105 protein-coding genes and 1 tRNA gene (3 of these 106 cut by a window edge) are annotated in these 113,461 nt (G+C 71.9%); 74 read left to right on the forward strand and 32 right to left on the reverse strand.

Annotated elements, in window-relative coordinates; translation table 11 throughout:
• Positions 1-1,467: the 5' portion of an alpha/beta hydrolase gene (locus tag IGS69_RS28790; protein ID WP_190903390.1), read on the reverse strand. The gene continues 120 nt to the left of window position 1, outside the view; the window shows 1,467 of its 1,587 coding nt (coding positions 1-1,467); the start codon lies at positions 1,465-1,467; its stop codon lies beyond the left edge, outside the window.
• A 143-nt stretch (positions 1,468-1,610) separates the two neighbouring features.
• Complete coding sequence (locus tag IGS69_RS28795) at positions 1,611-2,651, reverse strand: Rv2578c family radical SAM protein (RefSeq protein ID WP_190903391.1); 1,041 nt, start codon at positions 2,649-2,651, stop codon at positions 1,611-1,613.
• A gap of 169 nt (positions 2,652-2,820) precedes the next feature.
• Between IGS69_RS28795 and IGS69_RS28800 the strand changes: the two genes are divergently transcribed.
• The 10 genes from IGS69_RS28800 to IGS69_RS28845 all read left to right on the forward strand — a co-directional run bounded on the left by IGS69_RS28800 (position 2,821) and on the right by IGS69_RS28845 (position 16,997).
• Positions 2,821-3,264: an SRPBCC family protein gene (locus tag IGS69_RS28800; RefSeq protein ID WP_190903392.1), complete on the forward strand. Its 444-nt coding sequence runs from the start codon at positions 2,821-2,823 to the stop codon at positions 3,262-3,264.
• Between the two features lie 158 nt (positions 3,265-3,422).
• Positions 3,423-5,801, forward strand: a complete 2,379-nt coding sequence (locus tag IGS69_RS28805) for an MFS transporter (protein WP_190903393.1) — start codon at positions 3,423-3,425, stop codon at positions 5,799-5,801.
• Between the two features lie 163 nt (positions 5,802-5,964).
• Positions 5,965-8,403: an ATP-binding SpoIIE family protein phosphatase gene (locus tag IGS69_RS28810; protein ID WP_385862857.1), complete on the forward strand. Its 2,439-nt coding sequence runs from the start codon at positions 5,965-5,967 to the stop codon at positions 8,401-8,403.
• 123 nt (positions 8,404-8,526) lie between these two features.
• Entirely contained in the window at positions 8,527-9,252 is a 726-nt protein-coding gene (locus tag IGS69_RS28815) for a class I SAM-dependent methyltransferase (RefSeq protein WP_190903395.1), read from the forward strand.
• 188 nt (positions 9,253-9,440) lie between these two features.
• Positions 9,441-10,274 carry a M55 family metallopeptidase gene (locus IGS69_RS28820; protein WP_190903396.1) on the forward strand — a complete coding sequence of 278 codons (834 nt, stop codon included), beginning with the start codon at positions 9,441-9,443 and terminating at the stop codon, positions 10,272-10,274.
• Positions 10,267-11,580, forward strand: coding sequence for a M20/M25/M40 family metallo-hydrolase (locus IGS69_RS28825; RefSeq protein ID WP_190903397.1), 1,314 nt, complete (start codon positions 10,267-10,269; stop codon positions 11,578-11,580). Before IGS69_RS28820 ends, IGS69_RS28825 begins: the two co-directional genes overlap by 8 nt.
• A gap of 4 nt (positions 11,581-11,584) precedes the next feature.
• Positions 11,585-13,549, forward strand: coding sequence for a prolyl oligopeptidase family serine peptidase (locus tag IGS69_RS28830; protein WP_190903398.1), 1,965 nt, complete (start codon positions 11,585-11,587; stop codon positions 13,547-13,549).
• Complete coding sequence (locus IGS69_RS28835; protein ID WP_190903399.1) at positions 13,546-14,478, forward strand: S66 peptidase family protein; 933 nt, start codon at positions 13,546-13,548, stop codon at positions 14,476-14,478. Before IGS69_RS28830 ends, IGS69_RS28835 begins: the two co-directional genes overlap by 4 nt.
• 73 nt (positions 14,479-14,551) lie before the next feature.
• Complete coding sequence (locus IGS69_RS28840) at positions 14,552-16,393, forward strand: CocE/NonD family hydrolase (RefSeq protein WP_190903400.1); 1,842 nt, start codon at positions 14,552-14,554, stop codon at positions 16,391-16,393.
• 43 nt (positions 16,394-16,436) lie between these two features.
• Positions 16,437-16,997, forward strand: coding sequence for a GNAT family N-acetyltransferase (locus tag IGS69_RS28845; RefSeq protein ID WP_190903401.1), 561 nt, complete (start codon positions 16,437-16,439; stop codon positions 16,995-16,997).
• Positions 16,998-17,012: 15 nt separating this feature from the next.
• On the opposite strand, the gene IGS69_RS28850 is transcribed toward IGS69_RS28845, so the two are convergent.
• Positions 17,013-17,360 (reverse strand): VOC family protein, encoded by a 348-nt coding sequence (locus IGS69_RS28850; protein ID WP_107453794.1) that lies wholly within the window; start codon positions 17,358-17,360, stop codon positions 17,013-17,015.
• A 48-nt stretch (positions 17,361-17,408) separates the two neighbouring features.
• On the opposite strand from IGS69_RS28850, the gene IGS69_RS28855 reads away from it, so the two are divergent.
• Positions 17,409-17,888 carry a phage holin family protein gene (locus IGS69_RS28855; RefSeq protein WP_190903402.1) on the forward strand — a complete coding sequence of 160 codons (480 nt, stop codon included), beginning with the start codon at positions 17,409-17,411 and terminating at the stop codon, positions 17,886-17,888.
• Positions 17,889-17,894: 6 nt separating this feature from the next.
• The gene (locus tag IGS69_RS28860) at positions 17,895-18,926 is read left to right on the forward strand and encodes an SDR family oxidoreductase (RefSeq protein ID WP_385862783.1); all 1,032 of its coding nucleotides are present in this window, start codon (positions 17,895-17,897) and stop codon (positions 18,924-18,926) included.
• 4 nt (positions 18,927-18,930) lie between these two features.
• Here IGS69_RS28860 and IGS69_RS28865 read toward each other — a convergent pair whose 3' ends face one another.
• Positions 18,931-19,320, reverse strand: a complete 390-nt coding sequence (locus IGS69_RS28865) for a GatB/YqeY domain-containing protein (RefSeq protein WP_232543807.1) — start codon at positions 19,318-19,320, stop codon at positions 18,931-18,933.
• Between the two features lie 86 nt (positions 19,321-19,406).
• The gene (locus tag IGS69_RS28870) at positions 19,407-20,369 is read right to left on the reverse strand and encodes a TIGR03557 family F420-dependent LLM class oxidoreductase (RefSeq protein WP_190903403.1); all 963 of its coding nucleotides are present in this window, start codon (positions 20,367-20,369) and stop codon (positions 19,407-19,409) included.
• 313 nt (positions 20,370-20,682) lie between these two features.
• On the opposite strand from IGS69_RS28870, the gene IGS69_RS28875 reads away from it, so the two are divergent.
• The 13 genes from IGS69_RS28875 (at position 20,683) to IGS69_RS28935 (ending at position 30,415) form a co-directional block, all read left to right on the forward strand.
• Positions 20,683-22,299 carry an NAD(P)/FAD-dependent oxidoreductase gene (locus tag IGS69_RS28875; RefSeq protein WP_190903404.1) on the forward strand — a complete coding sequence of 539 codons (1,617 nt, stop codon included), beginning with the start codon at positions 20,683-20,685 and terminating at the stop codon, positions 22,297-22,299.
• On the forward strand, positions 22,296-24,143 hold the full coding sequence (locus IGS69_RS28880; RefSeq protein WP_190903405.1) for a transketolase: 1,848 nt from the start codon (positions 22,296-22,298) through the stop codon (positions 24,141-24,143). Before IGS69_RS28875 ends, IGS69_RS28880 begins: the two co-directional genes overlap by 4 nt.
• Positions 24,140-25,069: a non-homologous end-joining DNA ligase gene (ligD, locus tag IGS69_RS28885; protein ID WP_190903406.1), complete on the forward strand. Its 930-nt coding sequence runs from the start codon at positions 24,140-24,142 to the stop codon at positions 25,067-25,069. The genes IGS69_RS28880 and ligD overlap by 4 nt, the downstream gene beginning before the upstream one ends.
• A gap of 93 nt (positions 25,070-25,162) precedes the next feature.
• Positions 25,163-25,534: a gas vesicle protein GvpO gene (locus IGS69_RS28890; protein ID WP_190903407.1), complete on the forward strand. Its 372-nt coding sequence runs from the start codon at positions 25,163-25,165 to the stop codon at positions 25,532-25,534.
• A 46-nt stretch (positions 25,535-25,580) separates the two neighbouring features.
• Positions 25,581-26,015, forward strand: coding sequence for a gas vesicle structural protein GvpA (locus tag IGS69_RS28895; protein WP_190903408.1), 435 nt, complete (start codon positions 25,581-25,583; stop codon positions 26,013-26,015).
• On the forward strand, positions 26,012-26,785 hold the full coding sequence (locus tag IGS69_RS28900; RefSeq protein WP_190903409.1) for a GvpL/GvpF family gas vesicle protein: 774 nt from the start codon (positions 26,012-26,014) through the stop codon (positions 26,783-26,785). The genes IGS69_RS28895 and IGS69_RS28900 overlap by 4 nt, the downstream gene beginning before the upstream one ends.
• 4 nt (positions 26,786-26,789) lie before the next feature.
• Positions 26,790-27,053: a gas vesicle protein GvpG gene (locus IGS69_RS28905; protein ID WP_190903410.1), complete on the forward strand. Its 264-nt coding sequence runs from the start codon at positions 26,790-26,792 to the stop codon at positions 27,051-27,053.
• Positions 27,050-27,703: a DNA primase gene (locus IGS69_RS28910; RefSeq protein WP_190903411.1), complete on the forward strand. Its 654-nt coding sequence runs from the start codon at positions 27,050-27,052 to the stop codon at positions 27,701-27,703. Before IGS69_RS28905 ends, IGS69_RS28910 begins: the two co-directional genes overlap by 4 nt.
• Positions 27,700-28,821, forward strand: coding sequence for an SRPBCC family protein (locus tag IGS69_RS28915; RefSeq protein ID WP_190903412.1), 1,122 nt, complete (start codon positions 27,700-27,702; stop codon positions 28,819-28,821). The genes IGS69_RS28910 and IGS69_RS28915 overlap by 4 nt, the downstream gene beginning before the upstream one ends.
• Positions 28,818-29,156, forward strand: coding sequence for a gas vesicle protein (locus IGS69_RS28920; protein ID WP_053673813.1), 339 nt, complete (start codon positions 28,818-28,820; stop codon positions 29,154-29,156). The genes IGS69_RS28915 and IGS69_RS28920 overlap by 4 nt, the downstream gene beginning before the upstream one ends.
• Positions 29,153-29,908 carry a GvpL/GvpF family gas vesicle protein gene (locus IGS69_RS28925; protein ID WP_190903413.1) on the forward strand — a complete coding sequence of 252 codons (756 nt, stop codon included), beginning with the start codon at positions 29,153-29,155 and terminating at the stop codon, positions 29,906-29,908. The genes IGS69_RS28920 and IGS69_RS28925 overlap by 4 nt, the downstream gene beginning before the upstream one ends.
• Positions 29,909-29,924: 16 nt before the next feature.
• Complete coding sequence (locus tag IGS69_RS28930; protein ID WP_190903414.1) at positions 29,925-30,113, forward strand: gas vesicle protein; 189 nt, start codon at positions 29,925-29,927, stop codon at positions 30,111-30,113.
• Between the two features lie 38 nt (positions 30,114-30,151).
• Positions 30,152-30,415, forward strand: a complete 264-nt coding sequence (locus IGS69_RS28935) for a gas vesicle protein K (protein WP_030843810.1) — start codon at positions 30,152-30,154, stop codon at positions 30,413-30,415.
• A 73-nt stretch (positions 30,416-30,488) separates the two neighbouring features.
• Here IGS69_RS28935 and IGS69_RS28940 read toward each other — a convergent pair whose 3' ends face one another.
• Entirely contained in the window at positions 30,489-31,310 is an 822-nt protein-coding gene (locus IGS69_RS28940; RefSeq protein ID WP_190904684.1) for a methyltransferase domain-containing protein, read from the reverse strand.
• A gap of 200 nt (positions 31,311-31,510) precedes the next feature.
• On the opposite strand from IGS69_RS28940, the gene IGS69_RS28945 reads away from it, so the two are divergent.
• The 3 genes from IGS69_RS28945 to IGS69_RS28955 all read left to right on the forward strand — a co-directional run bounded on the left by IGS69_RS28945 (position 31,511) and on the right by IGS69_RS28955 (position 34,377).
• Positions 31,511-32,053, forward strand: a complete 543-nt coding sequence (locus IGS69_RS28945) for an MOSC domain-containing protein (protein WP_190903415.1) — start codon at positions 31,511-31,513, stop codon at positions 32,051-32,053.
• Positions 32,054-32,116: 63 nt separating this feature from the next.
• On the forward strand, positions 32,117-33,736 hold the full coding sequence (locus tag IGS69_RS28950; RefSeq protein ID WP_190903416.1) for an ATP-binding cassette domain-containing protein: 1,620 nt from the start codon (positions 32,117-32,119) through the stop codon (positions 33,734-33,736).
• Positions 33,737-34,089: 353 nt separating this feature from the next.
• Positions 34,090-34,377, forward strand: coding sequence for a DUF6158 family protein (locus IGS69_RS28955; RefSeq protein WP_190903417.1), 288 nt, complete (start codon positions 34,090-34,092; stop codon positions 34,375-34,377).
• Between the two features lie 139 nt (positions 34,378-34,516).
• On the opposite strand, the gene IGS69_RS28960 is transcribed toward IGS69_RS28955, so the two are convergent.
• The 3 genes from IGS69_RS28960 to IGS69_RS28970 form a co-directional block, all read right to left on the reverse strand.
• The gene (locus tag IGS69_RS28960) at positions 34,517-35,059 is read right to left on the reverse strand and encodes a type 1 glutamine amidotransferase domain-containing protein (protein WP_190903418.1); all 543 of its coding nucleotides are present in this window, start codon (positions 35,057-35,059) and stop codon (positions 34,517-34,519) included.
• Positions 35,060-35,142: 83 nt separating this feature from the next.
• Positions 35,143-35,574: a CBS domain-containing protein gene (locus IGS69_RS28965; RefSeq protein WP_190903419.1), complete on the reverse strand. Its 432-nt coding sequence runs from the start codon at positions 35,572-35,574 to the stop codon at positions 35,143-35,145.
• 72 nt (positions 35,575-35,646) lie between these two features.
• The gene (locus tag IGS69_RS28970) at positions 35,647-36,048 is read right to left on the reverse strand and encodes a DUF2795 domain-containing protein (protein WP_190903420.1); all 402 of its coding nucleotides are present in this window, start codon (positions 36,046-36,048) and stop codon (positions 35,647-35,649) included.
• A 159-nt stretch (positions 36,049-36,207) separates the two neighbouring features.
• Between IGS69_RS28970 and IGS69_RS28975 the strand changes: the two genes are divergently transcribed.
• The gene (locus IGS69_RS28975) at positions 36,208-36,393 is read left to right on the forward strand and encodes a hypothetical protein (RefSeq protein ID WP_190903421.1); all 186 of its coding nucleotides are present in this window, start codon (positions 36,208-36,210) and stop codon (positions 36,391-36,393) included.
• Here IGS69_RS28975 and IGS69_RS28980 read toward each other — a convergent pair.
• Entirely contained in the window at positions 36,347-38,140 is a 1,794-nt protein-coding gene (locus IGS69_RS28980) for a thiamine pyrophosphate-requiring protein (protein WP_190903422.1), read from the reverse strand. The genes IGS69_RS28975 and IGS69_RS28980 overlap by 47 nt on opposite strands.
• A 237-nt stretch (positions 38,141-38,377) precedes the next feature.
• Here IGS69_RS28980 and IGS69_RS28985 point away from each other — a divergent pair, with 237 nt between their 5' ends.
• The 4 genes from IGS69_RS28985 to IGS69_RS29000 all read left to right on the forward strand — a co-directional run bounded on the left by IGS69_RS28985 (position 38,378) and on the right by IGS69_RS29000 (position 42,557).
• Positions 38,378-39,172, forward strand: a complete 795-nt coding sequence (locus IGS69_RS28985; protein ID WP_190903423.1) for an RNA polymerase sigma factor SigF — start codon at positions 38,378-38,380, stop codon at positions 39,170-39,172.
• A gap of 126 nt (positions 39,173-39,298) precedes the next feature.
• Positions 39,299-40,060 (forward strand): hypothetical protein, encoded by a 762-nt coding sequence (locus IGS69_RS28990; RefSeq protein ID WP_190903424.1) that lies wholly within the window; start codon positions 39,299-39,301, stop codon positions 40,058-40,060.
• Between the two features lie 209 nt (positions 40,061-40,269).
• Positions 40,270-41,517, forward strand: a complete 1,248-nt coding sequence (locus tag IGS69_RS28995; protein ID WP_190903425.1) for an aminotransferase class I/II-fold pyridoxal phosphate-dependent enzyme — start codon at positions 40,270-40,272, stop codon at positions 41,515-41,517.
• Complete coding sequence (locus IGS69_RS29000) at positions 41,514-42,557, forward strand: MBL fold metallo-hydrolase (RefSeq protein WP_190903426.1); 1,044 nt, start codon at positions 41,514-41,516, stop codon at positions 42,555-42,557. Before IGS69_RS28995 ends, IGS69_RS29000 begins: the two co-directional genes overlap by 4 nt.
• Positions 42,558-42,559: 2 nt before the next feature.
• On the opposite strand, the gene IGS69_RS29005 is transcribed toward IGS69_RS29000, so the two are convergent.
• A complete protein-coding gene (locus IGS69_RS29005) occupies positions 42,560-43,189 on the reverse strand; it encodes a DedA family protein (RefSeq protein WP_232543808.1) in 630 nt (209 codons plus the stop codon).
• A gap of 29 nt (positions 43,190-43,218) precedes the next feature.
• Positions 43,219-43,992, reverse strand: a complete 774-nt coding sequence (locus tag IGS69_RS29010; RefSeq protein ID WP_190903428.1) for an MBL fold metallo-hydrolase — start codon at positions 43,990-43,992, stop codon at positions 43,219-43,221.
• Between the two features lie 83 nt (positions 43,993-44,075).
• Between IGS69_RS29010 and IGS69_RS29015 the strand changes: the two genes are divergently transcribed.
• From IGS69_RS29015 to dnaK, 6 genes are all read left to right on the forward strand, one after another.
• Positions 44,076-44,477: a hypothetical protein gene (locus IGS69_RS29015; RefSeq protein WP_190903429.1), complete on the forward strand. Its 402-nt coding sequence runs from the start codon at positions 44,076-44,078 to the stop codon at positions 44,475-44,477.
• Between the two features lie 83 nt (positions 44,478-44,560).
• Positions 44,561-46,657: a phage holin family protein gene (locus IGS69_RS29020; protein ID WP_190903430.1), complete on the forward strand. Its 2,097-nt coding sequence runs from the start codon at positions 44,561-44,563 to the stop codon at positions 46,655-46,657.
• A gap of 138 nt (positions 46,658-46,795) precedes the next feature.
• Positions 46,796-47,224 carry an OsmC family peroxiredoxin gene (locus IGS69_RS29025; protein ID WP_190903431.1) on the forward strand — a complete coding sequence of 143 codons (429 nt, stop codon included), beginning with the start codon at positions 46,796-46,798 and terminating at the stop codon, positions 47,222-47,224.
• 122 nt (positions 47,225-47,346) lie between these two features.
• Positions 47,347-47,667 (forward strand): hypothetical protein, encoded by a 321-nt coding sequence (locus IGS69_RS34810; protein ID WP_232543669.1) that lies wholly within the window; start codon positions 47,347-47,349, stop codon positions 47,665-47,667.
• Positions 47,664-48,404, forward strand: coding sequence for a glycerophosphodiester phosphodiesterase family protein (locus IGS69_RS29035; protein WP_190903432.1), 741 nt, complete (start codon positions 47,664-47,666; stop codon positions 48,402-48,404). Before IGS69_RS34810 ends, IGS69_RS29035 begins: the two co-directional genes overlap by 4 nt.
• A gap of 67 nt (positions 48,405-48,471) precedes the next feature.
• Positions 48,472-50,355 carry a molecular chaperone DnaK gene (gene dnaK, locus IGS69_RS29040; protein WP_190903433.1) on the forward strand — a complete coding sequence of 628 codons (1,884 nt, stop codon included), beginning with the start codon at positions 48,472-48,474 and terminating at the stop codon, positions 50,353-50,355.
• Between the two features lie 6 nt (positions 50,356-50,361).
• Here the strand turns inward: dnaK and IGS69_RS29045 are convergent, their stop codons facing one another.
• Entirely contained in the window at positions 50,362-51,207 is an 846-nt protein-coding gene (locus tag IGS69_RS29045; protein WP_190903434.1) for an NAD(P)H-binding protein, read from the reverse strand.
• Between the two features lie 105 nt (positions 51,208-51,312).
• Here IGS69_RS29045 and IGS69_RS29050 point away from each other — a divergent pair, with 105 nt between their 5' ends.
• The gene (locus IGS69_RS29050) at positions 51,313-51,699 is read left to right on the forward strand and encodes a winged helix-turn-helix transcriptional regulator (RefSeq protein WP_190903435.1); all 387 of its coding nucleotides are present in this window, start codon (positions 51,313-51,315) and stop codon (positions 51,697-51,699) included.
• Here the strand turns inward: IGS69_RS29050 and IGS69_RS29055 are convergent.
• Together IGS69_RS29055 and IGS69_RS29060 are read right to left on the reverse strand one after the other, a co-directional pair.
• Positions 51,696-52,163: a nitrate reductase molybdenum cofactor assembly chaperone gene (locus IGS69_RS29055; RefSeq protein ID WP_190903436.1), complete on the reverse strand. Its 468-nt coding sequence runs from the start codon at positions 52,161-52,163 to the stop codon at positions 51,696-51,698. The genes IGS69_RS29050 and IGS69_RS29055 overlap by 4 nt on opposite strands.
• Positions 52,164-52,296: 133 nt before the next feature.
• On the reverse strand, positions 52,297-53,160 hold the full coding sequence (locus IGS69_RS29060; protein WP_190903437.1) for a helix-turn-helix domain-containing protein: 864 nt from the start codon (positions 53,158-53,160) through the stop codon (positions 52,297-52,299).
• A gap of 241 nt (positions 53,161-53,401) precedes the next feature.
• Between IGS69_RS29060 and IGS69_RS29065 the strand changes: the two genes are divergently transcribed.
• Complete coding sequence (locus IGS69_RS29065; RefSeq protein WP_190903438.1) at positions 53,402-53,827, forward strand: hypothetical protein; 426 nt, start codon at positions 53,402-53,404, stop codon at positions 53,825-53,827.
• On the opposite strand, the gene IGS69_RS29070 is transcribed toward IGS69_RS29065, so the two are convergent.
• Complete coding sequence (locus IGS69_RS29070; protein ID WP_190903439.1) at positions 53,809-54,615, reverse strand: helix-turn-helix domain-containing protein; 807 nt, start codon at positions 54,613-54,615, stop codon at positions 53,809-53,811. The two genes, IGS69_RS29065 and IGS69_RS29070, sit on opposite strands and share 19 nt — an antisense overlap.
• Positions 54,616-54,743: 128 nt before the next feature.
• On the opposite strand from IGS69_RS29070, the gene IGS69_RS29075 reads away from it, so the two are divergent.
• The 3 genes from IGS69_RS29075 to IGS69_RS29085 all read left to right on the forward strand — a co-directional run bounded on the left by IGS69_RS29075 (position 54,744) and on the right by IGS69_RS29085 (position 56,910).
• Positions 54,744-55,049 (forward strand): 4a-hydroxytetrahydrobiopterin dehydratase, encoded by a 306-nt coding sequence (locus tag IGS69_RS29075; RefSeq protein ID WP_031106506.1) that lies wholly within the window; start codon positions 54,744-54,746, stop codon positions 55,047-55,049.
• 4 nt (positions 55,050-55,053) lie between these two features.
• Complete coding sequence (locus IGS69_RS29080) at positions 55,054-55,797, forward strand: class I SAM-dependent methyltransferase (protein WP_190903440.1); 744 nt, start codon at positions 55,054-55,056, stop codon at positions 55,795-55,797.
• 207 nt (positions 55,798-56,004) lie between these two features.
• Positions 56,005-56,910 carry a class I SAM-dependent methyltransferase gene (locus IGS69_RS29085; protein ID WP_190903441.1) on the forward strand — a complete coding sequence of 302 codons (906 nt, stop codon included), beginning with the start codon at positions 56,005-56,007 and terminating at the stop codon, positions 56,908-56,910.
• Positions 56,911-57,101: 191 nt separating this feature from the next.
• Here IGS69_RS29085 and IGS69_RS29090 read toward each other — a convergent pair whose 3' ends face one another.
• The 3 genes from IGS69_RS29090 to IGS69_RS29100 all read right to left on the reverse strand — a co-directional run bounded on the left by IGS69_RS29090 (position 57,102) and on the right by IGS69_RS29100 (position 61,056).
• On the reverse strand, positions 57,102-57,893 hold the full coding sequence (locus IGS69_RS29090; protein WP_232543809.1) for an aldo/keto reductase: 792 nt from the start codon (positions 57,891-57,893) through the stop codon (positions 57,102-57,104).
• Positions 57,894-58,050: 157 nt separating this feature from the next.
• The gene (locus IGS69_RS29095; protein WP_190903443.1) at positions 58,051-59,877 is read right to left on the reverse strand and encodes an AMP-dependent synthetase/ligase; all 1,827 of its coding nucleotides are present in this window, start codon (positions 59,875-59,877) and stop codon (positions 58,051-58,053) included.
• Positions 59,878-60,177: 300 nt separating this feature from the next.
• On the reverse strand, positions 60,178-61,056 hold the full coding sequence (locus IGS69_RS29100; RefSeq protein WP_190903444.1) for a LysR substrate-binding domain-containing protein: 879 nt from the start codon (positions 61,054-61,056) through the stop codon (positions 60,178-60,180).
• Positions 61,057-61,217: 161 nt separating this feature from the next.
• On the opposite strand from IGS69_RS29100, the gene IGS69_RS29105 reads away from it, so the two are divergent.
• The gene (locus tag IGS69_RS29105; RefSeq protein ID WP_190904685.1) at positions 61,218-62,231 is read left to right on the forward strand and encodes a bile acid:sodium symporter family protein; all 1,014 of its coding nucleotides are present in this window, start codon (positions 61,218-61,220) and stop codon (positions 62,229-62,231) included.
• Here IGS69_RS29105 and IGS69_RS29110 read toward each other — a convergent pair.
• The 3 genes from IGS69_RS29110 to IGS69_RS29120 form a co-directional block, all read right to left on the reverse strand.
• The gene (locus tag IGS69_RS29110; RefSeq protein ID WP_190903445.1) at positions 62,167-63,402 is read right to left on the reverse strand and encodes a DUF4185 domain-containing protein; all 1,236 of its coding nucleotides are present in this window, start codon (positions 63,400-63,402) and stop codon (positions 62,167-62,169) included. The genes IGS69_RS29105 and IGS69_RS29110 overlap by 65 nt on opposite strands.
• An 11-nt stretch (positions 63,403-63,413) precedes the next feature.
• Entirely contained in the window at positions 63,414-65,288 is a 1,875-nt protein-coding gene (locus tag IGS69_RS29115) for a sialidase family protein (RefSeq protein ID WP_190903446.1), read from the reverse strand.
• A gap of 140 nt (positions 65,289-65,428) precedes the next feature.
• Entirely contained in the window at positions 65,429-66,346 is a 918-nt protein-coding gene (locus IGS69_RS29120) for a quinone oxidoreductase family protein (RefSeq protein WP_190904686.1), read from the reverse strand.
• Between the two features lie 103 nt (positions 66,347-66,449).
• Here IGS69_RS29120 and IGS69_RS29125 point away from each other — a divergent pair, with 103 nt between their 5' ends.
• Positions 66,450-66,887 carry a MarR family winged helix-turn-helix transcriptional regulator gene (locus tag IGS69_RS29125; RefSeq protein ID WP_190903447.1) on the forward strand — a complete coding sequence of 146 codons (438 nt, stop codon included), beginning with the start codon at positions 66,450-66,452 and terminating at the stop codon, positions 66,885-66,887.
• Between the two features lie 126 nt (positions 66,888-67,013).
• On the opposite strand, the gene fdhD is transcribed toward IGS69_RS29125, so the two are convergent.
• From fdhD to IGS69_RS29150, 5 genes are read right to left on the reverse strand one after another with little or no spacing between them, the layout of a single operon-like run.
• Positions 67,014-67,862, reverse strand: a complete 849-nt coding sequence (gene fdhD / locus IGS69_RS29130; protein WP_190903448.1) for a formate dehydrogenase accessory sulfurtransferase FdhD — start codon at positions 67,860-67,862, stop codon at positions 67,014-67,016.
• A gap of 7 nt (positions 67,863-67,869) precedes the next feature.
• Positions 67,870-68,730: a 2Fe-2S iron-sulfur cluster-binding protein gene (locus IGS69_RS29135; protein ID WP_190903449.1), complete on the reverse strand. Its 861-nt coding sequence runs from the start codon at positions 68,728-68,730 to the stop codon at positions 67,870-67,872.
• Complete coding sequence (locus IGS69_RS29140; protein WP_190904687.1) at positions 68,727-70,559, reverse strand: NAD(P)H-dependent oxidoreductase subunit E; 1,833 nt, start codon at positions 70,557-70,559, stop codon at positions 68,727-68,729. Before IGS69_RS29140 ends, IGS69_RS29135 begins: the two co-directional genes overlap by 4 nt.
• Positions 70,560-70,564: 5 nt before the next feature.
• Entirely contained in the window at positions 70,565-72,490 is a 1,926-nt protein-coding gene (locus IGS69_RS29145; RefSeq protein WP_190903450.1) for a molybdopterin oxidoreductase family protein, read from the reverse strand.
• A complete protein-coding gene (locus IGS69_RS29150; RefSeq protein ID WP_190903451.1) occupies positions 72,487-73,458 on the reverse strand; it encodes a 2-dehydropantoate 2-reductase in 972 nt (323 codons plus the stop codon). Before IGS69_RS29150 ends, IGS69_RS29145 begins: the two co-directional genes overlap by 4 nt.
• A gap of 246 nt (positions 73,459-73,704) precedes the next feature.
• Here IGS69_RS29150 and IGS69_RS29155 point away from each other — a divergent pair, with 246 nt between their 5' ends.
• From IGS69_RS29155 to IGS69_RS29245, 19 genes are all read left to right on the forward strand, one after another.
• On the forward strand, positions 73,705-75,039 hold the full coding sequence (locus IGS69_RS29155; protein ID WP_190903452.1) for an OFA family MFS transporter: 1,335 nt from the start codon (positions 73,705-73,707) through the stop codon (positions 75,037-75,039).
• Complete coding sequence (locus IGS69_RS29160; RefSeq protein WP_167526639.1) at positions 75,008-75,148, forward strand: MFS transporter small subunit; 141 nt, start codon at positions 75,008-75,010, stop codon at positions 75,146-75,148. The genes IGS69_RS29155 and IGS69_RS29160 overlap by 32 nt, the downstream gene beginning before the upstream one ends.
• A 202-nt stretch (positions 75,149-75,350) precedes the next feature.
• On the forward strand, positions 75,351-76,289 hold the full coding sequence (locus IGS69_RS29165) for a beta-ketoacyl-ACP synthase III (RefSeq protein ID WP_190903453.1): 939 nt from the start codon (positions 75,351-75,353) through the stop codon (positions 76,287-76,289).
• 156 nt (positions 76,290-76,445) lie between these two features.
• Complete coding sequence (locus IGS69_RS29170; RefSeq protein WP_190903454.1) at positions 76,446-77,123, forward strand: GntR family transcriptional regulator; 678 nt, start codon at positions 76,446-76,448, stop codon at positions 77,121-77,123.
• Between the two features lie 201 nt (positions 77,124-77,324).
• On the forward strand, positions 77,325-78,506 hold the full coding sequence (locus IGS69_RS29175) for an ROK family transcriptional regulator (protein WP_190903455.1): 1,182 nt from the start codon (positions 77,325-77,327) through the stop codon (positions 78,504-78,506).
• Between the two features lie 121 nt (positions 78,507-78,627).
• Positions 78,628-80,145: a sugar ABC transporter ATP-binding protein gene (locus IGS69_RS29180; RefSeq protein ID WP_190903456.1), complete on the forward strand. Its 1,518-nt coding sequence runs from the start codon at positions 78,628-78,630 to the stop codon at positions 80,143-80,145.
• Complete coding sequence (locus IGS69_RS29185) at positions 80,142-81,161, forward strand: ABC transporter permease (protein ID WP_031105328.1); 1,020 nt, start codon at positions 80,142-80,144, stop codon at positions 81,159-81,161. Before IGS69_RS29180 ends, IGS69_RS29185 begins: the two co-directional genes overlap by 4 nt.
• A gap of 17 nt (positions 81,162-81,178) precedes the next feature.
• Positions 81,179-82,225: a substrate-binding domain-containing protein gene (locus tag IGS69_RS29190; protein ID WP_190903457.1), complete on the forward strand. Its 1,047-nt coding sequence runs from the start codon at positions 81,179-81,181 to the stop codon at positions 82,223-82,225.
• Positions 82,226-82,280: 55 nt separating this feature from the next.
• Positions 82,281-83,492, forward strand: coding sequence for a Gfo/Idh/MocA family protein (locus tag IGS69_RS29195; protein ID WP_190903458.1), 1,212 nt, complete (start codon positions 82,281-82,283; stop codon positions 83,490-83,492).
• A gap of 16 nt (positions 83,493-83,508) precedes the next feature.
• Positions 83,509-84,507 (forward strand): sugar phosphate isomerase/epimerase family protein, encoded by a 999-nt coding sequence (locus IGS69_RS29200; RefSeq protein WP_190903459.1) that lies wholly within the window; start codon positions 83,509-83,511, stop codon positions 84,505-84,507.
• A 262-nt stretch (positions 84,508-84,769) separates the two neighbouring features.
• Positions 84,770-88,492 (forward strand): ThuA domain-containing protein, encoded by a 3,723-nt coding sequence (locus tag IGS69_RS29205; protein ID WP_190903460.1) that lies wholly within the window; start codon positions 84,770-84,772, stop codon positions 88,490-88,492.
• Positions 88,493-88,576: 84 nt separating this feature from the next.
• On the forward strand, positions 88,577-89,929 hold the full coding sequence (locus tag IGS69_RS29210) for an inositol-3-phosphate synthase (RefSeq protein ID WP_232543670.1): 1,353 nt from the start codon (positions 88,577-88,579) through the stop codon (positions 89,927-89,929).
• A 137-nt stretch (positions 89,930-90,066) separates the two neighbouring features.
• On the forward strand, positions 90,067-91,008 hold the full coding sequence (locus tag IGS69_RS29215; protein WP_232543810.1) for an SCO3242 family prenyltransferase: 942 nt from the start codon (positions 90,067-90,069) through the stop codon (positions 91,006-91,008).
• A 326-nt stretch (positions 91,009-91,334) separates the two neighbouring features.
• A complete protein-coding gene (locus IGS69_RS29220; protein WP_190904689.1) occupies positions 91,335-92,276 on the forward strand; it encodes a sugar phosphate isomerase/epimerase family protein in 942 nt (313 codons plus the stop codon).
• 41 nt (positions 92,277-92,317) lie between these two features.
• Positions 92,318-93,187 carry an EboA domain-containing protein gene (locus tag IGS69_RS29225; protein ID WP_232543811.1) on the forward strand — a complete coding sequence of 290 codons (870 nt, stop codon included), beginning with the start codon at positions 92,318-92,320 and terminating at the stop codon, positions 93,185-93,187.
• A complete protein-coding gene (locus tag IGS69_RS29230) occupies positions 93,187-94,098 on the forward strand; it encodes a TatD family hydrolase (protein WP_190903461.1) in 912 nt (303 codons plus the stop codon). The genes IGS69_RS29225 and IGS69_RS29230 overlap by 1 nt, the downstream gene beginning before the upstream one ends.
• Positions 94,099-94,101: 3 nt before the next feature.
• The gene (gene eboE / locus IGS69_RS29235) at positions 94,102-95,271 is read left to right on the forward strand and encodes a metabolite traffic protein EboE (protein WP_190903462.1); all 1,170 of its coding nucleotides are present in this window, start codon (positions 94,102-94,104) and stop codon (positions 95,269-95,271) included.
• Positions 95,268-96,686: a nucleotide pyrophosphatase/phosphodiesterase family protein gene (locus tag IGS69_RS29240; protein WP_232543671.1), complete on the forward strand. Its 1,419-nt coding sequence runs from the start codon at positions 95,268-95,270 to the stop codon at positions 96,684-96,686. Before eboE ends, IGS69_RS29240 begins: the two co-directional genes overlap by 4 nt.
• 81 nt (positions 96,687-96,767) lie before the next feature.
• Positions 96,768-97,838: a sugar phosphate isomerase/epimerase family protein gene (locus IGS69_RS29245; RefSeq protein ID WP_190903463.1), complete on the forward strand. Its 1,071-nt coding sequence runs from the start codon at positions 96,768-96,770 to the stop codon at positions 97,836-97,838.
• Positions 97,839-97,940: 102 nt separating this feature from the next.
• On the opposite strand, the gene IGS69_RS29250 is transcribed toward IGS69_RS29245, so the two are convergent.
• The 4 genes from IGS69_RS29250 to IGS69_RS29265 all read right to left on the reverse strand — a co-directional run bounded on the left by IGS69_RS29250 (position 97,941) and on the right by IGS69_RS29265 (position 104,533).
• Entirely contained in the window at positions 97,941-99,329 is a 1,389-nt protein-coding gene (locus IGS69_RS29250; protein ID WP_190903464.1) for an OFA family MFS transporter, read from the reverse strand.
• A gap of 121 nt (positions 99,330-99,450) precedes the next feature.
• Positions 99,451-101,595 carry an acetate--CoA ligase family protein gene (locus IGS69_RS29255; protein WP_190903465.1) on the reverse strand — a complete coding sequence of 715 codons (2,145 nt, stop codon included), beginning with the start codon at positions 101,593-101,595 and terminating at the stop codon, positions 99,451-99,453.
• Positions 101,596-101,599: 4 nt separating this feature from the next.
• Positions 101,600-102,841 carry a formyl-CoA transferase gene (gene frc / locus IGS69_RS29260; protein ID WP_190903466.1) on the reverse strand — a complete coding sequence of 414 codons (1,242 nt, stop codon included), beginning with the start codon at positions 102,839-102,841 and terminating at the stop codon, positions 101,600-101,602.
• A 9-nt stretch (positions 102,842-102,850) separates the two neighbouring features.
• Positions 102,851-104,533 (reverse strand): thiamine pyrophosphate-binding protein, encoded by a 1,683-nt coding sequence (locus tag IGS69_RS29265; RefSeq protein ID WP_190903467.1) that lies wholly within the window; start codon positions 104,531-104,533, stop codon positions 102,851-102,853.
• 143 nt (positions 104,534-104,676) lie between these two features.
• On the opposite strand from IGS69_RS29265, the gene sucC reads away from it, so the two are divergent.
• From sucC to IGS69_RS29280, 3 genes are all read left to right on the forward strand, one after another.
• Positions 104,677-105,807: an ADP-forming succinate--CoA ligase subunit beta gene (gene sucC / locus IGS69_RS29270; protein ID WP_190903468.1), complete on the forward strand. Its 1,131-nt coding sequence runs from the start codon at positions 104,677-104,679 to the stop codon at positions 105,805-105,807.
• A gap of 14 nt (positions 105,808-105,821) precedes the next feature.
• Entirely contained in the window at positions 105,822-106,703 is an 882-nt protein-coding gene (gene sucD / locus IGS69_RS29275) for a succinate--CoA ligase subunit alpha (protein WP_190903469.1), read from the forward strand.
• A 136-nt stretch (positions 106,704-106,839) separates the two neighbouring features.
• Positions 106,840-108,381 (forward strand): aldehyde dehydrogenase family protein, encoded by a 1,542-nt coding sequence (locus IGS69_RS29280; RefSeq protein WP_190903470.1) that lies wholly within the window; start codon positions 106,840-106,842, stop codon positions 108,379-108,381.
• 155 nt (positions 108,382-108,536) lie between these two features.
• On the opposite strand, the gene IGS69_RS29285 is transcribed toward IGS69_RS29280, so the two are convergent.
• On the reverse strand, positions 108,537-109,868 hold the full coding sequence (locus IGS69_RS29285; protein ID WP_190903471.1) for a DUF2254 domain-containing protein: 1,332 nt from the start codon (positions 109,866-109,868) through the stop codon (positions 108,537-108,539).
• Between the two features lie 142 nt (positions 109,869-110,010).
• On the opposite strand from IGS69_RS29285, the gene IGS69_RS29290 reads away from it, so the two are divergent.
• Positions 110,011-110,095, forward strand: a tRNA-Leu gene (locus IGS69_RS29290).
• A gap of 456 nt (positions 110,096-110,551) precedes the next feature.
• Positions 110,552-112,009: a sensor histidine kinase gene (locus IGS69_RS29295; protein ID WP_232543672.1), complete on the forward strand. Its 1,458-nt coding sequence runs from the start codon at positions 110,552-110,554 to the stop codon at positions 112,007-112,009.
• Between the two features lie 77 nt (positions 112,010-112,086).
• Entirely contained in the window at positions 112,087-112,479 is a 393-nt protein-coding gene (locus IGS69_RS29300; protein ID WP_003994205.1) for a roadblock/LC7 domain-containing protein, read from the forward strand.
• A gap of 3 nt (positions 112,480-112,482) precedes the next feature.
• Positions 112,483-112,869, forward strand: a complete 387-nt coding sequence (locus tag IGS69_RS29305) for a DUF742 domain-containing protein (protein WP_190903473.1) — start codon at positions 112,483-112,485, stop codon at positions 112,867-112,869.
• A protein-coding gene (locus IGS69_RS29310) for a GTP-binding protein (RefSeq protein ID WP_190903474.1) crosses the window boundary here: on the forward strand, positions 112,847-113,461 show its 5' portion. 9 nt of this gene lie beyond the right edge of the window; only the first 615 of its 624 coding nucleotides appear in the window; its start codon is at positions 112,847-112,849; its stop codon lies off the right edge, out of view. The genes IGS69_RS29305 and IGS69_RS29310 overlap by 23 nt, the downstream gene beginning before the upstream one ends.
• Positions 113,433-113,461: the start of a GAF domain-containing protein gene (locus IGS69_RS29315; RefSeq protein WP_190903475.1), read on the forward strand. The gene runs 586 nt beyond the window's last position; 29 of the gene's 615 nt are visible here — the first part of the coding sequence; it begins with the start codon at positions 113,433-113,435; the stop codon falls past the right edge of the window. Before IGS69_RS29310 ends, IGS69_RS29315 begins: the two co-directional genes overlap by 38 nt.

Consider the following 113,461-nt stretch of genomic DNA (forward strand, 5'->3'; position numbering starts at 1 on the left):
GCCGTACCCGCGCGGCACGGTGCCGTCCGTCAGATATGCCGCCAAGTGCTTGTCCAGGCACGCGTTGCCGCTCAGCGTGATGCCGTGGTTGCCGCCGCCCTCCTCGACCACCAGGCTGGAACGGGCCAGCAGACGACGCATGGTGACAGCGCCCTCGTACGGCGTGGCCGCGTCGTCGGTCGCCTGGAACAGCAGGACCGGCGGCAGCGTGCCGTTGGCCACGTTCACCGGGCGCAGCGAGTCCGTCGGCCAGAACGCGCACGGCGCGTTGTACCAGGCGTTGTTCCAGGTCATGAACGGCGCCTTCTCGTACACCTCCCACTGGTCCGCACGCCACCGCCGCCAGTCGCGCGGCCAGCCGGCGTCCCGGCACTGCACGGAGGTGTAGACGCTGTAGCCGTTGTCGCCGGAGGCGTCGACCGCGCCGATGTCCTCGTACGCCTCGACCAGCGGCTCGGGATCCTTGTCGTGCACGTACGCCGCGAACGCCTCCGCGAGGATCGGCCAGTAGCCGTTGTAGTAGCCGCCCGGGATGAAGGTGTCCTCCAGCTCCGAGGCGCCCACCGTGCCGCCCGCCGGCTTCTTCGCGAGGGCCGCACGCATCGCGTACCACTCGGCCTCGATCTTCTCCGGGTCGGTGCCCAGCCGGTACGTGGTGTCGTATCTGGCGACCCAGGCCAGGAAGGCGCGGTGACGGTCGTTGAAGGCCACGTCCTGGTTGAGGTTGGCCTCGTACCAGACGTCCGTCGGGTCGACGACGGAGTCCAGGACCAGACGCCTCACCCGCTCGGGGAAGAACCTGGCGTAGACGGCGCCCAGGTAGGTGCCGTAGGAGTAGCCGAAGTAGTTGATCTTCTTCGCGCCCAGGGCCCGCCGGATCGCGTCCAGGTCTCGGACGGCGCTGGTGGTGTCGATGTACGGCAGGAGGTGCGCGTACTTCGTGCCGCAGGCGGCGGCGAAGGACCTGGCGCGGGCGAGGTTGGCCTTCTCGACCGCGGGCGTCGCCGGCAGGGAGTCCGGGCGGACCGGGTCGAAGTGGCCCGGCCCGCAGTCCAGCGCGGGTTCGCTCGCTCCCACGCCGCGCGGGTCGAAGCCGATGACGTCGTACCGGGCCGCGACCTCCGCGGGCAGCGCGGACGCGACGAACCCGGCGAGCTTCAGACCGCTGCCGCCGGGGCCGCCGGGGTTGACCAGCAGCGGGCCCCGGGAGGTCCGGGCGGTGTGCGGGACGCGGGACAGGGCGAGGGTGATCTTCTTCCCGTGCGGCCTGTCGTGGTCGAGCGGCACCTTCAGGGACGCGCACTGCAGCGTGGGGTACTTCTTGGTGGCGCAGCCCTTCCAGGCGGGCTTCGCGGTCTGCGGGGTGGGGATCGTGGTGCCGGGGGCGCTCGCCTCGGCGGGAACGGCCGTGAAGGTCCCGGCCATGACGACGGCGACGCCGCACAGCGCGGCCGCGCGTTTTCTCATGGAGTCCTCCCAGGACGGCGGGATGAAGGACCGCGAAGATCGCCGTCCTCGCCGCATCGTCCCGGAAACCGGTCCCGGCAGAACTCATTCCGTAAAGCTCATGACCCGATTGGATCTCAAGAGCGCTCGAATGCTCGCCACTCCTACAAGAGGGAGAGCTGGGTCGGTCCCGTCTCCTGAGGTTCCCCGGCCGCCTCGGCCGGCCGGATCCGCCGCGGCATCCCCGCGCGCGTGGGCCCGATGCCGTACTCCCCGGCCAGCTCGTGCACCTGACGGGTGATCCGCCGCTGATACCACTTGGGGGCGTAGGAGCCCTGCGCGTACAACCGCTCGTAACGGGCCACCAGGTACGGGTGGTGCTGCTCCAGCCAGGCCATGAACCACTCGCGGGCGCCGGGCCGCAGATGCAGCACCAGCGGCGTCACGGACGTGGCACCGGACGCCGCGATCGCCCGTACCGTGGCACGGAGTTGGGCGGGGCTGTCGCTCAGGAACGGGATCACCGGCGCCATCAGCACCCCGCAGCCGATGCCGTGTTCGGCCAGGGTGCGCACGACCTCCAGGCGCCGCTCCGGCGCGGGCGTGCCGGGCTCGACGGTGCGCCACAGCTCCTGCTCGGTGAAGCCGACCGACACGGAGATGCCGACGTCGGTCACCTGCGCCGCCTGTGTGATCAGGTCCAGGTCGCGCAGGATGAGCGTGCCCTTGGTCAGGATCGAGAAGGGGTTGGCGTGGTCGCGCAGCGCCGCGATGATGCCGGGCATCAGGCGGTAGCGGCCCTCGGCGCGCTGGTAGCAGTCGACATTGGTGCCCATCGCGATGTGCTCGCCCTGCCAGCGGCGCGAGCCGAGCTGCCGGCGCAGCAGCTCCGGCGCGTTGGTCTTGACGACGATCTGGCTGTCGAAGCCGAGGCCCGTGTCGAGGTCCAGGTAGCTGTGCGTCTTGCGCGCGAAGCAGTACACGCACGCGTGCGAACAGCCCCGGTAGGGGTTGACCGTCCACTGGAACGACATCCGCGAGACCGCGGGCACCCGGTTGATGATCGAGCGGGCCCGGACCTCGTGGAAGGTGATTCCGCGAAACTCCGGGGTGTCGAACGTGCGGGTCGTGACCGCGTCCGCGCCGAACAGCGCGGCGTCGGCCCGGCTGTGTTCGGAGTCCGGTGTGAGGTTCTCCCAGCGCATGACGCCTCCTCGGTAGCACTGACCACAGAATAGAACACATGTTCCCTTGATCGTGCGAGGGTGTTTTCCGAACGTGTTCGACCGGGTTGCGTCACCCCGATTTGGGGGGCCGGGCAGCGGGGTGGTTGGCTTGCCCCGACCCCCGAGCAACCAGTCCTGGAGGAAAGCGATGGCGCAGGTCGAGGCCACTACGGAGCGGATCGTCGCGGCGGACGCGGAGACGGTGTTCGACGCCCTCGCCGACTACAGCGGCACGCGCGCGAAGCTGCTGCCCGAGCAGTTCAGCGAGTACGAGGTCCGGGAGGGTGGTGACGGCGAGGGCACCCTCGTCCACTGGAAGCTCCAGGCCACCAGCAAGCGCGTGCGCGACTGCCTCCTGGAGGTCAGCGAGCCCACCGACGGTGAGCTGGTGGAGAAGGACCGCAACTCCTCCATGGTCACCACCTGGCGGGTCACCCCGGCCGGCGAGGGCACGTCCCGGGTCGTCGTCACGACCACCTGGACCGGCGCCGGCGGCATCGGCGGCTTCTTCGAGAGGACCTTCGCGCCCAAGGGCCTCGGCCGGATCTACGACGCGATGCTCGCCAGGCTCGCCGCCGAGGTCGAGAAGTAGCCCGCCCCAAGCCTCGGAATCCCAGGGCCTGTTGCCTCCCCCTCACCGGTTCGAGTGATCTCCCGACGGCTCGCTCCTGTGCCGTAACTCGTCGCGCTTGCTCGTAGTTGTCGCTTTTACGCGGGAATTGTGCGGCAGCGCGACGAGGGGAGCGGTGAGTGGGCGGGATCACTCTGGCGCAGGACGAACCGGCGGTAGCGCCTCCCGACACCCCCGCAGCCCCGCCGGATCCGGACACCGGACCCAGCCCGCGCCGGGTGCGGCTGATCTTCTTCGCTCTCATGCTGGCCCTTCTCCTGGCCGCCCTCGAGCAGATGATCGTCGCCACCGCGCTCCCGAAGATCGTCGGTGAACTGCACGGCCTGGACCGCATGTCCTGGGCCATCACCGCCTACCTGCTCACCGCCACCGTCGGACTGCCGATCTACGGCAAGCTCGGCGATCTGCTGGGCCGCAAGGGCGTCTTCCAGTTCGCCATCGTCGTCTTCGTCGTCGGCTCCGCACTCGCGGGCCGGGCTCAGACCATGGACCAGCTGATCGCCTTCCGCGCCCTGCAGGGCGTCGGCGCGGGCGGCCTCATGATCGGCGTCCAGGCGATCATCGCGGACATCGTGCCGCCCCGGCAGCGTGGCCGCTACATGGGCCTGATCGGCGCCGCCTTCGGCCTCGCCTCCGTGGCCGGACCGCTGCTCGGCGGCTACTTCACCGACCACCTCTCCTGGCGCTGGTGCTTCTACGTCAACGTCCCCTTCGGCCTGGTCACCCTGGCCGTCGTCGCCGTCACGCTGAAGCTCCCCAAACCGGCCGTACGGGCCCGGCTTGACGTCCTCGGCGCGCTGCTTCTGACCGCCGCCTCCACCTGCCTGGTCCTGCTGACCAGCTGGGGCGGCACCGAGTACGCCTGGGACTCGCGCATGATCCTCGGCCTCGCGGCCGGAGCGGCGGCCGCGACCGTCCTCTTCCTCGTCACCGAGCACTTCGCCGTCGAACCCCTCATCCCCCTCAGGCTGTTCAGGGACTCCGTCTTCAACGTCACCGGTCTGGTCGGCCTGGTGATCGGGGTGGGCCTGTTCGGCGCCGCCGGCTATCTGCCGACGTACCTGCAGATGGTCGACGGGGCCTCCGCCACCGAGTCGGGCCTGCTCATGCTGCCGATGATGGCCGGCATCGTCGGCGCCTCGATCATCGCCGGCCAGCTCATCAGCCACACCGGCCGCTACAAGGCCTATCCGATCCTCGGCGGCGCCCTCTCCGTCACCGGCATGTGGCTGCTGTCGCGCCTCGAGGTCGGCACGCCCCGGCTGCACTACAGCATCTGGATGGCCGTCCTCGGCGCCGGCATCGGGATGGTGATGCCGGTGCTGATCCTCGCCGTGCAGAACTCCGTGCGCCCCGCCGACCTCGGCACCGCCACCAGCGCCAACAACTACTTCCGGCAGATCGGCGGCAGCGTCGGAGCCGCCGTCTTCGGCACCCTGTTCACCGACCGGCTCGCCGACGCCCTCACCGACCGCCTCCCCGCCCGCGCCGGGCTGCCGGACCCCCAGTCCCTCACCCCGCAGCTCGTGCACGCGCTGCCCCCGGCCCTGCGCGACGACTACATCCGGGCGTACGCCGACGCCATGCCGCGGATCTTCCTCTACCTGGTGCCGGTGCTCGTCCTCGGACTGGTCATCGCCCTCTTCCTCAAGGAGAAACCCCTGGTGTCCCACAACGCCTCCGTCACCGACCCGGCGCCGGGGACCGTCCCGGTCCCGCCGGCCCGCGCCGCGCACCCCGCGGGTGTGCCCGTGTGCGGCTCGGTGCAGCACCCCGACGGGACCGTCGTACCCCGCGCTGCGCTCACGCTCATCGACGTCACCGGGCAGCAGACCGGCCGCGGCGCGAGCGGCGAGGACGGGCGCTACGCACTGGCCACCCCGGGCCCGGGCTCGTACGTGCTGATCGCCGCGGCCGGCGGACACCAGCCGCAGGCGGTCACCGTGACCGTCGGCGAACGCCCCGTCGAGCTCGACATCGTCCTCGGCGGCGCCGGAAACCTGATCGGCACCGTGGTCACCGCCGACGGCTCGCCCGTACGGGACGCCACCGTCACGCTCACCAACGTGCACGGCGAGGTCGTCGCCACCACCCGCAGCGGCCGGGAGGGCGGCTACGTCATCACCGAACTCGTCGCCGGCGAGTACACCCTCGCGGCCAGTGCGCCCGCCTTCCGCCCGGCCGCACTGCCCGTCACCGTCCAGGCCGCCCGCGAGACCCGCCGGGACATCGAACTGGCCGGCGGAGCCGTGCTGCGCGGCACCGTCCGGGCGGGCGGCGGCCGGCCCGTCGAGGACGCGCGCGTGACCCTGCTCGATGTGGCGGGCAACGTCGTCGACACCCTCACCACGGGCGCCGACGGCACGTTCCGCTTCATCGACCTGTCCTCCGGCGAGTACACCGTCATCGCCGCCGGTTACCCGCCCGTAGCCACCGTGCTCCAGGTCGCCGGAGGAGGCCGCACCGAGCGGGATCTCCAGCTGAGCCACGAGGGCTGAACGGGCACCGGCCGCGCGCTCAACGGGCAGCGGCGCGCGGGGTCGTACGCCGGTGCGAACCCGTGCGGGCAATTCCCGCATTGCCTCACCTCGCCACCGGCGGGAGCCGTACGGTGGAGACACCGGCACAGATCTTGCGTCCGTGGGGAGAGAGGGCCTGGCCGTGGACCATGGCACCGACAGGGCTGGGCAGGGCACCGTGAGCGAACCCGCCGAGCCCGGCCGCGTCCCCCTGGCCGTCGTCGTGGTCGACCGCGACGGCCTCGTGTCCCACTGGAGCCGCGGCGCACGGCGCCTGTTCGGCGTCCCCAAACACGAGGCGATCGGCCGCACCGCCCTCGACCTGCTGCCCGTCTCCGGCGCCCTGCCCGACGCACAGGACACCACCCCGTACACCGCCGGTGACGGTCTCGGCCCCGACCTCGAATCCTCCCTCGACCGCGGGCTGTCCTACCCGGCCGCGGGCCGCGCCCGGCTCACCGCCTCCGGGGACGGCCGCGTCGACGTCCTGTGGTGGGCCTACCCGCTGGTGGGCCCCGGGCCCGAGCGGCTGCTCGTGCTGGCCGCCGACGCCGAGGGACTGCGCGCCGGCGACGGGCCGTTCGAGCGGGTCGCGCCCGCCTTCGCGCTGCACACCGACTTCCCCGGTGCGGAGGACCTCGCCCGCCGCCTCCCCGAGATCCTGCCCAGCATGAGCGTCGGCGACAGCGCCCGCATCGTCGCCCAGATCCTCGAACTCGGTTATCCGGTCCTGGAGTTCAGCCAGAACGACCGGGTGCCCGTGACGCCCGACTGGGGCGTGGCCCGGCGCGCCGAACGCAAGGCACGCCGCGAACGGGCCGCGCGGGCCCTGGCCGCCGGCGAACCCCTGCCGGCGGAACTGCGGGACGAGGCCGAGGACCTCGAGTACACCGCCGTCCGTGAGCGCCTGGAGTTCCTCAACGAGGTCAGCGGCCGCATCGGCACCTCACTCGACCTGTCCCGCACGATCGTCGAGGTCAGCAGGGCCGTCGTGCCCCGCTTCACCGATGTCGCCGGGACGTATCTGCGGGAACAGGTCGTCGCCGGCGAGGGTTTCGAGGACGGTGTGCCCGACACCACCACGATGTGGCACCGGGTCGCCCTGGAGCACACCGACGAACCGGGCCGCTGGGACGACGTCGTCCCCGTGGGCGAGGCCATGCCGTTCCCGGCGCACACGCCGTTCTTCCAGTGCATGACCAGCGGCGAACCCGTCCTCGTGCCGCGCATCAGCGAGGAGATGGGGCACGCCATCGCCGCGCAGTTCGACAAGCGCGACATCCGGCCCCTCATCACCGGCCGCTCGATGCTGGTCGTGCCGCTGAAGGCCCGCAACGTCGTCCTCGGCTTCATGATCCTGCTGCGGCACCCGGAGCGGGCCGTCTTCAACGACATGGACCGCGTCACCGGCGCCGAACTCGCCGCCCGCGCGGGCCTCGTGCTCGACAACGCGCGCATGTACACCTTCCAGGAGAACGTCGCCGAGACGCTCCAGGACAGCATGCTCCCGCACATCCCGTCCCGCATGGCCGGCTGTGACATCGCCACGCGCTATCTGCCGGGCACGCTGCTCGGGCGGGTCGGCGGCGACTGGTTCGACGCGGTGAAGCTGCACGGCGGGCGCACGGCCCTCGTCGTCGGCGACGTCATGGGCCACGGCCTGAACTCGGCGGCGATGATGGGCCAGTTACGCACGGCCGTCCAGACCATGGCCGGGCTCGACCTGCCGCCCGCCCAGCTGCTGCGCAACCTCGACGACCTCGCCCAGCGCCTCGGCGACACCTACCTCGCGACCTGCCTCTACGCCGTCTACGACCCGATCGCGAGCGAACTCCACCTCGCCAACGCCGGGCACATCCCGCCCGTCCTGGTCCGTGCCGCCGACGGCCGCAGCGAACTGCTGGACCTCCCCACGGGCGCGCCCATCGGCGTCGGGGGAGTGCCCTTCGAGGCGATACGCGTGCGCGTCGAGCCCGGCGACCGGCTGGTGATGTGCACCGACGGACTGGTCGAGGTGCGCGGCGAGGACATCGGGGTGGGCCTCGCGACGCTCTGCGAGTCGGCCGCGCACCCGGCGGCGTCCATGGACGTCGCCTGCGACACCATCATCCGCGCCCTGGCTGCGACCTTCTCAGAGGCGGGCCGCGGGGGCCGCAAGGACGACGTGGCGCTGCTGATGGCCCGCCTGGGCGGCATCGAGCCGGACGACGTGGCCGAATGGCGCCTCGCCCTCGACCCGGCCGAGGCGAGCCGGGCCCGCGCGGCGGTGCGCGAGCAACTGCACGACTGGGGCCTGGCGCAACTCGTCGCGCCCGCCGAGCTGATGGCCGGCGAACTCGTCACCAACGCCCTGCGGCACTCCCACGCCCGGCCCGTCGCCCTGCGCCTGATCCGCGGCGACACCCTGCTGTGCGAGGTGGAGGACGACGATCACGAGCTGCCGACCCTGCTCAGCGCGGGCCCGCTCGACGAGGGGGGACGCGGCCTGCGCGTGGTCAGCACGCTGTCCCGCGAGTGGGGGACCAGCCGGACCACGACCGGCAAGACGGTGTGGTTCGAGCTGACGCTGCCGCGCCGCTGAACACCCCCGCCTCGAACGGGGCGTGAAGGTACGTGTCGCGTTCTTGTGGCCGGGGCCGGGGCGCGATACACCGTACTCGCCCGCCGCTTGGCGGGATTCGTTCGCACCCCTGGGGAGTGGGCCATGAGCGTGACGAGCCGGTACCGCGAGGCGTGGGAGGCGTTCTGGCAGGAGGCGTCCGCAGATCCCGGGGCGGTGTTCTGGGACGCGGAAGCGGTCCTGACCGTGGGCCCGCATCTCGCCCTGTTCGAGCCGTACCTGGCCGATCCCGCCCTGCCGATGGTGGACCTCGGCTGCGGCAACGGCACCCAGACCCGCTATCTCGCCGACCGCTTCCCGCGGGTCCTGGGCGTGGACCTGTCCGCCGCGGCCCTCGACCACGCCCGGCGCTGCGACCCGGCGGGGCAGGCCACCTACCGGCAGCTGGACGCCGCCGAGAAGGAAGAGGTCCAGGCGCTGCACGCGGAGCTCGGCGACACGAACGTCTATGTGCGGGGCGTCCTGCACCAGTGCGAGCCGGACGACCGGCAGTCCCTGGTCGACGGGATCGCCACGCTGGTCGGGGACCGGGGCCGGGCCTGCCTGGTGGAGCTCTCGGGCGCCGCCAAGCAGGTACTGACGGGTCTGGCGGGCGGCCCGGACGGCCCGCCGTCCAAGCTCGCGCCGGTCCTCCGGCACGGCCTCACTCCCGGCGAGGTCTCGGACGAGGCCGTGCGCGAGTACCTTCGCTCGGCCGGTCTCACGGTCCTGGCGAGCGGCCGGCTGCCGCTCAGGACCACGGAGTACCGCCCGGACGGCACGCGCATCGAACTGCCCTCCACCTGGCTGGTGGCAGGGCGCAGGGCCTGAGGCGAGCGGCCGGGGCGCGGTCCGGTGAGCGACGGATGTGCTGGTGGCCGCGACCACCGCCTCCTGGCCGACCGCCTCTCGGCGCTCGTCGCGGACCTGCCGATCCGTTGGTGACCACCTCGTAGCCCGTTGCGCCCGCAGCGCGTAACGTGACGAACCATGAAGATCTCCGCCCAGGACGGCTCGTCATGAGAATCCTCATCAGCGCCGACATGGAGGGCGCCACCGGCGTCACCTGGCCCGACGACGTGGTGCCGGGCGCCTCCCAGTGGGAGCGCTGCCGGTCGCTGTTCACCTCCGACGTCAACGCCGCCGTCCTCGGCTTCTACGACGGCGGCGCCGACGAGGTGATCATCAACGAGGCGCACTCCACCATGCGCAACCTGTTGCTGGAGCAGCTCGACGACCGCGCCCAGATGCTCACCGGCCGGCACAAGGCGCTGTCCATGGTCGAGGGCGTGCAGCACGGCGACATCGACGGCATCGCGTTCGTCGGATACCACGCGGGCGCCGGCATGGAGGGCGTCCTCGCGCACACCTACCTCGCCAACTCGATCACGGGCGTGTGGCTGAACGACGTACGGGCGAGCGAGGGACTGCTCAACGCCCATGTCGTCGCCGAGTACGGCGTGCCCGTCGTGCTGGTCACCGGCGACGACGTCGCCTGCGAGGACGCGCTCGGGTACGCGCCCGAGGCGCTGAAGGTCGCGGTGAAGGACCATGTGTCGCGCTACGCGGCCGTGTGCCGCACGCCCGGTCGCACCGCGGCCGACATCCGGGCGGCGGCCAAGGAGGCCGCCGCCCTGGCGGTGCGTCACGAACCCGTGCACGAAGGGCCGTTCACCGTGGCCGTCGAGTTCGACGCCGAGCACCTGGCGATGGCCGCCACCGTCGTCCCGGGTGTGGAACGGATCGGGGAGCGGAAGGTGGCGTACACGAGCGGGACCATGTACGAGGGCATCCGCGCCTTCAAGGCGGTCACCACGATCGTCTCGGCCGCGGTGGAGGAGCAGTATGGCTGAGCAGGTGGACGACCAGGCGCTGGACGAGGTCGTGACGTACACGTCCGACCTCATCCGGATCGACACCACCAACCGCGGCGGGGGCGACTGCCGGGAGCGGCCCGCCGCCGAGTACGCCGCCGCCCGGCTCGCCGACGCCGGGATCGAACCGACCCTGCTGGAGCGCACCGAGGGGCGGACCAACGTCGTCGCCCGCATCGAGGGCACCGACCCCTCGGCCGGCGCCCTGCTGCTCCACGGGCACCTGGACGTCGTGCCCGCGGCCGCCGCCGACTGGAGCGTGCACCCGTTCTCCGGGGAGATCCGTGACGGGGTCGTCTGGGGGCGCGGCGCCGTCGACATGAAGAACATGGACGCGATGATCCTGGCGGTCGTGCGCGGCTGGGCACGGCAGGGTGTCCGCCCCCGCCGGGACGTCGTCATCGCGTTCACCGCCGACGAGGAGGCCAGCGCCGAGGACGGCTCCGGGTTCCTCGCCGACCGGCACCCCGGCCTGTTCGAGGGCTGCACCGAAGGCATCAGCGAGTCGGGCGCCTTCACCTTCCACGACGGCAGCGGGCGGCAGATCTACCCGATCGCGGCCGGGGAACGCGGCACCGCCTGGCTGAAGCTCACCGCCCGCGGGCGCGCCGGGCACGGCTCCAAGGTCAACCGCGACAACGCCGTGACCCGCCTCGCGGGCGCGATCGCGCGGATCGGCGCGCACGAATGGCCGCTCAGACTGACCCCGACCGTGCGCGCCGCCCTCACCGAACTCGCCGCGCTCTACGGCATCGAGAGCGACCTCACCGACGTGGACGCGCTGCTGGAGAAGCTCGGTCCCGCCGCGAAGCTCGTCGAGCCGACCCTGCGCAACAGCACCAACCCGACCATGCTGGACGCCGGTTACAAGGTCAACGTCATTCCCGGCGAGGCCGTCGCGCACGTGGACGGCCGGTACATGCCCGGCGGCGAGGAGGAGTTCCGCAGCACCCTCGACCGGCTCACCGGGCCGGACGTGGACTGGGAGTTCCACCACCGCGAGGTCGCCCTGGAGTCGCCGGTGGACTCGGCGGCCTTCGCGGGCATGCGGGCCGCCATCGAGGAGTTCGCGCCCGAGGGGCACGTGGTGCCGTTCTGCATGTCCGGCGGGACCGACGCCAAGCAGTTCTCCCGCCTCGGCATCACCGGCTACGGCTTCACCCCGCTGAAGCTGCCGGACGGCTACGACTACGCGGCCATGTTCCACGGCGTCGACGAACGGGTACCGGTCGAGGCGCTGCACTTCGGTGTCCGCGTACTCGACCGGTTCCTGCGGACGGCCTAGGAGAGTGGGGGAGACGGTGCGGACGCTGGCCTACGGGGCGTGGCCCTCGCCCATCGACGCGGCCCTGACCGCCGCGCACGACGGGCACCCGGAGTACGTGGGGTTCGTCGGCGACGAGGTGTGGTGGACCGAGCCGCGCCCCGCCGAGGGAGGCCGGCGCACCCTGGTGCGACGGCACGCCGACGGCCGGGAGGAGCCGCTGCTGCCCGCGCCGTGGAACGTGCGCAGCCGGGTCATCGAGTACGGCGGGCACCCGTGGGCCGCCGTCGCGGGAGACACCGGACCGCTGGTGGTGTTCGTGAACTTCGCCGACCAGCGGCTGTACCGCTGCGCGCCGGGCGGCGAACCCCGGCCGCTCACCCCCGTGTCCTCCGTCGGTGCCGGCCTGCGCTGGGCCGAGCCGCTGCCACTGCCCGAGCGGGGCGAAGTGTGGTGCGTCCTGGAGGAGTTCACCGGCGACGGACCCACCGACGTACGCCGCGTCCTGGCCGCCGTCCCGCTGGACGGGTCCGCCGCCGAGGACCGGGACGCGGTACGGGAACTCACCGACGGTCGGCACCGGTTCGTGACCGGACCGAAGCTCTCGCCCGACGGGCGGCGGGCCGCCTGGCTCGCCTGGGACCATCCCCGCATGCCGTGGGACGGCACCGAACTGCTCCTCGCCGACCTCGCCCCCGACGGCACCCTGCGTGACGCCCGGACCGTGGCCGGCGGGCCCGGCGAGGCCATCGCCCAGGCCGACTGGACCCACGACGGCCGCCTGCTGCACGCGAGCGACCGCACCGGCTGGTGGAACCTCTACCTCGACGGGAAACCGGTGTGCCCGCGCGAGGAGGAGTTCGGCGGGGCCCTGTGGAAGCTGGGATCGCGATGGTTCACGCCGCTGGAGAGCGGTCTGATCGCCGTCGTGCACGGCCGGGGCGCCACCGCCCTCGGCATCCTGGACCCCGAGACCGGCGAGGTCGTCGACGCGGCCGGACCCTGGACCGAGTTCGCCCCCACCCTCGCCGCCCACGGCGAACGGGTCGTCGCCGTCGGCGCCAGCCCGCGCAGCGCCTACGAGGTCGTCGAGCTGGACGCCCGTACCGGCCGGGCGCGGGTGGCCGGCGCCGAGCACGACGACGCCGTCGACCCCGCGTACTACCCCGAGCCGCAGATCCGCACCTTCACCGGCCCCGACGGGCGCGACATCCACGCCCACATCTACCCGCCGCACCACCCCGGCTGTGTCGCGCCGGGCGACGAGCTGCCGCCCTACGTCGTCTGGGCGCACGGCGGGCCCACCGGCCGCGCGCCGCTCGTGCTCGACCTGGAGATCGCCTACTTCACCTCGCGCGGCATCGGAGTCGCCGAAGTGAACTACGGCGGCTCGACCGGGTACGGCCGCCCCTACCGCGAGCGGCTGCGCGAGCAGTGGGGCGTGGTCGACGTCGAGGACTGCGCCGCCGTCGCGCTGGCCCTCGCCGACGAGGGCACCGCCGACCGCGGCCGGCTGGCCGTCCGGGGCGGCAGCGCGGGCGGCTGGACCGCCGCCGCCTCGCTCACCACCACCGACGTCTTCGCCTGCGGCACCATCAAGTACCCGATCCTGGACCTGACCGGCTGGGGCACCGGGGAGACCCACGACTTCGAGTCGCGGTACCTGGAGGGTCTGATCGGGCCCCTCGAGGAGGTGCCCGCCCGGTACGCGGAGCGCTCGCCCGCCGCCCACGCCGACCGCCTCACCGTGCCGTTCCTGCTGCTCCAGGGCCTGGACGACGTGATCTGCCCGCCCGTGCAGTGCGAGCGGTTCCTGGCCCGGCTGGAGGGCCGCAAGGTGCCGCACGCGTACCTCGCCTTCGAGGGGGAGGGGCACGGGTTCCGCAGGGCGGAGACCATGGTGCGCGCCCTGGAGGCCGAACTCTCCCTCTACGCCCAGGTGTTCCGCCTGGACCCCCCCGCCGTCCCCACTCTGGAGCTCAGCAAGTGAACCAGCTCGTCCGACCGCCCCGGCTCGCCCCCGGCGACCGCGTCGCCGTCGTCGCGCCCAGCGGTCCGGTGCCCGAGGAGCGGCTCCAGGCCGGGCTGGACATCCTGCGCGGCTGGGACCTCGACCCCGTGGTCACGCCCCATGTGCTCGGCAGGCACCGGCAGTTGGACTACCTGGCCGGCACGGACGCGCAGCGCGCCGCCGACCTCCAGAGCGCCTGGTGCGATCCCTCCGTCGCGGCCGTGCTGTGCGCCCGGGGCGGCTACGGGGCGCAGCGCATGGTCGACCTGCTCGACTGGGACGCCCTGCGGGTCGCCGGCCCGAAGGTCTTCGCCGGGTTCAGCGACGTCACCGTTCTGCACCAGGCCTTCGCCACCCGTCTGGGCCTGGTCACCCTGTACGGACCCGCGGCCGCCGGCGTCGACTTCCTCAAGAGCGTCCGCGCCCAGGAGCACCTGCGTGCCACGCTCTTCGAACCGGAGTCCGTGCGGACCGTCACGGCCGTGCCCCCGGGCGGCACCGCACTGGTCCCCGGCCGCGCCCGGGGCGTCACCCTGGGCGGCTGCCTCAGCCTGCTCGCGAGCGACCTCGGCACCCCGCACGCCCTCCCGGGGGCGCGGGGCGGGCTGTTGCTGATGGAGGACATCGGCGAGAGCCCGTACCGCGTCGACCGGTATCTCACCCAACTGCTGCGCACCGGCTGGCTCGACGGGGTCGCCGGGATCGTCCTCGGGTCCTGGGCGGGGTGCGGCCCGTACGGGGAGCTGCGTACGGTGCTCGCCGACCGGCTCGGCGGCCTCGGCGTCCCGGTCGTGGAGGAGTTCGGGTTCGGACACGGGGAGGGCGCGCTGACCATGCCCCTCGGGATCGGCGCCGAACTGGACGCTGGCACGGGCACGTTGACGCTGGACGAACCGGCCCTGAGCTGAGCGGGCCCGCTGCTGAAATCCTGTCAAGAAACCCTCGTTTCGGTGATTGACGGCTCCTGACACGTGTCACACCATGACAACCGGCCGGTACCTACTGGTCGGTATCCGGGTTGCCCTCACCGTGGAGGTCCGTGTGTCCCGACGCGTGCCCAGAACCCGCGCACTCCTCGCTCTTGCTCTGGGCGCCGCCCTGGCCGTGCCCCTCACCCTCACCCCGCCCGCGACCGCCGCCGACGCCTACACCGTCACGCCGCTGAAGTTCACCGTGCGGGCGGGCGGCCGCACCTGCACCGTCGACGCCGACCTGTACCGTCCCGCCGGCGTGGACCGCGACCACCCGGCGCCCGCCGTGCTCGGCACGAACGGCTTCGGCGGCAGCAAATCGGACGGCTCGACCGACACCATCGGCAAGGCCTTCGCCCAGCGCGGCTACGTCTCCCTCGTCTACTCCGGGCTCGGCTTCGGCCGCAGCGGCTGCCTCGTCTCCCTCGACGACCCGGACATCGACGGCGTCGCCGCCTCGCAGTTGGTCGACTTCCTGGGAGGCACCCGCGCCGCCGACGACGGAACCACCGCCGGCTTCGTCACCCGCGACGCACCGGGCGACCCGCGCGTCGGCATGATCGGCGGCTCCTACGGCGGCGCCGTCCAGCTCGCCACCGCCGCCGTCGACCACCGCCTCGACGCGCTCGTCCCGATGATCACCTGGAACGACCTGGCCTACTCGCTCGACCCCAACAACGCCGTCGGCAGCCGAGGTGTCCCCGGCGTCTTCAAATGGCAGTGGACGAACGGCTTCTACCTCATCGGCGAGGGCCAGCCGCTGCTGGAGCCCAGTCTCGACCCGTCCCGCATCAACTCCCTGGCCTGCCTGCACTTCGTCACCGAGGCCTGCCGGACCGTCCACACCCTCAACTCCGGGAGCTACCCGGCCGGCCGGACCGCCGAGCTGCTGGCCTACGCGCACCGCGTCTCCCCGGTGTCGTACCTCCACCGCGTCCGCACGCCCACCCTGCTGGTCCAGGGGCAGGCCGACACCCTGTTCAACCTCAACGAGGCCACGGCGACGTACCGGACGCTCAAGGCCCAGGGCACACCCGTCAAGATGATCTGGCAGTCCTGGGGCCACAGCGGCGGCCTCACCGGCCCGGCCACCGGTGAACTCGACCTGGCCCAGGGCAATCTGGAGACCAGCTACGTCGGCCGGCGCGTCCTCGCCTGGTTCGACCGCCATCTGCGGGGGCGCACCCACGTCGACACCGGACCGGCCTTCGCCTACCACCGCGACTGGATCACCGACCCCGACCGCACCTACGCCACCGCGAACCGCCTCCCCGCCATCGGCCGCACCCTGTACCTCTCCGGTGACGGGAAACTCGTCGACCACCGCGACGAGGTGACCCGCGGCAGCCGCCGCTACACCAACTGGCTGACTCCCACGAGCCATTCGGAGAGCTCACTCTCCGGCCTCATCGGCCTGCCGGACACACCGCCGCGCGACACCAAGGGCACCTACCTCGCCTGGACCAGCGCGCCCCTCGAGCGCCCCCTCGACGTCGTCGGCGCCCCCCGGGCCACGCTCAAGGTCGTCTCCCCGAAGGCCGAGCACACCCAGAACTCCACCGACGCCGCCGACAAGCTCGTCCTGTTCGCCAAGCTGTACGACGTCGCCCCCGACGGCACCCGCACCCTGGTGCGCCGCCTGGTCGCGCCGGTGCGTGTCCCGGACGTCACCAAGAGCTTCACCGTCACCCTGCCCGGCATCGTGCACCGGTACGAGACCGGCCACCGGCTGCGGTTCGTGATCGCCGCGAGTGACGACGCGTACTTCGGCAACCGGGGGATCAAGCCGGTGACCGTGGTCAGCGGGCCGCGCGACACCGGAGTGCTGCGGCTGCCGGTCGCCGGCTCCTGACGCCCGACTGGGGACACCGGGGTGGCACGGTTACTGTGGCGGGGTGCCGCACCACGCATCCCGCCACCTCGCCGAAGGCCCCCGGGTGGGGATACGCCACTTCACCTACGGGGACGGTGCCGAGTTCACCGCCCGCGCCCGGGAGAGCAAGGACCTGCACCAGCCCTGGCTCTTCCCGCCCACCACGGCGCAGGCCTACACCGCCTACGCGGGCCGGCTAATCGAGGACCCCTCCAAGGCCGGCTTCCTGGTCTGCGAGAAGAACGACGGGGCGATCGGCGGGTTCATCAACATCAACAACATCGTCGAGGGCGGCTTCCAGTCCGGCGCCCTGGGCTACGGGGCCTTCGCGCACGCCGCCGGGCGGGGGCTGATGCGCGAGGCTCTCGACCTCGTCGTGACGTACGCGTTCGGCCCGATGCGGCTGCACCGGCTGGAGATCAACGTCCAGCCGGGCAACGCCGCGTCGATCGCCCTGGCCCGCGCCTGCGGGTTCCGGCTGGAGGGCTTCTCGCCGAAAATGCTCTTCGTCGACGGGGCCTGGCGCGACCACGAACGCTGGGCCGTCACCACCGAGATGATCACCCCGCCGGGGCGGCACTGAGCCCGGCGACGACGCCTACGCCTGGCGGTCCACGTACTCGTAGACCGAGCCGTCCGGATGCAGGGCGATCAGGTTCCGGCCCGCCGGTGAGGCGATCGGGCCCGCCACGATGTGGGCCCCCAGTCCGGTCAGCACCTTGTGGGTCTCCTCGACATCCGTCACGGCGATCGTCGCGGCGACCTTGCGCAGCACCTCCAGTTCGGCCGGGGGACCGCTCATCAGCAGGAAGCAGCCGATGGCCGCCACCTGGACACCTCCCCGCTCGAAGCGCTGGGCTCTGCCGCCCGCCAGCCGCTCGTAGAAGGGGATCGCGGTCTCGAGGTCGTCGACGCAGACGCGCAGTGTGGCACCCAGAATCTCCATATGGCTGAGCCTAGTTACGCGCGAGGGGGCGCGGGTACCCGGCCGGGCATGAAGCCGTTGGATCACCTGGAGCATCTGGACAAGCACCTGGTCGACGAACTGGCACAGGTGGCGCGCGAGACCGTGCGGGACGAACTGCGCGAGCAGACGCGCAAGCAGCGCCGCAAGGCCGCGCTGTACGCCGCGTCCGGCGCGCTCGCCCTGTACGCGGGCGCGGCCCTCGCACTCGCCGTGGGACTGGCTCTCGCGCTCGGCCTGCCCGACTGGGCGGCCGCGCTGATCACCGCTGTGATCCTGGGAGCCCTGGCCTTTGTGCTGCGCGGCATGGCCCGGCCCTCCCGGCCGGGAGCGGACCACGCGGCCGGTACGGCACCGGACGCGGACAGCGCCCGTCAGACCGCGGCCGGGACCGTCGGCGGCATGCCGTACCCGCCGCCCGTGCCGCCGGCCCCGCCCGCCGCAGCCGCCCCGGGGCCCGTGCCCCCGCGGCCGTCACAGGCCCCGGACGTCCCCCGCCGCGGGGCGTGATGCCGGGTGCGCACGGCGGGAACCCCGGGCAGGCGCGGCCGTGTGGTCGTGGTGACCGGAGCGAGCGGCGGAGTCGGACGGGCCACCGTCCGGGCCTTCGCCGCCCGCGGCGACAGGGTCGCCCTGCTGGCCCGAGGGCGTGCGGGACTCGCCGCGGCGGCGGACGACGTGGAGCGCGCCGGGGGCGAGGCGCTCGTCGTCGGCGTGGACGTTTCCGACGCCAAGGCCGTCGACGCCGCCGCCCAGCAGGTCGTCGACGCGTACGGTCACATCGACGTCTGGGTCAACAACGCCTTCACCGGCGTGTTCGCGCCGTTCACGGAAGTCGACCCGGACGAGTTCCGGCGCGTCACCGAAGTGACGTACCTGGGCTATGTGTTCGGCACCCGGGCCGCCCTGCGGCACATGCTGCCGCGCGACCGCGGCACGATCGTGCAGGCCGGCTCCGCGCTCGCCTACCGGGGCATTCCGCTGCAGTCGGCGTACTGCGGGGCCAAGCACGCGATCCAGGGGTTCAACGAGTCGCTGCGTTGCGAGCTGCTGCACGCGCGCAGCGGGGTACGGACGACGATGGTGCAGCTGCCGGGCCTCAACACCCCGCAGTTCGACTGGGTGCTGAACCGGATGCCCGGGCGGGCGCGGCCCGTGGCGCCCGTGTACCAGCCGGAGGTCGCGGCCCGGGCGATCGTGCACGCGGCGTCGCACGCGCGGCGCCGGGAGTACTGGGTGGGCGGCTCCACGGCCGCCACGCTCCTCGCCAACGCCGTGATACCCGGACTGCTGGACCGCTACCTGGCCCGCACCAACGTCGACGCCCAGCAGGAGGAGGGCCGGCCCGAGGGGCCCGCGAACCTCTGGTCCCCGGCGGACGGCCCGCACGGGCGGGACTTCGGAGCGCACGGGCGTTTCGACGACGAGTCCACGGCCGGCGGCCCCCAGCAGTGGCTGTCGCGCAACCGCGGCCGGCTGGGCGCGGCCCTCACCGCGGCAGCGGGCGCCCTGGCGGTCCGCGGACTGGCGGGGCAGGCGCGCCGCTAGTTCGTCACGCGTCGGCGGCGATGTCCTCGGCGGTGTCCTCGGCCGTGTCCCCCGCGACGTCCTCGGCCGTGTCCCCGGCCGCGTCTTCGGCGGTGTCGAGGAACCGCAGCAGCACGGCCGCCTCCGCCCGGAGCCGTTCGGCCCGGGCGGCGTGCGCGGGCGCGGTCAACTGCGCGGCCGCCTCCAGCCGTTCGGACGCCTCGGCGCGCACGATGTCCGCCACGTCACGCTCATCGAGCTCGCGCCGGGCCGCCTCGGTGGCGCCGACCCCGACCGGTGAGGCCTCCAGAGCGCCGGCGCGCGGCGCGGTGCCGACGGGCACCGCCTCGGCGTTGTCCAGTGCCGCCAGGGTGCCGCGCAGGGCGCTCACCGCGGCCTTGTCCCGGGCCCGCATCGCTACCGGCAGGGCGTCACGCATACGACGGCGTACAGACATGCGGGCGACTTTAGGCGACCCGGCACGCCCCCCGCTCGGGAACGTCAGCCGGACTGCTGGAGCTGGGGCAGCACCTTCGTGCGGTAGAAGTCGAAGAAGCCGCGCAGGTCCGGGCCGATCTGGTTCACGTAGACCCGGTCGAACCCCGCGTCGGCGAACTGCTTCAGCTCCGCCACGTGCTCCTCCAGGTCGTCGCCGCACACCCGGTTCCGGCGCACCATGTCCTCGGTGACGAGCTGCTGTGCCTGCTCGAAGTGCTTGGGGGAGGGCAGCACCTGGCCCAGCTCACCCGGCAGCTGCTCGTTGGCCCAGAGCCGGTGGACGGTCCGTACGGCCTCGTCCTTGTCGGTGTCGTAGCAGACCTTGGTGCCGCCGCTGACGAGCTTTCCGCCGCCCCCGCCCTTGCGGTACTGCTCCACCATCGCCTCGTCCGGCGTCACGGTGATGTAGCCGTCGCCCACCCGGGACGCGAGCTGCGTCGCGGCGGGGCCGAAGCCGGAGATGTCGATCGGGATCGGCTCGTCCGGGACCGTGTACAGCCGGGCGTTCTCGACCGTGTAGTGCGGCCCGTGATGGTTCACCTCCTCGCCGGTGAACAGCCGGCGCATCACCTGGATCGCCTCCTCCAGCATCTCCAGCCGGACGTGCGCCGGGGGCCAGTGGTCGCCCAGGATGTGCTCGTTGAGCGCCTCGCCGGAGCCGACGCCGAGCCGGAAGCGGTTGTTCGTCATCACCGCGCTGGTCGCCGCGGCGTGCGCCACCACCGCCGGGTGCATGCGCACGGTCGGACAGGTCACCGCCGTCTCGACCGGCAGGGACACCGCCTCGGACAGCGCGCCGATCACCGACCACACGAACGGGCTCTGGCCCTGCTCGTCGTTCCACGGGTGGTAGTGGTCCGAGATCCACAGCGCCTGGAAGCCGGCCTGCTCGGCCATCCGCGCCTGCTCGATCAGTTCGGCGGGTCCGTACTGCTCGCACGAGAGGAAGTAGCCGTACTCGGGCATGGGGGAGTGCCTCCGCGACGTCGGCGGTCCGTGTCCCGCACCGGGTACCCGGGCGCGCGGCCGGAAACCGGCGACGGGTGCGCGGCGGGAACGGCGATGCGTGCGCGGCCGGGAACCGGCGGCGGGTGTGCGGCGGGGACGGCGACGGGTGCGCGGCGGGAACGGCGATGCGTGCGCGGCCGGGAACCGGCGGCGGGTGTGCGGCGGGGACGGCGGCGGGCGGGCGAGCGGGCCCGGGCCGACGTTTGGCCGCCCTGGCCAGGGGGACGCGGAAGGCTCCCGAGCCACGCGACAGCGCCGGAGGCGAGCGACCGTGAGTCGACCCCGCATCCTGATCGTCGGTGCCGGCTTCGCCGGATACCGCACCGCCCGCACCCTGTCCCGCATCACCCGGGGCCGGGCCCACATCACCGTGCTGAACCCGACCGACTACTTCCTGTACCTGCCCCTGCTGCCCCAGGTCGCCGCCGGCATCCTGGAGCCGCGCCGGGTCACGGTCTCCCTCTCGGACACGCTGCCGGACGTCCGGCTGGTGCTGGGCGAAGCCGACCGGATCGACCTCGACGACCGCACCCTGCACTACACCGGCCCGGAGGGCGAGGGCGGCACCCTCGCCTACGACCGGCTGGTGCTCGCCGCGGGCAGCGTCAACAAACTGCTGCCGATCCCCGGCGTCGCCGAGCACGCACACGGCTTCCGCGGTCTTCCCGAGGCGCTGTACCTGCGCGACCACGTGACCCGGCAGGTGGAACTCGCCGCGGCCTCGGACGATCCCGGGACGTGCGCCGCGCGGTGCACCTTCGTCGTGGTCGGCGCGGGATACACCGGGACCGAGGTCGCCGCGCACGGGCAGCTGTTCACCGACGCGCAGGTGCGCAAGCACCCGCTGCGGCGGGGCATGCGGCCGCGCTGGATGCTGCTGGACGTGGCCAAGCGGGTGCTGCCCGAGATGGACGAGAGGCTGTCCGCCACCGCCGACCGGGTGCTGCGGCAGCGGGGCGTGGACGTACGCATGGGGACCTCGGTGAAGGAGGCCACGCACGACGGGGTCCTGCTGACCGACGGCGAGTTCGTCGAGACCCGGACGCTGGTGTGGTGCGTGGGCGTGCGTCCCGACCCGCTGGTGGAGTCCCTCGGGCTGCCCATGGAGCGGGGGCGGCTGCTGGTCGACCCGCATCTGCGGGTGCCGGGCCGGCCGGAGCTGTTCGCCTGCGGGGACGTGGCCGCGGTGCCCGACCTGGAGAAACCGGGGAGCTACACGCCCATGACCGCGCAGCACGCCTGGCGGCACGGCAAGGTCGCGGCGGAGAACATCGCCGCGTCACTCGGTCTCGGCGGTGCGCGCAGGCCGTACCGCCACCGTGATCTCGGCTTCGTCGTCGACCTGGGCGGGGCGAAGGCCGCCGCCAACCCGCTCGGCGTGACCCTGTCCGGCGTACCGGCGGGGGTCGTGACCCGCGCCTACCATCTCGCCGCGATGCCCGGCAACCGCGTCCGGGTCGCCGCCGACTGGCTGCTCGACGCGGTACTTCCGCGCCAGGCCGTGCAGTTGGGGCTCGTACGGTCCTGGTCGGTGCCGCTGGACACGTCGTCGCCCGAGGTGCCCCGGGTGCCGGGCGGGCCCGGGGAGCGGCTGGACGCGAGCGCCCGGGCCGGGCCGGGCGCGACGCTCGCGGCCGAGCCCGGCGGCGGGGACGCCGGCGACGGGGACACCGGCACCGGAGGGCCGGGCCGGTCCCGGCCCCACGATGAGCCCACGAAGGGGCAGCCCGGTGGTGAGCCCGCGAAGAACCAACCCGGTGGTGAGCCCGCCAAGAACCAGCCCGCCCCCGCACCCGCGCCCGGCCATCCGCCTCCTGGCCACCCCGCCCCCGGCCCCGTCAAACGAACCGACGTCCCGGACGACGACTCCTCGAAAGGAGACTCATGAACACCGGTGAACTCACCGACCTCGGACAGCAGCTGCGGGTGGACAGTGTCCGCGCCGCCGCCGCGGCGGGCTCCGGGCACCCGACGTCCTCGATGTCCGCGGCCGACCTGATGGCCGTCCTGCTCGCGAACCACCTCCGCTACGACTTCGACCGCCCCGCCCACCCCGGCAACGACCGCTTCGTCCTCTCCAAGGGCCACGCCTCCCCGCTGCTGTACTCCGCGTACAAGGCGGCCGGCGCCATCGACGACGAAGAGCTCCTCACCTTCCGCAAGCTGGGCAGCCGCCTCGAGGGGCACCCCACTCCGCAGCGCCTGCCGTGGGTCGAGACGGCCACCGGCTCGCTCGGGCAGGGCCTGCCCGTCGGGGTCGGCATCGCGCTGGCCGGCAAGCGGCTCGACCGCACCGGCTACCGCACCTGGGTGCTGTGCGGCGACAGCGAGCTGGCCGAGGGATCCGTGTGGGAGGCCGCCGAGCACGCCGCGTACGAGCACCTGGACAACCTCACCGTGATCGTCGACGTCAACCGGCTCGGCCAGCGCGGCCCCACCCGGCACGGCCACGACCTGGACGCCTACGCCCGGCGCTTCCAGGCCTTCGACTGGCACACCATCGAGGTCGACGGCCACGACGTGGACGCCATCGACCGCGCGTACGGAGAGGCCGCCTCCACCAAGGGCCAGCCCACCGCCATCCTCGCCCGCACCCTCAAGGGCAAGGGCGTCGAGGGCGTCCAGGACCGCGAGGGCCTGCACGGCAAGCCGCTGCCGGACGCCGAGGAGGCGATCGCCGAACTCGGCGGCCCGCGCGACATCCGCGTCCGGGTACAGGAGCCGCCCGCCGCCCGCCTCCTGCACTCCGTCCACACCGGGAACTTCGAACTCCCCAGGTGGGACAAGGGCGAGGAGGTCGCCACCCGCAACGCCTTCGGCGAGGCGCTCGCCGCCCTCGGTACCGGCCGCGGCGACATCGTCGCGCTGGACGGCGAGGTGGGCGACTCCACCCGCGCCGAGTTCTTCGCCAAGGAACACCCCGACCGCTATTTCGAGTGCTACATCGCCGAGCAGCAGCTGGTCGCCTCGGCCGTCGGCCTCGCGTCCCGCGGCTGGGTGCCGTACGCCGCCACGTTCGCGGCGTTCCTGACCCGGGCCTACGACTTCGTGCGGATGGCGTCCGTCAGCGGCGCCGGCATCAACCTCGTCGGTTCGCACGCGGGCGTCGCCATCGGCGAGGACGGGCCCAGCCAGATGGGCCTGGAGGACCTGGCGATGATGCGGGCGGTGCACGGCTCGACCGTGCTGTACCCCTGCGACGCCAACCAGACCGCGCGGCTCGTCGGCGCGATGGCCGGCCTGGAGGGCGTCCGCTACCTGCGCACCTCGCGCGGCGAGAGCCCGGTGATCTACGCCCCCGACGAGGAGTTCCCGGTCGGCGGCAGCAAGGTGCTGCGCTCCTCCGGCCAGGACCGGCTGACCCTCGTCGCCGCGGGCGTCACCGTGCACGAGGCACTGGCCGCCGCCGGGGCCCTGGAGCAGGAGGGCATCGCGGTACGGGTGATCGACCTGTACTCCGTGAAGCCCGTCGACCGGCCCACCCTGCGCCGGGCCGCCGAGGAGACCGGCTGCCTGGTCACCGTGGAGGACCACCACCCCGAGGGCGGCATCGGGGACGCGGTCCTGGACGCCTTCACCGACGGACGCCCCGTACCGCGCCTGGTGCGGCTCGGCGTGCGGAGCATGCCGGGCTCGGCGTCCCCGGAGGAGCAGCTGCGCGCCGCGGGCATCGACGCGGAGTCCATCGCGGCGGCCGGGCGGCTGCTGGTGGAGGAGGCGGTCGTGCGGTGAGCGGCGGCGACGCTACGCGCAGGGTGCGGGCGGGCCGCCGCACGGTGGAGGTGCACCGGCCGGACAAGGTGCTCTTCCCCGGCGGCGGCGACGCCAAGGAGTACACCAAGGCCGACCTGGTGGACTACTACCGGGCCGTCGCGCCCTTCATGCTGCCGCACCTGCGCGGCCGGCCGCTGATGCTGGAGAGGCACCCGGACGGCATCGACGGCCCGACGTTCATGCAGAAGAACACCCCGGACCACTACCCCGAGTGGATCGAGCGCGTCGAGCTGGCCAAGGAGGGCGGCACCGTCCGGCACACCGTCTGCAACGACACCGCCACCCTCCTCTACCTGGCCGACCAGGCGACCATCACCCTGCACCGCTGGCTGTCCCGCGCCGACCGGATCCACCACCCCGACCGGCTGGTCTTCGACCTCGACCCCCCTGGGGACGACTTCGAGGCCGTACGCGAGGCCGCCCGGCTGCTCGGGGAGCTGCTCGACGAGCTGGAGCTGCCCTCGGCGCTGATGACCACGGGCTCGCGCGGGCTCCACGTCATCGTGCCGCTGGGCGGCCGGCACGACTTCGACGAGGTGCGCGCCTTCGCCCGGGACGTCGCCGACACCCTCGCCGGCGCCCACCCCGACCGGCTCACCACCGCCGCCCGCAAGAAGGAGCGCGGGGAGCGGCTCTACCTCGACATCCAGCGCAACGCCTACGCCCAGACCGCCGTCGCGCCCTACACGGTCCGGCCCCGCCCCGGCGCCCCCGTGGCCACCCCCATCGGCTGGGACCGGCTGGACGACCCGGAGCTGCACGCCCGCCGCTGGACCATCGCCGACGCCGTCGAGCAGGCCCGCACCAACCCCTGGTCAGGCCTGCTGAGCCGCGGCCGGGCGCTGGGACCGGCCCGGCGGCGGCTGAACGCCCTGCGCGGCTGAGACCCCGCCGGCGATCTCCCGGTGGGTGGCAGATGCATGCGCCCGTAGAGGTTTGGCGAACACTCTTACGGCCACACGGAGGGGGAGGTGGCCATGTCGAACACAAAAAACACGCAGGAGTCACAGGATTCACAGGAGTCCCAGAACTCCCGGAACTCGAGCAAAACGAACGACAAGCAGACGGCCGGGGGGCGACCGAGCCCGATGGAGGTGCTGCGTCAGGCACGCGGCCAGCTCGCGGAGCTCACCGGCATGGAAGCCGAGTCCGTGTCGTCCTTCGAGCAGACGGAGGAGGGCTGGGCGCTGGAGGTCGAGGTCCTCGAACTCGAGCGCGTGCCCGACACGATGAGCCTGATGGCGAGCTACCAGGTGGAGCTCGACGCAGAGGGGCAGCTCACGGGTTACCGGCGCGTCCGCCGCTACGAACGCGGGCGGTCCGACGCGCGCAGGCCCGGCGGCCGCTAGGCCGCCCGACCGGACCCGCACCCACACACGAGGAGGAACATCCGGCATGACTGTCGTACCGGCACAGCAGACCGGCGGCGGAGGCGGCAGCAGCGGTCTCTACGACGTGCTCGAACTCGTCCTGGACAGGGGGCTCGTCATCGACGCATTCGTGCGAGTCTCCCTGGTCGGCATCGAGATCCTCAAGATCGACGTACGTGTCGTCGTCGCCAGCGTCGACACCTATCTGCGCTTCGCCGAGGCGTGCAACCGCCTCGACCTGGAGGCCGGGCCGCGCAAGGACCCGGGCCTGCCCGACCTGGTCGGAGAGATGACCGAGTCCGGTGCCCGCGGCAAGTCCAAGGGGGCGCTGTCCGGAGCCGCCGAGACCATATCCGACGCCTTCAAGCAGGCGCGTGACGACGGCTCCGAGCGTCAGGGCGAGTCCCGTCCGCGCGCCCGCAAGAGCACGTCGTCCCGCCGGAAGGAGGAGCAGGAGTGAGCACCTACGTCTACGGCATCGCTGCGAGTTCACACCCCTCCCTGCCCGAGGGCATGGGCGGCGTCGGCGACCCGCCCCGCGAGGTGCGCATCCTGCGGGAGGGTGACCTGGCGGCCATCGTCAGCGAGGCGCCCGAGGGGCTGCGGCCCAAGCGCAAGGACCTGCTCGCCCACCAGAACGTGCTCAGCGAGGCCGGTGCGGCCGGCTGTGTGCTGCCCATGCGCTTCGGCAGCGTCGCCCCGGACGACAACTCCATCACCGGGGTGCTCGCCGAGCGGGCCGAGCACTACAAGGAGCGGCTGCGGGCCCTGGACAACCGGGTCGAGTACAACATCAAGGCCAATCACGTCGAAGAGGCCGTGCTGCACCAGGTGATGGCCGAGAGCCCCGACATCCGCGGGCTCGCGGAGGCCAACCGGCAGGCGGGCGGCGGCAGTTACGACGACAAGATCCGGCTCGGCGAGCTGGTCGCGGCCGCGGTCAAGGCCAAGGAGGCCGACGACGGCGCGGCGGTGCGGCGTGCCCTGGAGCCGGTCGCCGACGACGTGAGTGTGGGCCCCGAGTCCACGGGCTGGCTGGCGAACGTGTCGTTCCTGGTGGACCGGGGGACCGCCGAGTCGTTCCTGGCCGCGGTCGAGCAGCTGCGCAAGGACATGCCGCACCTGGAGGTGCGGGTCAATGGTCCGCTGCCGCCATACAGCTTCGTCGAGCCCGGCCCGGCCGAGCCCGCGGGCACCGTGGCGAGCGGTACGGAGACCGGATCGGGGTGACGACATGGGCCTGATCTCGGAGGTGCTGCTGCTGCCGTTCGCACCGGTACGCGGCAGCGCCTGGGCCGTCAGACAGGTACTCCAGGAGGCCGAGCGGATCTACTACGACCCCGCCACGGTACGGGCCGAACTGGGTCGCCTGGAAGAGCAGCTGGAGGCCGGGGAGATCACGGAGGAGGAATTCGACCGCCTCGAGGACGATCTCCTCGACCGGCTGGAGATCGCTTCGCACAGGAGCGCGGGAACAGGCGACGGGACTACACCATGAACCGAATGGGACTGGGCCTCGCGGTGGGGGCCGGTTATCTCCTGGGACGTACCAAAAAGCTGAAGATGGCGGTGGCCGTCGGCGGCCTGGTCGCAGGGAAGAAGCTGAATCTGAGTCCGCGTATGGTCGCGGAGCTGCTTCAGCAGCAGCTGCGGAACAACCCGCAGTTCAAGGAGATCGGGGACCAGTTGCGCGAGGATCTGCGCGGCGTGGGCCAGGCGGCCTCCGGTGCCATGGTCGAGCGTCAGCTGGACGCCCTGTCCGACCGGCTGCACGGCCGCACCGCCCAGATGCGCGATGAGCTGACGGGCGCGGTGCCCGGCGGCCGCGAGGACGACGAGGCGGACGCCGAGTACGAGGACGAGGAGCCCGAGGAGGACGAGCCCGAGGACTCCGCGTCGCACGAGGACGAGGAGCCCGAGGACGAGGAGTCCGGGCAGGGGAAGAAGGCCCCGGCGCAGAGGCCGTCCGCGAAGAAGGCGGCCAAGAAGGCTCCGGCCAAGAAGGCCCCCGCGAAGAAGGCCGCCGCCAAGAAGGCGCCGGCGAAGAAGACGGCGGCGAAGAAGACGGCGGCCGCCAAGAAGGCGACGTCCGGGAGCAGGGGCGGCGGCGCCCGGTCCCGACTGCCGAAGGGAGGCGGTGAGGGATGAGCGACACCCTCGGCTCGGCGAAGTCCGCCGCCAACGGAGCGCCGAAGAACCCGCTCACCGACCTGGCCAACAGCGAGGCCGCGGACCGGCTCAAGGCCGAGCTGCAGGAGTACCTCGCCGCCCAGGCCACCCGCTTGCTGACCGGCGTCGGCCGCAAGCTCGGCGAGACCACCGGCAAGCTGAACGACATCGCCGACGGCAACAGCCCCGGCTTCGCCAAACTCGCTCTCGACGGCGGTCGCAAGATCGCCGAGGGCAAGGGGCCGCTGCGCTCCGCACTGGAGCTGGGCGGCTCGCACCTCAAGGAGAAGGTCACGGGCGCCGTCAAGGGCCTGGGCGGCAAGGGCAAAGGCAAGGGCAAGGGCCGTTCCGGCAACAAGCCCACCGTCATCATCGAGCACATCGACGTCGGCGTGCCGCTGCGCACCGCGTACGACCAGTGGACCAGGTACCAGGACTTCAGCACCTTCGCGAAGGGTGTCAAGAGCGCGAGCCGCGACGACGACACCCACTCCGACTGGCAGGGGAAGATCTGGTGGTCCAACCGCAGCTGGAAGGGGAAGACGACCGAGCAGGTCCCGGACGACCGCATCTCCTGGACCTCCGAGGGCGCCAAGGGCACCACGAAGGGCGTCGTCTCCTTCCACCGGATCACCGACCAATTGACCCGCGTCCTGCTGGTCATCGAGTACTACCCCTCCGGTTTCTTCGAGAAGACCGGCAACATCTGGCGCGCCCAGGGCCGCCGTGTCCGGCTCGACCTCAAGAACTACGTCCGCTTCATCACCTTCAAGGGCGAGGCGGAGGACGGCTGGCGCGGTGAGATCCGCGACGGCGAGGTCGTCCGCAGTCACGAGGACGCGCTCGCCGAGGAGGAGTCCGAGGAGTCCGAGGAGGAGCGCCCCGAGGGTGAGGAGGCCGAGGACGAGTACGACGAGGACGAGGAGCCGGAAGAGGAGGGCGAGGAGCCCGAGGGCGAGTACGAGGACGACGCCGAGGACGAGTACGACGAGGAGGACGAGGAGCCCGAGGAGGAGGAAGAGCCCGAGGGCGAGTACGAGGACGACGAGGAGTACGAGGACGAGGATGAGGAAGTCGAGGCAGGGAGCCGGCGATGACGACGCCCAGCAGGATGCCCGAACCCTACGGTCAGGGAAGCAGTGCCAACCTCGCCGACATCCTTGAACGGGTGCTGGACAAGGGCATCGTGATCGCGGGCGACATCCGGATCAATCTGCTCGACATCGAACTCCTCACCATCAAACTGCGGTTGATCGTCGCCTCGGTCGACAAGGCGAAGGAGATGGGCATCGACTGGTGGGAGACCGACCCGGCCCTGAGCTCGCGGGCCCGCCGGGACGAACTGACCCGTGAGAACGCCGAGTTGCGCGAGAGGCTGGCCCGGCTGGAGGAACTGGAGCCCGGCCGCGCGGAGAAGAAGGAGGCCCCGTGACCGGACTGCGGTACGTCTACGCCGTCTGCCGCCCCTTCGGAACCCCGCTCCAGGCCCAGTTGACGGGTGTGGCGGGTGATCCGCCCAGGGCGCTGACGCACCACGGCCTGGTGGCCGTGGTGAGTCACGTCCCGGAGCGGGACTTCGCGGAGGAGCCGCTCCGGGCCCATCTGGAGGACCTGGACTGGCTCACCGAGACCGCCCGCGCCCACCAGGGCGTGATCGACGCGCTCACCACCGTCACCACACCGCTGCCGCTGCGGCTCGGCACCGTCTTCCGCGACGACAGCGGCGTGCGGACGATGATGGAGGCCCGCGAGGAGGACTTCCAGCGCACCCTCGACCGGCTGGAGGGCCGGGTCGAATGGGGTGTGAAGGTGTACGCCGAGTCCGAACCCCAGGAGAGCGCCGGGCCCGCGCAGAAGCCCGCGTCGGGCCGGGACTACCTGCGGCAGCGGCGCATGCAGACCAGGTCCCACGAGGAAATGTGGCAGAAGGCCGAGGCTTTCGCGACGCGGCTGCACGAGGAGCTTTCCGCGTTCGCCGAGGATTCCCGGACGCATCCCCCGCAGAACCCCGCGCTTTCCCAGGCGACCGGGCGGAACGTACTGAATGCCGCCTATCTCGTTCCGCGTGCGAATTCCGAGGAATTCGTGGAACTGGTCGACCGCACGAAGGGCGAGGTGCCCGGGATGCGCATCGAACTCACCGGCCCCTGGGCGGCCTATTCGTTCGCCGGGGAGGCCACATGAACAGCCGGGAGAATCCGTGACCGTAGTGGAACGCCGCGAGGTCGCCCTCGTCGACCTGCTCGACCGGCTGCTCGCCGGCGGTGTCGTGATCACGGGGGACGTCACCCTGCGCATCGCCGACGTCGACCTTGTCCGTATCGACCTCAACGCGCTCATCAGCTCGGTGAACGCAAAGGTGCCCTCACCGTTCGAGGAGCTGCTGTGACCACCCCCGACGGCCATCCCCGGCCGCGCCGCAACCACATGGATCTGGAGCCCGACACGGTCGAGCGCGACCTGGTCAAACTCGTGCTGACGGTGGTGGAGCTGCTGCGCCAGCTCATGGAGCGCCAGGCGCTGCGCCGGTTCGACGTGGGAGACCTGAGCGAGGAGCAGGAGGAGCGGATCGGGCTCACGCTCATGCTGCTCGACGAGCGGATGACGGAACTGCGCGACCGCTACGGACTGCGGCCCGAGGACCTCAACCTGGACCTCGGTCCGCTCGGACCGCTGCTTCCGCGGGACTGACTGCCACACGCCTCGCCCCGGGCCCCGACCCGGGCCCGGGGCGGCGCGTGCACTTTCACCACCTACGGGTGATTCAGGCTTCCTTGCGGCAGAGGATTTCCCCGTGCAGCACGCTGAACCACCCCTCGTCCCGCGTGCCCCACTCCCGCCAGGCCCGGGCCACATCCCGCAGCTCCGCCTCGTCGGCGTGCCCGCCCTCGACGGCCCGGTCCGCGTAGGCGGACGCCAGGGTGCGGTCGGCCCACAGCCCGCTCCACCAGGCCCGCTCCTGCGGTGTGCCGAAGGTCCAGGTGCCGGAGGTCGCCGTGATGTCCGTGAGGCCGGCCCGCAGCGCCCAGGCCTTCAGTCGTCGCCCGGCGTCCGGCTCGCCGCCGTTGGCCCGGGCCACCCGGCGGTAGAGGTCCAGCCAGGAGTCGAGCCCCTCGGACGCCGGATACCAGGTCATGGCCTCGTAGTCGGCGTCCCGTACGGCGATGAGACCGCCCGGCCTGACGACGCGCTTCATCTCGCGCAGCGCCCGCACCGGGTCGCCCACGTGCTGCAGCACCTGGTGGGCGTGGACCACGCAGAACGTGTCGTCCGGGTAGTCCAGGGCGTGCACGTCGGCGACCGCGAAGTCGGTGTTGGCCAGGCCCCGTCCGGCCGCCGCGGCCCGCGCCTGCTCCAGGATCCCCGGCGCCCGGTCGACGCCGGTGACCCGCCCGTCGGGCACGAGTTCGGCCAGGTCGGCGGTGATCGTGCCGGGCCCGCAGCCGATGTCCAGGATCCTCATGTGGGGCTTGAGCGAGGGCAGCAGGTATGCGGCGGAGTTGGCGGCGGTGCGCCAGGTGTGCGAGCGCAGCACGGACTCGTGGTGCCCGTGGGTGTAGACGGCGGTCTCCCGGGGTTCCGGCATGGCGGATCCCACCCCTTCCGGTCGGGTCGGCATGGGATCACCGTACGCAGAATCTCCGCATGGTGAGACCGGAATCCTGCCATGTGGACTGACGGCCCGTCAGTGAGCAACGGCTGATCGGTAGGGAGGGGTGGACACACCGTCGTCCCCGGGGCAGGCTCGGGACTGATCATCATCACCGCACCGGGGGGAACCGAGAGATGAACGCGCATGTGACGGCTGTCAGCAGCAACGGCGAGTACTCGTTCACCAAGCCGAACCGCGACAGCATCACGCTGCTCGCCGGGCTCGGGGTCGAGGGGGACGTGCACGCCGGGGTGACGGTCAAGCACCGCTCGCGCATCGCGCAGGACCCCACCCAGCCGAACCTGCGCCAGGTCCACCTCATCCACGAGGAGCTCTTCGCCGAGGTCCGCGAGGACGGCTTCGAGGTGGCGCCCGGCGACCTCGGTGAGAACATCACCACCCGGGACATCGACCTGCTCGCCCTGCCGACCGGCACGCTGCTGCGCATCGGCGACAGCGCGGTCCTGGAGGTCACCGGGCTGCGCAACCCCTGCCTGCAGATCGACCTCTTCCGGGACGGGCTGCTGAAGCAGGTCGTCGGACGTGACGAGGCCGGGAACATCGTGCGCAAGGCCGGGATCATGAGCGTGGTGCGCGAGGGGGGTGTGGTCCGCCCCGGCGACACGATCCGGGCGGAGCTTCCCAGCGAGCCGCACCGGCCGCTGGAACGGGTCTGATCGGCACCCGCGGACCCGAAACCGGTTTGCCGCGGACCCCCGCGCCCCCGCAGAATCGCGCCCATGGGACACCTCGAAGCCGCGCACCTGGAGTACTACCTGCCCGACGGAAGGGCGCTGCTGGGCGATGTCTCGTTCCGGGTGGGGGAGGGGGCCGTGGTGGCCCTCGTGGGGCCCAACGGCGCCGGGAAGACCACCCTGCTGCGGATGCTCGCCGGTGAGCTCAAGCCGCACGGCGGGTCCGTGGTCGTCGGCGGCGGGCTCGGGGTCATGCGGCAGTTCGTGGGATCCGTACGCGACGAGACGACCGTGCGGGACCTGCTCGTGTCCGTCGCGACGCCGCGCATCCGCGAGGCCGCGAAGGCCGTCGACGAGGCCGAACACGCCATCATGACCGTCGACGACGAGGCCGCCCAGCTGAGCTACGCGCAGGCCCTCGCCGACTGGGCCGAGGCCCGCGGGTACGAGGCCGAGACGCTGTGGGACATGTGCACGACGGCCGCGCTCGGGGTGCCGTACGACAAGGCGCAGTTCCGGGAGGTCCGCACCCTCTCCGGCGGCGAGCAGAAGCGGCTCGTCCTGGAGGCGCTGCTGCGCGGCACCGACGAGGTGCTGCTCCTCGACGAGCCCGACAACTACCTCGACGTTCCCGGCAAGCGGTGGCTGGAGGAACGGCTGAAGGAGACCCGCAAGACCGTCCTGTTCGTCTCCCACGACCGCGAACTCCTCGCCCGCGCCGCCGAGAAGATCATCTCTCTGGAGCCGGGGCCCGCGGGTGCCGACGCCTGGGTGCACGGCGGCGGCTTCGCCACCTTCCACGACGCCCGGCGGGAGCGCTTCGCGCGCTTCGAGGAGCTGCGCAGGCGCTGGGACGAGAAGCACGCCCAGCTGAAGAAGCTGGTACTGACGCTGCGTCAGGCCGCCGCGGTCAGCCATGAGATGGCCTCCCGCTACGCGGCCGCGCAGACGCGTCTGCGCAAGTTCGAGGAGGCCGGACCGCCCCCGGAGCCGCCGCGCGAGCAGGACATCAGGATGCGGATCAAGGGCGGCCGCACCGGCGTCCGGGCCGTCACCTGCGCGAGCCTGGAGCTCACCGGTCTGATGAAGCCCTTCGACCTGGAGGTCTTCTACGGTGAGCGCGTCGCCGTCCTCGGCTCCAACGGCTCCGGCAAGTCCCACTTCCTGCGCCTGCTCGCCGGCGACGACGTGGCGCACACGGGGGACTGGAAGCTGGGCGCGCGGGTCGTGCCCGGCCACTTCGCGCAGACGCACGCCCACCCGGAGCTGGAGGGCCGCACGCTCCTCGACATCCTGTGGAATGAGCACGCGCAGGACCGCGGCGCCGCGATGTCCCGCCTGCGCCGCTACGAGCTGACCCAGCAGGCGGAGCAGACGTTCGAGCGGCTCTCCGGCGGCCAGCAGGCCCGCTTCCAGATCCTCCTGCTGGAGCTCCAGGGCGTGACGGCGCTGCTGCTGGACGAGCCGACCGACAACCTCGACCTGGAGTCCGCCGAGGCCCTCCAGGAGGGCCTGGAGGCCTTCGACGGCACGGTCCTCGCGGTCACCCACGACCGCTGGTTCGCCCGCTCCTTCGACCGCTTCCTGGTCTTCGGCAGCGACGGCCGGGTCCGGGAGACCCCGGACCCGGTCTGGGACGAACGACGGGTGGAACGGGCCCGCTAGGCACTACGGGAAGCACCCGAACGGCGGCCGGGCGCAGAGCGACTCCCCGCTCACTTCCAGAGCGGCAGCGCCCCGAGGCCCCCCCCCACCGGCACCTCCTCCCGGGAAACCGGGACGAGCAGGTGGAGCGGCGGGCCGCGGCGGAGCTGGAGCGGTTCCGTGCCGCCTCCACCCCGGACGGCGAGAGCCGCGCCGTCCGGCCCAGCCGCCGCCCTGGTCAGGTGTCGACGTACACGGAGGCCCAACGCCCGGGGCGTTCGTACAGTGGGTGCAGAAAAGCGAGATCCATGGTTCCTGCCGGATGCCGCTCGGGGGCAGTGCTCAAGTGCTCCGGCGGGGGGTACCCGGACCGCATGGACGAACACGACGAGCGGGGCGACACGATGACCGGAGTGGACCCTGACCGGCTGGACGACCAGCAGCTCATGAAAGAGCTGGAGAACATCCACCGCACGCGCCACGACACGCTGCTCTACGGCTCGAACGACGCGCTGCGCGCCCACAACGAGCGCATGGCGCAGCTCGAGGGCGAGTACCTGCGCCGCAATCCGAGCCGCCTCGTGGCCGCGGGCCGCACACGTGAAGGGGCCCGGGAGCGGGGGAGCGGGGAGTCGGCGACTCCCACGGCCCCCGGCACCTGAGCCCCGGGTGGGCGCGTCCGGCACGGAACCGGCGCGCCCGGATGCCCGTCCGGCACGGAACCGGCGCGCCCTGATGCCCCGCCGACGCTGCTCGCGGTCGGCGGGGGATGCCTTCAGGCGGTCTGACGCGCGAGGACCCTCACGCGGCCTCCTTCGCGAAGACGTCGAGGAACGTCTCGCAGAACGCCTTCAGATCGTCCGGCTTGCGGCTGGTGACCAGCTTGTTCGCCCCGTGGTCGCAGACCTGGACCTGCTGGTCGACCCAGGTGCCGCCGGCGTTGCGGATGTCCGTCCGCAGGCTCGGCCAGGACGTGAGCTCCCGGCCGCGTACGACGTCCGCCTCGACCAGCGTCCACGGCGCGTGGCAGATCGCCGCCACGGGCCGGCCGTGCTCGAAGAAGTCACGGACGAACGCGACGGCCTTGTCGTCCATCCGCAGGAAGTCCGGGTTGGCGACACCGCCCGGCAGTACGAGGGCGTCGAACGCGTCGGGCGAGGTGTCGCCCACGACCTCGTCCACGGGGAACCTGTCCGCCTTGTCCAGGTGGTTGAAGGCCTGGATCTCGCCCGCTCGCGTCGACACCAGGACCGGCTCGTGACCGGCGTCCTTCGCGGCCTGCCACGGATCGGTCAGCTCGACTTGTTCGACGCCCTCGGGCGCGACCAGAAACGCGATACGCATGATGTTCGACGTCCTTTCCTGTTGCGCTTGTCGTTCTTGCGGCCCCCGGCGCCACACGCCGGGCCGCCCCGTTCGGTCCGCGCTCATGCATCACCCCGGGCGTCGGGCTCGGCGCGGCTGATGTCGGCGAGCGGGGACGCGGGGTCCTCGGCCTCGGCAACGTCGCCGAGGCTCACGATGCCCACCGGCAGCCCGTTCTCCACCACCGGCAGCCGGCGCACCGCGTGCTCGCGCATCAGGGTCACCGCGGTCGCCACCCGGTCGTCGGGCGTCACCGTCACGGGATTGCGGGTGCACGCCGTCCGCGCGCTGACCGTCATCGGGTCGACGCCGTCGGCCACGGCCCGTACGACGATGTCACGGTCGGTGAGCACGCCGATCACATCCTGCCCCTCGGCCACCACCACGTCGCCGATGTTCTGCGTGCGCATCGCCAGGGCCGCCTCGACGAGCGAAGCGTCCGGGCGCACGGCGACCACACCCGCTGTCATCACGTCCTTGACGTACTCGGCCATCACTGGCGCCTTCCCTCCGTTCCCGGGCCGGCGGGGGCGGCGCGGCCGGCCCGCGACGCCCCGCCACGGTCCCTACGCGTACTCCTCCGGCCCGGTCTCACGGGCCCGGATCAGGGCCTGGGCCAGTTCCTGGACATTGCCGTAGCGCTCCTGGGGCGGCAGGTCCTCCACGGCCTCGACCAGGGCGTCGGGCGCCTGGTGATCGCGCAGCTCGCGGGCCAGCTCGCGCGCGTTCGCGGGGAACGCCCTGCGACCCAGGATCCGGGCCAGCTCCAGCCGCACCGACTCCAGGGACGTCGGCGCACGGCTCGGCGTCACCGGCCCGTGGGCGACCTCGGGGTCGTCCTCGGCGGCCGGCTCCGGGTCGTGCCACTCCTCACTGCGCGTGGGGTGGCCTGACCTGAGCAGGCCCTGCAGTTCGTGCTTCATCTCGTCGTCCCGGTGGACGCTCAGCCGGTCGCTGCCTCGCTGCATGTCTCCCTCCAGAGGTTCGGGGGCCCGCACCGCGTACCCGCACACCGGAGGGCGACACAGGTTCCGCCGGCCCGATCGCCGCCGCCCGCACTGGTTTGCGCCATGTCCTGCGGGAGACCCGGATCACACCCCCCACATCTCTCTGGGGAAGGACACGCCATGGCGATGCTCGCTGTGCTCATCCCGCTGCTCATGCTCGGAGTGGTGCTGGTGCTGGGCCGGTACGAGGAGTTGCTGCTGCCCCAGGAGGACGCCGACCGGCGCGAACCGGCCGGCGTGCCCCCCGCGGCCGCGGCGGCTACTTCTTCTCCCGCCCCGGCAGGAACTCCTGCACCTTCGCCTTGAAGCCCCGCTTGACCATTGCCCCCCGGTCCGCGTCGCCCTTCAGGACCGACGCGGCGGTCGCCTCCAGCTGGTCCCAGGTGGCGTGCGGCGGGATCGGCGGAACAGCCGGATCGGTCAGGAAGTCCAGCACCGCGGGACCGTCCACCTCCAGCGCGGCCCGCCAGGCCGCCTCCACGTCCTCCGGCTTCTCCACCCGGATGCCGGTCAGCCCCAGGGACCGGGCGAACGCGGCGTACCGCACGTCCGGAAGCTCCTGCGAGGGCAGGAACGACGGCGCGCCACCCATGGCCCGCATCTCCCAGGTGACCTGATTCAGATCGTGGTTGTCGAACACCGCGATCACCAGCCGCGGGTCCTCCCACGCGTGCCGGTACTTGGCCGCCGTGATCAGCTCCGCCATCCCGTTCATCTGCATCGCGCCGTCCCCGACCAGCGCGATCGCCGGCCGGTCCGGATGAGCGAACTTCGCGCCGATCACATACGGCACCGCGCAGCCCATCGTCGCCAGCGTGCCGGAGAGCGAGCCGCGCATCCCCGGCTTCATCGTCACGTGCCGGGCGTACCAGTTGGCCGTGGAGCCCGAGTCGGACGTGACGATCGCGTCGTCCTGCAGCAGTGGGTTCAGCGCGCGGGCGACGTACTCCGGGTTGATCGGGTCGGCGTCCAGCCCGGCCCGGCGCTCCATGACCTCACGCCAGCGCGTCACGTTGTCGCAGACCGTGTCGTACCACTCCCGCCCGCGCCCCTCCTCGATCAGCGGGAGCAGCCGCTCCAGCGTGGCCTTCGCGTCACCGACCAGGTTCACCTCGTACGGGTAGCGCATCCCGACCATGTGCGGATCGATGTCGATCTGCACGCCCCGCGCCGAGCCGTACTCCGGCAGGAACTGGCTGTACGGGAACGACGACCCGATGGTCAGCAGCGTGTCGCAGTCCCGCATCAGCTCGTACGACGGGCGGGTGCCCAGCAGGCCGATCGAGCCGGTGACGTACGGCAGTTCATCGCTGAGGACGTCCTTGCCGAGCAGCGCCTTGGCGACGCCCGCGCCGAGCAGCTCGGCCATCTCCTCCACCTCGGCCCGCGCGCCGGCCGCGCCCTGGCCGACCAGGATCGCCACCTTGTCACCGGAGTTGAGGATCTCCGCGGCCCGCCGCAGCGAGTCGTCCGACGGCACCGTGGTCCACGCGCTGCGGTCCAGGCTGGAGGGCACCATCTTGAACTCGTGCGTCGGCGGCGCGTAGTCGAGCTCCTGGACGTCGCCGGGGATGATGACCGCGGTCGGGCAGCGGCGCGCGTACGCCGTGCGGATCGCCCGGTCCAGCACGTTCGGCAGCTGCTCCGGCACCGTCACCGTCTCCACGAAGTCGGAGGCGACGTCCTTGAACAGCGTGTGCAGATCGACTTCCTGCTGGTAGGAGCCGCCCATCGCGGTGCGGTGCGTCTGGCCGACGATCGCCAGCACCGGCACATGGTCCAGCTTGGCGTCGTACAGGCCGTTCAGCAGATGGATCGCCCCCGGGCCCGACGTCGCGGCGCACACCCCGAGCCGGCCGCTGAACTTGGCGTAGCCGACCGCCTGGAGCGCGGACATCTCCTCGTGCCGCGACTGCACGAAACGCGGCTCGTTCTCCGCCCTGCCCCACGCGGCGAGCAGACCGTTGATGCCGTCGCCCGGATAGCCGAAGACCTGCTCCACTCCCCACTCGCGCAGCCTCCGCAGGACATGGTCGGCGACTTTGGTGCTCATGTACGACCTCCCGGACGTAGGGGGACAGAGCCGGCGGTACGAGTCACCCTGCGCGACGGCGGAAAACCTGTCCGGGTTTGCGGGTGGGGGCCGGGGGCAGGCGCCCATGAGTGCTTCGGACAGGAGGCACGTCCGTGGGAGCGGCGAGCGTGCCGCACCGGCGCCCCTGTCGACAGTGATCGCGCTCCCACGGTGACCGTCCAACCCAGAGCACGTTCAAGGGAATTGCGACGTATCATGCCGACTCGATCCAGCACGAAGAAGCACCCCCACGACGACGCCCCCGACACCGCCGAGGCCTTCCGCAAGATCGCCTCCATGCCCGCCGGCCCGGAGCGCGACGCCCTCCGCGACGGGATCGTCGAGGCCTGGCTACCCATGGCGGACCGCCTCGCCGGACGCTTCCGCAGCCGCGGCGAGAACTTCGAGGACCTGCGTCAGGTCGCGGCCCTCGGCCTGGTCAAGGCCGTCGACCGCTACGACCCCGAGCGTGGCAACGCCTTCGAGAGCTACGCCGTACCGACCATCACCGGCGAGATCAAGCGGCACTTCCGCGACCACATGTGGACGCTGCATGTACCCCGCCGCGTCCAGGACCTGCGCAACCGCGTGCGCTCGGCCGGCCAGGACCTGTCCCAGACCATCTCCGGCCGCCGGCCCACCGTGGCCGAGATCGCCGCGCACACGAACCTGAGCGAGGAGGACGTCCAGGCCGGCCAGGAGGCACTGGAGAGCTTCACGGCGCTGTCCCTGGACGCGGAACTGCCCGGCAGCGAGGACGGCTACTCCCTGAGCGACGCGCTGGGCTCCTACGACCCGGCGCTGGACACCGTCGTCGACCGCGAGTCCGTGAAGGCCCGGCTGGCGGCACTGCCCGAGCGCGAGCGGGCGATCCTGTACATGCGGTTCTTCGGGGACATGACCCAGAGCCGGATCGCCGAGGAGCTGGGGATCTCGCAGATGCACGTGTCCCGGCTGATCAGCCGGTGCTGCGGGCGGGTGCGGGAGCAGGTCATGCGGGACGCGGCCTGACGCACGGCCCCGGGACGTTCACCCGGTTGGAGGGCGCCGTCCCGCTAATGGGGCCCGGTCCCGCGCGGGGCCCACGGCGGCGGGCTGTCATGGCAGAGGGGTATGACTACCGAAGGAGTCCCCTCGATGCGCCGCAGCCTGCACGCCCTGTCCGTCGCCGTCCTGGCCGGCTCAGCCCTGGTGGGCTTCGCGCCGGCGGTGTTCGCCGAACCGGCCGCCGAGGTCAGTCCCGCCACTGTCCAGCCCGGCGGCACGCTCACCGTCTCGGTCAGCTGCGATCCGACCGGAGGGCCCCCGCCCGACAGCATCGACGCCACCTCGCAGGCCTTCGACGAGGGCACGGTGCCGCTGCAGAAGGTCACCGGTAACGACGACGAGGTGTCCGGCCCCGCCTACCGCGGCACGGCCCGCATCGCCTCCGCGGAGAACTTCGAGGGCGACCCGGACGCCCCGGGGGAGGACTCGGCCTGGAGCGTCGAGGGCACCTGCCCGGCCGCTCCCGGCGGCGAGGGCGCGACCTGGAGCGCGACGTTCACCGTCGCCCACGGCTCCGGTCCCCACAAGCCGTCGCACAAACCCACCCACGAGCCCCCGTACGACCCCACCCTCGAGCCCCCCTACGACCCCGCGCACGAGCCCCCGTACGACCCCACGCACCCCACCCACAAGCCCTGCCCCGAGCCCTCGCACCACTGGATGCCGAAAGCCCCCGGGGCGCACCCCACCGAGTGCGGCGAGGCGCCGGTCCGGCGCGGGGTGCGGGCCGGTGACGGCGGTGCCTTCACCGACTCCGTGCCCGCCCTGGTCGCGGGCGGGGTGCTGATCGCGGGCGCGTTCGGTGCCGCCGCGCACCGGCTGCGCCACCGGGAGAGCGACCCCCACCGCTGACCCCCCGGGCCCGTTCCACCGCCCCGGAAGGGCCCGGCTTCCCCCGGCGCGGCCCGCTCATGCTGTGACCGTCACAACCCGGCCGGGCGCTCATGGGGCGGCGGCACCCTGGGTACTCAGTGCCCGAGGGCACGAGCCGCACCGTACGGCGCACGAGCCGAAGGGCACACCACACGGCGGCACCAGGCACTGGCACTGCGGAGGTACGGATGCGGCGGACGGCCCCCGAAGGTCACGGCCCCGTCCGGTTCGGGCCGCCGTTCCCCGAGGACGGGCTGCCCGTCCTGCCGGAGCTGTCCGCGGTACTCGCCGCCGCCGCGTCCCGGGGCGCCCACGGGCCCGTCGGCGGCGGCCGGGCCCTGCGCGAAGCGGCCTGCGGCCACTGGGACCGGCGCGGACTGCACTGCGATCCCGACCGGGTGGCCGCCGCCCCCGGCTCGCCCGCCCTGCTGCTCGCGCTCACCGCCGCCCTCGGCGGCGACGTCCTCGTGCCGAGACCCTGCGCCGCCTGGTGGGCGCCGTACGCCCGCCTGCTGGGGCGCCCCGTCTTCCATGTGCCGACCCCGCCGGAGAGCGGCGGTGTTCCGGACCCGTACGCCCTGCTGGAGACCGTGCGGCGGGTCCGCGCCGAGGGCGGTGACCCGCGGCTGCTCGTGCTGTCCGTCGCCGACGACCCCACCGCGACCGTCGCCCCTCCCGAACTGCTGCACGAGACCGTCGAGGCCGCCCAGGGGGAGGGCCTGCACCTCGTCAGCGACGAGACCTGGCGCGACACCCTGCACGACCCGCACGACACCGTGCTCCTCAGCCCCGCCGAGATGGTGCCCGACCGGGTCACCGTCGTCACCGACCTGGCCGGTGCCCTGCTCCCGCCCGGTTGGCCGGCCGCCGTGGCCCGCTTTCCGGCCGGTGCGGACGGCGAGGGCCTCCACGCGCGCGTGCTCGACATCCTCACCGCCCTCGACGCCCGGGTCGCCGCGCCGGTCGCCGCGGCGGCCGGGTACGCCCTGGGGGAGCCCGAAGCGGTCACCGCGCGCGTGGCGGCCACCGTGCGCCTGCACGCGCTCCTGGCCGCCGAGGCGCACGCGGCCGTCGTCGCCGCGGGAGCCCTCGCCCGGCCCCCGCGCTGCGGCCGCCACCTGTACGTGGACCTGGCCCCGCTGCGCCCCGCGCTGACCGCGCACGGCGTCGGCGACGCACAGGAACTGGAGGACTTCCTCGGTGCCCGCCTCGGTATGCCCTCCCCGGGCGGGCACCGCTTCGGCGACGACCTCGAAGCCCCGCGCGTGAGGCTCTCCACCGGCGCACTGGTAACCGGTTCCGACGCGGAACGCGCGGAATGCCTCACCTCACCCACACCGTTGGAACTGCCGCAGGTGCACCGCGCGTTGAGCCGGCTGAAGTCGGTCTTCGACGATCTCCGCGACGAAGCTCAGCGATGGGAGCCTCCTCGATGACGCAGCAGTCCGAGTCGACCGCCGGCACGACCACCCGGCAAGCCCACGAGCCGGGGCTCCCGTACCCGCCCCTGGCCGAACCCCGGCCGCTGGCCGAGCGGCGGGTGTGGCCGCGCACCTTCCACGACCGGCTGACCGCGCCGCTCCCGGGCCTGAAGGCCATGGCCCGCTTCGCCCGGGAGGGCGCGGTGAGACCGGGCCCGCAGGGCCTCGCCGACATCCCCCGGCTGCCCTACGCCCCCGCCCCGCTGCCCCGCGTCGACGCCCGCACCGTCGCCGTCACCTGGGCGGGGCACGCCAGTTGGGTGCTGCGCATCGGCGGACTGACCGTCCTCACCGACCCGGTGTGGTCCCGCCGCATCCTCGGCACCCCGGCCCGGATCACGCCCGTGGGCGTCCCCTGGGAGGACCTGCCCCGCGTCGACGCCGTCGTCATCAGCCACAACCACTACGACCACCTGGACGCCCCCACGCTGCGCCGGCTCCCGCGCGACACCCCGGTGTTCGTGCCGGCCGGACTCGCCCGCTGGTTCCACCGCCGCCGCTTCACGCGCGTGACCGAGCTCGACTGGTGGGAGGCGGCCGAACTGGACGGCGTCCGCTTCGACTTCGTCCCCTCCCACCACTGGTCCAAGCGCAGCCTCACCGACACCTGCCACAGCCTCTGGGGCGGCTGGGTCCTCACCGACCAAGACGGCGGGCGCGTCTACTTCGCCGGCGACACCGGCTACGGCCACTGGTTCTCCCGCATCGGCCGCCGCTACCCCGGCATCGACCTGGCCCTGCTCCCCATCGGCGCCTACGATCCGCGCTGGTGGCTCCGTGACGTCCACTGCGACCCGGAGGAGGCGGTCCGCGCGGCTCAGGACCTGGGCGCGCGCCGGATGGCCCCCATGCACTGGGCCACGTTCGTGCTGTCGGCGGAACCGGTCATGGAGCCCCTGACGCGGGTGCGGGCGGCCTGGGAGAAGGCGGGGCTGCCCCGCGAGGACCTCTGGGACATGCCGGTGGGCGCCTCCCGGGTGCTGTCCGGCGACTGACCTCAGGACCGGGAGGAGCCGCGCACCCGCCGCCACACCGCCGGCACCGCGCTGAGCAGCAGCGTCAGCGCGATCGCCGCCACCACGCCCTGCCACGGCTCGGCGAACAGCGCCCCCCCGAGGATCCCGATCAACTGGTACGTGGCGGCCCAGGCCAGACAGGCCGGCAGGTTTCCCCGGGAGAACCTCCGCAGCGGCCACTCGGCCAGCAGACAGGCCAGCATCACCGGGATGCGCCCCGCGGGCACCAGCCGGGACAGCACCAGCACCGCCACCCCGTGGGCGGAGAGCTTCTCCTGTGCCTGCTCCAGCCGGTCCTCCGGCGCCCGCGACCGGATCGCCTCCAGCCACCGCGAGCCGTTCCTCGACTTCAGCCCGCGCCGCCCCAGCCAGTACAGCGTCGCATCGCCCAGGAACGCCGCCAGCGACGCCGTCACGAACACCATCGCCAGGGAGAAGGGCGCCGTCCGGTGCACGGCGACCACCGCCGCCGAACTCACCAGCGCCCCCGTCGGAATCACCGGAACCAGCGCCCCGGCCAGCACCAGCACGAAGAGCGTCGGATACCCGATCGCCTGCTGCGTGGACTCCGGAACCACCGACGCCGGTGTGACAACCGACGCCGTGAGCAGGTACACCGGCGCCGACGGCGCGGACCAGCTCACCGCGCGGCCTTCACACGCACGCTCTCCCCGTGCCCGAGCCGGTGCACCGCCACGTCGGGCGCTTCCCGTGCCGCCAGCCGGACGAACTCCTCCCCCGGCGCGTGGAACTCGTGGGGGCGCACGGCGTCCATGCCGATCGGCCAGTACGTGCCGTAGTGCACCGGCACCGCGCTGTGCGGCGCCAGCCGCGCCAGAGCCTGCGCCGCCCGGCCCGCGTCCAGGTGCCCCTCGCCCAGGTAGGGCCCCCAGCCGCCCACCGGCAGCAGCGCCACCTCGACCGGCCCGACCTCCTTCGCCATGTCGTCGAACAGCCCGGTGTCCCCGGCGAAGTACGTACGGGCCTCGCCGGCGATGACGTAGCCGAGGGCGGGGGAGCGGTGCGGTCCGAACGGCAGCCGCCGCCCGTCGTGCCGCGCGGGCACCGCCCGTACCACGATGTCGCCGACCGGGGTCTCGTCCCCGGGGGCCACCTCGCTCACCCGCAGGTGCGCGAGCCGGCGCAGACCCGGCACCGCCCGGCGCGCGCCCCGGGGCACGAGCAGGCGCGTGCCCTCGGCGAGCCGCATCAGCGACGGCAGGTGCAGGTGGTCGGCGTGCAGATGCGACACCAGCGCCACGTCCGCGCGCGGGGCGCCGGGGGGCGGCAGCGCTCCGCGCCGGCGCCGCAGGTGCGCGAGCCGGCGTGCGAACAGGGGATCCGTGAGCACGCGCACGTTCGAATCCTCGACGGTGCAAGTGGCGTGACCCCACCAGGTGATCTCCACCGGCACTTCTTTGCCTCCTTCGCGCGACTCCCCCGAAGCCTACGTGCAGGGGTAGGGTCGGCGGCGAAACCGGAGGTGAGGGGGACGCCATGGTGCCGGTGCGGGTCACGGCGATCGCGAGTCTGACGCCGCTCGAGGAGCTGGACGACGATCCGTTCCTGGTCGACTCCCGCAGTCAGCACGCGATGTGCGCCCGCTGGGCCGCCGAGCGGGGCTACGTGGTCAGCCGCGAGTTACTGGTCCGGGGACTGCGGCCCGACCACGGCGCCCTGTGGGACGGCGTCCGGCCCGGCCTGGACCTGTTCGTCGCGCCCAGCCGGCGGGTGCTGGAGAGCGCGCTCGCCTCCGTCGAGGAGTTCACCGCCGAGTGCGCGCGGCGAGGTGTACGCGTCGAGACGGCGGGGCATGCGGAACCCGCGTACGACGCCGCGATGAAAGCCTGCGTGCACCGGCGGCTGTCGATGCCGACGGCCGGCTACGACGGCCGCTGAAAGTCCTCCCACACCGGGGTGTGACCTGGGGACGAAGCCGCCCGGCCGGACGTTGGGACACTGTGGGGGAGGACCCGCGGCGGATGCGGGCCAGGGACGTGAGGTGGCGGGGCGTGCGGTGGCGGCGGGTCGCGAGTCAGGTGGGGCGGAGCGTCGCCGTGTGGGCGGTCTCCACCGTCACCATGCTCGTGCTCGCCGGGATCCTCCCGGACTTCCGGCTCCGCTCGGAGAACGGCGACAGCGCCACGGACATCGCCGTCACGGCGGCCTTCGGCGCCGGCGCCTTCGGTCTGCTGTCGGCCGTGGTGTGGCCGCTGCTCGTCCGGCTGCTGCTGCTCGTACCGGCGCTCGTGCTCGGGCTGCTGGTGTTCTTCCTCAACGGCGCCCTGCTGCTGCTCGCCCTGCACCTCAACCCGGCCGAGCGCGGCGCCGCCGCGCCGGAGACCGCCGTCGTGGTCGCCGCCGTGATGTCCGCCGTGGCGTCCGCGACCGGCGCCGCCCTGGCCGTGCGGGACGACGACGCCTACCGCCGCAGGCTGTACCGCCTCGCCGACCGCCGCCGCCGCTCCGGCCCCCCGGCCCCCGCCGGCCCCGGCACGGTCTTCGTGCAGCTCGACGGCGTCGGCCACGACACCCTGCTCGACGCGGTCGGCAAGGGCCTGATGCCCACCGTCGCCCGCTGGCTCGACATCGGCGACGGCGGCCGCCCCACCCACCGGCTCACCCCCTGGCGCACCGACTGGTCCAGCCAGACCGGCGCCAGCCAGCTCGGCATCCTGCACGGCAGCAACCACGACGTCCCCGCCTTCCGCTGGTACGAGAAGGACACGGGCGAGGTGGTCGTCTGCAACCGCCCGACCAGCGCGGCCGAACTCCAGCGCCGTGCCGTCGAGTACGCGGGGCACGGCGGGCTGCTCACCGTCGACGGCGCCAGCCGCGGCAACCTGTTCAGCGGCGGCGCCGAACAGCAGGCCCTGGTGCTGTCCATAGCGGCCCGCCGGCGCACCCGCGAGAACCGCTCCCGCGCGGGCTACTTCGCCTACTTCTCCGACCCGGCCAACGCGGTGCGCACCGCACTGTCCTTCTTCGCCGAGGTGGGCCGGGAGATCGGCCAGTCCACCCGGGCGCGCCTGCGCAAGCAGCGCCCGCGCGTCTCCCGCGGCGGCCTGTACCCCTTCGTCCGGGCCTTCGCGACGGTCGTCGAACGGGACGTCGTCGTCGCCGCGGTGACGGGCGACATGCTCGTCGGCCGCACGGCCGTCTTCGCCGACCTCGTGGCCTACGACGAGGTCGCCCACCACTCCGGCCCGGCGAGCCGCGACGCGCGGAAGGTCCTCGAACGACTCGACCGCTCGCTCGCCCTGATCGAGAACGTCGCCGAGCACGCCCCGCGCCCGTACCGGATCGTCGTGCTGTCCGACCACGGCCAGAGCCCCGGCGAGACCTTCCGCTCCCGCTACGGCCTCACACTCGGCGACCTGGTGCGGGCCGGCTGCGGCATGCCCGTGTCGCGCAAGGCGGAGCGCACCCGCAGCGGGGCGGAGGCCCGCGCCGCCGTGCGCGCCGCGTTGCGCTTCCCGGTCGCCGAGGGCGGCGGCCAGCACCGCCCCGAGCCGGGCTCGCAGCCGATCGTGCTGGCCTCCGGCAACCTCGGCCTGGTCTCCTTCCCGGACGTCACGCACCGGATGAGCAAGGAGGAGATCGACGCCCGCCACCCCGCGCTGCTGCCGACCCTCGCCAACCATCCCGGCATCGGCTTCCTGCTGGTCCGCAGCGACCGGCACGGCGGCGTCGTCCTCGGCGCGTACGGCGCCGAGATCCCGCTGGCCGACCTCGACGACGACCCGGGCCCGCTCGCCCCGTTCGGCCCGGGCGCCGCCGACGCGGTACGGCGCACGCACGGGTTCCCGCACACCGCCGACATCATGGTCAACTCCGTCCACGACCCGGCCGACGGTGAAGTACTCGCCTTCGAGGAGCAGATCGGCTCCCACGGCGGTCTCGGCGGCGCCCAGGGCAGACCCTTCCTGCTGTCCCCGCTCGGCGTCTCCACTCCGGTCGCGGACGGCGAGGAACTCGTCGGCGCCGAGCACGTCCACCGGGTCCTGCGGCGCTGGCTGCGCGAGTCGAACGGACCGCAGGTGCCGCTCAAGACCACCGAGGAGGAGCACGCCGCCTGACATCCGGCTGCGCCCACCCGGCCGCACGCTGCCAGAGGGCAGGTCCTCCGCGTGAGTTGAGCCGTAGTGTGATCGGATGGGGGACACGGGGCCCGGAGACGGGCCCGCACGCGAGTCCGTACGCGAAAGGAAGAACTCGTGGCTACCACGCGCTCCGCACACACGGTCTGGGAAGGCAACCTGCTCGAGGGCAACGGCGTCGTCACCTTCGACTCCTCCGGCGCCATCGGCGATCAGCCGGTCACGTGGGCCTCGCGCGCCCAGGAGGCGAACGGCAAGACCAGCCCCGAGGAGCTGATCGCGGCCGCCCACTCCAGCTGCTTCTCCATGGCCTTCTCCAACATCCTCAACAAGGCCGGGACGCCGCCCACCAAGCTCATCACCTCGGCCGACGTCTCCTTCCAGCCCGGTGAGGGCATCACCGGCATCCACCTCACCGTCGAGGGCACCGTCCCCGGCATCGACGAGGCCGCCTTCCAGGCCGCCGCCGAGGAGGCCAAGACCGGCTGCCCGGTCAGCCAGGCCCTCAAGGCCACGCCCATCACGCTGACCGCCAAGCTCGCCTGACCTGCGGCACCCCTGTCGCGCGGGCCCGCCCACCGGGGGCGGCCCGCGCGTCGTCGTCGGTTCACCACCCCCGGCCGGGGTATGAACCGGACGCCTCGAACCGCCGGGCCGGAAGGAACGCGATGCTGCCGGGAACGTCCCCGAACGCGACGGTGCTCGACTCCGCCACCCGTGACCGGACCCGCGTCCTGCTGCTGTTCAGCCTCTCCGGACGGCTGCACCCCCGGGACACCGCCCTCGGCGCCCTGGCCGACCGCTACGACTACGGCCGCTTCGCCTCCCACCTGATGACCAGCCAGGACGTGCTGCCCGTCCCGGTGCTGACCGGCTGGGTCCTCCTCAGACGGGTCCGCACCCGCTCCGGCTCGCTGCTGCCCGCGCCCGACGACACCTTCGCCCCCGTCCCGCCTCCCCGCTCGCCCTCCGGGAACCCGCGACCATGACGCCCCACCCCGCCGTCTCCGCCCACCGGGGCGGTTCCGAGCACGCCGGTCCCGCCACCTGGGAGGCCTACGAGGACGCGATCGGGTCCGGCGCGGAGTACGCCGAGTTCGACATCCGCCGTACCGGGGACGGGGTGCTCGTCGTCTACCACGACCCCCGGGTCGGTCCCGCCGGGCCGCCGCTGTCCGTGCTCACGCATGCCGAGCTGTGCGAGCGGGCCGGGTACGCCGTGCCCGTGGTGGACGAGGTCATGGCGCTGATCGCCGGGAAACTCGTGGCCCACCTGGACCTCAAGGAGACCGGCTACGAGCGGGAGGTGGTCGACCGGGCGGTCGCCCTGCTCGGCGCGGACGGGCTGGTCGTGACCACGCTGGAGGACCGTTCCGTCGCCGCCGTCACCCGGGGCTTCCCCGGTGTGCGCACCGCCCTGTCGCTCGGACGCGACCGCAGGGAGCTGGCCCTGGCCCGGCTGCCCGGAACCCGGCTGAGCGAGTTGTTCCCGGCCCGCCGCATCCGGGCCTGCGGGGCGCACGGCGTCGCCGTGCACCAGCGGCTGGCCAGGACGAACGTGCTGCGCGAGGCGACCCGGCACGGCCTGTTCACCATGGTCTGGACCGTCAACGAGGACACCCTCATGCGGGCCTTCCTCGCCCATCCGCGCGTCGACGTGCTCGTCACCGACCGGCCCCGGCGCGCGGTGGCGCTGCGCGGGCCGATCACCCCCTCGCGGCATTGACAAGAGCGCACTCAAGTTTTGTGCTGGAGTGTGGGACGAGTCGTCGCCCTGGCGGAAGGGGACAGCGATGGGACGAGCGGTCGGGATCGACCTCGGAACCACGAACTCGGTGGTCGCCGTGCTGGAAGGCGGCGAGCCCACCGTCATCGCCAACGCGGAGGGGGCCAGGACCACACCCTCGGTCGTGGCGTTCGCCAAGAACGGCGAGGTGCTGGTCGGGGAGGTGGCCAAACGGCAGGCCGTGACCAACGTGGAGCGCACCGCCCGCTCGGTCAAGCGGTACATGGGCGACGCGCACTGGCGCTTCCCCGACGAGGGCGACGTGGACGGCACCCGGTACCGGGCGCAGGAGCTGTCCGCGCGGGTGCTGCAGAAGCTGAAGCGGGACGCGGAGTCCTACCTCGGCGAGGACGTCACGGACGCGGTGATCACCGTGCCCGCCTACTTCGACGACACCCAGCGGCAGGCGACCAAGGAGGCCGGGGAGATCGCGGGCCTGAAGGTCCTGCGGATCATCAACGAGCCGACGGCCGCGGCCCTCGCCTACGGCCTGGACAAGGAGAACGACCAGACGGTCCTCGTCTTCGACCTCGGCGGCGGCACCTTCGACGTGTCCCTGCTGGAGATGGGCGAGGGCGTCATCGAGGTGAAGGCCACCAACGGCGACACCCACCTCGGCGGCGACGACTGGGACCAGCGGATCGTCGAGTACCTGATCAAGCGCTTCAAGGGCCAGAACGGCGTCGACCTCGCGGGCGACAAGATGGCGGTGCAGCGGCTGCGCGAGGGCGCCGAACGGGCCAAGATCGAGCTGTCCAGCTCGACCGAGACGACGATCAACCTGCCCTACATCACGGCCTCCGCCGAAGGGCCCCTGCATCTCGACGAGAAGCTGACCCGGGCCCAGTTCCAGGAGCTCACCGCCGATCTGCTGGACCGCTGCAAGGCGCCCTTCCACCAGGCGGTGAAGGACGCCGGCGTGCAGCTCTCGGCGATCGATCACGTGATCCTCGTCGGCGGCTCCACGCGGATGCCCGCGGTGACGGACCTGGTCAAGGAACTCACCGGCAAGGAACCGCACAAGGGCGTCAACCCCGACGAGGTCGTCGCCGTGGGCGCGGCGCTCCAGGCGGGCGTCATCCGCGGCGACGTGAAGGACGTGCTGCTCCTCGACGTCACCCCGCTGTCCCTGGGCATCGAGACCAAGGGCGGCATCATGACCAAGCTCATCGAGCGCAACACCACCATTCCGACGCGGCGTTCGGAGATCTTCACGACGGCGGCCGACAACCAGCCCTCGGTCGGCATCCAGGTCTACCAGGGCGAACGCGAGATCGCCGCGTACAACAAGAAGCTCGGCGTCTTCGACCTGACCGGGCTGCCGCCCGCGCCGCGCGGTGTGCCGCAGATCGAGGTGGCGTTCGACATCGACGCCAACGGCATCATGCACGTCTCCGCCAAGGACCTGGCGACCGGCCGGGAGCAGAAGATGACCGTCACCGGCGGCTCGGCCCTGCCCAAGGACGACATCGACCGCATGATGCGCGAGGCCGAGCAGTACGCCGACGAGGACCGGGGGCGCCGCGAGGCCGCCGAGACCCGCAATCAGGCCGAGCAACTCGTCTACCAGACCGAGAACTTCCTCCGTGAGAACGGCGACCGGATCCCGGCCGACACGAAGTCCGAGGTCGGCTCGGCCGTCGCCGAGGTGAAGGAGCAGCTGGAACAGCAGGCGGACACCCCCGCTCTTCGCGCCGCCGCCGAGAAACTCGCCTCCGTCAGCCAGAAGATGGGCCAGGCGATGTACGCCCAGGCGGCCCAGCAGCCCCCCGCCGAGGAACCCCACGGCAGCCCCCAGGACGAGGAGGGCGTGGTGGACGCGGAGATCGTGGACGAGGAGAAGGACGAGGACGCCGGGCGGGACGGGAAGAGCGGGCCGGGCCGGGGCTGAGCAGTCCTAGCGGAACGCGGCGATGTGGCGGTGGGCCCAGTCGGCGAAGGTGCGGGGCGCCCGGCCGAGGACCCGCTCGATGTCGGGGCTGATGCGCCGCTCGGCGGGAGTGGGCTCACCCAGGATGGCCAGCGTCGTCTCCGCCACGGGTCCGGGCATGAACCGCAGCAGCTGCGCCCGGGCCTCGTCCCGGGTCTGCTCGACGAAGCGGACCGGTTCGCCGAGCGCCTCCGCCAGCGCCTCGGCGCGCTGCCGGGGCGTGCTCAGGGCGGGCCCGGTCAGCTCGTAGACCTGTCCGGCGTGTCCGTTGTCCCGCAGCGTCGCCGCGGCGACCTCGGCGATGTCGTCCGGGTCGACGGTGGGCAGCCCGACGTCACCGAACGGCGCGGCCACGGTCCGCACGGCGCGGACGGACTCGGCCCAGGCGTAGGCGTTGGAGTCGAAACCGCCGGGGCGCAGGATCACCCAGTCCAGGACCGACCCCCGTACGGCGTCCTCGATGGCCCGTCCGACGCCCCCGTGGGAGGCCGACTCCGGCCGGGTCACGACCCCCTGGGAGGAGAGCAGCACGACACGCCGGACCCCGCCGTCCCGTGCCGCGTCGAGGATCTGCCCGGGGTCCAGCCGATGGGCGTCGGCCCCGCCGTTCTGCAGGAACAGCGCCTCGGCGCCGTCCAGTACGGGGCGGAGGCTTGCGGCGTCGGTGAGGTCCGCCGGGCGGGCCCGGACCCCGTCCGGCAGGTCCGCGTCCGAGACCCTCCGCGAGGTCGCCGTCACCTTCTCCCCGGCCCCGGCGAGGGCCTGGACGAGCGATCGGCCCACGTTCCCGGTCGCACCGGTCACCACGATCATGAGCAACTCCCTTGCTGCGCGGCCTTGTTGCCGATGCCGTGGACGCTAACACCCTGGGTATAGTAGGTACCTAGAGGAAAGTGACTATCCAAAAGGGGTGCGCGCATGGGCACGGAGACGACCAGGGCGGCGTCCGCCGCCACCGTCCCGGAACTCGCCTGCCCGATCAGCGCGGTCGTGGACATCGTGTTCAGCCGGTGGACCACACCGATCCTGTGGACGCTCCACACCCACGGCCGGCAGCGCTTCGTCGAGCTGGAACGACGCATCGGCACCATCACGCCGAAGGTGCTGACCCAGCGCCTCAGGCAACTGGAGCGCGACGGCCTGGTCGTGCGCACCTACCATCCGGAGGTCCCGCCGCGGGTCGAGTACGAGATCAGCGAGCTCGGCCGCAGCCTCGCCCCGCTCTTCGCCCATCTCGCCGACTGGTCGGCCACCCACCTGGACGAGGTCGAACAGGCCCGCCACGCCTACGACAGCGAGAGCTAGGGCCCGGTGGCGACCGGCGGAAGCGTCGCGCACACCGCGTCCAGGACCGTCGCGTACGGCGTCCCGAAGTCGGTGAGCTTCGAGCGGAGCTGGTCCAGGCCGTCCCGGTGCTCCGCCAGCAGCCCGGCGTTGCCGGTGCGGGAGGCGAACTCCAGGACCGCCGGCAGGAAGTCCGGCGGCTCCTCGCCGGTGGTCTCCAGACCGTGCGCGCGGTACAGCTCCTCCGAAGGCGCCGGGGCGGCCTCACGCCAGACGCTCAGGTACAGGCTGTGGTCCTGCCCGGCCTCGAACACCTCGACGTAGTGCGCGGCCAGTTCCATCGGCGGGGTGACGGCCGCGTGGTCGGCGAACTCCCTCAGCTGCGGCGCCGCTTCGCGCAGCAGCGGCAGCCGGGCACGGAAGTCGTCGTCGGGGTACATCAGGCACAGCGCCGCCGCCTGGTACAGCACCTCGAATCCGGGCATCGGACCTCCTTCGCGTGCGCTCCCTTGCCTGCACCGTCATGCCGACGCTAGGGGTGGGCCGGAGAGCACACCTGCCGACGGCGCCCGTACGGGTCAGGACCCGTGCCATGACGTCAGGGCGCGGAGCAGCGGCTCAGTAGCGCTCGCGCCACTCCCGCAGCAGCTCCTCCGTGCGCTGCGCGGAGCCCGCCCGGGCCGTCATGTGGTCCAGCACCTCCAGATGTGCCGAGACCTCCTTGCGGGAGTCCAGGTACAGCGCGCCGGTCAGATACTCGGTGAAGACCATGTCGGGCAGTTCCGGCTCGGCGAAGCGGAACAGCGAGAAGGGGGCGTACGTCCCCGGATGCGGGCCGTCGGCGAACTCGGCGATCTGCAGGGTGACCCGGTCGCGCGCGGCGTACTCCAGCAGCTTGTCCAGCTGGTCGCGCATCACCCGGCCGTCCGCGCTCACCGGGCGGCGCAGCACCGTCTCGTCCATGATGACCCACAGGTGCGGCGGGTTCTGGCGGTCCAGGAGCCGCTGCCGCTCCATGCGCAGCGACACATGCCGGTCCACGGCCTCCGGCCCGGCGTTCGCGATGGTGCCGGACTGCATCACGGCCCGCGCGTACCCCTCCGTCTGCAGCAGCCCCGGCACGAAGTGCGGCTCGTACGACCGGATGATCCGGGCGGCGCCCTCCAGGCTCACGTACAGGCTGAACCACTCCGGCAGCACGTCGTGGTACCGCTGCCACCAGCCCGGCCGGTTCGCCTCCTCGGTGAGGTCGACGAACGCGCTCACCTCGTCCTCCGCCACCCCGTACGCCGTCAGCAGGATCTGCACGTACGGGACCTTCAACGCGACGTCGGCCGTCTCCATCCGCCGGACCGTCGCGGGGGCGACCCGCAGCACCTTCGCGGCCTCGTCCCGGCTGAGGCCCGCCGCCTCGCGCAACTCCTGCAACCGCTTGCCCAGGACCACCTGGCCCACGGTGGGTGCGGCCCGCCGTTCACTCACGCCACGCCTCCCCAACGCGCCCAAGCCTGTGATCAGTCTGTCACGTCCGGTCGGCGGCCTCACAGGGCTCACACCGAGAAGATCCCCGCAAACGGAGGAGCGGGCCGGGCATTACCCCGCGGGTAATCGACCGGACGCCGCCGGAACGGGATCGTGAACGTACCGGTTCCCGGGCCGGCGCACTCCGGCCCGGGACCCGGCTCCAGCCGCCGCACCACGACCCGACGGAGGGTGATTCCCCATGTCCGCGATCCAGCTCGCCGCACTCGCCCGGACCTCCGAGCCGCAGTCGATGCTGCGCCGCTTCCTCGCCCTGGACGCCGTCGTGACCGGCGGCAACGCGCTCGCCTACCTGGCGTTCTCCGGCCCGCTCGGCCGGCTCCTCGGTGCCGACGCCACGCTGCTGCTCGCCCTGGGCGCGTTCCTCGCCCTCTACGCGGCGGGCGTGGGCCTGCTGGCCGCCCGCAGGCAGCCGCCGGCGCTCGGCGTGCGGGCCGTGGTCGAAGCCAACCTCGCCTGGGCGGCGCTGAGCCTCGCGGCCCTGGCGCTGTGGCTCACGCCGAGCACGCCCGGCGCCGTCTGGACCGTGCTCCAGGCCCTGGTCGTGGCCGGATTCGCCGTCCTCCAGCACATGTCCCTGAGGGCCTGTCAGGACATGAGCTCCTGAAGGTACTTGACCGTCGCCGGGTCGGCCGGGAGCAGCGTCTCGATGGCCAGCTCGGCGACCGTCACGTCCATCGGCGTGTTGAACGTGGAGATCGAGGAGATGAACGACAGCGTCCGCCCCTCGTGCTCGATCCGCAGCGGCAGCGCGAAGTACGGCACCGGCTCGGACGGCTCGTCCGCGGGATCCGCTTCGGGCACCGGATACGCCGCCACCTCCTCGTACAGCGCCCGCAGCGGCTCCGAGCGGTGCAGCGCGATCTGCCGCTCCATCTGCTCCAGCAGATGCCCCCGCCAGGCGCGCAGATTGCGGATCCGCGGTGCGAGGCCCTGTGGGTGCAGGGCCAGCCGCATCGCGTTCAGCGGCGGCTCCAGCAGCGACCCGGCGACACCCTCGACCAGCGTCATGATCCCCCGGTTGGCGGCGACCACGTTGTACAGCGCGTCCACCACCAGCGCCGGATACGGCTCGTAGCCGCCGATCAGCCGCTCGATACCCTCACGCAGCGCGCCCAGCGCCGGGTCGTCCAGCGGGGTCTCCGGATAGCGGGGGGCGTAACCGGCCGCCAGCAGCAGCGCGTTGCGCTCCCGCACGGGGACGTCCAGATGCTCGGCCAGCCGCAGCACCATCTCCTCGCTGGGCCGGGAGCGGCCGGTCTCGACGAAGCTGATGTGGCGGGCCGAGGAGTCCGCTCGCAGGGCCAGCTCCAGCTGGCTGACCCGCCGCTGCTCCCGCCAGGCCCGCAGCAGCGGGCCCACGCCCTGCTCGGCGGCGGACGGGTGAGTGGTCATGCCGGGACCGTAGTCGAGAACCGGTCGTCCCGGACAGATACACCCCTCTGACCAGGGCTTCGGCCGCTCCTGTATGGCAGGCTGAGAGAACACCGGGAACACCGCGGCCACGGAAAGGAGCGCAGCCCATGCCCGTCGAACCGCTGTCGCAGAAGGAGGTCGAGGACCGGCTGGCCGAGCTGCCGGGCTGGTCGCTCGACAAGGACCACCTCATCCGCTCCTACCGGCTCGGCTCGCACTTCGCGGCGACGGCGATGGTCGTGCACATCGCCCAGGTCCAGGAGGAACTGAACCACCACTCCGACCTCACGCTCGGCTACAACACCGTCTCCCTGGCCGTGCACACGCACAGCGCGGGCGGCGCCGTCACCGAGAAGGACTTCGAGCTCGCCCGCAGGGTGGAGGACCTCGCCCCCGGGCACGGGGCACACTGACCGGGTGCTCGACTACGACAAGGAAGCGGAGCGGTACGACGCCTCGCGGGGCGGCGAGCCCCGGGCGGCCGCCGCCGCGCAAGCCGTGCTGCGTCTCGTTCCGCCCGGCACGGGCCGTCTGCTCGACGTCGCCTGCGGCACCGGCATCGTGACCCGCCGGCTCGCGGCCGCCCGCGAGGACCTGCGGGTGACCGGCGTCGACCTCGCCGCCGCGATGGCCCGGCAGGCCTCCACCCGGCTCCCCGGCGCCGTCGTGCGCGCCGACAGCCGACAACTGCCGTTCCGGGACGGGCAGTTCGACGCCGTGTGCAGTGTATGGCTGCTGCACCTGGCCGCCGGGCCCGCAGAGGTGCGGAGCATCGTGGGCGAGTGCGCCCGGGTGCTGCGGCCCGGCGGGGTCTACATCACGACGGTCGACAAGGCCGCCTCCCACAACGTCGGCAGTGACATCGATGTCGTCCTGTCCTCCCGGCCGCCCAGCCCGGTCCGGGACGCGGCGGCTGACGTCGAGTCCGCGGCCGCCGCGCACGGCCTGCTGCCGGCCGGGCAGGCCCGCTTCACCGGTCACGGCCAGGGCCGCAGCCCTCGCCGCACCATCGCCGACCTGCGCCGGGGCTGGTTCGTCACCCTGCCGCCCGGCGACCCCCTCGCCGGCGGCTTCGCCACCCGGCTATCCCGCCTCCCCGACCAGGAACGGCCGCGCCCCGACCCGGTGTTCAGCCTCCGCTCGTTCCGGAAGGCCGGGTGAACTCCATGCCCCGGTCGGTCACCGGCGCACCGTGGCATGTGCACGCCGTTCAGCGAGCTGCTGAGCGGCCGGTCGACGTCGGCATCACTGATCCGCTGATCCGCCGGGGTTTCCGGCCCGGCGGATTTTGCGGGACCGGCAACAGCACTGGCCTCTGATCGGTGCGTCTGCGCACCCTGACCGCATCCGAGCGAGAGGCTGACCACCATGGCGCACGACCACAACCACGATCACGTCCACCGGCAGGGCCACGGCCACCGCCACGACCACACCGACATCGACTGGGCGGCCATGGCCCCGATGCTGGAGTCCGAGGCGGAGCTGTTCACGTCGATGTACGACAAGGCCCTGGCGTGGCTGGCGAAGGAGGTGACCGAACCAGGTCTGATCGTCGACGCGGGCAGTGGGCCCGGCGTCGTGTCGTGCCTGTTCGCCGAGACGTTCCCGGGCGCCCGGATCGTGGCCGTGGACGGCTCGGAGCCGCTGCTGGAGCGGGCCCGGGCCCGGGCGCAGCGTCAGGGGGTGGCCGACCGCTTCGGCACGGTCGCCGGGGAACTGCCGGACGTACTCGACGAGTTGGACTATCCGGCCGATCTGCTGTGGGCGAGCCGCACCCTGCACCACCTCGGCGACCAGCGGGCGGGGCTCGCCGCGTTCGCGGCGCGGCTCGCGCCCGGCGGCACCCTGGCCCTCATGGAGGGCGGGCTGCCCGCCCGGTTCCTGCCCCGCGACATCGGCATCGGCCGCCCCGGCCTCCAGGCGCGCATGGACGCGCTGGAGGAGGAGTGGTTCACGCAGATGCGGCAGGACCTCCAGGGCCATGTCGCCGAGCCGGAGAACTGGCCCGCCCTGCTGTCCGCGGCGGGCCTGAAGCACACCCGGACGCACAGCTTCCTGCTGGACCTTCCCGCCCCGGCCCCGGACCGCGCCCGTGCCCATGTCGTCGAGCGCCTGACCCGCTTCCGCGACACCCTCGCGGAGGGCCTCGACCACGACGACCGCGCCACCCTCGACCGCCTCCTCGACCCGGGCGACAAGGCGAGCCTGCATCGCCGCCAGGACGTGTTCGTGCTGGCGGCCCACACCGTGCACACGGCGGTCCGGCCCGCCTAGCTCCGAGGACCTCGACCCCGAAATCCTTCGTCCTCCGTCCCGCCCCGCTGATCCGGGCGTCCACCGTGGGTCAGCCGGTCCGAGACGGCGGAGACGGCAGCGCCCCGGCCCGGGCCCCGTGAAGGGGCTCCGGGCCGGGGCGCTGCCGGTGGTCCGGTCCTGTGAGGGACTCCGGACACCGCCGGTACGGCTCAGGCGCCGTTGAACTCCGCCGGGTCCGGGCCGATGCGGCGGTCCTCGTTCAGGGCGCTGATCGCGGCCAGGTCCTCGTCGTCGAGGCTGAAGTCGAAGACGTCGATGTTCTCCTTGATCCGCGACGGCGTCACGGACTTCGGGATCACCACATTGCCCAGCTGGATGTGCCAGCGCAGCACGACCTGGGCCGGAGTGCGCTCGTGCTTGCGGGCGATGGCGACGATCGCCGGGACCTCCAGCAGGCCCTTGCCCTGGCCGAGCGGCGACCAGGCCTCCGTGGCGATGCCGTGCTCCGCGTGGTACGCGCGGGAGGCGCCCTGCTGCAGGTGCGGGTGCAGCTCGATCTGGTTCACCGCCGGGACGACCGACGTCTCGCCGATCAGCTTCTCCAGGTGCTCGGGCAGGAAGTTGGAGACGCCGATGGCCCGGATCCGGCCGTCGGCGTACAGCTTCTCGAACGCCTTGTAGGTCTCGACGTACAGACCGCGCTCCGGCGTCGGCCAGTGGATGAGGTACAGGTCGACGAAGTCCAGGCCGAGCTTGTCCAGCGAGGTGTCGAAGGCACGCAGCGTGGAGTCGTATTCCTGGTCGGCGTTCCAGAGCTTCGTGGTGACGAAGAGCTCCTCGCGGGGGACGCCGGAGCCGGCGATGGCCTTGCCAGTGCCCTCCTCGTTGCCGTAGATCGCCGCTGTGTCGATGCTGCGGTACCCGGCCTCCAGCGCCGTCGCGACGGCCTTCTCGGCCTCGTCGTCCGGCACCTGCCAGACGCCGAAGCCCAGCTGGGGCATCGCGACGCCGTTGTTCAGGATGATCGGGGGGACCTTGCTCACGAGCTCTCGATCCTTCGGTAAGTGGTCAGGTGTACTGCCCATCGTCAACGATCACGGGCGGTGATGCATTCCTGACGGGAGAATCCGAAGCCACACCTGCCCCGCGAGGCGGACGTCACGCCCGGTAGAGCGCGTCGACCTCGTTCTCGTACGCTTTCTCGATCGCCTTCCGCTTCAGCTTCAGGGACGGGGTCAGCAGCCCGTGCTCCTCGGTGAACGGCTGGGCGAGTATGCGGAAGGTGCGGATCGACTCGGCCTGCGAGACGAGGGTGTTGGCGGCGACCACCGCGCGGCGCACCTCCGTCTCCAGGTCCGGGTCGCGCACCAGCTCCGCGGGGGACATCTGCGGTTTGGCCCGCATGGCCAGCCAGTGCTCCACGGCCTCCTGGTCGAGGGTGACCAGGGCGGCGATGTACGGGCGGTCGTTGCCCACGACGATGCACTGGTTGACCAGCGGATGGTCCCGGACGCGTTCCTCCAGCACACCGGGCGACACACTCTTGCCGCCGGAGGTGACCAGGATCTCCTTCTTGCGGCCGGTGATGGTGAGGAAGCCGTCCTCGTCCAGCGTGCCGAGGTCGCCGGTGGCGAGCCAGCCGTCGTGCAGGGTGGCGTCGGTGGCCTTCTGGTTGTTGAGGTACCCCTGGAAGACGTTGTCGCCGTGCAGCCAGATCTCGCCGTCGTCCGCGATGTGCACGGTCATGCCGGGGATGGGCTGCCCGACCGTGCCGAAGCGGGTGCGGCCGGGCGGGTTGGCGGTGGCGGCGGCCGTGGACTCCGTCAGGCCGTAGCCCTCGTAGATGTGCACGCCCGCCCCGGCGAAGAACAGCCCGAGCCGGCGGTCCATCGCCGAGCCGCCGGACATGGCGTGCTTGATGCGCCCGCCCATCGCGGCGCGGATCTTGGTGTAGACGAGCTTGTCGAACAGCTGGTGCTGCATGCGCAGGCCCGCCGACGGCCCGGGGCCGGTGCCCCAGGCCTTGGCCTCCATCGCGTCCGCGTACCTGATGGCGACGTCGACGGCCTTCTCGAAGGGGCCGGAGCGGCCCTCCTTCTCGGCCTTGCGGCGGGCCGCGTTGAACACCTTCTCGAAGATGTACGGCACGGCCAGGAAGAACGTCGGCTTGAACGCCGCCAGGTCCGGCAGCAGGGCCGCCGCGTTCAGCTGCGGCTGATGGCCGAACTTCACCTTGCCCCGGATGCCGGCGACCTGGACCATGCGCCCGAAGACGTGCGCGAGCGGCAGGAACAGCAGGGTCGCCGCCTCGTCGCCGCGCTTGGAGTGGAACACCGGCTCCCAGCGCTCGATGACGGTGTCCGCCTCGTACATGAAGTTGCCGTGCGAGATGACGCAGCCCTTGGGGCGGCCGGTGGTGCCCGAGGTGTAGATGATCGTGGCGACCGAGTCGGGGGTGACGGCCTGCCGGTGGCGGTGCACCACCTCGTCGTCGAGGTGCGCGCCCGCGTCGTACAGCTCGTGCACGGCCCCGGAGTCCAGCTGCCACAGGCGGCGCAGCTGGGGGAGCCGGTCGATGACGGTGGCGATCGTCATGGCGTGGTCCTCGTGCTCCACGACCGCGGCCGTCACCTCGGCGTCGAAGAGCATCCAGAAGCACTGCTCGGCCGAGGACGTCGGGTAGACCGGCACGACCTGGGCGCCGATCGTCCACAGCGCGTAGTCGAAGAGGGTCCACTCGTAGCGGGTGCGCGACATGATCGCGACCCGGTCGCCGAACCGGATGCCACTCGCCAGCAGGCCCTTGGCCAGGGCGAGCACCTCGTCGCGGAACTCGGCGGCGGTGACATCCCGCCACTGGCCCGCGTCGTCCTTGCGGCCCAGCGCGATGTGCAGCGGGTCCTCCTGGGCATGCTCGAAGACCACGTCGGCCAGACCGCCCACCGGAGGTGCCGACGCCAACGGAGGGTTGGTGAACTCGCGCAAACCCCGCTCCCCGCTCCTCAGCGCTCCTGTCGAGTGACGCCCCGCACAGCGCCGTGAAAGCTACCCCAACCGGCCAGGGGACGGGAGGGGGTACGAAGACGAGCAGCCCTCTCGTATGCGCTGGTCAGCCAGGGAAAAAGCGCTCACATGGGGAAGGGTCGGACACAATCCTGACGGTTGAGTAAGTTTCGGTGCCGTAATCTCCACCGAATCTGTACGACTCACGGCGTGACGCGACGCGCCGTCGAACGGGGTCTCTTCTGTCAGCGGGACGGCGGCGGATTCTGTCACTCCGCTTGGTCAGAGCCCCTTGCGCTCGCTGTGGTGCAGACGGTCCCCACCTGCCAGGATCGCCGCCGCCAGGGCGTCCGCGGCGCCCTGCGCCGAGGGCCGGCGCCGGCCGTGGACGAGAACGAAGTCGACCTGCCCCAGCTCCGGCAGCCCCGCCCGGTCCGGGACCCGCACCAGTCCGGGCGGGATGAGACCCCGGGAGTGGGCCATCACCCCGAGACCGGCCCGGGCCGCCGCGACCAGACCGTTGAGGCTCCCGCTGGTGCACACCACGCGCCAGTCCCGGCCCTGCCGCTCCAGGGCCTCCAGGGCGAGCGCGCGGGTGATGCCCGGCGGCGGGTAGACGATCAGCGGCACCGGGCGGTCCGGGTCGAGCCGGAGGCGCTCCGCCCCGATCCACACCAGCCGGTCGTGCCGGACCAGCTCGCCCCGCGTGTCCTCGGGGCGCCGCTTGGCCAGGACGAGGTCCAGCTTCCCGGCGGCCAGCTGCTCGTGCAGCGTGCCCGACAGCTCGACCGTCAGCTCCAGGTCGACCTCCGGGTGCTCGTGCCGGAAGCCCTCCAGGATCTCCGGCAGCCGGGTCAGCACGAAGTCCTCCGAGGCGCCGAAGCGCAGCCGGCCGCGCAACCGGGTGCCCGTGAAGAACGCCGCCGCCTGCTCGTGCACCTCCAGGATCCGGCGCGCGAAGCCGAGCATGGCCTCGCCGTCCTCCGTCAGCTCCACGGAGTGCGTGTCCCGGGTGAACAGCGTGCGCCCGGCGGCGTCCTCCAGTCGCCGCACGTGCTGGCTGACCGTCGACTGCCGCAGTCCGAGCCGCCGTGCGGCCTGCGTGAAGCTCAGCGTCTGCGCCACCGACAGGAACGTGCGCAACTGGGACGTGTCGTACATGGGTGCCAGGTTATCGCGATACGTGATGATAGTGAGAGCCGTATACGGGATTCCCGATCGCCGGAGCGGGGAGCAGGATGGAAGGGGGCCGCTGCGGCCCCGGACCGACCGAAGTACCAAGCAAGTGGAGCACCGTGAAACGCCTGCACTGGCCGAGCTGGATGCCGATCGACCCCTACATCGTGCTGCTCCTCGGGACGGTGGGTCTCGCCGCACTGTTCCCGGCACGCGGGTCGGCCGCGGATGTCGCCTCCGGTGCCTCCACGGCGGCGGTCGCCCTCCTGTTCTTCCTGTACGGCGCCCGGCTGTCCACCCGTGAGGCGCTCGACGGGCTGCGGCACTGGCGGCTCCACATCACGGTCCTGGCCTGCACCTTCCTCGTCTTCCCGCTGCTCGGGCTCGCGGCCCGCGGCCTGGTGCCGGTGGTCCTGACGCACCCGCTCTACCAGGGCCTGCTCTTCCTCACGCTCGTCCCCTCGACCGTGCAGTCGTCGATCGCCTTCACCTCGATGGCCCGCGGCAACGTGCCCGCCGCGATCTGCGCGGGCTCCTTCTCCTCCCTCGTCGGCATCGTCGCCACCCCGTTGCTCGCGGCCTCACTGCTCGGCGGCAACGGGGGCGGGTTCTCCGCCGGCTCGCTGCTGAAGATCGTGCTGCAACTGCTGGTGCCGTTCCTCGCCGGGCAGCTGCTGCGCCGCTGGATCGGAGACTTCGTCACCCGGCACAGGAAGGTCCTCGCCCTGGTGGACCGCGGCTCGATCCTGCTCGTCGTCTACACCGCGTTCAGCGCGGGCATGGTGCAGGGCATCTGGCACCAGGTCAGCCCCGCCCGGCTCGGCGGCCTGGTCGTCGTCGAGGCCGTGATCCTCGCGGTGATGCTGCTGCTGACCTGGTACGGCGGCAAGGCGCTGCGCTTCGGCCGGGCGGACCGCATCGCGATCCAGTTCGCCGGCTCGAAGAAGTCCCTGGCCGCCGGGCTGCCCATGGCGAGCGTCCTGTTCGGCGCGCAGGCGGCACTCGCCGTGCTGCCGCTGATGCTCTTCCACCAGATGCAGCTGATCGTGTGCGCGGTGATCGCCAAGCGGCGCGGCCGGGAAGCGGCGGCGGAGGTCACCGCGCGGCAGCCAGTCGCAACGACACGAACCGTGGTCGGTACAGGGACACGTTCCGGCTGAGCCGGTCGGCGGCGCCGGTGGTGTCCAGCCAGTTGACGTCGTAGCTCAGCACGAGCCGCCCCTCTCCGCTCAGCACCGGATGCGCCTGCGGGTTGTAGGCGGCGACCTGTCCCTCGGGCAGCGGCGGGCTGAACTCCTTCGCCGGACCGTGCCACGGCCCGGCGGGCGAGCAGGCCCAGTAGGAGGCGATGGTGGTCAGCCCCTTCGGACCGGCGGCCATCGTGAACAGCACATATGTGCCGCCCTCCCGGACGACCGAGAACGCGCTGCCCACGCCCTTGCGCCGCCCGTCCCCCAGCACGGGCCGGGGGCGGGCGCCGGGCACCCACGCCGAACCGCTCCAGTACTGCCAGGCCGACGGATCGCCGAGCGCGCCCTCCGGCACGCGGGCCGCGTACGCGTGCGAGGCGGGCCGGGAGGCGGCCCGGCCGTCGTCGCCGCCGAACACATAGGTCCAGCCGTCCTCCTCGATCAGCGTCGTACCGAACAGCACCCGCCGGGACGGGTCCGGGACCAGCTGCTGGCCGAGCACCTCGGCGATCGACTCCAGGCGCAGGTCCGGCAGTGACAGCGTGGCGACCTCGGTGGCGGTGGGCACGCCGTAGATCCAGGGGGCCTGTCCTGCCGTGCGCACCCACAGCAGCACCCGGACGACCTGCTCCGGGGAGCCGGGGGAGCGGGGTTCGACGCGGGCGGCGACCGGCCAGCGCCACCGGCCCGGGGCCGGGTCGGCGAACAGCGGGGCGGGCAGGGTGGTGTCGAGCCGGCCGTCGCGCATCAGCACCGCCGAGTTGCGCACCAGCGGCGTGCCGGCGTCCCGCCAGGCGTAGGACTCGCCGTGCGGGTTGGGCGGGCCGTACACCCGGCCCAGATAGGTGTCCGAGAACAGCCACAGCACCCGGCCGTCCGGCAGCCGCACCGAGTGGGTGCCGTCCCCGCCGGTCCAGTCGTCCGTGCGGCCCGCGTCGTCGCCGTAGCGGGCGAACTCCGCGGTGAGGCCGTCGTCCGCCTTCCAGGAACCGACGGTGCGGGCCTGACAGACGTCGTCGTCCGGACCTTCGTCGCCCGGCAGGGCGATGAGCAGGGCGGCGCCGAGGACCAGGACCAGCAGCAGGCCGATCCCGGTTCCCGTGCGCTGTCGTGCTCGTACTGCTCCTGAGTCGTCGGGCACGTTCCGTGACGTTAGTTGCTGCCGCTCACCCGGTCCATGGGGAGCCACAGCACCGTGCCCCGGGGCGCCGCGCCCGAGGCGCCGGAGGCCAACTCCTCGTCGCTCAGGGCCCGTTTCCACACCCGGACGTCGTCGATCGCCCCGGTGAGGAAGGCCCGGCTGTCCATGCGCTGGCCGATGTGCACCCCGAACGGGGAGTTGCGGCTGACCGAGCCCGGCACGTCCGCGGTGCCGATCGCCTCGCCGTCGAGGAAGAGCGTCAACTGCCCTCCGCCGCGGCGCAGGGCCAGATGGTGCCAGCGGCCGTCGTTGTGGGCTCCGTCGGTCGACACCGAGGCGGACCTGACGGTCGTCGCGCCCGAACGGGTGGTGATCAGACCCCGGATCCGGTTGCTCGCCGGTTCTCCCCGCAGCCAGATCTGCGGCTGGGTGGTGCCGATGCCGCCCATCCACAGGAAGGGCTGCTCGCCGCTCGTGGCCGTGTAGCGGACGTGCAGCGAGGCCGTGAAGTCCCCTTCCCCGAGCGGGAGCCGGGACCGGTAGGGCAGCCGTACGGCGTCGTCGGTGCCGTCGAAGGCCAGCGCGCCGCCGCGGACACCGGCCGTGCGCCGGGCACCGCCGAGCACCGCCGCGGGTCTGGCGCCCGCCGCCGCGTCGCGTGTGGTCGGGTCGGCGCCCCGGCGCGGCTTCAGCCAGTCCTCGGTGAAGCGGGCGAAGCGGATCTCGTCGCGCGCGTCGACCGCGCCGCCCTCGTACAGCAGGCCCACCGTGCTGCCGTCGAGGGCCGCCATGTCGGAGTAGCCGGACCAGTCCGTGGTGACGACCGTGCCCCGGTCCACGCTCTCCCAGGTGCGCCCGCCGTCGTAGGAGGAACGGACCATCATCGTGCGGCGGCGGTCGGGGTCGGCCGGAGCGGACAGCAGCATCCGGTCGCCGAGGCGCAGGGTCGCGCCCTGGACCTGCGGGGTGTACAGGCCGGGCAGGTCACGGAACGGGCCGGCGAAGCTGTCGCCGCCGTCCGTGCTGACGGTCTGGGAACGGTGGCCCAGGTCGGTGCCGTCCTGCTCCCGGCCGCTGACGAGCAGGGCGCCGTCGGCGCGTTCGGTGAGCGTCACCTCGGACGGCTTCTGCCGGAACACGCCGTCCTGCCCTATGGGCCAGGTGTCCGTGGCGCCGACGCGCCAGGAGTCACCGCCGTCGTCGCTGACGACCAACGCGGCATGGTTGGCGGAGACCCGGCTGCCGTTCCACGTCTCGGTGTTGACGCCGATCACCAGCCGACCGGCGTGCTTGCCGCGGGTCAGCTGGATGCCGTGCACGGGACCGGTCGCGTACCAGGAGTTCCAGTGCTCGGGCAGGATCTCGTCGCTCAGATCGCGCGGCTTGGACCAGGTGCGGCCGTCGTCGTCGCTGTACTGCAGGTGCGGGGTGCGGTCGCAGGGGACGGTGCAGTTGCCGGCGTCCGTGCGGCCGGTGTTGTACGTCTCGGCCAGCACGATCCGGCCGGTTTCGCGGTCCACGACGGGAGCCGGGTTGCCGTGGGTGTCGCCCGCACCCTCGGTGACGACCTGGAGCGGCCCCCAGGTGCGGCCGCCGTCGGTGGAACGCTTGACGACGATGTCGATGTCGGCCGCGTCACCGCAGTTGAGGACGCGCCCCTCGGCGAACGCCAGCAGCGCGCCGCTGGTGGTGCGCACGATCGCCGGGATCCGGAAGCAGGCGTAGCCCGGGTCCTGCGAGGCCTTGAAGAGCACCTGCTGGTCGAACTCGGCTGATTTCGAGGTGGGTTGGCCGTACGCAACCGGGGCGGTGGGCGCGAGCAGCGTCCCGGCGGCGACGGCGGCTGTCAGGGTGCATCTCAGACGTGCGCGAAGACTTGACGGCATGGTGCGACCTGCCCTTCATGCGTCTGTCGGCCGGACCACCGGGGCATGGGAGAAGACATCCGGTCATCCGGACATTCCACGTCCAATGGGTAGGCCACAGACGGTACTTGGGTTCTCAGACCCCCCACAAGAAGCGTGCGTCAGGGGATCAGGACGACCTTGCCCAGGTTGGAGCGCCCCTCGATCTCCCCGTGCGCCTTGGCCGCGTCCTCCAGGGCGAACTCCCCGTGCACGACCGGCCTGAGCTCTCCCGCGGCGAACAACCGCCACAGTTCCTCGCGCCACCCCTCGTACACCTCGGGCTTGCCGCGGGCGATACGGGCCATCTGGAAGCCGATCACCGACTTGGCCCCCACGAGCAGGTCGTATGCCTGGATGGTGCCGCCGCCCGAGCTGTACGCCACCAGCCGCCCTTCCGGGACGAGCGCGTGCAGGGCCGGAGTGAGCAGCTCGCCGCCGACCGCGTCCAGGACGTAGTCGACCGGGGTGCCCCAGCCGGTGTCGCCGTATGTGATGACGTGGTCGGCGCCGAGGCCCCGGACGAAGTCGGCCTTGGACGGGTCGGAGACGGCTCCCACGACCCGGCCGGCGCCGCGCGTCCTGGCCAGTTGCAGGGCCAGGTGGCCGACGCCGCTCGCGGCCGCGGTGACCAGGGCCGCCTCGCCCGGCTCGGGGCGGGCCGCCTCCAATGCGCCGAGGGCGACCAGTCCGCTGCGGACCAGGGCGACCGCGTCGACGGCGCTCGCGTCCGCCGGAACCGGGGAGGCCATGGCCTCGTGCAGCAGCGCGAAGTCGGCGTAGCCGTGGCCGAAGCAGAGCCCGGTCACCCGGTCGCCGGTACCGAAGTCCGAGACGCCCTCTCCGACGGCCATGACCTCGCCGGCGATCTCGCCGCCGAGCGGGACGGGCTCGTCCGCCTCGGTGACCTTGCGGACGACCGGGAGCGTCACGCCGACGGCTTCCGTGCGCACGAGGAGCTCTCCGGGGCCGGGCCGGGGGAGTGGCGCCTCCTCGACGAACAGGGGGCCGCCTCGGGATTCGTAGCGGACGCGGCGCATCGCACCTCCGGGGTCGTTGGTGGTCCCCATGACTTCATTGGGAAGCCCAACGGTATAGGAGGATCATAGGGAGAACCAACGTTTGTGTGGTTAGGCTGCGCCCATGTCGGAAGCCCCCCTCCCCTCGATCCGCTCCCTGCCCAGCTGGCTGCTCGGCCGCGCCGCCGCCCGCGGCCGGGCCCTGGTGGCCGAGGCGCTGGCCGGGGAGGACATGCGGATGTGGCACCACGTGGTGCTGTCCGCCGTCCGCGACCTCGCACCGGTCGCCCAGGCCGACCTCGGCCGCGGGGTCCGGCTGGACCCCAAGGACCTGGTCGGCGTGCTCAACGACCTCCAGTCGGCCGGGTTGGTGGTCCGCGAACCCGACCCGAAGGACCGCCGCAAGAACGCGGTGTCCCTCACCGGGCGGGGAGCGCGGCTGCTGAAGCGCTGCGAGAAGGCGGCCCGCGCCGCCAACGACGAACTGCTCGCACCGCTGTCCGCGGCCGAGCGCGAGCAGTTCATGGCGATGCTGCACCGGATATCCGCCACGGCCGACTAGACCCGCCCCGGCCAGGCCGGGACGGGCCCCGGTGCCTCGCCGGGCAGGCCGAGACGGGGCCCCTGCGGCGCAGGGGGCGCTCCCCGCCGGTCGGGGCCCCGCCGCCGTGTCGCGGAAAGGACCTGCTCAGCCCTGGGCGGCCGCGGCCCGCACAGCGATCCGGTCCTCACCCGCGTACACGTTCATGGAACTGCCCCGCAGGAAGCCCACCAGCGTCAGACCCGCCTCGGCGGCCAGGTCCACCGCCAGCGAGGACGGGGCCGACACCGCCGCCAGCACCGGGATGCCCGCCATCACGGCCTTCTGCGCCAGCTCGAAGGAGGCCCGGCCCGAGACGAGCAGGACCGTCCGCGACAGCGGCAGCTCCCCGTTCTGCAGGGCCCGGCCGACCAGCTTGTCGACCGCGTTGTGCCGGCCCACGTCCTCCCGGACGTCCAGCAGCTCGCCCTCTTCCGAGAACAGGGCCGCCGCGTGCAGGCCCCCGGTCCGGTCGAAGACCCGCTGGGCCGCGCGCAGCCGGTCGGGGAGGCCCGCGAGCAGCTCGGGGGAGACCCGGACCGGGGGAGTGTCGGCGATGGGCCACCGGGCCGTGGTGCGCACCGCGTCCAGTGACGCCTTGCCGCACAGCCCGCAGGAGGACGTGGTGTAGACGTTGCGCTCCAGCGTGATGTCGGGGATCTCCACGCCCGGCGCCGTCTTCACGTCCACCACGTTGTACGTGTTCGAGCCGTCGGCCGTCGCCCCGGCGCAGTAGACGATGTTCTGCAGATCCTGCTGCCCGGCCAGCACCCCCTCGCTCACCAGGAACCCCGCGGCCAGCGCGAAGTCGTCCCCAGGGGTGCGCATGGTGATCGCCAGGGGTTTGCCGTTGAGCCGGATCTCCATCGGCTCCTCGGCGACGAGCGTGTCCGGGCGGCTGGAGACCACCCCGTCCCGGATGCGGATCACCTTGCGTCGTTCCGTGACTCGTCCCATGTCCAGTTCAGTCCCGGTTCTGTACGTGCTGGTAGCCGAAGCGGCCCTTGATGCAGAGGTTGCCGTGGGTCACCGGATTGTCGTGCGGAGAGGTGACCTTCACGATCTCATTGTCCTGTACGTGCAGCGTCAGGTTGCAGCCCACTCCGCAGTACGCGCACACCGTGGTCGTCTCCGTCTGCCGCGCCTCGTCCCAGGTACCCGCCGCGCGCATGTCGAACTCGGACTTGAACGACAGCGCGCCCGTGGGGCACACCTCGATGCAGTTCCCGCAGTACACGCACGCCGAGTCGGTCAGCGGCGCGTCGTGCTCCACGGCGATCCGGGCGTCGAAACCGCGCCCGGCGACCGAGATCGCGAAGGAGTTCTGCCACTGGTCGCCACAGGCGTCGACGCACTTGTAGCAGAGGATGCATTTGTCGTAATCCCTGACATACAGGTCGTTGTCGACCCTCGGTTCCTCGTTCAGCCGCGCGGCGTCCGGGCCGAAGCGGTCGGGTTTCGCCTCGTACTCCTTGAGCCACCCGGCGACCTTCGGGGTCGTCGACAGGTCGACCGAGGACGCGAGCAGTTCCAGGACGACCTTGCGGCTGTGCCGGGCGCGCTCGGTGTCCGTGCGGACCTCCATGCCCGGCTCGGCCTTGCGGGAGCAGGCCGGGACGAGGGTCCTCGCCCCCTCGACCTCGACGACGCAGACCCGGCAGGCGTTCTTGGGACGCAGGGTGTCGCCCTCGCACAGGGTCGGGATGTCCTTCCCGGCCGCCCGGCAGGCGTCCAGGATGGTCGAGCCCTCGGGGACCCGGGCCTCCTCGCCGTCGAGCGTGAACTCCAGCATGCGGCGCGGGATCCCCAGCGGTGTGACGGTCATTCGTACGCCCCCAGACGGTCGATGGCGGATTCCACGGCGTTCCACGCGGTCTGCCCCAGACCGCAGATCGAGGCGTCCCGCATGGCGCGGCCGACCTCCCGCAGCAGCGCGATGTCCCCGGCGGCGTCGGCGCCCGTGCGCTCCACGATCCGGTGCAGTGCCTCCTCCTGCCGCACCGTCCCGACCCGGCAGGGCACGCACTGCCCGCACGACTCGTCGCGGAAGAACTCCGCGATGCGCAGCAGCAGCCGGGGCAGGGGCACACTGTCGTCGAAGGCCATGACGACCCCCGAGCCGAGCGTCGTGCCCGCCTCCCTCGTGCCTTCGAAGGTGAGCGGCACATCCAGCTCGTCAGCCCGCACGAAACCGCCGGCCGCCCCGCCGAGCAGCACCGCCCGCAGCCCCTCGCGCACCCCGGCCAGGGTGAGCACCTCGCCCAGCGTCGCGCCGAACGGCACCTCGTAGACACCGGGCCGCTCCACACTCCCGGACACGCAGAACAGCTTCGGCCCGGTGGAGCGCCCGGTGCCGATGGCCGCGTACGCCGGGGCGCCCATGGTCAGGACCGGCAGGACGTTGACCAGCGTCTCGACGTTGTTCTCGACGGTCGGCTTGCCGAACAGGCCCTTCTCCACCGGGAACGGGGGCTTGGAGCGGGGCTCGCCCCGGTAGCCCTCGATGGAGTTGAACAGGGCCGTCTCCTCACCGCAGATGTAGGCGCCCGCGCCCCGCCGGATCTCGATGTCGAACGCGTAGCCCTGCCCGAGGACGTCGTCGCCGAGCAGTCCGCGCGCACGGGCCTGCGTGATCGCGTGCTCCAGCAGGCGCAGGGCGCGCGGGTACTCGCCGCGCAGATACAGGTAGCCCTTGTGGGCGCCGGTCGCGTACCCGGCGATCGTCATCGCCTCGACCAGCGCGTACGGGTCGCCCTCCATCAGCACCCGGTCCTTGAAGGTGCCCGGCTCCGACTCGTCGGCGTTGCAGACGAGGTAGTGCGGACGGTCGGGCTGCGACGCCGTGGCCTGCCATTTGCGGCCGGTGGGGAAGGCGGCGCCGCCGCGCCCGACCAGGCCCGAGTCGGTCACCTCGCGGATGACGCCGGCGGGACCCAGCTCGAAGGCTCTGCGCAGGGCGGTGTAGCCGCCGTGGGCGCGGTAGTCGTCGAGGGACGACGGGTCGACCACGCCGACGCGGTGCAGCAGCGTCAGCCCGTCCTGCCCCGCCTGGGGCACCGCCAGCGCGGCCGGCGGCTCCTCGGGCGCGGAACCGGGCGAGGACGCGGCGAGCACGGCCGCCTCGACGGTCGCCGGCGCCGAGACCGCCGTGCGGACGGGATCCCCGGCCCTGACCGCCAGCGCGGCCGGGGCGCGTTCGCACAGACCCAGGCACGGGCTGCGCTCGACGCTCACCCCGCTGCCGGGGCCCAGCCGCGCCTCGATCCCGGCGCACAGCTGCGGCGCCCCGGCCGCCGCGCACGCCAGGTCCGTGCACACATGGAGCACGGTCGCCGGACGCGGCTTGACAGAGAACATGGCGTAGAAGGTGGCGACCCCGTAGGCCTCCGCCGGCGGCACCGTCAGCCGCCGGCACAGGTAGTCGAGGGCACCCTCGCTGATCCAGCCGATCCGGTCGTTGACGGCGTGCAGCCCCGGCAGCAGCAGGTCGCGGCGGTCCCGGGCCTCGCGTCCGCCACGCGCCCACCTCAGATCGGCGGCGCGCATCTCATCGCGGGCGGCGCCCTCCCAGGACGACTCGGGGGGCCCGAGCAGGGCGTCGACGGCCGCCCGCTCCTCGTCCGTCGGCTTGCTGTCACCGAAGTGCAGGTCCACTTGCGTCACCCCACGATGGTCGCGATGGGCAGTTTCTCGATCCGGATCGCCGACGCCTTGAACTCCGCCGTCCCCGCGATCGGGCAGTTCGCCTCGATCGTCAGCGCGTTGGTGTCCACCTCGTCCGGGAAGTGCATGGTCATGAAGGCGAGCCCGGGCCGCAGCGCGGGGTCCACCCACACGGGCGCGGTCACCGACCCGCGCCGCGAGGTCACCTGGACGTGCTCGCCGACCACGACCCCGTAGCGCTCGGCGTCCTCCGGGCTCAGCTCGATGAACTCGCCGCGCCTGAGCGGCGAGGCGTAACCGCCGCTCTGCACCCCGGTGTTGTACGAGTCGAGCCGCCGCCCGGTGGTGAGCCGGATCGGGTACCGCTCGTCGGTGAGGTCCACCGGCGGGTCGTGCTGCACGATCCCGAACGGCGCGAGCCGCCCGCGCCGCGCGGGGTCGGTCTCCCACAACCGCCCGTGCAGATACGTCGGCTCGAGATCGTCCGTACTCGGGCAGGGCCACTGGATGCCCTGGTGCTCCTCCAGGCGCTCGTACGTCATGCCGTAGTGGTCGGGCGAGACGGACCTGAGCTCGTTCCACACGGTCTCGGCGTCGGCGTACTTCCAGTCGTGCCCGAGCCGGGCCGCGAGGTCGCAGATGATGTCGATGTCCTCGCGGGCCTCGCCGGGCGGGGTGACGGCCTTGCGGACGCGCTGGACCCGCCGCTCGCTGTTGGTGGTCGTGCCCTCCGTCTCCGCCCAGCCGGCGGTCGCCGGCAGCACGACGTCCGCGAGCTGGGCCGTCTTCGTGAGGAAGATGTCCTGCACCACCAGGAAGTCCAGGCCCTTCAGCCGCCGCACGGCCTGCTCGGTGTCCGCCTCGGACTGCGCCGGGTTCTCGCCGATGCAGTAGACGGCCCGGAGCGTGCCGTCCTCCATGGCCTCGAACATCTCCGTGAGGTTCAGGCCGTAGTGCGGCTGGATGACGGTGTCCCAGGCCGCCTCGAACTTCAGGCGGGTGTCCGGGTCGAGGATGTCCTGGAAGCCGGGCAGCCGGTTGGGGATCGCGCCCATGTCGCCGCCGCCCTGCACGTTGTTCTGCCCGCGCAGCGGCTGCAGGCCCGAGGCGTAGCGGCCGACGTGCCCGGTGAGCAGCGAGAGGTTGATCAGGGCGCGGACGTTGTCGGTGCCGTTGTGGTGCTCGGTGATGCCGAGGGTCCAGCACAGCTGGGCCCGCTCGGCACGGGCGTAGGCGTGCGCCAGCTCCCGGACGGCCGCCGCCGGTACGCCCGTCACCTTCTCGGCGAGCGACAGCGTCCACGGCTCGACCAGGGCCTTGTACTCCTCGAAGCCGCTGGTCGCCCGCTCGATGAACGTCTCGTTCGCCAGCCCCGCGTGAATGATCTCGCGGCCGATCGCGTGCGCCATCGGGATGTCCGTGCCGACGTTGAGCCCCATCCAGCTCTCCGCCCACTCGGCGGTCGACGTCCGGCGCGGATCGACCGCGTACATCCGGGCGCCGTTCCTGATCCCCTTCAGCACGTGCTGGAAGAAGATCGGGTGTGCGAACCGGGCGTTGGAGCCCCACATCACGATGACGTCGGTGTGCTCGATCTCCTCGTACGACGACGTCCCGCCGCCCGAGCCGAACGCCGCCGACAGGCCCGCCACGCTCGGGGCGTGGCAGGTGCGGTTGCAGGAGTCGACGTTGTTGGTGCCCATGACGACCCGGGCGAACTTCTGCGCCACGTAGTTCATCTCGTTGGTGGCGCGGGCGCAGCTGAACAGGCCGAAGGCGTCACGGTTGCGCCCGAGGCCCAGGGCGGCCCGGTCCAGGGCCTCCTCCCAGGTGGCCTGCCGGAACGGCTCGTCGCGGGAGTCCCTGACGAGCGGGTGGGTGAGCCGGGTGTAGGTCGTGGGGGTCCGGTCGCGTTTCCTCATGCGGCGCTCCTCAGCGCGAGCAGGTCCGAGATGGCGTGCACGGTGCGCAGAGTGGGCACCTCCACGCCGGTGATCTCCGCCAGTTCGACGACCGCCGCGAGCAGCACGTCGAGTTCGAGCGGCTTGCCGCGCTCCAGGTCCTGGAGCGTGGACGTGCGGTGGTCCCCGACCCGCTCGGCACCCGCGAGCCGGCGCTCGATGGAGACACCGACCTCGCAGCCGAGGGCCTCGGCGACCGCCAGCGTCTCGGTCATCATGATCTCGATGACCTTGCGGGTGCCGCCGTGCAGGCACATCTGCCGCATGGTCGCGCGGGCCAGGGCGCTGATCGGGTTGAAGGAGATGTTGCCGAGCAGCTTGACCCAGATGTCGCCGCGCAGGTCCGGTTCGACCGGGCACTTCAGCCCGCCCGCCTGCATGGCCTCACTGAACGCGAGACAGCGCGCGGAGCGGCTGCGGTCCGGCTCACCGATGGAGAACCGCGTGCCCTCCAAGTGCCGTACGACGCCCGGTCCTTCGAGTTCGGTCGCCGCGTAGACGACACAGCCGACGGCCCGTTCGGGCGCGAGCACCGCACTGACCGCGCCGTCCGGGTCGACACTCTCGACACGATGGCCGTCGTACGGGCCGCCGTGCCGGTGGAAGTACCACCAGGGGATGCCGTTCTGGGCCGCGACGACCGAGGTCGTCTCGTGCAGCAAGGGCGCGATCAGCGGCCCGCACGCCGCGTACGCGTTGGCCTTCAGGCCCAGGAAGACATGGTCGACCGGGCCGACTTCGGCCGGGTCGTCGGTGGCGTGGGGGTGCGCGGTGAAGTCACCGCGTGGGCTGCGCACCCGGACTCCGTGCTGCCTCATGGCCGCCAGATGCGGTCCACGGGCGATGAGATGCACCTCGGCGCCCGCGCGGTGGAGCGCGGCGCCGACGTAGGCGCCGATGGCACCGGCGCCGAGAACTGCGACTTTCACGGGAACACTCCGTTCGGTTTGAGGGATACCGCGGAGGTGGCTGCCGTCCGGCCGCCCACGGGTCACGTACGGCTCGGCGTATGGCTCGCGGACGGCTTGTGTCGACGAAATATTGTCTACAGTATGGAGGTTGGGGCGGCAAGAGTCCGCGCGCCGACCGTTCGGCGCATGCCGCATACCGTTCACCGCATACGGTCGACGCCGCGTCTTCTCAACGCCCTCGCGGATCTCTACCGTCCGGGGTTCATGAGTCCCCCAGTCGCGCCCCCGGGCTGGAGCCGCTGGCTCGTTCCGCCCGCCGCTCTCTCCGTACATCTCTCCATCGGCCAGGCCTACGCCTGGAGCGTGTTCAAACCGCCCCTCGAATCCGCGCTCGGCCTCAGCGGCACCCAGAGCGCGCTGCCCTTCCAGCTCGGCATCGTCATGCTCGGCCTGTCCGCCGCGTTCGGCGGCACCCTCGTGGAGCGCAACGGCCCGCGCTGGGCGATGACCGTCGCGCTGCTCTGCTTCTCCTCCGGCTTCCTGCTCTCCGCGCTGGGCGCGTTCCTGGAGCAGTACTGGCTGATCGTCCTCGGCTACGGCTTCGTCGGCGGCATCGGTCTCGGCATCGGCTACATCTCGCCCGTCTCCACGCTGATCAAGTGGTTCCCGGACCGGCCCGGCATGGCCACCGGCATCGCCATCATGGGCTTCGGCGGCGGCGCCCTCATCGCCTCGCCGTGGTCGGCCCAGATGCTGGAGTCCTTCGGCGGCGACAGCTCCGGCATCGCACTGGCCTTCCTGGTGCACGGGCTGTCGTACGCCGTGTTCATGCTGCTGGGTGTGCTGCTGGTCCGGGTTCCGCGCACCGCCCCGCAGGCGCGGGGAACCACCTCGGCGGCCCCCGCCGGCCCGCAGGTCTCCGCGAACCAGGCGCTGCGCACCCCGCAGTTCTGGCTGCTGTGGATCGTGCTCTGCATGAACGTCACCGCCGGCATCGGCATCCTGGAGAAGGCCGCGCCGATGATCACGGACTTCTTCGCGGACACCTCCACCCCGGTGTCGGTCACGGCCGCCGCCGGATTCGTCGCGCTGCTGTCCGCGGCGAACATGGCCGGCCGCCTCGGCTGGTCCTCGACGTCCGACCTCATCGGCCGCAAGAACGTCTACCGCGTCTATCTGGGCGTCGGCGCCCTGATGTACGCCCTCATCGCCCTGTTCGGCGACTCCTCCAAGCCGCTGTTCGTCCTGTGCGCGCTGGTCATCCTCTCCTTCTACGGCGGCGGTTTCGCCACGGTTCCGGCCTATCTGAAGGATTTGTTCGGTACGTACCAGGTCGGTGCCATCCACGGACGGCTGCTCACCGCCTGGTCCACGGCCGGGGTGCTCGGCCCGCTGATCGTGAACTGGATCGCCGACCGGCAGGAGGAGGCGGGCCGGCACGGCGCGTCCCTGTACGGGCTGTCCTTCGTCATCATGATCGGGCTGCTCGTCGTCGGCTTCGTCGCCAACGAACTGGTGCGGCCCGTCGACCCCCGCCACCACGTCCCCGCCCCGAAGGAGGCCGCCCATGTCGAGCGACAGCAGTCAGAGTCCGCCTAGCCCGGACCGGCGGTGGCTGATCGCCCTCGCCTGGGTGTGGGTGGGCGTACCGCTCGCCTACGGGCTGTACGAGCTCGTCCGCAAGGCGACGCAGCTGTTCACCGGGTAGGAGCCGGGCACGGGCAGGAGCCCGGGCGCGGGTGGCAGCCGGGGCGCCGGGTGGGCGTTCGACAGGTGTCCGGGCGTCCGAGCTCCTGACCGAAGCTGACAACCCCGGCGCCGGTTTCCTGTCGCCTTGGCTGCCGTCGTACCCGTGAGTCACTGATCAGACTGGTGGATCCGCTACCCAGAGTACGAGGGGGATCCACCCAATGAACGGCTCGCGCATCGCCGCCGTCGGCCACTACCAGCCCGCCAAGGTCCTCACCAACGAGGACCTGGCGGGCCTGGTCGACACCAGTGACGAGTGGATCAGGAGCCGGGTGGGCATCCGCACGCGTCACATCGCCGGACCCGACGAGCCGGTCGACGAGCTGGCCGCCCACGCCGCCGCCAAGGCGCTCGCCGCGGCCGGGCTGACCCCGGCGGACATCGACCTGGTCCTGGTCGCGACCTCCACCGCCGTCGACCGCTCGCCCAACATGGCCGCCCGGGTCGCGGCCCGTCTGGGCATCCCGCAGGCCGCCACCATGGACCTCAACGTCGTGTGCGCCGGCTTCACCCACGCCCTGGCCACCGCCGACCACGCCGTCCGCGCGGGGGGCGCGAGCAGGGCGCTGGTCATCGGGGCCGACAAGATGTCCGAGGTGACCGACTGGAGCGACCGCACCACGTGCGTGCTCGTCGGCGACGGGGCGGGGGCCGCGGTGGTCGAGGCCGCCGGCGAGCCGGCCATCGGACCGGTGCTGTGGGGCTCGGTTCCCGAGATGGGCAACGCGGTGCGCATCGAGGGCACTCCGCCGCGCTTCGCCCAGGAAGGGCAGAGCGTCTACCGCTGGGCCACCACACAGCTCCCGCCCATCGCGCGCCGGGCCTGCGAGCGGGCCGGGCTGGAGCCGGCGGACCTCGCCGGAGTGGTGCTGCACCAGGCGAACCTGCGCATCATCGAACCTCTCGCGGAGAAGATCGGCGCCGTCAACGCGGTCGTCGCCCGCGATGTCACCGAGTCCGGCAACACCTCGGCCGCGAGCATCCCGCTGGCCTTCTCGAAACTGGTCGAGAAGGGGGCGCTCACCACGGGCGATCCGGTGCTGCTGTTCGGCTTCGGAGGGAACCTGTCGTACGCGGGACAGGTCGTGCGCTGCCCCTGAGTCCAGGTCGGTTCCTCGTGGTGTGACACGGTCAACTCCCCGAAGCCCTGGCTCTTGTGCGCCGTAGACTGTAGACGAAAGACAATCAATACTGACTCTGCGGCGATACCGGCTCGCGCCGCGCTCTGCACGGCCCTGCCGAGGAGGGGGACCGCGATGCTGTCGACAGGCCTGCCCCAGGGGGCGGTACCCAAGCTGGAACGCCCGGGTCCGCTGCGCGACCGTGTCTACGAGGCACTGCTCGAACTCATCACCACCCGTGCGCTGCAGCCCGGCCAGCATCTCGTCGAGAGTGAACTCGCCGGGCATCTCGGGGTCTCCCGGCAGCCGGTGCGCGAGGCGTTGCAGCGGCTCAACACCGAGGGGTGGGTCGATCTGCGGCCCGCCCAGGGCGCGTTCGTGCACGAGCCGACGGAGGAGGAGGCCGACCAGCTCCTCACGGTCCGTACGCTCCTGGAGGCCGAGGCCGCCCGGCTCGCGGCGGCCAACGCCACCAGCGCGGGCATCGCCGACCTCGAAGCCCTGTGCGCCGAGGGCGAGAAGGCCGTCGAGGCCGATGACGTGGACGGGGCCGTCGCGATGAACGCCCGCTTCCACGCCAAGATCATGGAGCTCGCCGGCAACGCGGTCCTCGCCGAACTGGCCGCCCAGGTCGACCGGCGCGTGCGCTGGTACTACACGCCCGTGGCGCGCCGGCGCGGCCATCAGTCCTGGATCGAGCACCGCGAGCTGATCGCCGCGGTCTCCGACCGGGACGAACAGCGCGCCACCCGGCTCATGCGCGAACACACCGAGCACACACGCCGGTCGTACCACGCGCGTTCCCACTCGTAGCTCGATGGCTCCGCGGCTCCTTCGCGGGGCACCCGTCACCGCCTCTTTGTCCTTTGAGTGGAAAAAGTAGGGGGCAATTCCTGCGCGACTTCTTCCCACTCCCGGCAGCCGCTGCTACGTTCCCTCCGAAAGCAAGCCACCGCGGTGGCGGAAAGCCGGCGCGCACAGGCCGATCGAGGCGGGGAGGGGCTCGTGAGACGCATGACCGCACGACCCGGAAACTCCCACCAGGCCCGACTGCTCCGGCTGTTGCGCGACGGCGGACCCAACTCCCGTGCCCAGCTGGGCGACCAGGTCGATCTCTCGCGGTCCAAGCTGGCCGTGGAGGTGGACCGGCTGCTGGAGACGGGGCTGGTCGTGGCCGACGGACTCGCCGCCTCGCGCGGTGGCCGCCGCTCCCACAACATCCGGCTCAACCCCGAACTGCGCTTCCTCGGCGTCGACATCGGCGCGACCTCGGTCGACGTCGCCGTCACCAACGCCGAGCTGGAGACCCTCGGGCACCTCAACCAGCCCATGGACGTGCGCGAAGGCCCCGTCGCGGTCTTCGAGCAGGTCCTGGCCATGGCCGCGAAACTGCGGGCCACCGGGCTCGCGGACGGATTCGACGGCGCCGGCATCGGCGTCCCGGGCCCGGTCCGCTTCCCCGAGGGCATCCCGGTGGCACCACCGATCATGCCCGGCTGGGACGGCTTCCCCGTGCGGGAGGCGCTCAGCCAGGAACTCGGCTGCCCCGTCATGGTCGACAACGACGTGAACCTCATGGCGATGGGGGAGCAGCACGCAGGTGTCGCCCGCACCGTCGCCGACTTCCTCTGCGTCAAGATCGGCACCGGCATCGGCTGCGGCATCGTCGTCGGCGGTGAGGTCTACCGCGGTACGACGGGCAGCGCCGGCGACATCGGGCACATCCAGGCCGTCTCCGACGGCCGCCCCTGTGCCTGCGGCAACCGGGGCTGCCTGGAGGCCCACTTCAGCGGGGCCGCCCTGGCCCGTGACGCCACGGAGGCCGCCCAGCAGGGGCTTTCGCCCGAACTGGCCCAACGGCTCGAGGCGAACGGCGGCCTCACCGCCGTCGACGTCTCCGGCGCGGCCGCCGCGGGCGACGCCACCGCCCTCGATCTGATCCGCGAGGGCGGAAACCACACCGGCCAGGTCATCGCCGGCCTGGTCAGCTTCTTCAACCCCGGCCTGGTGGTGATCGGCGGTGGGGTGACCGGCCTCGGTCACACCCTGCTCGCCGCGATCCGCACCCAGGTCTACCGCCAGTCGCTGCCCCTGGCGACCGGCAACCTGCCCATCGTCCTGGGCGAGCTCGGCCCCACCGCCGGCGTCATCGGCGCGGCCCGGCTCATCAGCGACCACCTGTTCTCACCCGCGTAAGCCCGCACCCCCGCACCCCGTACGGCCGCACCAGCACAGCCCACGCTCTGCCCCGCCCTGCCCTGAACACGCCTGTTCGACAAGCGCCCTGACACCGGCCCGCCCGCCAAGGGGAATCCGCATGGCACCAGAACCACCGCTGCTCAGCATGTCCGGCATCACCAAGTCGTTTCCCGGAGTCCGGGCCCTCGACGGCGTCGACCTCGACGTCCAGGCCGGCGAGGTGCACTGCCTGCTCGGCCAGAACGGGGCCGGCAAGTCCACCCTCATCAAGGTGCTGGCCGGCGCCCACCAGCCCGACACGGGGACCATCCGCTGGCGGGGCGAGGAGGTGACGCTCCGCTCGCCGATCGCCGCCATGCGCCTCGGCATCGCCACCATCTACCAGGAACTCGACCTGGTGGAACACCTGTCGGTCGCCGAGAACGTGCACCTGGGCCATGAGCCGACCGCCGCCGGTTTCGTCGTACGCGGCAAGACGGCCAAGGCGTCAACGGCCGCTCTGCTGCGGCGACTCGGGCACGCGGAGATCGATCCGGCCCGGCTGGTCGGCGAACTGTCGGCGGCGCAGCAGCAGATCGTGTCCATGGCGCGCGCGCTCTCCCACGACGTGCGGCTCATCGTGATGGACGAGCCGTCCGCCGCCCTCGACCCGGACGAGGTCGACAACCTCTTCCGCATCGTCGGCGACCTCACCGCCGCCGGAGTCGCCGTCGTCTACATCTCGCACCGCCTGGAGGAGATCCGCCGCATCGGCGACCGGGTGACGGTGCTGAAGGACGGCCGGGCCGTCGCGGGCGGGCTCCCCGCGAAGTCGACCCCGACCCGCGAGGTCGTCGCCCTGATGACCGGACGCAACGTCGAGTACGTCTTCCCGGACCGGCCCGTCTCCCCGCCGCCCGCGGAACCCGTGCTGAGGGTCCAAGGGCTCTCGCGCCAGGGGGAGTTCGAGACACTCGACCTCGAAGTGCGGCCCGGTGAGATCGTCGGCCTCGCCGGACTCGTCGGCTCGGGCCGCTCCGAGATCCTGGAGACGGTCTACGGCGCCCGCAAACCGACGACCGGTCAGGTGCTGGTCGACGGCAGGGCCCTGAAGCCCGGCAGCGTGCGGGCCGCCGTACGGGCCGGACTCGGGCTCGCCCCCGAGGAGCGCAAGGCGCAGGCGCTGCTGATGCTGGAGTCCGTCACCCGCAACGTGTCGGTCTCCTCCATGTCCCGCTTCTCGCGCGGCGGCTGGATCGACCGGGGCGCCGAACTCGGTGCGGCCCGGGCCGCGACCCGCGAACTGTCGCTCCGGCCGGACAACCCGTCCGTGCCCGTGCGCACCCTGTCCGGCGGCAACCAGCAGAAGGCGGTCCTCGCCCGCTGGCTGCTGCGCGGCTGCAAGGTGCTGCTGCTGGACGAACCCACCCGCGGCGTCGACGTCGGCGCCCGCGCGGAGCTCTACGCGGTCATCCGCAGGCTGGCCGACGAGGGCCTCGCCGTGCTGCTGGTCTCCAGCGAGGTGCCCGAGGTGCTCGGCCTCGCCGACCGCGTGCTGGTGCTGCGCGAGGGCCGTGTCGTCCACACGGCACCCGCCCGCGAGCTCGACGAACACCGCGTACTCGACCTGGTCATGGAAGGAAGCCCGGCGTCATGACGCAGCCCGTCTCCCCGCCGCTGGACAGCAGCACCGACAAGGTGCCCCCGGCCCGGCCCCCCGCCTGGCGCGGCCTGCTGATCCGCGCCGACGTCCGCACGCTGTCCCTGCTCGGCGTGCTCGCCGTGCTGATCGTCATCGGCGGCATCACCAAGCCCGACGAGTTCCTCGACACCCGCAATCTGCAACTCGTCCTCACCCAGGCCTCGGTGATCGGTGTCGTCACCGTCGGCATGACCTTCGTCATCGTCTCCGGCGGCATCGACCTGTCGGTCGGCGCGATCGTCGCCCTCGCCTCCGTGTGGGCCACCACCGTCGCCACCCAGGAGTACGGCTTCGCCGGCATCCTCTTCACCGCGGTCGTCGTCGGAGTCGGCTGCGGCCTGGTCAACGGCGTCCTCATCGCCTACGGCGCCATGGTGCCGTTCATCGCCACCCTCGCCATGCTGGCCTCCGCCCGCGGCCTCTCCCTCCAGATCACCGACGGCAGGACGCAGATCGTCACCGTGCCGTCCGTCCTGGACCTCGGGGAGCGCGACGCCTACGTCCTCGGCATCCCGCCCCTGGTCATGGTGTTCGCCGTCGTCACGGTCATCGGCTGGCTGGTGCTCAACCGCACCACCTTCGGACGCCGCACGGTCGCCGTCGGCGGCAACCCGGAGGCCGCCCGGCTCGCCGGCATCGACGTCCGCCGCCAGCGGCTCTACCTCTACCTGCTGTCGGGCCTGTGCTGCGGCATCGCCGCCTTCCTGCTGATCGTCCTGGCCGGCTCCGGCCAGAACACCAACGGCAACCTCTACGAACTCGACGCCATCGCCGCCGCGATCATCGGCGGCACCCTCCTCACCGGAGGCCGGGGCACCATCACCGGCTCCGTCCTCGGCGTCCTGATCTTCACCACGATCACCAACATCTTCGCCCTGAACAACCTGCAGAGCGACGTCCAGCAGATCGCCAAGGGCGCGATCATCGTCGCCGCCGTGCTGGTCCAGCGCCGTACCGCGAGCACGACCTGAGGAAAGGGTTCACCGCCATGCCAGAGATCACGAGCCGCAGAGGACTGCTCTTCGGGGCCGCCGCCGTCTCCGCCGGTGCCCTCATCACAGGGTGCACCAGCAACGAGCCGTCCGAATCCAAGGACGCACCGGCCGGCAACGACCAGCCGGCCGCCGACGACAAGCCCGGCAAGCAGGTCACCATCGGCTTCGCCGGACCGCAGGCCGACCACGGCTGGCTCAACGCCATCAACGACAACGCCAAGAGCCGCGCCGAGAAGTACTCCGACGTCACCCTGGAGATCACCGAGGGCTCCAACGACACCGCCCAGCAGATCGGCCAGATCGAGACCCTCATCAACAAGAAGGTCGACGTCCTGGTCGTGCTGCCCGCCGACGGCAAGGCCCTCACCCAGGTCGGCCTCAAGGCGATGCGCGCCGGCATCCCGGTCGTCAACCTCGACCGCGTCTTCAACACCCCGCAGGCCTACCGCTGCTGGATCGGCGGCGACAACTACGGCATGGGCCTCAACGCCGGGCACTACATCGGCGAGAAGCTCAAGGGCAAGTCCGGCGCCCGCGTCATCGAACTGGCGGGCCTGGACAACCTGGAGCTCACCAAGCAGCGCACCCAGGGCTTCGACGACGCCCTGAAGAACTACCCCAACATCAAGAAGGTCGCCCGGCAGGCCGCCGAGTTCACCGTCGAGTCCGGCCAGGCCAAGATGGCCCAGCTGCTCCAGGCCCAGTCGAAGTTCGACGCGCTGTGGAACCACGACGACGACCAGGGCGTGGGCGCGCTGCGCGCCATCGAGCAGGCCGGGCGCGACGACTTCCTGATGGTCGGCGGCGCCGGCGCCCTGTCCGCCTTCCAAGCCATCAAGCAGGACGACGGCGTGCTCAAGGCGACGGTGCTGTACCCGCCGACCATGGCCGCCTCCGCGATCGACCTCGCCCGCGCCCTCGGCCAGAGCAAGGGCATCGGCGGCCTCGCCGAGTTCGAGATCCCGTCGTCGCTCACGCTCTACTCGGCCGTCGTCGACAAGACCAACATCGACCAGTACATGTCCACCGGCTTCAAGTGAGCCACCCCGCACCCCCCACGTGCGCCACCCCGACCAGGACGAGGAGGACACCCGTATGGGACAGCCGCAAGCGGAGTCAGAAGGGACCGAGGCAGGGAAACCACCCCTGCGCGTGGGGATGGTGGGCTACGCCTTCATGGGCGCCGCCCACTCCCAGGGCTGGCGCACCGCGGGCCGCGTCTTCGACCTGCCGCTGGACCCCGTACAGGCCGTGATCTGCGGCCGGGACGCCGCGGCCGTCCGCGCGGCGGCCGACCGGCACGGCTGGGCCTCCACCGAGAACGACTGGCGGGCCCTGATCGAACGGGACGACGTCGACCTCGTCGACATCTGCACCCCCGGCGACAGCCACGCCGAGATCGCCCTGGCCGCTCTGGCCGCGGGCAAGCACGTCCTGTGCGAGAAGCCCCTCGCCAACTCCGTCGAGGAAGCCACCTCGATGGCGCTGGCGGCCGAAGAGGCCCACGCCCGCGGCCAGGTGGCGATGGTCGGCTTCAACTACCGCCGGGTCCCCGCCACCGCCCAGGCCCGCCGCATGGTCGCCCAGGGCCGTCTGGGCAGGCTGCGGCACGTGCGCGTGACGTACCTCCAGGACTGGCTGGTCGACCCCCAGTTCCCGCTGACCTGGCGGCTGCGCAGGGAGCAGGCGGGCTCGGGCTCGCTCGGCGACCTGGGCGCGCACATCGTCGACCTCGCCCAGTACCTGGTGGGGGAGCCGCTGGCGGGCGTCTCCGCGCTGACGGAGACCTTCGTGAGGGAACGGCCCCTGCCCACCGGCGCCACGAGCGGGCTGTCCGCCGTCACATCCGCCGGCACCGGGCAGGTCACCGTGGACGACGCCGCGCTGTTCACGGCCCGCTTCCCCTCCGGCGCCCTCGCCTCCTTCGAGGCCACCCGCTACGCCACCGGCCGCAAGAACGCCCTGCGCATCGAACTCAACGGGGAGCGCGGCTCGCTCGCCTTCGACCTGGAACGGCTCAACGAGCTGTCCTTCCACGACGCCACCGAGCCCGGCGCTGAGGCCGGATTCCGGCGGATCCTCGTCACCGAACCCGACCACCCCTACCTGGACGCCTGGTGGCCGCCGGGCCACGGCCTCGGCTACGAGCACACCTTCGTCCACCAGGCCCGCGACCTCGTCCACGCCATCGCCGAGGGCCGCCGCCCCGAACCCTCCTTCGCCGACGGGCTGCAGGTGCAGCGCGTGCTCGCGGCGGTCGAGGAGAGCGCCGAGAAGAACTCCGTCTACACGCCGATCGCGGTCTGAGGAGGGCCTGTTTTCGATGCCACGCACCTTCACGCTCTTCACCGGTCAGTGGGCGGACCTGCCCCTGGAGGAGGTCTGCCGCCTGGCCCGCGACTTCGGCTACGACGGCCTCGAACTCGCCTGCTGGGGCGACCACTTCGAAGTCGACAAGGCGCTGGCCGACCCCGGCTATCTCGACGGCCGCCGGGCCCTGCTCGACAAGTACGGCCTGAAGTGCTGGGCCATCTCCAACCACCTGGTCGGCCAGGCCGTCTGTGACGCCATCATCGACGAGCGGCACCAGGCCATCGTCCCGGACGCGGTCTGGGGTGACGGAGACCCGGAAGGAGTCCGGCAGCGGGCCGCGGAACGCATGAAGGACACCGCCCGGGCCGCCGCGGCCTTCGGCGTGAACACCGTCATCGGGTTCACCGGCTCCGCGATCTGGCACCTGGTCGCCATGTTCCCGCCCGCCCCCGAGGCGATGATCGAGCGGGGCTACCAGGACTTCGCCGACCGCTGGAACCCGATCCTGGACGTCTTCGACGCCGAGGGCGTGCGGTTCGCGCACGAGGTCCACCCCAGCGAGATCGCCTACGACTACTGGACGACGGCCCGCGCGTTGGAAGCGGTCGGCAGGCGCCCCGCCTTCGGCCTCAACTTCGACCCCTCGCACTTCGTGTGGCAGGACCTCGACCCGGTCGGCTTCCTCTGGGACTTCCGCGACCGCATCTACCACGTCGACTGCAAGGAGGCCCGCAAGCGCCTCGACGGACGCAACGGCCGCCTCGGCTCCCACCTGCCCTGGGGCGACCCGCGGCGCGGCTGGGACTTCGTCTCCGCCGGGCACGGCGACGTCCCCTGGGAGGACGTCTTCCGCATGCTGCGCTCCATCGACTACCAGGGTCCCGTCTCGGTCGAGTGGGAGGACGCCGGCATGGACCGTCTCCAGGGGGCGCCGGAGGCCCTGACGCGGCTGAAAGCCTTCGACTTCGAGCCGCCCAGCGCGTCCTTCGACGCCGCGTTCAACAGCTGAACCACGCTCCCGGCGCAGGTCGGGAACGGGGACCGGCGACACCGCCGGTCCCCCCTCCGACCTGCGCGGATCCTGCTTTGTCCCGCACTGGGAGAAAGTCCGACCGAGTCTGTCGCAAGGGGTGTTCGCCCCGGACGGACACGGTTACCGTCCTTGATGTGTTCAGGACACACACACCTCCGGGGTGACGGCGCACCCCGGCGCCCGCACCGCACGCTTCGCACCCACCCCGTACGGCCCGCCCCGTTCCCGGAGGGACTTCGTGCACAGAACCAGACCCACAAGCACCGCCACACCGATGCGTCCCGGGCTTCGCACCACCGTCGCCCTGTTCACCGGACTGCTCCTCGCCGTCGGCACCCCGGCCACCGTCGCCGGCGCCCACCCCGGCCACCCGGAGCACGACGAACCGGCAGCAGCCGAGGGGCAGTTCCAGCAGGTGCCGCTCGCCAAGGGCGAGCCCGAGATGGGCGAGCCGATGTCGCTCGCCGTGCTCCCCGACCGCAGCGTCCTGCACACCTCGCGCGACGGCACGCTGCGCCTCACCGACCAGGGCGGCGTCACCAAGGTCGCCGGCAAGCTGGACGTCTACAGCCACGACGAGGAGGGCCTCCAAGGCGTCGGCATCGACCCGGACTTCAAGAACAACCGGGCGATCTACCTCTACTACGCCCCGCCGCTCGACACCCCCGCGGGCGACGCCCCGGAGACCGGCACGGCCGAGGACTTCAAGAAGTTCGACGGCGTCAACCGCCTCTCCCGCTTCACGCTGAACGCCAACGGCACCCTGAACACGGCCAGCGAGAAGAAGGTCATCGACGTCGCGGCCTCCCGCGGCATCTGCTGCCACGTCGGCGGGGACATCGACTTCGACGCCGACGGCAACCTCTACCTGTCGACCGGCGATGACACCAATCCCTTCGCCTCCGACGGCTACACGCCGATCGACGAGCGGCCGGGCCGCAACCCGGCCTTCGACGCGCGCCGCAGCTCCGGCAACACCAACGACCTGCGCGGCAAGATCCTGCGCATCAAGGTCGCCGAGGACGGCTCCTACACCGTCCCGGAGGGCAACCTCTTCGCCCCGGGCACCGAGAAGACCCGCCCCGAGATCTACGCGATGGGCTTCCGCAACCCGTTCCGGATGAGCGTCGACGACAAGACCGGCACCGTCTACGTCGGCGATTACGGCCCCGACGCCGGCGCCGCCGACCCCAAGCGCGGCCCGGGCGGCCAGGTCGAGTTCGCCAAGGTGACCAAGGCGGCCAACTTCGGCTGGCCCTTCTGCACCGGCGACAACGACCCTTACGTCGACTACGACTTCGCCACCAAGGAGTCCGGCGAGACGTTCGACTGCAACGCCCCGAAGAACACCTCGCCGCACAACACGGGCCTGACCGACCTGCCGCCCGCGCAGGCCGCCTGGATCCCGTACGACGGCGGATCCGTGCCCGAGTTCGGCAGCGGCTCCGAGTCCCCGATGGGCGGCCCGGTCTACCGCTACGACCCCGAGCTCGACTCCAGCGTGAAGTTCCCGGAGGCCTACGACGGCGACTTCTTCGCCGGTGAGTTCGGCCGCCGCTGGATCAAGCGCATCGAGCAGAACGACGACGGCTCCGTCGCGAAGATCAACGACTTCCCCTGGACCGGCACCCAGATCATGGACATGGAGTTCGGCCCCGACGGCGCGCTCTACGTCCTCGACTACGGCGTCTCCTGGTTCCAGGGCGACGAGCACTCCGCGCTCTACCGGATCGAGAACGCCGAGGACGGCTTCTCCCCGATCGCCGAGGTCAGCGCCGACAAGACGTCCGGCGCGGCCGGCCTGAGGGTCAGGTTCACCGCCTCCGCCAAGGACGCCGACTCCCCGGACCTCACCTACAGCTGGGACTTCGGCGACGGCACCAAGGGCGAGGGCCTCAACCCCACCCACACGTACAAGAAGGTCGGCACCTACACCGCCACCTTCACGGCCAAGGATCCCGAGGGCAACACCGGCAACGCCAGCACCCGCATCGTGGTCGGCAACACCGAGCCCAAGGTCAGGATCGACGTCCCGGGCAACGGCACCATGGCCGAGTTCGGCAAGCCCGTCCCCTTCAAGGTGACCGTCACCGACCCCGAGGAGACGGTCGACTGCTCCAAGGTCAAGGTCGCCTACAGCCTCGGCCACGACTCCCACGCCCACGAGCTGACCAGCGAGATGGGCTGCGAGGGCACCCTGACGCCGCCCCCCGGTGACGGCGGCCACGACCCCAACGCCAACATCTACGGCGTCGTCGGCGCGAGCTACACCGACGGCGGGGCGAACGGCCAGGAGGCGCTGACGGGCACCGCCCGCACCGTCCTGCAGCCGCTGCACCGCCAGGGCGAGCACTTCACCACCCAGTCGGGCGTGTCCGTCATCGACAAGACCGGCGCCAACGGCGGCAAGACCGTCGGCAACATCGACGACGGCGACTGGATCTCCTTCTCCCCCTACCGGTTCGACGGGCAGAAGAAGATGACCGTGCGCGCCTCCTCCGGCGGCGCGGGCGGCTTCATCGAACTGCGCACCGGCTCGCCCGACGGCCCCCTGCACGGCTCGGCCCACATCCCGCCGACCGGCGGCTGGGAGACGTTCCAGAACGTCGACGTGCCGCTGCGGTCCCTGCCCAGGAAGACCACGGAGATCTACCTGGTCTTCAAGGGCGGCGAGGGCGCGCTGTACGACGTGGACGACTTCGAGTTCTCCAAGGAGCCGTTCAAGGGCGGCAAGAAGGTCCTGGTCTTCTCCAGGACCGCCGGCTTCCGGCACGACTCCATCCCGGCGGGCATCACCGCCCTGAAGGAGCTCGGCGGCCCGGCCGGCATCACGGTCGACGCGACCGAGGAGGCCAAGCAGTTCACCACCGCCAACCTCGCCAAGTACGACGCCGTGGCCTTCCTGTCCACCACCGGTGACGTGTTGAACGCCGAGCAGCAGAAGGCGTTCGAGAACTACGTGGCCGGCGGCGGCGGATACCTGGGCATCCACGCGGCTGCCGACACCGAGTACGACTGGTCGTTCTACGGCGGCCTCGTCGGCGCCTACTTCGACTCGCACCCGGCCATCCAGAAGGCCACGGTCCGCGTCGAGGACCACGACCACCCGTCCACCGGGCACCTGGACGACGCCTGGGAGCGCACCGACGAGTGGTACAACTACCGCACCAACCCGCGTGAGCAGGCCAAGGTCCTCGCCACCCTCGACGAGACCACCTACCAGGGCGGGAACATGAAGGGCGACCACCCGATCGCCTGGTGCCAGAGCTACGGCGGCGGCCGGTCCTTCTACACCGGCGGCGGCCACACCAAGGAGTCCTACGCCGAGGAGGCCTTCCGCGCCCATCTGCTCGGCGGCCTCCAGTACGCCACCGGCCAGGTGAAGGCGGACTGCAAGCCGGCCAAGGGCTACCGGAAGATCTTCAACGGCCAGACCCTGGACGGCTGGAAGCAGGCCGGCCCCGGCAAGTTCAACGTCAAGGACGGCACCCTCGAGTCCGAGGGCGGCATGGGCCTGCTCTGGTACCAGGCCAAGGAGCTGAAGTCGTACTCGCTCAAGCTCGACTGGAAGATGCGGGGCGACGACAACTCCGGGATCTTCGTGGGCTTCCCGGCCTCCGACGACCCCTGGTCCGCCGTCAACAAGGGCTACGAGATCCAGATCGACGCCACGGACGCGGCCGACCGCACCACCGGCTCCGTCTACTCGTTCAAGTCGGCCAACATCAAGGCCCGTGACCAGGTTCTGCGGCCGCCCGGCCAGTGGAACTCCTACGAGATCAAGGTCCAGGGCGAACGCCTCCAGGTGTTCCTCAACGGAGTCAAGATCAACGACTTCACCAACAAGGACCCCCAGCGGAGCCTGACCGACGGCTACATCGGCCTGCAGAACCATGGCGCCGGTGACCAGGTCTCCTTCCGCAACATCCAGTTGAAGGAACTGCCCGCCAAGGGCGACTGAACGGCGGCGGGCGGGGGACGCCGGACCCCCGCCCGCCGTCTCCTCTCCTCTCCCCGGGGCTCGCGCACGATCAGGAGGCTGCCCATGTCCGCGTCCCTCTCCCGACCGCGTGTGGGGGTGTGGCTGATCGGAGCCCGAGGCTCCGTCGCCACCACCGTCGTCACCGGCTGCGCCGCTGTCGCCGCGGGACTGCACCCGCCCACCGGCATGGTGACCGAAACACCGGCCTTCAACGGCAGCGGTCTGCCCGCCCTGTCCGACCTCGTCTTCGGCGGACACGACACCCTCGACTGTCCCCTGCCCAAACGCGCCGAGACCCTGACCGCCGGCGGCGTCCTCCCACCCGGCCTCGCCACCGCCGTCACCGCCGAACTCGCCGCAGCGGACCGGGAGATCCGGCCCGGCGGCCCCACCCCCGGTGACACCAGGAGCCAGGCCGAACTGATCACGGCCTTCGCCGCCGACATACGCGACTTCGTCCACCGCCACCACCTGGAGCGGGCCGTGGTCGTGAACGTCGCCTCCACCGAACCCGCCTCCCAGGGACCCGACGCCCCCCTTCCGGCCAGCACCCTCTACGCCCTGGCCGCCCTGCGCGCGGGCTGCCCCTACGTCAACTTCACCCCCTCCGAGGGCATGCACCACCCCGTCGCTGCCGACGAGGCCGCACGCAGCGGCATGCCCCACGCCGGCCGGGACGGCAAGACCGGCCAGACCCTGCTGCGGGCCGTACTGGGCCCGATGTTCGCGCAACGGGCACTGCGGGTCAGGGCCTGGTCCGGCACGAACCTGCTGGGCGGCGGCGACGGCGCGGCCCTCGCCGACCCGGCCGCCGCCGCGGCGAAGAACGCCGGCAAGGAACGCGTCCTCGCCGACACCCTCGGCACCGTCCCCGAGGGCGAGGTCCACATCGACGACGTCCCGGTCCTCGGCGACTGGAAGACCGCCTGGGACCACATCGCCTTCGACGGTTTCCTCGGCACCCGCATGATCCTCCAGACCATCTGGCAGGGCTGCGACTCGGCCCTGGCCGCACCCCTCGTCCTCGACCTGGCCCGCCTGACCGCCCGCGCCCACGAGACAGGGCTGTCCGGTCCGCTCGGCGCGCTCGGCTTCTACTTCAAGGACCCGGTGGGGGAGGGGCCCTCGGGGTTGTCCGAGCAATACGAGGACCTGGTCCGGTTCGGGCGAAGCCTGGGGCGGGGGGAGGGCGAAGGCGGGGGAGACGCCCAGCGGGACGGGCAGCGGGACGGGCAGCGAGACGCTCAGCGAGAAGGCCAGCGACAAGGTGAGGGAGACGTCCAGCGAAACGGCCAGCGAGAAGGCCAGCGAGAAGGTGAGCGAGAAGGTGAGGTAGAAGGCCAGCGAGAAGGTGAGGGCGAGGGCCGTGACGCGAGGTCGGTGAGCGGCCCCGAGGTGACGGGAGAAGCCCGGTGAACCTGCGCGAGAGCCCTTGCGAATGCCCCGACGAGCCGCCCCCCGCCACTCCTCGTACCACTGCCGGTGACACGCCCCCCACGCCTCCCTGCGCATGCCCCAGTCGCTCGCACGGGGGCCGCGCATGGGCCGAACTCCTGCGCCTGCCCGCCCTGTTCAGCGTCCCCGGAGACGCCCTGGCCGGCACGGCCGCAACCGGCGCGTCCCCCAACACCCGCACCCTGCTCGCCATCGCCTCCTCCCTCTGCCTGTACGAAGCCGGCATGGCCCTCAACGACTGGGCCGACCGCGACGTGGACGCCGTCGAACGACCGCACCGCCCCCTGCCCTCCGGCCGCATCCGGCCTGCAGCCGCCCTCACGGCGGCCTGCGCCCTGACCGGAGCCGGACTGGCCCTGGCCGCCGGGGCGGGCCGCCCGGCCCTGGCCGTCGCCGCACCCCTGGCGGCGACCGTCTGGGCGTACGACCTCGGCCTCAAGCACACCCCCGCCGGGCCCGTGGCCATGGGTACGGCACGCGGCCTCGACCTGCTCCTCGGAGCCGCGGCCACGAGTGGCAGCACCCGCCGGGCCCTGCCCTCCGCCGCCCTCCTCGGCACGCACACCGTCGCCGTCACCACGGTCTCCCGCCAGGAGGCCGAGGGCGGCTCACCCGTGCCACCTCTCGCGGCCCTCGCGACAACGGCCCTGCTGACCCGACTGGTGACGCGGCACTCGTCAGAGCTGCCGGGAGGCAGGGGGCGGTCAGTCGTCCACGGGCTGACGCGGGGCCGTCGGCAGGCGACCTTCCACGGCCCGGCAGGTCCCCGAGCGAGCCGGCTCCCGGCGCGGAACTCCGCAGCGTTGCTCACTACCGCCCTCGGTGCCGCCTATGCCGCGACGACCGCCCGCCCCTATTTCCACGCCACCTTGAATCCCTCACCTCCTCTCACCCAACGCGCCGTCGGCGCCGGCATCCGCGCCACGATTCCCCTCCAGGCCGCCCTCACCGCCCGCTCCCGGGGCACGGCGACGGCACTTCTCGTCGCCGCCCTCGCCCCCCTCGGAGCCCGGTTCGCCAAGAAGGTGAGCGTCACATGAGCGGCGAATCCCGCGCGGCCTCCGAATCCCGGGCGGCCTCCGAATCCCGGGCTTCCGAGTCCCGGGCTGCCGAATTCCGGGCCGCCGAGTCCCGGGCTTCCGAGGCCCGGGCCGCCGCATCCCGGGCCTGCGAGTCCCGGGCCTCCGAATCCCGCCCGGCCTCCGAGTCCCGGGCCTCCGAGTCCCGGGCCTCTGAATCCCGCGCGGCCTCCGAAGGCCGTGGCGGGGCGTCAGGTGCCCCGGACACCCGGGCCTCGGCCGCCTCGCCCGGCGCGGTCGCCCAGGCCGCCGCCTCGCCGCACACCACCGGCGCCCCTCCCGCTGCTCTGCCTCCCCTGCGCTTCGGCTACGGCACCAACGGTCTCGCCGACCTCCGGCTCGACGACGCCCTCGGCCTCCTCGCCGACCTCGGCTACGACGGCGTCGGACTGACCCTCGACCACATGCACCTCGACCCGCTCGCCCCCGACCTCGCCGCCCGTACCCGCCGGGTCGCGCACCGGCTGGACGCGCTCGGGCTGGGCGTCACCCTCGAGACGGGCGCCCGCTACGTCCTCGACCCCCGCCGCAAGCACGGCCCGTCCCTGCTGGACCCGGACCCGGACGACCGGGCCCGCCGCGCCGACCTCCTCGTCCGGGCCGTCCGGGTCGCCGCCGACCTCGGCGCCCACGCGGTGCACTGCTTCAGCGGTGTCGTCCCGGAGGGCACCGACACGGACACCGCGTGGAAACGCCTCGCCGAGACCCTGACTCCCGTCCTGGACGTCGCCGCCTCCGCGGGCATCCCGCTCGCCGTCGAGCCCGAGCCCGGCCACCTCCTCGCCACCCTGGCCGACTTCCATCACCTCCGCAGGGCCCTCGGCGACCCCGAACCCCTCGGCCTCACCCTGGACATCGGCCACTGCCAGTGCCTCGAACCCCTTTCTCCCGCCGACTGCGTGCGCGCCGCCGCGCCCTGGCTGCGGCACGTCCAGATCGAGGACATGCGGCGCGGTGTCCACGAGCACCTCCCCTTCGGAGACGGGGAGATCGACTTCCCGCCGGTCCTGGTGGCCCTCGCCGCCACCGGCTACCAGGGCCTGACCGTCGTCGAACTGCCTCGCCACTCCCACGCCGGCCCGCACTTCGCCGCGCACTCCCTCCCGTTCCTCCGCCACGCCGAGCGGACCGCGGCCACCTTGCCGCCTGCCACCGCTCCGGCCCTCCAGCAGGCCGCGCCACCCCACGGCGCTCCCTCCGCCACCCCTGAGGGGAGCAGCACCAGATGACCCGTCCCCGCGCCACACCAGCGGCGAGAACCGAGAACAACATCCAGAGCACCGAGGCAGCGCCGGGCCTCGAGGACACGGATCGAAGCACCGACGGGAGCACCCCCGACCGGAGCGCCACCGACAGGGGCACCACCAACCCGAGCGCCCCCGACCGGAGCGCCACCGACAGGGGCACAGACCCGCGCGCCACCGACCGGAGCACCCAGACCCCGCGCGGCGACGCCCTCACCCGCACCCGCCACCCCACCCAGGACACCGCTCCCACCCCCTCGCTCGCCGACCTCCGTCACCACCTCACCACCCACCTCGACCCGGCCGCCCGCATCTGGCTCGACCACGTCCTCGACGAGGCCGCCGCCCACCCCGGCATCCACGGGCCCATCTCCGTGTGGGAGCTGCGTCTCGCCGAAGCCGGTCGGCGCTGCGGTGCCGCGCACGCCGACGCCGCACGTGTCCTCATCCTGGACGCGGCCCAAGCCGGCATCGACGCCCTGACCCGGGTGTACTTCCAGGGCACCGCCGACGAACGCCGGGCCGTGCTGCACGCCCTGCCCCACCTCGTCTCCGGACCGGGCGCGCTCCCGCTGATCGAGGACGCCCTGCGCACCAACGACACCCGGCTTCTCAGCGCCGCCGTCGGCCCCTACACCGCACGGCACCTGACCGCCCACGCCTGGCGGCACGCCGTGCTGAAGTGCCTGTTCACCGGCGTCCCGGTCGACCACGTGGCGGATCTGCCCCGGCGCGCCGCCGGCGACGGCGAACTCGCCCGGATGCTGGCCGACTACGCCGCGGAACGCACCGCCGCCGGCCGCACCGTCCCCGAGGACCTGCACCGCGTCCTGGACCTGACCGAGTCCGTCACCCCGGCCCCTGTCACGGACCACCCCCACGGCAAGGAGTCCTGATGCGCATCTTCGACCCCCACATCCACATGACGTCCCGGACGACCGACGACTACGAGGCCATGTACGCCGCCGGTGTCCGCGCCGTCGTCGAGCCGTCCTTCTGGCTCGGCCAGCCGCGCACCTCGCCCGCCTCCTTCCGCGACTACTTCGACGCCCTCCTCGGCTGGGAGCCCTTCCGCGCCGCCCAGTACGGCATCGCCCACCACTGCACGATCGCCCTCAACCCCAAAGAGGCGAACGACCCCCGCTGCCTGCCCGTTCTCGACGAGCTGCCCCGGTATCTCGTCAAGGACAACGTCGTGGCGGTGGGGGAGATCGGCTACGACTCCATGACCCCGGCCGAGGACACGGCACTCGCCGCGCAGCTCCAGCTCGCCGCCGACCACGGCCTGCCCGCCCTCGTGCACACGCCGCACCGCGACAAACTCGCCGGGCTGCGCCGCACCCTCGACGTCGTGCGGGAGTCCGCACTGGCTCCGGACCGGGTCCTGGTCGACCACCTCAACGAGACCACCGTCAAGGAGGCCAGGGACAGCGGCTGCTGGCTGGGCTTCTCCGTCTATCCCGACACCAAGATGGACGAGGAACGCATGGTCGCGCTCCTGCGCGCCTACGGCACCGAGCAGGTCCTGGTGAACTCCGCCGCCGACTGGGGAAAGAGCGACCCCCTCAAGACCCGCAAGGTCGGCGACCTGATGCTGGCCGAGGGCTTCGACGAGGACGACGTCGACCAGGTGCTGTGGCGCAACCCCGTCGCCTTCTACGGGCTCAGCGGCCGCCTGAACCTCGAGGTCACCGGCACGGAGGCCACCCACGAGGGCAACTCCGTCCTCCGCGGGGCCCCCAAGGATCCGCTCGAGCCGGACCCCGGCCCGGGCACGCCGGCTCCCGTCCCCGCCGCGGAGGCGTGAACCATGCGCTTCCGCCACCCCGACGGCTCCACCGTCCACCTCGCCTACTGCACCAACGCCCACCCCGCCGAGACACTCGACGGTGTTCTGGCCCAGCTCCGCGACCACTGTGAACCCGTCCGCCGCCGCCTCGGCCGCGACCGGCTCGGCATTGGACTGTGGCTCGCCAAGGACGCCGCCCACGCCCTCGTCACGGACCCCGCCGCGCTGCGCGGCCTGCGCACCGAACTCGACCGGCGCGGCCTCGAGGTCGTCACCCTCAACGGCTTCCCCTATGAGGGCTTCGGCGCCGAGGAGGTCAAGTACCGCGTCTACAAGCCGGACTGGGCCGACCCGGAACGCCTCGACCACACCACCGCCCTGGCCCGCGTCCTCGCCGGGCTCCTCCCCGACGACGTCACCGACGGGACCATCTCCACCCTGCCCCTCGCCTGGCGCACCGCGTACGACGACGAGCGCGCGCAGACCGCCCGCACCGCGCTGCGCACCCTCGCCGAACGCCTCGACGCCCTCGAGGAGCTGACCGGCCGCTCCATCCGCGTCGGCCTGGAGCCGGAACCCGGCTGCGTCGTCGAGACGACCCGCGACGCCATCGCCCCGCTCACCGCGATCGGCCACGACCGCATCGGCATCTGCGTCGACACCTGCCATCTCGCCACCTCCTTCGAAGATCCGCACACCGCTTTGGACGCCCTCACCGCAGCCGGCGTCCCCGTCGTCAAATCCCAGCTCTCCGCCGCCCTGCACGCCGAACACCCCCATCTCCCCGAGGTACGCGAGGCCCTCGCCGCCTTCGCCGAACCCCGCTTCCTGCACCAGACCCGCACCGCCACCGCCGCCGGCCTGCGCGCCACCGACGACCTCGACGAGGCCCTCGCCGGACACGCCCTGCCCGACGCCTCACCCTGGCGCTCCCACTTCCACGTCCCCCTGCACGCGGCCCCCGCCGCGCCCCTCACCTCCACCCTCCCGGTTCTGAAACCCGCACTCACCCGGCTCGTCGGCGGCCCGGTCCCGCTCACCCGCCACCTGGAGGTCGAGACCTACACCTGGCAGGCCCTCCCACCCGAGCTGCGCCCCAAGGGCCGCAGCCAGCTCGCCGAGGGCATCGCCGCCGAACTCACCCTCGCCCGCGACCTGCTGACCGACCTCGGCCTGAAGGAGCTGCCGTGAGCACCGGCCCCCTGGAGCAGCCCGGCCCGGCCGCGACGACCCGCCCCACCCCGCTCCTCGTCCTCGACGTCGTAGGCCTCACCCCCCGTCTCCTCGACCACATGCCCCACCTCAAGGCGCTCGGCCAGTCCGGCTCCCGCGCCCCGCTCGGCACCGTCCTGCCCGCCGTCACCTGCGCCGCCCAGTCCACGTTCCTCACCGGCACCATGCCCTCGGAGCACGGAATCGTCGGCAACGGCTGGTACTTCCGCGAACTCGGCGACGTCCTGCTGTGGCGCCAGCACAACGGGCTCGTGGCCGGCGACAAGATCTGGGACGCCGCCCGCCGCGCCCACCCCGGCTACACCGTCGCGAACATCTGCTGGTGGTACGCCATGGGCGCCGACACCGACATCACCGTCACCCCCCGTCCGGTCTACTACGCCGACGGCCGCAAGGAGCCCGACTGCTACACCCGGCCGGCCGCACTGCACGACGAACTCACCGACAAACTCGGCACGTTCCCCCTGTTCCACTTCTGGGGTCCCGGAGCCGACCTCGTCTCCAGCCGGTGGATCATCGACGCGACCCGCCACATCATCCGCACCCGGCACCCCGACCTGACGCTGTGCTACCTCCCTCATCTCGACTACGACCTGCAGCGCTTCGGCCCCGACGACCCGCGCTCCCTGAAGGCGGCCGCCGATCTGGACGCCGCCATGGCCCCGCTGCTGGACGACGCCCGCGCCGAGGGCCGTACCGTCGTCGCCCTGTCCGAGTACGGCATCACCCGCGTCAACCGGCACGTCGACATCAACCGCGCCCTGCGCCGCGCCGGTCTGCTGGAGGTGCACACGCAGGACGGCATGGAGTACCTCGACCCGATGGCGTCCCGTGCCTTCGCGGTCGCCGACCACCAGATCGCCCATGTCTACGTGCGCCGCCCCGAAGACCTCGACGCCACCCGGGCCGCACTCGACGGCCTGCCCGGCATCGCCCAACTCCTGGACGACGAGGGCAAGAAGACCCACCACCTCGACCATCCGCGCGCGGGCGAGCTCGTCGCCGTGGCGGAACCCGACGCCTGGTTCACGTACTACTACTGGCTCGACGACGACCGCGCGCCCGACTTCGCGCAGCTGGTCGAGATCCACCGCAAACCCGGCTACGACCCGGTCGAACTCTTCATGGATCCCCTCGACCCGTACGTCAAGGTCAAGGCGGCCACCGCACTGGCGCGCAAGAAGCTCGGCATGCGCTACCGCATGGCGGTCGTGCCCCTGGACCCCTCACCTATTCGCGGCAGCCACGGCCGCCTTCCGCAGAGCGACGACGACGGTCCGCTCCTCATCTGCTCCACCCCCCATGCTGTCGGCGACCGCGTCGCGGCCACCGATGTGAAGTCACTGCTGCTCCGACTCGCCGGTCTGGCCTGAGGCCACAGCCCTCAGTACCGACTGGTCACAAGTGAAGCACTCACCACTGACAACGCCCCGCGATCACGAGGAGTTCCACGCATGAGCCGCTTCTCCCAGCCCGACCCCGAACTCGGCCACCGCCTCAGCAGACGAGGCATGCTCGGCGTGGCCGCCGGCGCCACCGCCGCCGCCCTGCTCGGTGCCGCCGCCCCGGCGAACGCCGCCACCGGCACCACCACCGCCGCAGGCAACGCCACGCCCACCACCGCGTCCGGAGCCAAGGGCCGCGGCCGCCCCGTCCTGCCGCCCGGCCGCCTCGGCATCCAGCTCTACAGCCTGCGCGACAAGGTCTCCACGCTCGGCTTCGGCCCCGTCTTCGCCGAACTGGAGCGGTACGGCTACGACGAGGTCGAGTTCGCCGGATACACCCAGGGCTCCGCCGGCCCCATCACGCTCGCCCAGCTCAAGCGGCTGGCCCGCAACCACGGCCTGAACCCGATCGGCAGCCACGTCGGCTACTACTCGAACGACCCGAACGCCTACACCTTCGCCCAGAACCTCACCAAGGTCCTCGACGACGCCCAGGCCCTCGGTCTCAAGCACATCGGCACGGCCTCCGGCCCGTTCCGCTACGGCTCGACCGTCGACGCCTGGAAGCGCGCCGCCGAGGACTTCAACACCTACGGCGCGGCGGCGCGGGCCCGCGGCATGAAGTTCTACCAGCACAACCACTCGGAGGAGTTCTCCTTCGCCACCGACAATCCCAAGGTCCGCCTCTACGACATCCTGCTCAAGGAGACCGACCCCGACCTGGTCCACCTGGAGATGGACATCTACTGGGCGTACGTCGGCCAGTTCCGCTTCTCCAAGCGGCCCGACGGCACGCCCGCGCCGTTCGAGCCGCTGAACTACGTCCTGCGGCAGCCGGACCGCTATCCGCTCTTCCACGTGAAGGACGGCGAGAGCGACCCGTCGAACCCGTACGGCTACAACATGACCGACGTCGGCGACGGCGACATCGACTACCAGCGGTTCATCTCCGCCGTGACCCGGCTGCGGGGCCACCGCCTGTCCCACCACTGGCAGGCCGAGCACGACAACCCGGCCGAGTCCCTGACGTTCGCCCGCCGCTCCAGCGCGCACCTGCACTCCCTGAGGGAGAAGTGCTGACGGGGGTGTGCTGACCGGCGTACGGACATGAGGAGGCCCCTCCCGGACCGGGAGGGGCCTCCTCATGGATGAACAGGAACGCGGACAGCCCACGCCGAAATGTCAGGCTGTGTCCTCGCCGAGCGGTTGGGGGTTGGGGGAGATGCGGCGCGTTTCCTTGTCGCGTCCCGGCGGGGTGAGGAACAGCGCCACGCAGCCGGCGAAGAGGGAGATGGAGCCGGCCAGGATGAAGGCACCGGAGTGCCCCCAGGCACCGACGACCACGGCACCCATGCCGGCGCCCAGGCCGGAGACGAGCTTGGCGCTGTAGACCATGCCGTAGTTGGACGCGTTGTTGTTCTCACCGAAGTAGTCGGCGGTGAGGGCGGCGAACATCGGGAAGATCGCGCCGCCGCCGAAGCCGGAGATCGCGGAGAACACCAGGAACAGCGTGAGGTGTTTGCTCTCGGCCGACCAGAGGATGCCGTACTGGGCGAGGCCCAGGATGAGACAGACCACGAGCAGGCACCGCTTGCGGCCGTACAGGTCGGAGAGCCAGCCGATGACACCGCGGCCGGTGCCGTTGACGACCGCCTTCAGGGACATGGCCGTGGCCACGATCCCGCCGGCGAATCCGGCCTCCTCGCCGATGTCCACCTGGAAGGCGATACCGAAGATGTTCACGCCGGACGTGCAGGCCAGGCAGAACCACATCAGGGCGACCCGGCCGGTCTTCCACGCCTCCTTGGGGGAGTACTGGCGCACCGCCGGCGGGTTCATCCGCAGCGAACGCGCCGCACGCGGGTCGTCCGGCGGGTTCAGCGGGTCGATCGTCGAGGGCCACCAGTTCTTCGGCGGGTCCTTGAAGAAGTAGCCGGAGAACGCGACCATCCCGGCCAGGAGCACACCCACCGAGACCAGCACCCAGCGGAAGTTGGTCAGGTCCATGTAGCCGTTGAACAGGAAGACGAAGGGCACCGAGCCGTAGGCGAAACCGCCGTTGACGAAACCGGTCTTGCCGCCCTTGCGCTCCGGATACCACTTGCCGACCATGTTGACGCAGGTCGCGTAGACCATGCCCGCGCCCATGCCGCTGAACATGCTGAAGCCTATGTAGGCGAAGACCACATGCGGTGCGAAGGCGAGGGACAGGTAGCCCATCAAAGTGCCCGTCGCGCCCAGCATCATGGCCCAGCGGGCCGGCAGTCTCCCGCTCTCACGCAGCTTGCCCGCGGGGAAGGCGATAGCGGCCTGGAAGAAGACCCAGACGGTCATCATCCAGAAGATGTGCATGCTGTTCCAGCTGTGCGCCGTGTGCAGGGTGTCCTCGGCGGACGCGAACGCGTACTCGGCGGAGGAGATGCCCATCATGCCGATCCAGGGAAGGATCACCATCCACTTGCGCTTGCGCCCCATGATGTCGATGTCGGTCTCACCGAGGCGGTAGACGCGACCGTTCGCGTCGGTGACCTCCCGGTAGGGAACCGTTGTGGGCAGATCGGTCGTTGTCATGTCGTGTCGCACCCCTTGCGTCGAAAGATCTGGCCAGCGCCCCCTGTCCCATGCCTTTCGTGCGCGTGCGGGTCCCGGGGCCGGCCGACGCGCACCGTCGGCCGGCCCCCGCTCACTCACCTCATGTACCGCCCCCCAGCCGCCCCGCCTCCCGCGCCCAGCGGTACTTCGCGCCGAGCACGGCCACCGGCTTCTCGGTCGTGTACGGGTACGCCACGACCCCGCGCTCGAAGAGGTACTGGCAGGCCTCCTCGACCTCCACGTCACCCGCGAGCGACGCCACGACGGGCTTCTCGATCCCGCGCTCCCGGAACTCGGCCACCACGCGCGCGGTGAGCTCCGCGAAGACCATGGGAGGAGTGACGATGGTGTGCCAGTAGCCGAGGACCAGTGCGTGGATGCGCGGATCCTCCAGTCCCAGCCGGATCGTCGCCTCGTACGTCGACGCTGGCTCGCCCCCGGTGATGTCCACCGGGTTGCCCGCGGCCCCGAAGGGCGGGATGAACTTCCGGAACGCCTCGTCCAGATCCGGCGGGATCTCCATCAGCGACAGGCCGTTGTCCGTCACCGCGTCGGAGAGCAGTACGCCACTGCCTCCGGCCCCGGTGATGATCACGACGTTGTCGCCCTGGGGAGCGGGCAGCACCGGCAACGCGCGCGCGTACTCCAGCATGTCGTTCAGGCCCGGCGCCCGGATCACCCCGGCCTGCCGCAGGATGTCGTCGTACACGGCGTCGTCACCGGCCAGGGCGCCGGTGTGCGAACCGGCCGCCTTGGCACCCGCCGCCGTCCGCCCGGCCTTCAGCACGACCACCGGCTTCTTCGGCACGGTCGCCCGGGCGGCCTCCACGAAGGCGCGGCCGTCCTTGAGGTCCTCCAGGTGCATCGCGATGCAGTCGGTGCGCGGATCCTCGCCGAACCAGGTCAGCAGGTCGTCCTCGTCCAGGTCCGACTTGTTGCCGAGACCGACGATCGCCGACACACCCGTCTTGGTGGTGCGGGCGAAGCCCAGGATGGCCATCCCGATGCCGCCCGACTGCGAGGTCAGCGCCACCCCGCCCTTGACGTCGTACGGCGTGCAGAACGTGGCGCACAGGTCCTGCCAGGTCGAGTAGTAGCCGTAGATGTTCGGCCCCAGCAGCCGCACACCGTGCCGCTCGGCGATCTCCACGATCTCCGCCTGGAGTTCGTGCTCGCCGGTCTCCGCGAAACCGGAGGGGATCAGCACGGCGTTCGGGATCTTCTTGCGTCCCACCTCCTCCAGGGCCGAGGCCACGAACTTGGCGGGGATCGCGAAGACCGCCACATCCACCTCACCGGGAACGTCCGTGACACTCTTGTACGCCTTGCGGCCCAGAATGTCATCGGCCTTGGGATTCACCGGATGGATGTCCCCGGCGAAACCCCCGTCGATAAGGTTGCGCATCACCGAATTGCCGATCTTGCCCTGCTCGTTGGAGGCGCCGATCACCGCGACCGAGTTCGGCTGCATCAGCCGGCTCATCGACGCGAGGATCTCGTCGCGTGAGTACTTCCGGCGCGGCGCGGGCTGCGACTCGGCGAGGATCACCCGGATGTCGGCCGCGACGGCCCCCTCGGCCGTGGCGATCACCGGGTTGAGGTCCACCTCGGCGATCTCGGGGAAGTCCGCGACGAGTTGCGACACCCGGCGGATCTGCTCGGCGACGGCCCACCGGTCCACGCCCTCCCGGCCGCGCACCCCGCGCAGGATCTCCGCCGACCGGATCGAGTCCAGCATCGACAGCGCCTCGTCGGCGTCCACCGGTGCGAGCCGGAAGGTGACGTCCTTCAGGACCTCGACGAGGACCCCGCCGAGCCCGAAGGCGACAACTTTCCCGAACGTCGGGTCCGTGACCGCGCCGACGATGACCTCCTGCCCCTGCGGCAGCAGCTCCTGCACCTGCACGCCCGAGATGCGGGCATCGGCGTCGTAGGCACGCGCGTTGTCGATGATCGTGTGGAACGCGGCCCGTACGTCGGTCGCGCCCTCGACCCCGACGATCACTCCGCCGGCGTCGGTCTTGTGCAGGATGTCCGGCGAGACGATCTTCATCACGACGGGCCCGCCGAAGCGTGCCGCGAACGCCACGGCCTCGTCGACGTCCCTCGCCAGCTCCTCGCCCGGTACGGCGATCCCGTACGCGTCGGCGATCACCTTGCCCTCGGGCGCGGTCAGCGCGGTCCGTCCCTCGGCCCGCACGGACTGCAGGAGGGACCGCACCCGCAGGACCCGGTCTTCCGCCATCACGTCAGATCACTCCGTTCGACTTGAGCAGGCGCACTTCCTCGTCACCGAGGCCGAGTTCGCCGACGTAGACCTCTTCGTTGTGTTCGCCGAGCAGGGGCGAACTGGTGACGTCGACGGGGGAGTCGGACAGCTTGAGCGGGCTGCCCACGGTCACGAACTCGCCGCGCTCGGGGTGCGGGACGGTGACGACCATCTCGTTGGCGACCAGCGAACGGTCCTCGATGATCTCCCGGGTGGACAGGATCGGCCCGCACGGGATGTTGTGCGCGTTGAGCCGCTCCAGCACCTCCCACTTGGGCAGCGTCGAGGACCACTCCTCGATCAGCTGGAACATCTTGCCCAGCTTGGGCAGCCGCGCCTCGGGCGTCGCCCACTCGGGGTCGGCGGCCAGCTCGGGCCGGCCGATCAGCTCGCTGAGCGGCTGCCAGCCGACGGGCTGCACGATGACGTACACGTAGTCGTTCGGGCCGCCCGGCGCGCACTTGACCGCCCAGCCGGGCTGGCCGCCGCCGGACGCGTTTCCGGACCTGGGAACCTCGTCGCCGAAGTCGTCGTTGGGATATTCAGCGAGCGGCCCGTGTGCCAGACGCTGCTGATCCCGCAGCTTCACCCGGCACAGGTTGAGTACGGCGTGCTGCATGGCCACGTTGACCCGCTGCCCGCGCCCGGTGCGCTCCCGTTGGTAGAGCGCGGCGAGGATGCCCGCCACGGCGTGCACACCCGTCCCCGAGTCCCCGATCTGGGCCCCCGTCGCCAGCGGCGGTCCGTCCTCGAAGCCGGTGGTCGACATCGACCCGCCCATGGCCTGCGCGACGACCTCGTACGCCTTGAAGTTGGTGTACGGGCCCTCGCCGAACCCCTTGATGGAGGCATAGACGATCCGTGGATTGATCTCCTGGATGCGGTCCCAGGTGAAGCCCATCCGGTCCACCGCGCCCGGGCCGAAGTTCTCGACCATGACGTCGGAGCGCCGGATCAGCTCGGTGAGGATCTCCTTGCCGCGCTCGGTCTTGGTGTTGAGGGTGATGCTCCGCTTGTTGCAGTTGAGCATCGTGAAGTAGAGGGAGTCGACGTCCGGGAGGTCACGCAGCTGCTTGCGCGTGATGTCGCCGGCCGGAGCCTCCAGCTTGACGACGTCCGCGCCGAGCCAGGCGAGCAGCTGGGTCGCCGACGGCCCGGACTGGACGTGAGTCATGTCCAGGACGCGGATGCCTTCGAGGGCCTTGGTGGACGGAGAAGTCATCGGGGCACCTCACTTGTACATGGTCTGGTTCATGGTTCCGGGGGCGTACGCGTCCGGGTCCACCCAGACGTTGATCAGCGACGGCTTGCCGGACTCGCGGGCGCGCCGCAGGGCCGGGCCGATGTCGGCGGGGTCGCGGACCTCCTCGCCGTGGCCGCCCAGCATCCGGGCGAACTCGTCGTAGCGGACGTCGCCGAGGGTGTTGCCGATCCGCTCGCGTTCCTTGCCGTACTTGGCGGCCTGGCCGTAGCGGATCTGGTTCATGGAGGAGTTGTTGCCGACGATGCCGACGAACGGGAGGTCGTAGCGGACGAGGGTCTCGAAGTCCCAGCCGGTCAGGGAGAACGCGCCGTCGCCGAAGAGCGCGACGACCTCCTTGTCGGGCCGCGCCTGCTTGGCCGCGAGCACGAAGGGGACGCCGACGCCGAGCGTGCCGAGGGGGCCGGGGTCCATCCAGTGCCCGGGCGACTTGGGCTGCACGACCTGCCCGGAGAAGGTGACGATGTCGCCGCCGTCGCCGATGTAGATGGAGTCCTCGGTGAGGAAGTCGTTGATCTCGCTGACCAGGCGGTAGGGGTGGATGGGCGAGGCGTCGGACCTCAGGTTCGGCAGCCGCTTCTCCAGAGCGGTCTGCTCGGCTGCCCGCAGTTCGTCCAGCCACTCCTTGCGCTTGGACGCACCGCCGTTGATGCGCCCGGAAACGGCCTCGGTCACGGACTTCAGCACCAGCCCGGCGTCGCCCACGATGCCGAGGTCGATGTCGCGGTTCTTGCCTACGGTGCGGTAGTCGAGATCGATCTGCACGACGGTCGCGTCGGGGGACAGCCGCTTGCCGTAGCCCATGCGGAAGTCGAAGGGGGTCCCGACGATGACGATGACGTCGGCGCCTGAGAAGGCGTACCGGCGTGAGAGCTGGAAGTGGTGCGGATCGCCGGGCGGGAGGGTGCCGCGTCCCGCGCCGTTCATGTAGGCGGGGATGTTGAGGGTCCTGACGAGCTCGATGGCCGACTCGGTGCCCCGGGTCGTCCAGACCTGGCTGCCGAGCAGGATGGCCGGCTTCTCGGCGTGCACCAGCAGGTCGGCGAGCTTCTCGATCGCCTCGGGGTCGCCGGCCGAGCGGGTCGAGGCGCGGTAGGCGCCCTCCTGCGGCACGCGCGCCTTGGACGCGGGCACCTTGGCGTCCAGCACATCGCGCGGGATCTCCAGGAAGGAGGGGCCGGGCGCGCCGTGGAAGCACTCGCGGAACGCCATGGACACCATGTCCGCAGCGCGCGCCGTGTCGGGCACGGTCGCCGCGAACTTGGTGATGGGGTTCATCATGTCGACGTGCGGCAGGTCCTGGAGGGACCCCATCTTGTGCTGGGTGAGGGCCCCCTGACCGCCGATCAGCAGCATCGGGGACTCGGCGCGGAAGGCGTTGGCCACACCGGTGACGGCATCGGTCGTCCCCGGGCCCGCGGTGACCACCGCGCAGCCGGGCTTGCCGGTGATGCGGGCGTAACCGTCGGCGGCGTGGGCGGCGACCTGCTCGTGGCGTACGTCGACGACCTCGATGCCCTCGTCGACGCAGCCGTCGTAGATGTCGATGATGTGGCCGCCGCACAGGGTGTAGATGCGGTCGACCCCCTCGGCCTTCAGCGCCTTGGCTACGAGATGACCACCGGAAATCAAGTCCTGGGTGTCGTCGGGCATGGCGAAGTCCTGTCCCTTCGTAGGGGGTTGGAGCGGCTCGCGGTACATTGCATACAGTCGACGAATACTGTATGAAGCTTGTTATCCCGCATCCGGTGGGTGGTGTCCAGGGGGCGTGCGGCACTTTCAGTCAGGAGCCGGAAATGGACCTGTACGAACACCAGGCAAGGGAACTCTTCGAAGAACACGGCATCTTGGTGCCACGGGCCAAAGTGACCGACTCGCCCGAGGAAGCGCGTGAGATCGCACGCCGGCTCGGTGGCCGGGTCGTGGTGAAAGCCCAGGTGAAGACCGGTGGGCGCGGCAAGGCCGGCGGTGTGAAACTGGCCGCCGACCCGGCCGCGGCAGAGCTGACCGCACGCCAGATCCTCGGCATGGACATCAAGGGCCACACGGTCGGCAAGGTCATGCTGGCCCAACCCGTGGACATCGAGAACGAGTTCTACGTCTCCTACGTGCTCGACCGTGCGGCCGGCCGCTTCCTCGCGATCGCCTCGGCCGAGGGCGGCATGGAGATCGAGGAGGTCGCCGCCACCAGGCCGGAGGCGGTCGCGCGCATCCCCGTCGACCCGGCCGAGGGCGTGACCTCGGCCAGGGCCACCGAGATCGCCGACGCGGCCGGGCTGCCACCACAGACCGTCGACGTCCTCGTGCGCCTGTGGGAGGTCCTGGTCCGCGAGGACGCCGTCCTCGTCGAGGTCAACCCGCTCGTCCGCACGAAGGAGGGCCGCGTCCTGGCTCTCGACGGCAAGGTCACCCTCGACGACAACGCCCGCTTCCGGCAGGCGCGCTGGGGTGCGGACGACGCCGAGCACGACGACCCGCTCGAAGCGGCCGCCGCCGCCAAGGGCCTCAACTACGTCAAGCTGGACGGCGAAGTCGGCATCATCGGCAACGGCGCGGGGCTCGTCATGTCGACGCTCGACGTGGTCGCGGGATGCGGTGCGCGACCCGCCAACTTCCTCGACATCGGCGGTGGAGCGAGCGCCCAGGTCATGGCGGACGGACTGTCGGTCATCCTCTCCGACCCGGCCGTGAAGTCCGTCTTCGTCAACGTCTTCGGCGGCATCACCGCCTGCGACGCGGTCGCCGACGGCATCGTGCGGGCCCTGGAGACCGTCCGGTTGACCAAACCGCTCGTCGTGCGCCTCGACGGCAACAACGCGACCCGGGGCCGGGCCGTCCTCGACGAGCACGCGCACCCGCTGGTCCAGCAGGTCACCACCATGGACGGCGCCGCCGCCCGTGCCGCCGAACTCGCCACCACGGCCTGAGGAGAGGGAACGCCATGGCCATCTACCTCACCAAGGAGAGCAAGGTCCTCGTCCAGGGCATGACCGGTGGCGAGGGCATGAAGCACACGCGGCGGATGCTCGCGGCCGGCACGAACGTCGTCGGCGGCGTCAACCCGCGCAAGCCCGGCCGCACGGTCGACTTCGACGACCGGGCCGTGCCCGTCTTCGGCTCCGTCGCCGACGGGATGCGCGCCACCGGAGCCGACGTCACCGTCGTCTTCGTGCCGCCCGCCTTCGCCAAGGCGGCCGTCCTCGAAGCCGCCGACGCCGGCATCGGCCTCGCCGTCGTCATCACCGAGGGCATCCCCGTCCACGACTCCGTCGCCTTCACCGCGTACGCCAAGGACAAGGGCACCCGCATCGTGGGCCCCAACTGCCCGGGCCTCATCACCCCGGGCCAGTCCAACGCGGGCATCATCCCGGCCGACATCACCAAGCCGGGCCGCATCGGCCTGGTCTCCAAGTCGGGCACGCTGACCTACCAGCTCATGTACGAGCTGCGCGACATCGGCTTCTCCACCTGCGTCGGCATCGGCGGCGACCCCGTCGTCGGCACCACGCACATCGACTGCCTCGCCGCTTTCCAGGACGACCCCGACACCGAACTGATCGTCCTCATCGGGGAGATCGGCGGCGACGCGGAGGAACGCGCGGCGGCGTACATCCGCGAGCACGTCACCAAGCCGGTCGTCGGCTACATCGCCGGGTTCACCGCACCCGAGGGCAAGACCATGGGGCACGCGGGCGCGATCGTGTCCGGCTCCTCCGGCACGGCCGCCGCCAAGAAGGAAGCCCTGGAGGCGGTCGGGGTGAGCGTGGGCAGCACACCGACCGAGACGGCGAAACTGGTGCTCGCGCGTCTCGAAGGCCGATAGCGGGCCACCCACGCCGAGTCCCTGGCCGACTGCCGGCCCACCGCACCGGTTCTCCGGTCGATCAGCGGACCGTCCCACGCCTCAGTCCCCACCCCAGTCCCCGCCCCCGACTGTGCACCGAGAGCGGAGCAACCCCATGGCACCCACCCTCACCCTCAAGACCGGCACGTCCTGGACCGACGCCTGGCGGCGCTGCCTCGCCGTCGCCCCCGAGGCCTTCCGCGACGACCGAGTCCTCAACCTCTGGAACGGCGCCTGGCAGGAGGACGGCCGTGCCCTGCCCGCCGTCAGCCCCGTCGACGGCAGCCCGATCGCCGGCCCGCCCCGCCTGGACGGAACCACCGCCCACCGGGCCGTGTGCGCCGCCCTCGACCAGCACCGCGCCTGGCGTCACCTCCCTCTGGAGGAGCGCCGGGCCCGGGTCGCGGCCACCCTCGACGCCCTCACCGAACACCGCGGCCTGCTCGCGCTGCTGCTCGTCTGGGAGATCGGCAAACCCTGGCGGCTCGCCCAGGCGGACGTCGACCGGGCCATCGACGGGGTCCGCTGGTACGTCGACGGCGTCGAACCGATGCTCGCCGGCCGCTCCCCGCTGGACGGTCCGGTGTCCAACATCGCCAGCTGGAACTATCCGATGAGCGTGCTCGTTCACGCATTGCTGGTCCAGGCACTGGCAGGCAACGCGGTCATCGCCAAGACCCCGACCGACGGCGGCGTCGCCTGTCTGACCCTGGCCTGTGCCCTCGCCGCCCGCGAGGGAATTCCCGTCACCCTCGTCAGCGGCAGCGGAGGCGAGCTGTCGCAAGCGCTCGTGCGCTCGCCCGAGATCGGCTGCGTCTCCTTCGTCGGCGGCCGCGACACCGGAGCCGCCGTCGCCACGGCCGTCGCCGACCTCGGCAAACGACACGTCCTCGAACAGGAAGGACTCAACACCTGGGGCATCTGGAACTACTCGGACTGGGACACACTCACCGCGGTGATCCCCAAGCTCTTCGACTACGGCAAGCAGCGCTGCACGGCGTACCCGCGTTTCGTCGTCCAGCGGCACCTGTTCGACGCGTTCCTGGCGGCGTACCTCCCGGCCGTGCGCACGCTCAGGGTCGGGCATCCGCTCGCCGTGGAGCAGCCCGACGACCCGTACCCGCAGCTGGACTTCGGGCCGGTGATCAACGCGGCCAAGGCGAAGGAGCTGCAGGACCAGGTCGCCGAGGCGATCGAGCGCGGCGCCGTACCGCTGCACCGCGCCACGCCCGACGCCGCGCGCTTCCTGCCCGGCCAGGACACCTCCGCCTACGTCCAGCCGGTCACGCTCCTCAACCCGCCCTCGTCCTCCCCGCTGCACCACGCGGAGCCGTTCGGCCCGGTCGACACGATCGTCCTGGTCGACACGGAGGCCGAGCTGCTGGCCGCGATGAACGCCTCCAACGGCGCGCTGGTCGCGACGCTCTCCACGGACGACCGGGCCACGTACGACCGGCTCGCCCCGCAGATCCGCGCGTTCAAGGTCGGCCACGGCGCGCCCCGCTCCCGCGGCGACCGCGACGAGCTGTTCGGCGGGCTCGGCGCCTCCTGGCGCGGCGCGTTCGTCGGCGGCGACCTCCTCGTGCGCGCGGTGACACGAGGACCGAAGGGGGAGCGGCTGCCGGGCAACTTCCCGGAGTACCAGCTGCTGCCCTGACCCACCGGGCGCGTCCGGCGCCGGTCCCTACGGGGTTCGCGATGAGGGGGCCGGCGCCGGACGCCGTAGCGGCAGGACGTGCTCCGGTCCGTCGTGGCGCGACCCGCCGCCCCGGTCCGTCGTTCAGTGCCCGCTCCCCCGTCCGTCGTTCACGTTCAGCCGATGCCCTGCCGGTCCGGGCGGAGGGCGAAGTCGCGGTCCGATGCGCTCTGTGCGGCCAGGGCCACGGCCTGCCGGAGCAGTTCGCGGTGGCGCAGCAGCGGCTCGCGGCGTTCCGGCGGTGCCAGCAGGAGCAGGTCGTCGAGACCGGCCATCATGCGCCGGGAGACCTGCGGACTGCCGACGGCGCATCCCCGTACCTCGGTGAACCCGAGATCCACCAGCTCGGTCCAGCCCGGCACGGGCTGCACCAGCCGCACCGCACCGGCCCGGTCCCGGTGCAGGGCGGCGTCCAGCGGACGCCGGCTCAGCGCGGCCAGGAACTGGACGACACGGTCCAGCGCCTGGACGGCCGTCGTCGGATCGTTGATCGCGGGGGACAGGGCCCGCAGCGCGATGTCGGACAACTGCCGCAGCCCGAAGCCGAGATCCTGATGGTAGGTCCGCTCCACTCCCACCGAGATCGCATAGCGCAGCGCCCGGCGCGGTGGGACAGGCCCGTCGTGCACGGCCAGCACGGGCATGCCGGGCACCACGAAGTCCCCGATCCGCGGGATCAGCCGCAATACGACCCCGTGTTTGCGCGCCACCCGCACCAGCCGCGCGATGTGCACGTCCCGCAGCACTCCCGCCCGGCCGTCGTGCGGCACCCACGCGGTCTCCGTGCCATGGGCGGGAGCCTCCTGGCCACTCACCGGCACGGGCATCGAGGCGGGCACCCGGAACGACTCCGAGGCGATCCGCGCGATCACATGGCTGATCCGCATCAGCCGCAGGGTGGCGTTCACGTACAGCACGAAGAGCAGCAGGCTCAGCCCGACCATGCAGAGCGTGAGGACCGACTGCACCAGAGGCACCGTCGTGACGGCACGGGGGTCGTCGACGGTGTCGAAGCTCGTCAGGACCAGCAAGGTCAGCACGAAGGTCGCCAGGAACACCGAGAAGGTCGCCTTGGTGATCCGGCTCCGGACGAAGAGCCGCACCACGCGCGGGGTGAACTGCCCGCTCGCCATCTGCACGGCCACCAGCGAGATGCTGAAGACCACACCGATGAAGGTCATCATCGCCGACCCGACCGCGCTCACCACGGCCTTCGCGTCCTCCGCGAACCGCAGGAGCTCGTCGAGCGTCTCGTAGTCCTTCTCCCGCTGGAGCGCATCGACGATGGCGGTGTCGAGCGCCTCCGCCCCGACCCAGACCACGAAGACGCTCACCATCGCCGCGGTGGGGGCGAACCAGAACGTGTCCCGCAGATGCTCCCTGAGCGGTGACAGCGCACGCGGACGACGGCCCGCCGAGGAGCTCTGCGTAACCATCCAGTCACTCATGGTGCGACCCTAGAGGCATCGGACCGTGAGGTCCCGGACCCCCGCCAGGTGGACGGAAACGCAGGTGAAAGGCACTCCGAAAGCTTGGTATGGTTGTCCGTGTCGCCGCGGGGAACACCCCTGGCACGGCGGCAGACACCTGGTCCGGGTGGCGGAATGGCAGACGCGCTAGCTTGAGGTGCTAGTGCCCTTTATCGGGCGTGGGGGTTCAAGTCCCCCCTCGGACACTTGCAGGGACGTTTACGAGACCGTCCCGAAGCGTTCACGAATTACCGGTCGAGTCATGTGACTCGCCGGTATTTCGTCGTTTCTGGGGCCTCGTGTTCGGCTCGATGAAGGGTGAGGCTTGCGTGGCGGAGGCTCGACCTGATCGGTCGGAAGCGGTCGCACCCGCGGTGGATCAGAAGACGCACTGAGGGAAGCCGGCCGGGCGGCCGGACCGGGGTCGGTGCCCGTGGTGTGAAAATAAGGGCAACGGTTCGATCACTGTGCGTGCCAGAGGCTGACACCGAAGCTCTGGTGCGGGGTAACGTGCGCGTTCAACTTGATCATCGCACTGTCCAGGGACTGTCATGCCCGATCCTTTTACGCCACCGGACGACCGGTCGGTAGCGCCGGTGACCGCCCGTGTGACGGCCGAGTCGCGAGCCGGATCCTTGAGGCGGCGTCAGATGCTGTGGTCGGTGCTGCCACCGAGCGTGGTCGCCGTGGCCGGTGCGGTAGCCACCGCGCTGGTCAGTGATGGCCACCTGGACCGGGCGGACCAGGTGGCGATGTCCGGCAGCGTGGTCCTCATTGGCGCCATGGCGGCCGGAATCGCGGGTGCAAGGGCTTCGGCGGAGGCACGAGCAGTCACCAAGCACTGGACGGAGCTGTCCCGTGGGGCCGACGGGGACCGTGCCGAGCTGGCCGAGCTGATCCGTACCACGGCCGAGGGCAGAGCCGAACTGCAGTCGCTGTTCCGTCGGCTGAAGGCCGGGGAGCCCCCTGTGCGGCGCCGGCCGGAACTGCCCCCGCAGACCGGCCCGGACCAACTCTCCCGACTCGGATTCGAGATCGCTGCCGCCCGGCACGAGGCGGAGGCAGCCCTGCTGGAGACCGCCGCCGACGCGCTCGGGCCGGAACACAGTGCCAAGCTGGAGCAGTTCGAGGTGTTCGCCAACCTGGCGCGCCGGCTCGAGTCACTGGTGCACCGAGAGATAGGACTGCTGGACAGCCTGGAGAACGAGGTCGAGGACCCCGACCTGCTCAAGGGGCTGTTCCGGGTGGACCATCTGTCCACCCGGATCCGCCGCTACGCCGAGAACCTGGCCGTGCTCGGCGGCGCGAACACCCACCGCCAGTGGACGCGTCCGGTCGGCCTGACCGACGTGCTGCGTTCCGCCGTCGCCGAGATCGACCAGTACGCCCGGGTCAAGCTGGTCCCACCCATCGAGGGAACGGTGAGCGGCCACGCCGTGGTCGACGTCGTCCACTTGCTGGCCGAACTGCTGGAGAACGCGACGGTCTTCTCGCCGCCCCAGACGACCGTGCACGTGCGGGTCGAACCCGTCGCCGCCGGGGTGGCGATTGAGGTCGAAGACCGGGGCCTGGGCATGTCGGCAGCCGAGCGCACCCAAATGAACACGGTGCTGGGTGCACCCGACAAGGTCGCCCTCGGCGAGCTGCTGCAGGACGGCCGGATCGGCCTGTACGTGGTCTCGGTCCTGGCCCAGCGGCACGACATCGCCGTGCAGTTGCAGAGCAACGTGTACGGCGGCACCCAGGCCGTCATGGTGTTGCCCACGGGACTGCTCGGCCCGCAGCCGGCAGCTCCCGCGCTGGAGCACTCCAATGTCGCGACCCCTGACGCGGTGCCGCAAGACCCAGCGGAACCCGATGCGACGGACCCGCCGACGACAGGGACGACCGTCGTCGCGGATCCGCCCGTGTCCGATCCCGAACCGCAGCCCGCCCCGATGCCCTCCGACGGCGAGGAGGACCGTCCGCAGCTGCCTCGGCGACGCCGGGACCAGGCCGCCGAACAGCCGCACCCGGTCCCCAGCGCCGGTAGTTCTTCCGAGGACGTCGCACACGACCCGGGCCTCATGGCCGCGTTCCAGACCGGACTGCGCAGGGCCGAGGAAACGGAGACGCCCTGACACCCGAAGGCCACGCTGAAGGCCCGGGGCCCCGTCCACCAAGCCATTTCCTTCTGCCGAAAGAGGAGTACACGATCGTGGCGAGCGAAGACCTTTCCTGGCTGTTGACAGGTCTGGTGAACCGGGTGCCGCACACCCGAAGCGCCTTGTTGCTGTCCTCGGACGGACTGGTGAAGGCAGCGGAGGGGCTCGACGTGGACGCCGCAGACCAGTTGGCCGCGCTCGCCAGTGGGCTGTACTCACTGGCGCGCAGCGCGGGCCGGCGCTTCGACGACGGCGGCGACGTGCGGCAGATAGTGACGGAGCTCAGCACCTCGATGCTGTTCGTCTCGTCCGCCGGGCACGGCGCGGTGCTGGCGGTGCTGGCCGGACGCGAGGCGGACGCGGCGGTGCTGGGCTACGAGATGGGCATGATGGTGAAGAGCGTGCGCCCGCACCTGGCCACGCCGCCGCGGCACGTGGTGGGGTAACCGATGCCTCCGGTCCTCCCCGAGGGACCGCTGACCGACGAAGCGGTCGGGCGGCTGGTCCGTCCCTACACCGTGAGCGACGGCCGGACCAGGGCCACGTCCCACTTCACGCTCGTGACCGTGGTACGGGCCACCGGTGTCCAGACGCAGGGCACCTTCGGCCTGGAGCATGCGCAGGTGCTGGCGCTGTGCGAGAGCCCTGTCAGCGTCGCCGAGGTCGCGGCCCGGATGCAGGTGCCGGCCGCCGTGGTCAAGGTGCTGCTGTCCGATCTGACTGAGGGTGGCGCGGTGGTCGCAGGCCAGGCGCGCCCGCCCTCCGCGGACCACTACGCACTACCTGATCGAGACCTCCTGGAAGCGGTGCGCGATGCCCTCCTCAAACGACTGTGACGCGCTGCCCGCCGAAGCCCTGCCGGTGGGAATCAAGGTGCTCATCGCCGGCGGGTTCGGCGTAGGAAAGACCACCTTCGTCAACACGCTCAGCGAGATCGAGCCACTGAGCACCGAGGAGATGCTGACCGCCGTCAGCGCGGCCACGGACCGACTGGACGGAGTGGAGAACAAGGCCACCACCACCGTGGCCCTGGACTTCGGCCGGATCACCCTCAGTCCGTCCCATGTCCTGTACTTGTTCGGCACACCCGGACAGGAGCGCTTCTGGTTCATGTGGGACGAACTCTCCGAGGGGGCGCTCGGGGCGGTGGTCCTCGCCGACACCCGCAGGCTGGAGCACTCCTTCGCGGCGGTGGACTTCTTCGAGCGGCGCGGCATCCCCTTCGTCGTCGCCGTCAACGAGTTCGACGGCGCGCACCGCTACCACGCGGAGGAGGTGCGGACCGCGCTCGACCTCAGGCAGGAGGTGCCGGTGGCGCTGTGCGACGCCCGCGTCCAGAGAACGGGCATCCGCGTGCTGCTCGAACTGATCCAGCACCTGATCACGACAAGGAGTTCCCATGGCAGCGACACCGCCCCACCCCTCCTC

Source organism: Streptomyces tuirus, from assembly GCF_014701095.1.
Lineage (GTDB): Bacteria > Actinomycetota > Actinomycetes > Streptomycetales > Streptomycetaceae > Streptomyces > Streptomyces tuirus.

Bases quoted from the DNA above. Each gene is read 5' to 3' on its own strand.
- IGS69_RS28935 (WP_030843810.1), top strand. From the start codon at position 30,152: ATGGATCTGGAGCCCGACACGGTCGAGCGCGACCTGGTCAAACTCGTG.
- IGS69_RS28995 (WP_190903425.1), top strand. From the start codon at position 40,270: ATGCGGCGGACGGCCCCCGAAGGTCACGGCCCCGTCCGGTTCGGGCCG.
- IGS69_RS29145 (WP_190903450.1), bottom strand. From the start codon at position 72,490: ATGAGGAAACGCGACCGGACCCCCACGACCTACACCCGGCTCACCCAC.
- IGS69_RS28815 (WP_190903395.1), top strand. From the start codon at position 8,527: ATGAGCGTGACGAGCCGGTACCGCGAGGCGTGGGAGGCGTTCTGGCAG.
- IGS69_RS29100 (WP_190903444.1), bottom strand. From the start codon at position 61,056: ATGTACGACACGTCCCAGTTGCGCACGTTCCTGTCGGTGGCGCAGACG.
- IGS69_RS29120 (WP_190904686.1), bottom strand. From the start codon at position 66,346: ATGCGCCGCGTCCGCTACGAATCCCGAGGCGGCCCCCTGTTCGTCGAG.
- IGS69_RS29035 (WP_190903432.1), top strand. From the start codon at position 47,664: ATGACGCCCCACCCCGCCGTCTCCGCCCACCGGGGCGGTTCCGAGCAC.
- IGS69_RS28895 (WP_190903408.1), top strand. From the start codon at position 25,581: ATGACTGTCGTACCGGCACAGCAGACCGGCGGCGGAGGCGGCAGCAGC.
- sucD (WP_190903469.1), top strand. From the start codon at position 105,822: ATGGCCATCTACCTCACCAAGGAGAGCAAGGTCCTCGTCCAGGGCATG.
- IGS69_RS29015 (WP_190903429.1), top strand. From the start codon at position 44,076: ATGGTGCCGGTGCGGGTCACGGCGATCGCGAGTCTGACGCCGCTCGAG.
- IGS69_RS28990 (WP_190903424.1), top strand. From the start codon at position 39,299: ATGCGCCGCAGCCTGCACGCCCTGTCCGTCGCCGTCCTGGCCGGCTCA.
- IGS69_RS29180 (WP_190903456.1), top strand. From the start codon at position 78,628: ATGGCACCAGAACCACCGCTGCTCAGCATGTCCGGCATCACCAAGTCG.
- IGS69_RS28970 (WP_190903420.1), bottom strand. From the start codon at position 36,048: ATGCAGCGAGGCAGCGACCGGCTGAGCGTCCACCGGGACGACGAGATG.
- IGS69_RS28910 (WP_190903411.1), top strand. From the start codon at position 27,050: ATGAACCGAATGGGACTGGGCCTCGCGGTGGGGGCCGGTTATCTCCTG.
- frc (WP_190903466.1), bottom strand. From the start codon at position 102,841: ATGACTTCTCCGTCCACCAAGGCCCTCGAAGGCATCCGCGTCCTGGAC.
- sucC (WP_190903468.1), top strand. From the start codon at position 104,677: ATGGACCTGTACGAACACCAGGCAAGGGAACTCTTCGAAGAACACGGC.
- IGS69_RS28955 (WP_190903417.1), top strand. From the start codon at position 34,090: ATGGACGAACACGACGAGCGGGGCGACACGATGACCGGAGTGGACCCT.
- dnaK (WP_190903433.1), top strand. From the start codon at position 48,472: ATGGGACGAGCGGTCGGGATCGACCTCGGAACCACGAACTCGGTGGTC.
- IGS69_RS28795 (WP_190903391.1), bottom strand. From the start codon at position 2,651: ATGCGCTGGGAGAACCTCACACCGGACTCCGAACACAGCCGGGCCGAC.
- IGS69_RS29085 (WP_190903441.1), top strand. From the start codon at position 56,005: ATGGCGCACGACCACAACCACGATCACGTCCACCGGCAGGGCCACGGC.
- IGS69_RS29305 (WP_190903473.1), top strand. From the start codon at position 112,483: ATGCCTCCGGTCCTCCCCGAGGGACCGCTGACCGACGAAGCGGTCGGG.
- IGS69_RS29090 (WP_232543809.1), bottom strand. From the start codon at position 57,893: ATGCCCCAGCTGGGCTTCGGCGTCTGGCAGGTGCCGGACGACGAGGCC.
- IGS69_RS29165 (WP_190903453.1), top strand. From the start codon at position 75,351: ATGAACGGCTCGCGCATCGCCGCCGTCGGCCACTACCAGCCCGCCAAG.
- IGS69_RS28960 (WP_190903418.1), bottom strand. From the start codon at position 35,059: ATGCGTATCGCGTTTCTGGTCGCGCCCGAGGGCGTCGAACAAGTCGAG.
- IGS69_RS29135 (WP_190903449.1), bottom strand. From the start codon at position 68,730: ATGACCGTCACACCGCTGGGGATCCCGCGCCGCATGCTGGAGTTCACG.
- eboE (WP_190903462.1), top strand. From the start codon at position 94,102: ATGCGCTTCCGCCACCCCGACGGCTCCACCGTCCACCTCGCCTACTGC.
- IGS69_RS29175 (WP_190903455.1), top strand. From the start codon at position 77,325: ATGACCGCACGACCCGGAAACTCCCACCAGGCCCGACTGCTCCGGCTG.
- IGS69_RS29055 (WP_190903436.1), bottom strand. From the start codon at position 52,163: ATGCCCGGATTCGAGGTGCTGTACCAGGCGGCGGCGCTGTGCCTGATG.
- IGS69_RS28890 (WP_190903407.1), top strand. From the start codon at position 25,163: ATGTCGAACACAAAAAACACGCAGGAGTCACAGGATTCACAGGAGTCC.
- IGS69_RS28920 (WP_053673813.1), top strand. From the start codon at position 28,818: ATGACGACGCCCAGCAGGATGCCCGAACCCTACGGTCAGGGAAGCAGT.
- IGS69_RS29195 (WP_190903458.1), top strand. From the start codon at position 82,281: ATGGGACAGCCGCAAGCGGAGTCAGAAGGGACCGAGGCAGGGAAACCA.
- IGS69_RS29155 (WP_190903452.1), top strand. From the start codon at position 73,705: ATGAGTCCCCCAGTCGCGCCCCCGGGCTGGAGCCGCTGGCTCGTTCCG.
- IGS69_RS28965 (WP_190903419.1), bottom strand. From the start codon at position 35,574: ATGGCCGAGTACGTCAAGGACGTGATGACAGCGGGTGTGGTCGCCGTG.
- IGS69_RS29280 (WP_190903470.1), top strand. From the start codon at position 106,840: ATGGCACCCACCCTCACCCTCAAGACCGGCACGTCCTGGACCGACGCC.
- IGS69_RS28840 (WP_190903400.1), top strand. From the start codon at position 14,552: ATGACAACCGGCCGGTACCTACTGGTCGGTATCCGGGTTGCCCTCACC.
- IGS69_RS29210 (WP_232543670.1), top strand. From the start codon at position 88,577: ATGTCCGCGTCCCTCTCCCGACCGCGTGTGGGGGTGTGGCTGATCGGA.
- IGS69_RS29255 (WP_190903465.1), bottom strand. From the start codon at position 101,595: ATGGCGGAAGACCGGGTCCTGCGGGTGCGGTCCCTCCTGCAGTCCGTG.
- IGS69_RS29105 (WP_190904685.1), top strand. From the start codon at position 61,218: ATGCCGATCGACCCCTACATCGTGCTGCTCCTCGGGACGGTGGGTCTC.
- fdhD (WP_190903448.1), bottom strand. From the start codon at position 67,862: ATGGGACGAGTCACGGAACGACGCAAGGTGATCCGCATCCGGGACGGG.
- IGS69_RS28870 (WP_190903403.1), bottom strand. From the start codon at position 20,369: ATGCCCGAGTACGGCTACTTCCTCTCGTGCGAGCAGTACGGACCCGCC.
- IGS69_RS29050 (WP_190903435.1), top strand. From the start codon at position 51,313: ATGGGCACGGAGACGACCAGGGCGGCGTCCGCCGCCACCGTCCCGGAA.
- IGS69_RS28800 (WP_190903392.1), top strand. From the start codon at position 2,821: ATGGCGCAGGTCGAGGCCACTACGGAGCGGATCGTCGCGGCGGACGCG.
- IGS69_RS29115 (WP_190903446.1), bottom strand. From the start codon at position 65,288: ATGCCGTCAAGTCTTCGCGCACGTCTGAGATGCACCCTGACAGCCGCC.
- IGS69_RS29070 (WP_190903439.1), bottom strand. From the start codon at position 54,615: ATGACCACTCACCCGTCCGCCGCCGAGCAGGGCGTGGGCCCGCTGCTG.
- IGS69_RS28905 (WP_190903410.1), top strand. From the start codon at position 26,790: ATGGGCCTGATCTCGGAGGTGCTGCTGCTGCCGTTCGCACCGGTACGC.
- IGS69_RS28850 (WP_107453794.1), bottom strand. From the start codon at position 17,360: ATGGAGATTCTGGGTGCCACACTGCGCGTCTGCGTCGACGACCTCGAG.
- IGS69_RS29185 (WP_031105328.1), top strand. From the start codon at position 80,142: ATGACGCAGCCCGTCTCCCCGCCGCTGGACAGCAGCACCGACAAGGTG.
- IGS69_RS28945 (WP_190903415.1), top strand. From the start codon at position 31,511: ATGAACGCGCATGTGACGGCTGTCAGCAGCAACGGCGAGTACTCGTTC.
- IGS69_RS29045 (WP_190903434.1), bottom strand. From the start codon at position 51,207: ATGATCGTGGTGACCGGTGCGACCGGGAACGTGGGCCGATCGCTCGTC.
- IGS69_RS29170 (WP_190903454.1), top strand. From the start codon at position 76,446: ATGCTGTCGACAGGCCTGCCCCAGGGGGCGGTACCCAAGCTGGAACGC.
- IGS69_RS29285 (WP_190903471.1), bottom strand. From the start codon at position 109,868: ATGAGTGACTGGATGGTTACGCAGAGCTCCTCGGCGGGCCGTCGTCCG.
- IGS69_RS28855 (WP_190903402.1), top strand. From the start codon at position 17,409: ATGAAGCCGTTGGATCACCTGGAGCATCTGGACAAGCACCTGGTCGAC.
- IGS69_RS28825 (WP_190903397.1), top strand. From the start codon at position 10,267: ATGGCTGAGCAGGTGGACGACCAGGCGCTGGACGAGGTCGTGACGTAC.
- IGS69_RS28985 (WP_190903423.1), top strand. From the start codon at position 38,378: ATGCCGACTCGATCCAGCACGAAGAAGCACCCCCACGACGACGCCCCC.
- IGS69_RS29125 (WP_190903447.1), top strand. From the start codon at position 66,450: ATGTCGGAAGCCCCCCTCCCCTCGATCCGCTCCCTGCCCAGCTGGCTG.
- IGS69_RS29020 (WP_190903430.1), top strand. From the start codon at position 44,561: ATGCGGGCCAGGGACGTGAGGTGGCGGGGCGTGCGGTGGCGGCGGGTC.
- IGS69_RS28940 (WP_190904684.1), bottom strand. From the start codon at position 31,310: ATGCCGGAACCCCGGGAGACCGCCGTCTACACCCACGGGCACCACGAG.
- IGS69_RS28865 (WP_232543807.1), bottom strand. From the start codon at position 19,320: ATGCGGGCCCGGGACAAGGCCGCGGTGAGCGCCCTGCGCGGCACCCTG.
- IGS69_RS29265 (WP_190903467.1), bottom strand. From the start codon at position 104,533: ATGCCCGACGACACCCAGGACTTGATTTCCGGTGGTCATCTCGTAGCC.
- IGS69_RS29250 (WP_190903464.1), bottom strand. From the start codon at position 99,329: ATGACAACGACCGATCTGCCCACAACGGTTCCCTACCGGGAGGTCACC.
- IGS69_RS29190 (WP_190903457.1), top strand. From the start codon at position 81,179: ATGCCAGAGATCACGAGCCGCAGAGGACTGCTCTTCGGGGCCGCCGCC.
- IGS69_RS29200 (WP_190903459.1), top strand. From the start codon at position 83,509: ATGCCACGCACCTTCACGCTCTTCACCGGTCAGTGGGCGGACCTGCCC.
- IGS69_RS28880 (WP_190903405.1), top strand. From the start codon at position 22,296: ATGAACACCGGTGAACTCACCGACCTCGGACAGCAGCTGCGGGTGGAC.
- IGS69_RS28820 (WP_190903396.1), top strand. From the start codon at position 9,441: ATGAGAATCCTCATCAGCGCCGACATGGAGGGCGCCACCGGCGTCACC.
- IGS69_RS29075 (WP_031106506.1), top strand. From the start codon at position 54,744: ATGCCCGTCGAACCGCTGTCGCAGAAGGAGGTCGAGGACCGGCTGGCC.
- IGS69_RS29000 (WP_190903426.1), top strand. From the start codon at position 41,514: ATGACGCAGCAGTCCGAGTCGACCGCCGGCACGACCACCCGGCAAGCC.
- IGS69_RS29230 (WP_190903461.1), top strand. From the start codon at position 93,187: ATGCGCATCTTCGACCCCCACATCCACATGACGTCCCGGACGACCGAC.
- IGS69_RS28980 (WP_190903422.1), bottom strand. From the start codon at position 38,140: ATGAGCACCAAAGTCGCCGACCATGTCCTGCGGAGGCTGCGCGAGTGG.
- IGS69_RS29160 (WP_167526639.1), top strand. From the start codon at position 75,008: ATGTCGAGCGACAGCAGTCAGAGTCCGCCTAGCCCGGACCGGCGGTGG.
- IGS69_RS29245 (WP_190903463.1), top strand. From the start codon at position 96,768: ATGAGCCGCTTCTCCCAGCCCGACCCCGAACTCGGCCACCGCCTCAGC.
- IGS69_RS34810 (WP_232543669.1), top strand. From the start codon at position 47,347: ATGCTGCCGGGAACGTCCCCGAACGCGACGGTGCTCGACTCCGCCACC.
- IGS69_RS29065 (WP_190903438.1), top strand. From the start codon at position 53,402: ATGTCCGCGATCCAGCTCGCCGCACTCGCCCGGACCTCCGAGCCGCAG.
- IGS69_RS28975 (WP_190903421.1), top strand. From the start codon at position 36,208: ATGGCGATGCTCGCTGTGCTCATCCCGCTGCTCATGCTCGGAGTGGTG.
- IGS69_RS28950 (WP_190903416.1), top strand. From the start codon at position 32,117: ATGGGACACCTCGAAGCCGCGCACCTGGAGTACTACCTGCCCGACGGA.
- IGS69_RS28915 (WP_190903412.1), top strand. From the start codon at position 27,700: ATGAGCGACACCCTCGGCTCGGCGAAGTCCGCCGCCAACGGAGCGCCG.